Origin of the sequence: Streptomyces sp. R44 (assembly GCF_041053105.1) — a bacterium.
Taxonomy (GTDB): domain Bacteria; phylum Actinomycetota; class Actinomycetes; order Streptomycetales; family Streptomycetaceae; genus Streptomyces.
Window position 1 is genome coordinate 6,137,550 of sequence record NZ_CP163444.1, and the last position, 92,451, is coordinate 6,230,000.

General features: G+C 72.2%; 78 protein-coding genes (2 of these 78 running past the window's edge). 46 read left to right on the top strand and 32 right to left on the bottom strand.

The features are described 5' to 3' along the window. From AB5J54_RS28670 to AB5J54_RS28690, 5 genes are all read right to left on the bottom strand, one after another. On the bottom strand, positions 1-43 hold the beginning of the coding sequence (locus AB5J54_RS28670) for an LOG family protein (RefSeq protein WP_369146785.1). It extends 1,094 nt beyond the left edge of the window; 43 of the gene's 1,137 nt are visible here — the first part of the coding sequence; its start codon is at positions 41-43; its stop codon lies beyond the left edge, outside the window. Between the two features lie 79 nt (positions 44-122). Further along, positions 123-1,271, bottom strand: coding sequence for a hypothetical protein (locus AB5J54_RS28675; RefSeq protein WP_369146787.1), 1,149 nt, complete (start codon positions 1,269-1,271; stop codon positions 123-125). Next, positions 1,253-1,981 (bottom strand): ABC transporter ATP-binding protein, encoded by a 729-nt coding sequence (locus tag AB5J54_RS28680; protein WP_369146788.1) that lies wholly within the window; start codon positions 1,979-1,981, stop codon positions 1,253-1,255. Before AB5J54_RS28680 ends, AB5J54_RS28675 begins: the two co-directional genes overlap by 19 nt. A gap of 262 nt (positions 1,982-2,243) precedes the next feature. Continuing rightward, positions 2,244-3,623 (bottom strand): aspartate aminotransferase family protein, encoded by a 1,380-nt coding sequence (locus tag AB5J54_RS28685; protein WP_369146789.1) that lies wholly within the window; start codon positions 3,621-3,623, stop codon positions 2,244-2,246. Next, a complete protein-coding gene (locus AB5J54_RS28690) occupies positions 3,608-4,114 on the bottom strand; it encodes an Lrp/AsnC family transcriptional regulator (protein ID WP_265864573.1) in 507 nt (168 codons plus the stop codon). The genes AB5J54_RS28685 and AB5J54_RS28690 overlap by 16 nt, the downstream gene beginning before the upstream one ends. Positions 4,115-4,304: 190 nt before the next feature. Here AB5J54_RS28690 and AB5J54_RS28695 point away from each other — a divergent pair, with 190 nt between their 5' ends. From AB5J54_RS28695 to AB5J54_RS28710, 4 genes are all read left to right on the top strand, one after another. Then, positions 4,305-5,741 carry a gamma-aminobutyraldehyde dehydrogenase gene (locus AB5J54_RS28695; RefSeq protein ID WP_369146791.1) on the top strand — a complete coding sequence of 479 codons (1,437 nt, stop codon included), beginning with the start codon at positions 4,305-4,307 and terminating at the stop codon, positions 5,739-5,741. A gap of 143 nt (positions 5,742-5,884) precedes the next feature. Beyond that, positions 5,885-7,048 (top strand): PotD/PotF family extracellular solute-binding protein, encoded by a 1,164-nt coding sequence (locus AB5J54_RS28700; protein ID WP_369146792.1) that lies wholly within the window; start codon positions 5,885-5,887, stop codon positions 7,046-7,048. An 11-nt stretch (positions 7,049-7,059) separates the two neighbouring features. Then, complete coding sequence (locus tag AB5J54_RS28705; RefSeq protein ID WP_369146793.1) at positions 7,060-7,590, top strand: HXXEE domain-containing protein; 531 nt, start codon at positions 7,060-7,062, stop codon at positions 7,588-7,590. A 63-nt stretch (positions 7,591-7,653) separates the two neighbouring features. Beyond that, complete coding sequence (locus tag AB5J54_RS28710) at positions 7,654-8,190, top strand: hypothetical protein (protein ID WP_369146794.1); 537 nt, start codon at positions 7,654-7,656, stop codon at positions 8,188-8,190. Here AB5J54_RS28710 and AB5J54_RS28715 read toward each other — a convergent pair. From AB5J54_RS28715 to AB5J54_RS28740, 6 genes are all read right to left on the bottom strand, one after another. Further along, entirely contained in the window at positions 8,172-9,335 is a 1,164-nt protein-coding gene (locus AB5J54_RS28715; protein WP_369146796.1) for a serine hydrolase domain-containing protein, read from the bottom strand. The two genes, AB5J54_RS28710 and AB5J54_RS28715, sit on opposite strands and share 19 nt — an antisense overlap. Before the next feature lie 96 nt (positions 9,336-9,431). Next, positions 9,432-10,139, bottom strand: coding sequence for a response regulator (locus AB5J54_RS28720; RefSeq protein WP_369146797.1), 708 nt, complete (start codon positions 10,137-10,139; stop codon positions 9,432-9,434). Then, entirely contained in the window at positions 10,136-11,254 is a 1,119-nt protein-coding gene (locus AB5J54_RS28725; protein ID WP_369146798.1) for a sensor histidine kinase, read from the bottom strand. The genes AB5J54_RS28720 and AB5J54_RS28725 overlap by 4 nt, the downstream gene beginning before the upstream one ends. Before the next feature lie 14 nt (positions 11,255-11,268). Then, entirely contained in the window at positions 11,269-12,048 is a 780-nt protein-coding gene (locus tag AB5J54_RS28730; protein ID WP_369146799.1) for an SAM-dependent methyltransferase, read from the bottom strand. Continuing rightward, positions 12,045-12,734, bottom strand: coding sequence for a glycerophosphodiester phosphodiesterase (locus AB5J54_RS28735; RefSeq protein WP_369146800.1), 690 nt, complete (start codon positions 12,732-12,734; stop codon positions 12,045-12,047). Before AB5J54_RS28735 ends, AB5J54_RS28730 begins: the two co-directional genes overlap by 4 nt. A gap of 19 nt (positions 12,735-12,753) precedes the next feature. Beyond that, on the bottom strand, positions 12,754-13,785 hold the full coding sequence (locus tag AB5J54_RS28740) for an adenosine deaminase (protein WP_369146801.1): 1,032 nt from the start codon (positions 13,783-13,785) through the stop codon (positions 12,754-12,756). A 75-nt stretch (positions 13,786-13,860) separates the two neighbouring features. Here AB5J54_RS28740 and AB5J54_RS28745 point away from each other — a divergent pair, with 75 nt between their 5' ends. Beyond that, entirely contained in the window at positions 13,861-14,532 is a 672-nt protein-coding gene (locus AB5J54_RS28745) for a DUF4190 domain-containing protein (RefSeq protein WP_369146802.1), read from the top strand. Positions 14,533-14,590: 58 nt separating this feature from the next. Here the strand turns inward: AB5J54_RS28745 and AB5J54_RS28750 are convergent, their stop codons facing one another. Beyond that, positions 14,591-15,139, bottom strand: a complete 549-nt coding sequence (locus AB5J54_RS28750) for an NADAR family protein (RefSeq protein WP_369146803.1) — start codon at positions 15,137-15,139, stop codon at positions 14,591-14,593. 175 nt (positions 15,140-15,314) lie between these two features. Here AB5J54_RS28750 and AB5J54_RS28755 point away from each other — a divergent pair, with 175 nt between their 5' ends. From AB5J54_RS28755 to AB5J54_RS28790, 8 genes are all read left to right on the top strand, one after another. Then, positions 15,315-16,829, top strand: coding sequence for a gamma-aminobutyraldehyde dehydrogenase (locus tag AB5J54_RS28755; protein ID WP_369146804.1), 1,515 nt, complete (start codon positions 15,315-15,317; stop codon positions 16,827-16,829). 49 nt (positions 16,830-16,878) lie between these two features. Then, positions 16,879-18,126, top strand: a complete 1,248-nt coding sequence (locus AB5J54_RS28760; protein ID WP_369146805.1) for a PotD/PotF family extracellular solute-binding protein — start codon at positions 16,879-16,881, stop codon at positions 18,124-18,126. Between the two features lie 43 nt (positions 18,127-18,169). Beyond that, the gene (locus tag AB5J54_RS28765; protein WP_369146806.1) at positions 18,170-19,336 is read left to right on the top strand and encodes an ABC transporter ATP-binding protein; all 1,167 of its coding nucleotides are present in this window, start codon (positions 18,170-18,172) and stop codon (positions 19,334-19,336) included. After that, positions 19,333-20,262 (top strand): ABC transporter permease, encoded by a 930-nt coding sequence (locus AB5J54_RS28770; protein WP_369146807.1) that lies wholly within the window; start codon positions 19,333-19,335, stop codon positions 20,260-20,262. Before AB5J54_RS28765 ends, AB5J54_RS28770 begins: the two co-directional genes overlap by 4 nt. Further along, on the top strand, positions 20,262-21,056 hold the full coding sequence (locus AB5J54_RS28775; protein ID WP_369146808.1) for an ABC transporter permease: 795 nt from the start codon (positions 20,262-20,264) through the stop codon (positions 21,054-21,056). Before AB5J54_RS28770 ends, AB5J54_RS28775 begins: the two co-directional genes overlap by 1 nt. 37 nt (positions 21,057-21,093) lie before the next feature. Then, positions 21,094-22,512 (top strand): NAD(P)/FAD-dependent oxidoreductase, encoded by a 1,419-nt coding sequence (locus AB5J54_RS28780; protein ID WP_369146809.1) that lies wholly within the window; start codon positions 21,094-21,096, stop codon positions 22,510-22,512. Positions 22,513-22,626: 114 nt separating this feature from the next. Beyond that, entirely contained in the window at positions 22,627-23,106 is a 480-nt protein-coding gene (locus tag AB5J54_RS28785) for a hypothetical protein (RefSeq protein WP_369146810.1), read from the top strand. A 97-nt stretch (positions 23,107-23,203) separates the two neighbouring features. Then, positions 23,204-25,009 carry a chitinase gene (locus AB5J54_RS28790; RefSeq protein ID WP_369146811.1) on the top strand — a complete coding sequence of 602 codons (1,806 nt, stop codon included), beginning with the start codon at positions 23,204-23,206 and terminating at the stop codon, positions 25,007-25,009. Here AB5J54_RS28790 and AB5J54_RS28795 read toward each other — a convergent pair. Together AB5J54_RS28795 and gabT are read right to left on the bottom strand one after the other, a co-directional pair. After that, entirely contained in the window at positions 24,945-25,709 is a 765-nt protein-coding gene (locus AB5J54_RS28795) for a phosphatase PAP2 family protein (RefSeq protein ID WP_369146812.1), read from the bottom strand. The two genes, AB5J54_RS28790 and AB5J54_RS28795, sit on opposite strands and share 65 nt — an antisense overlap. Positions 25,710-25,832: 123 nt before the next feature. Beyond that, complete coding sequence (gabT, locus tag AB5J54_RS28800; RefSeq protein ID WP_369146813.1) at positions 25,833-27,167, bottom strand: 4-aminobutyrate--2-oxoglutarate transaminase; 1,335 nt, start codon at positions 27,165-27,167, stop codon at positions 25,833-25,835. 759 nt (positions 27,168-27,926) lie between these two features. Between gabT and AB5J54_RS28805 the strand changes: the two genes are divergently transcribed. Together AB5J54_RS28805 and AB5J54_RS28810 are read left to right on the top strand one after the other, a co-directional pair. Beyond that, positions 27,927-30,221 carry an ATP/GTP-binding protein gene (locus AB5J54_RS28805; protein ID WP_369146814.1) on the top strand — a complete coding sequence of 765 codons (2,295 nt, stop codon included), beginning with the start codon at positions 27,927-27,929 and terminating at the stop codon, positions 30,219-30,221. Positions 30,222-30,457: 236 nt separating this feature from the next. Then, complete coding sequence (locus AB5J54_RS28810; RefSeq protein ID WP_369146815.1) at positions 30,458-32,020, top strand: PucR family transcriptional regulator; 1,563 nt, start codon at positions 30,458-30,460, stop codon at positions 32,018-32,020. A gap of 37 nt (positions 32,021-32,057) precedes the next feature. Here AB5J54_RS28810 and AB5J54_RS28815 read toward each other — a convergent pair whose 3' ends face one another. Further along, the gene (locus AB5J54_RS28815) at positions 32,058-32,261 is read right to left on the bottom strand and encodes a hypothetical protein (RefSeq protein WP_369146816.1); all 204 of its coding nucleotides are present in this window, start codon (positions 32,259-32,261) and stop codon (positions 32,058-32,060) included. A 155-nt stretch (positions 32,262-32,416) separates the two neighbouring features. On the opposite strand from AB5J54_RS28815, the gene AB5J54_RS28820 reads away from it, so the two are divergent. Then, positions 32,417-33,391: an EamA family transporter gene (locus AB5J54_RS28820; protein ID WP_369146817.1), complete on the top strand. Its 975-nt coding sequence runs from the start codon at positions 32,417-32,419 to the stop codon at positions 33,389-33,391. A 159-nt stretch (positions 33,392-33,550) separates the two neighbouring features. After that, positions 33,551-34,996 (top strand): aldehyde dehydrogenase family protein, encoded by a 1,446-nt coding sequence (locus AB5J54_RS28825; protein WP_369146818.1) that lies wholly within the window; start codon positions 33,551-33,553, stop codon positions 34,994-34,996. A gap of 63 nt (positions 34,997-35,059) precedes the next feature. Here the strand turns inward: AB5J54_RS28825 and AB5J54_RS28830 are convergent, their stop codons facing one another. Continuing rightward, on the bottom strand, positions 35,060-35,362 hold the full coding sequence (locus AB5J54_RS28830; RefSeq protein WP_369146819.1) for a putative quinol monooxygenase: 303 nt from the start codon (positions 35,360-35,362) through the stop codon (positions 35,060-35,062). Between the two features lie 133 nt (positions 35,363-35,495). Here AB5J54_RS28830 and AB5J54_RS28835 point away from each other — a divergent pair, with 133 nt between their 5' ends. The 8 genes from AB5J54_RS28835 (at position 35,496) to AB5J54_RS28870 (ending at position 46,270) form a co-directional block, all read left to right on the top strand. After that, positions 35,496-37,421, top strand: a complete 1,926-nt coding sequence (locus AB5J54_RS28835) for an acyl-CoA dehydrogenase family protein (RefSeq protein WP_369146820.1) — start codon at positions 35,496-35,498, stop codon at positions 37,419-37,421. A 367-nt stretch (positions 37,422-37,788) separates the two neighbouring features. Then, positions 37,789-39,024, top strand: coding sequence for a 3-phosphoshikimate 1-carboxyvinyltransferase (gene aroA, locus AB5J54_RS28840; protein ID WP_369146821.1), 1,236 nt, complete (start codon positions 37,789-37,791; stop codon positions 39,022-39,024). A 34-nt stretch (positions 39,025-39,058) separates the two neighbouring features. Continuing rightward, the gene (gene dxr / locus AB5J54_RS28845; RefSeq protein ID WP_369146822.1) at positions 39,059-40,318 is read left to right on the top strand and encodes a 1-deoxy-D-xylulose-5-phosphate reductoisomerase; all 1,260 of its coding nucleotides are present in this window, start codon (positions 39,059-39,061) and stop codon (positions 40,316-40,318) included. Further along, entirely contained in the window at positions 40,315-41,622 is a 1,308-nt protein-coding gene (locus tag AB5J54_RS28850; RefSeq protein WP_369146823.1) for an RIP metalloprotease, read from the top strand. The genes dxr and AB5J54_RS28850 overlap by 4 nt, the downstream gene beginning before the upstream one ends. 103 nt (positions 41,623-41,725) lie before the next feature. Then, positions 41,726-42,883 carry a flavodoxin-dependent (E)-4-hydroxy-3-methylbut-2-enyl-diphosphate synthase gene (gene ispG, locus AB5J54_RS28855; protein WP_190106868.1) on the top strand — a complete coding sequence of 386 codons (1,158 nt, stop codon included), beginning with the start codon at positions 41,726-41,728 and terminating at the stop codon, positions 42,881-42,883. A gap of 178 nt (positions 42,884-43,061) precedes the next feature. After that, positions 43,062-43,907 carry a GNAT family N-acetyltransferase gene (locus AB5J54_RS28860; RefSeq protein ID WP_369146824.1) on the top strand — a complete coding sequence of 282 codons (846 nt, stop codon included), beginning with the start codon at positions 43,062-43,064 and terminating at the stop codon, positions 43,905-43,907. A 42-nt stretch (positions 43,908-43,949) separates the two neighbouring features. Beyond that, positions 43,950-44,495 carry a GNAT family N-acetyltransferase gene (locus AB5J54_RS28865; RefSeq protein WP_369146825.1) on the top strand — a complete coding sequence of 182 codons (546 nt, stop codon included), beginning with the start codon at positions 43,950-43,952 and terminating at the stop codon, positions 44,493-44,495. Between the two features lie 71 nt (positions 44,496-44,566). Further along, on the top strand, positions 44,567-46,270 hold the full coding sequence (locus tag AB5J54_RS28870; protein ID WP_369146826.1) for a proline--tRNA ligase: 1,704 nt from the start codon (positions 44,567-44,569) through the stop codon (positions 46,268-46,270). 444 nt (positions 46,271-46,714) lie between these two features. On the opposite strand, the gene AB5J54_RS28875 is transcribed toward AB5J54_RS28870, so the two are convergent. The 4 genes from AB5J54_RS28875 to AB5J54_RS28890 are packed head-to-tail and all read right to left on the bottom strand — an operon-like array spanning position 46,715 to position 49,623. Beyond that, on the bottom strand, positions 46,715-47,617 hold the full coding sequence (locus tag AB5J54_RS28875; protein WP_369146827.1) for a slipin family protein: 903 nt from the start codon (positions 47,615-47,617) through the stop codon (positions 46,715-46,717). 46 nt (positions 47,618-47,663) lie between these two features. After that, positions 47,664-48,563, bottom strand: coding sequence for an aminoglycoside phosphotransferase family protein (locus AB5J54_RS28880; protein ID WP_369146828.1), 900 nt, complete (start codon positions 48,561-48,563; stop codon positions 47,664-47,666). 44 nt (positions 48,564-48,607) lie between these two features. Beyond that, positions 48,608-49,024 (bottom strand): ferritin-like domain-containing protein, encoded by a 417-nt coding sequence (locus AB5J54_RS28885; protein WP_369146829.1) that lies wholly within the window; start codon positions 49,022-49,024, stop codon positions 48,608-48,610. After that, entirely contained in the window at positions 49,021-49,623 is a 603-nt protein-coding gene (locus tag AB5J54_RS28890) for a hypothetical protein (protein WP_369149487.1), read from the bottom strand. Before AB5J54_RS28890 ends, AB5J54_RS28885 begins: the two co-directional genes overlap by 4 nt. A gap of 140 nt (positions 49,624-49,763) precedes the next feature. On the opposite strand from AB5J54_RS28890, the gene rimP reads away from it, so the two are divergent. The 9 genes from rimP to AB5J54_RS28935 all read left to right on the top strand — a co-directional run bounded on the left by rimP (position 49,764) and on the right by AB5J54_RS28935 (position 61,404). Continuing rightward, on the top strand, positions 49,764-50,261 hold the full coding sequence (gene rimP, locus AB5J54_RS28895; protein WP_369146830.1) for a ribosome maturation factor RimP: 498 nt from the start codon (positions 49,764-49,766) through the stop codon (positions 50,259-50,261). Between the two features lie 2 nt (positions 50,262-50,263). Beyond that, positions 50,264-51,259: a transcription termination factor NusA gene (gene nusA, locus AB5J54_RS28900; RefSeq protein WP_086832025.1), complete on the top strand. Its 996-nt coding sequence runs from the start codon at positions 50,264-50,266 to the stop codon at positions 51,257-51,259. Between the two features lie 74 nt (positions 51,260-51,333). Continuing rightward, positions 51,334-51,615 (top strand): YlxR family protein, encoded by a 282-nt coding sequence (locus AB5J54_RS28905; RefSeq protein ID WP_078908518.1) that lies wholly within the window; start codon positions 51,334-51,336, stop codon positions 51,613-51,615. A 150-nt stretch (positions 51,616-51,765) separates the two neighbouring features. After that, complete coding sequence (infB, locus tag AB5J54_RS28910; protein ID WP_369146831.1) at positions 51,766-54,855, top strand: translation initiation factor IF-2; 3,090 nt, start codon at positions 51,766-51,768, stop codon at positions 54,853-54,855. 142 nt (positions 54,856-54,997) lie between these two features. After that, positions 54,998-55,291, top strand: coding sequence for a DUF503 domain-containing protein (locus AB5J54_RS28915; protein ID WP_365722621.1), 294 nt, complete (start codon positions 54,998-55,000; stop codon positions 55,289-55,291). Between the two features lie 30 nt (positions 55,292-55,321). After that, complete coding sequence (rbfA, locus tag AB5J54_RS28920) at positions 55,322-55,762, top strand: 30S ribosome-binding factor RbfA (RefSeq protein WP_123455677.1); 441 nt, start codon at positions 55,322-55,324, stop codon at positions 55,760-55,762. Next, the gene (gene truB / locus AB5J54_RS28925) at positions 55,759-56,658 is read left to right on the top strand and encodes a tRNA pseudouridine(55) synthase TruB (RefSeq protein ID WP_369146832.1); all 900 of its coding nucleotides are present in this window, start codon (positions 55,759-55,761) and stop codon (positions 56,656-56,658) included. Before rbfA ends, truB begins: the two co-directional genes overlap by 4 nt. 207 nt (positions 56,659-56,865) lie before the next feature. Then, entirely contained in the window at positions 56,866-60,411 is a 3,546-nt protein-coding gene (locus AB5J54_RS28930) for a trypsin-like peptidase domain-containing protein (protein ID WP_369146833.1), read from the top strand. Between the two features lie 39 nt (positions 60,412-60,450). Then, on the top strand, positions 60,451-61,404 hold the full coding sequence (locus AB5J54_RS28935; RefSeq protein ID WP_369146834.1) for a bifunctional riboflavin kinase/FAD synthetase: 954 nt from the start codon (positions 60,451-60,453) through the stop codon (positions 61,402-61,404). A gap of 243 nt (positions 61,405-61,647) precedes the next feature. Here AB5J54_RS28935 and AB5J54_RS28940 read toward each other — a convergent pair whose 3' ends face one another. The 8 genes from AB5J54_RS28940 to eccE all read right to left on the bottom strand — a co-directional run bounded on the left by AB5J54_RS28940 (position 61,648) and on the right by eccE (position 73,199). Continuing rightward, complete coding sequence (locus AB5J54_RS28940; RefSeq protein WP_369146835.1) at positions 61,648-62,619, bottom strand: ABC transporter ATP-binding protein; 972 nt, start codon at positions 62,617-62,619, stop codon at positions 61,648-61,650. Further along, positions 62,616-63,581, bottom strand: coding sequence for an ABC transporter ATP-binding protein (locus tag AB5J54_RS28945; protein ID WP_369146836.1), 966 nt, complete (start codon positions 63,579-63,581; stop codon positions 62,616-62,618). The genes AB5J54_RS28940 and AB5J54_RS28945 overlap by 4 nt, the downstream gene beginning before the upstream one ends. Beyond that, the gene (locus AB5J54_RS28950) at positions 63,578-64,462 is read right to left on the bottom strand and encodes an ABC transporter permease (protein ID WP_369146837.1); all 885 of its coding nucleotides are present in this window, start codon (positions 64,460-64,462) and stop codon (positions 63,578-63,580) included. Before AB5J54_RS28950 ends, AB5J54_RS28945 begins: the two co-directional genes overlap by 4 nt. Next, on the bottom strand, positions 64,459-65,520 hold the full coding sequence (locus AB5J54_RS28955; protein WP_369146838.1) for an ABC transporter permease: 1,062 nt from the start codon (positions 65,518-65,520) through the stop codon (positions 64,459-64,461). Before AB5J54_RS28955 ends, AB5J54_RS28950 begins: the two co-directional genes overlap by 4 nt. A 3-nt stretch (positions 65,521-65,523) precedes the next feature. Beyond that, on the bottom strand, positions 65,524-67,356 hold the full coding sequence (locus AB5J54_RS28960; protein WP_369149488.1) for an ABC transporter substrate-binding protein: 1,833 nt from the start codon (positions 67,354-67,356) through the stop codon (positions 65,524-65,526). A gap of 192 nt (positions 67,357-67,548) precedes the next feature. Further along, on the bottom strand, positions 67,549-70,890 hold the full coding sequence (locus AB5J54_RS28965; RefSeq protein ID WP_369146839.1) for an SCO5717 family growth-regulating ATPase: 3,342 nt from the start codon (positions 70,888-70,890) through the stop codon (positions 67,549-67,551). A 228-nt stretch (positions 70,891-71,118) separates the two neighbouring features. Further along, positions 71,119-71,895 (bottom strand): hypothetical protein, encoded by a 777-nt coding sequence (locus tag AB5J54_RS28970; RefSeq protein WP_369146840.1) that lies wholly within the window; start codon positions 71,893-71,895, stop codon positions 71,119-71,121. Next, entirely contained in the window at positions 71,895-73,199 is a 1,305-nt protein-coding gene (eccE, locus tag AB5J54_RS28975) for a type VII secretion protein EccE (protein WP_369146841.1), read from the bottom strand. Before eccE ends, AB5J54_RS28970 begins: the two co-directional genes overlap by 1 nt. Positions 73,200-73,389: 190 nt before the next feature. On the opposite strand from eccE, the gene eccB reads away from it, so the two are divergent. The 4 genes from eccB to AB5J54_RS28995 all read left to right on the top strand — a co-directional run bounded on the left by eccB (position 73,390) and on the right by AB5J54_RS28995 (position 77,100). Continuing rightward, positions 73,390-74,940: a type VII secretion protein EccB gene (eccB, locus tag AB5J54_RS28980; protein ID WP_369146842.1), complete on the top strand. Its 1,551-nt coding sequence runs from the start codon at positions 73,390-73,392 to the stop codon at positions 74,938-74,940. Between the two features lie 12 nt (positions 74,941-74,952). Beyond that, positions 74,953-76,215: a type VII secretion-associated serine protease mycosin gene (gene mycP / locus AB5J54_RS28985; protein ID WP_369146843.1), complete on the top strand. Its 1,263-nt coding sequence runs from the start codon at positions 74,953-74,955 to the stop codon at positions 76,213-76,215. A 190-nt stretch (positions 76,216-76,405) separates the two neighbouring features. After that, positions 76,406-76,756, top strand: coding sequence for a WXG100 family type VII secretion target (locus AB5J54_RS28990; RefSeq protein ID WP_351193332.1), 351 nt, complete (start codon positions 76,406-76,408; stop codon positions 76,754-76,756). Positions 76,757-76,809: 53 nt separating this feature from the next. After that, entirely contained in the window at positions 76,810-77,100 is a 291-nt protein-coding gene (locus AB5J54_RS28995) for a WXG100 family type VII secretion target (RefSeq protein ID WP_017235850.1), read from the top strand. A 59-nt stretch (positions 77,101-77,159) separates the two neighbouring features. Here the strand turns inward: AB5J54_RS28995 and AB5J54_RS29000 are convergent, their stop codons facing one another. Together AB5J54_RS29000 and eccCa are read right to left on the bottom strand one after the other, a co-directional pair. Continuing rightward, entirely contained in the window at positions 77,160-77,450 is a 291-nt protein-coding gene (locus AB5J54_RS29000) for a DUF397 domain-containing protein (RefSeq protein WP_369146844.1), read from the bottom strand. Positions 77,451-77,532: 82 nt separating this feature from the next. Beyond that, the gene (gene eccCa / locus AB5J54_RS29005) at positions 77,533-81,486 is read right to left on the bottom strand and encodes a type VII secretion protein EccCa (RefSeq protein WP_369146845.1); all 3,954 of its coding nucleotides are present in this window, start codon (positions 81,484-81,486) and stop codon (positions 77,533-77,535) included. Between the two features lie 227 nt (positions 81,487-81,713). Here eccCa and eccD point away from each other — a divergent pair, with 227 nt between their 5' ends. The 6 genes from eccD to AB5J54_RS29035 all read left to right on the top strand — a co-directional run bounded on the left by eccD (position 81,714) and on the right by AB5J54_RS29035 (position 88,806). Next, positions 81,714-83,186, top strand: coding sequence for a type VII secretion integral membrane protein EccD (gene eccD / locus AB5J54_RS29010; protein ID WP_369146846.1), 1,473 nt, complete (start codon positions 81,714-81,716; stop codon positions 83,184-83,186). 200 nt (positions 83,187-83,386) lie between these two features. Next, on the top strand, positions 83,387-83,677 hold the full coding sequence (gene rpsO / locus AB5J54_RS29015) for a 30S ribosomal protein S15 (protein ID WP_189806146.1): 291 nt from the start codon (positions 83,387-83,389) through the stop codon (positions 83,675-83,677). A 297-nt stretch (positions 83,678-83,974) separates the two neighbouring features. Further along, positions 83,975-86,194, top strand: a complete 2,220-nt coding sequence (locus tag AB5J54_RS29020; RefSeq protein WP_369146847.1) for a polyribonucleotide nucleotidyltransferase — start codon at positions 83,975-83,977, stop codon at positions 86,192-86,194. Continuing rightward, positions 86,191-87,570, top strand: coding sequence for a M16 family metallopeptidase (locus AB5J54_RS29025; RefSeq protein WP_369146848.1), 1,380 nt, complete (start codon positions 86,191-86,193; stop codon positions 87,568-87,570). Before AB5J54_RS29020 ends, AB5J54_RS29025 begins: the two co-directional genes overlap by 4 nt. 25 nt (positions 87,571-87,595) lie before the next feature. Further along, positions 87,596-88,348, top strand: a complete 753-nt coding sequence (dapB, locus tag AB5J54_RS29030; RefSeq protein WP_369146849.1) for a 4-hydroxy-tetrahydrodipicolinate reductase — start codon at positions 87,596-87,598, stop codon at positions 88,346-88,348. Positions 88,349-88,353: 5 nt separating this feature from the next. Next, complete coding sequence (locus tag AB5J54_RS29035) at positions 88,354-88,806, top strand: hypothetical protein (RefSeq protein WP_369146850.1); 453 nt, start codon at positions 88,354-88,356, stop codon at positions 88,804-88,806. Here the strand turns inward: AB5J54_RS29035 and AB5J54_RS29040 are convergent. Further along, positions 88,796-89,356, bottom strand: coding sequence for a hypothetical protein (locus AB5J54_RS29040; protein ID WP_369146851.1), 561 nt, complete (start codon positions 89,354-89,356; stop codon positions 88,796-88,798). The two genes, AB5J54_RS29035 and AB5J54_RS29040, sit on opposite strands and share 11 nt — an antisense overlap. A gap of 54 nt (positions 89,357-89,410) precedes the next feature. Next, on the bottom strand, positions 89,411-89,677 hold the full coding sequence (locus tag AB5J54_RS29045; RefSeq protein ID WP_369146852.1) for a hypothetical protein: 267 nt from the start codon (positions 89,675-89,677) through the stop codon (positions 89,411-89,413). A 336-nt stretch (positions 89,678-90,013) separates the two neighbouring features. Here AB5J54_RS29045 and dapA point away from each other — a divergent pair, with 336 nt between their 5' ends. Continuing rightward, on the top strand, positions 90,014-90,913 hold the full coding sequence (gene dapA / locus AB5J54_RS29050) for a 4-hydroxy-tetrahydrodipicolinate synthase (protein ID WP_369146854.1): 900 nt from the start codon (positions 90,014-90,016) through the stop codon (positions 90,911-90,913). Between the two features lie 100 nt (positions 90,914-91,013). Beyond that, positions 91,014-92,451 carry the 5' portion of a ribonuclease J gene (locus AB5J54_RS29055; RefSeq protein WP_369146855.1) on the top strand. It continues 248 nt past the right edge of the window, so only the first 1,438 of its 1,686 coding nucleotides appear in the window; its start codon is at positions 91,014-91,016; its stop codon lies off the right edge, out of view.

The following is a 92,451-nucleotide window of genomic DNA, read 5'->3' on the forward strand; positions in this document are numbered from 1 at the left end:
CGCGCGGTCCGGGCGGGCGGTGTGCCGGGGGAAGCATCGCCATGGGCCCACGATAGGGGCCGCCGTGACGGGCGGCCCCTCGGGGAGGACCGGCGAGCCACCCCCCTCGTCGTACGGATCGCTCAGCCGTTGAGCGGCAGCGCCGCCATTTCCGCCACCGCCCAGGTCAGCGGTGCGAAGACGGCGAAGAGCGCGCCCGCGCGCAGCAGGGCCGCCGTGCGCAGGACCGTGGGCGGGGCGCCGATGCGGAGGAGGGCCTCGGTGGTGTGGGCGCGGCCCTGCCGGGATTCCAGCGCGGCGGTCAGGAGGCTGGCGGTGGTGCAGGCCAGGATCAGGGCCGCGCCGAGGGCGGTGAGCGGCCCGAAGGCGTCGGAGCCGTCCGACTCGTACAGCTGCGCCGCCGCGAGGAGACCGGAGAGCACCGCGCTGACCACGCCGAGGGGGCGGCCGATACGGCGGGACTCGTCCATCAGGACGCGGCCCGCGAGCAGCCGCGTGGCGCCCGGCCGGACGGCCTGGAGGAGCCGGCCGCAGCCGAACGCGAGGCCCGGGCCCGCCATGGCGAGGCCGACGGCGGTGAGGACCCAGCCGGCGAGGACGCCGGCCGGGTTGCCGTCGAAGCCGCCCGGCAGCGGGAGGCCGCTCTTGGAGTCGCCCTGGGCCGCGTACGTCTCGATGGCGAGGCCGATCGCGACGAGGGCGATCCCCCAGGGCAGCCCGGACGGCATCGTCTTCTCGGCGCCCTCGGGCGCGGCGGGCGCGGTGCGGGGGCGCAGTGCGAGGCCGGCCGCCGTGGCGGCGACGACCGGCAGGACGGCGAGCAGGGTGAGGGCGGCGGCGAGCGGGACCGGCTGGTCGGCGGCGAGGAGCTCGGCGGCGGCGCCGTCGAAGGGCAGGCCGGTGATGTCGCCGCGCAGGTGCAGATAGAACAGGAGCGCGACCGTGGAGCCCAGCGTGCAGGCGACGGCCGTCGAGGCGGCGGCGATGGCGGTGAGCCGGGCGGGGCCGAGGCCGACGGCGGAGAGTCCGGGGCGGGGCCGGGTGCTGGGGTCGGTGCGGGCCACGGCGACGGCGAACTGGACGGTGGCGGCGAGCGGCAGGGCGCACCAGAGCAGCCGCAGCGCCGAGGCCGAGGACCGGTCCGGGTGGCCGACGGCGTATCCGAGGGTGCAGAGCAGCAGGAAGCCCACCCCCGCGGCCGCCGCGGCGACGAGGAGCCGGCGCGTCAGGACGAGGGGGTGGGTCCCGCGGGCTAGACGGAGAGCGAGCACGCGGCGACGCCCTCCGCCCCTGACGCCGGGGGTACGGCGCCGACCCGGCGTCCGTCGAGCAGGGTGACGGTGCGGTCGGCGAGCGCGGCGACCTCGGCGTCGTGGGTGGCGAGGAGCACGGTGATGCCGTGCGAGCGGGCCGCGGCCGTCAGCGTGCGCAGGACCTGCGCGCCGTCGGCGCGGTGCAGGGTGGCGGTGGGTTCGTCGGCGAAGAGGACCGAAGGGGTGGTGACCAGGGCGCGGGCGATCGCGATGCGCTGGCGCTGGGAGTGGGTGAGGGCGTGCGGCCGCTTGCGGGCGCAGTCGCCGATGTCGAGCCGCTCCAGCCATTCCGTGGCGGCGGTCTTCGCGGCCCGGTGGGAGGTCCCGCGGAGCAGCAGGGGCAGGGCGGTGTTCTCCCAGCCGGTGAGCTCGGGGACGAGGCCCGGTTCGGGGTCGATCCAGCCGAAGCGGTCGCGGCGGAGCCGTTCGCGCTGGGCGGGGCCCAGGGTGTGCACGGGGCCGCTGTTGAACCAGACCTCGCCCCGCTGGGCGACGAGCTGGCCGGAGAGGCAGCGCAGGAGGGTGGACTTGCCGCTGCCGCGCGGGCCGACGACGGCGAGGATCTCGCCTTCGCGGACGCCGAGGGAGACGCCGCTGAGGGCGTCCGCACCGCCCAGTTCGCAGTGCAGGGAACGCGCCCAGAGCACGTCGTTGTCCGGTGGGGCCATCGCGTACACCTCGATGTCGGATCCGATACTCGCCTTCCCCCGTCCGGGGGAACGAAGGGACGGGCCTGTCGGTCACTCGGCACCGTAAGGATTCAGATCCGGTTGTACGGACAGCACACGGCCCGGGCAGCCGCCATCCACTCGGATGGCGGCATACCCGGGCCGTGGGGTCACGCCGTGAGGGCGGCGTGATGCTGGGGGGACCGCCGTGGTTCGGTCCTTACAGCGTGGTGCTCACAGCGTCGTGCCGAGAGCTTCGTGCCTACAGCTTGGTCCACGCCTCGCTGAGCACGTTCCGCAGGATGCCCTCGATCTCGTCGAAGGTGCCCTGGTCGGCGATCAGCGGCGGGGCCAGCTGGATGACCGGGTCGCCGCGGTCGTCGGCACGGCAGTACAGGCCGGCGTCGTACAGCGCCTTGGAGAGGAAGCCGTACAGGACGCGCTCCACCTCCTCGTCGTTGAAGGACTCCTTGGTGGCCTTGTCCTTGACGAGCTCGATGCCGTAGAAGAAGCCGTTGCCGCGGACGTCGCCGACGATCGGCAGGTCGTGCAGCTTCGACAGCGTCGAGTAGAAGGCGCCCTCGTTGTCCAGCACGTGCTGGTTGAGGCCTTCCTTGTCGAAGATGTCGAGGTTGGCGATCGCGACCGCCGACGACACCGGGTGGCCACCGAAGGTGTAGCCGTGCAGGAAGGTGTTGTCGCCCTTGTAGAACGGCTCGGCGATGCGGTCCGAGACGATGCAGGCACCGATCGGGGAGTAGCCCGAGGTCATGCCCTTGGCGCAGGTGATCATGTCCGGCACGTAGCCGAACTTGTCACAGGCGAACATCGTGCCGAGGCGGCCGAAGGCGCAGATCGTCTCGTCGGAGACGAGCAGCACGTCGTACTGGTCGCAGATCTCGCGGACGCGCTGGAAGTAGCCGGGCGGCGGCGGGAAGCAGCCACCGGCGTTCTGCACCGGCTCCAGGAAGACGGCCGCGACGGTCTCGGGGCCCTCGAAGAGGATCTGCTGCTCGATCTGGTCGGCGGCCCAGCGGCCGAAGGCCTCGGGGTCGTCGCCGTGGATCGGGGCGCGGTAGATGTTGGTGTTCGGCACCTTGTGCGCGCCGGGGACCAGCGGCTCGAAGGGGGCCTTCAGGGCCGGCAGACCGGTGATGGACAGCGCGCCCTGCGGGGTGCCGTGGTAGGCGACCGCACGCGAGATGACCTTGTACTTGGTGTGCTTGCCCTGCAGCTTGAAGTACTGCTTGGCGAGCTTCCACGCGGTCTCGACGGCCTCGCCGCCACCGGTGGTGAAGAAGACCTTGTTGAGGTCGCCCGGGGCGTAGTCCGCGAGGCGCTCGGCGAGCTCGACGGCCTTGGGGTGCGCGTACGACCACACGGGGAAGAACGCGAGTTCCTTGGCCTGGTTGTACGCGACCTCGGCCAGCTCCTGGCGGCCGTGTCCGGCGTTGACCACGAAGAGACCCGCGAGACCGTCGAGGTAGCGCTTGCCCTTGTCGTCGAAGATGTAGGTGCCCTCACCACGCACGATGGTGGGGACGGGGTTGTTCTCGTAGGACGACATGCGGGTGAAGTGCATCCACAGGTGGTCGTACGCGGTCTTGGACAGGTCCTGGGTCACGGTTATCGAGTTCCCCACATATAGGTCTGCTTCTTGAGCTTGAGGTAGACGAAGCTCTCCGTGGAGCGCACGCCGGGGAGTGTGCGGATGCGCTTGTTGATCACATCCAGCAGGTGATCGTCGTCCTCACAGACGATCTCCACCATGAGGTCGAAGGAGCCCGCGGTCATCACCACGTACTCGCATTCGGCCATGGCCGTCAGGGCGTCCGCGACCGGATCCAGGTCACCCTCGACGTTGATGCCGACCATCGCCTGCCGCCGGAAACCCACGGTGAGCGGGTCGGTGACGGCGACGATCTGCATGACGCCCTGGTCGAGCAGCTTCTGGACGCGCTGCCTCACGGCTGCTTCGGAGAGGCCGACGGCCTTTCCGATCGCCGCGTAGGGACGGCGTCCGTCCTGCTGGAGCTGCTCGATGATCGCCAGGGAGACGGCATCGATCGTCGGGGACGAACCGGTTCCGGTTCTGGAGTCTGTGCTTCGACTGGCCACGACTTCACTGTGCACCGAGATTGTCCGTCGTGCAAGCCCGGAGCGATGAAATTCGTTGTGAAGAGCTCCGGATCTTGCTGAATCCGAAGTTGAGGGGGGTCGGGGCTGTTGAAAGCGTCTGTCGAGCGACTAGGCTGAGGTGTCTCGTCCATCGGGACACCGCACAAGGACGTGCGAAGACAGAACGTGACAGGAGGGGTGGCAAGTGACCACCGAGCTGCGCCGGCTGCGTAACTACATCAACGGGGAGTTCCGCGACGCGGCCGACGGCCGCACCATCGAGGTGACCAACCCGGCCACCGGCGAGGTGTACGCCACCTCCCCGCTCTCCGGGCAGGCCGACGTCGACGCCGCCATGGAGGCCGCTGCGGCCGCCTTCCCCGCCTGGCGTGACAGCACGCCGTCCGAGCGCCAGAAGGTGCTCCTCAAGATCGCCGACGCCTTCGAGGAGCGGGCCGAGGAGCTCGTCGCCGCCGAGGTCGAGAACACCGGCAAGCCGGTCGCTCTCACCGCGAGCGAGGAGATCCCGCCGATGGTGGACCAGATCCGCTTCTTCGCGGGTGCCGCCCGGATGCTCGAGGGCAAGTCCGCCGGCGAGTACATGGAGGGCATGACCTCCATCATCCGCCGCGAGCCGGTCGGCGTCTGCGCGCAGGTCGCGCCGTGGAACTACCCGATGATGATGGCCGTGTGGAAGTTCGCGCCGGCCCTCGCCGCGGGCAACACCGTCGTCCTCAAGCCCTCGGACACGACCCCCGCGTCGACGATCCTGATGGCCGAGATCATCGGTCAGATCGTCCCCAAGGGCGTCTTCAACGTCGTCTGCGGCGACCGCGAGACCGGCAAGGCCATGGTCGAGCACCCGACCCCGGCGATGGCCTCCATCACCGGCTCGGTCCGCGCCGGCATGCAGGTCGCCGAGTCGGCGGCCAAGGACGTCAAGCGCGTCCACCTGGAGCTGGGCGGCAAGGCCCCGGTCGTCGTCTTCGAGGACACCGACATCGAGGCCGCCGTCGGCGACATCTCGGTCGCCGGCTTCTTCAACGCCGGCCAGGACTGTACGGCCGCGACCCGTGTCCTCGTGCACGAGTCCATCCACGACGAGTTCGTCGCCGCCCTCGCCAAGGCCGCCGCCGAGACGAAGACCGGCCAGCCGGACGACGAGGACGTGCTGTACGGCCCGCTCAACAACGCCAACCAGCTGAAGCAGGTCACCGGCTTCATCGACCGCCTCCCGGCCCACGCCAAGGTCGAGGCCGGCGGTCACCGCGTCGGCGACAAGGGCTACTTCTACGCCCCGACCGTCGTCTCCGGCCTCAAGCAGGACGACGAGATCGTCCAGAACGAGGTCTTCGGCCCGGTCATCACCGTCCAGTCCTTCACGGACGAGGCCCAGGCCCTGGAGTTCGCGAACGGCGTCGAGTACGCCCTCGCCTCCTCCGTCTGGACCAAGGACCACGCGCGCGCGATGCGCATGTCCAAGGCCCTCGACTTCGGCTGCGTGTGGATCAACACCCACATCCCGCTCGTCGCCGAGATGCCCCACGGCGGCTACAAGAAGTCCGGCTACGGCAAGGACCTCTCCGCCTACGGCTTCGAGGACTACACGCGCATCAAGCACGTCATGACCTCCCTGGGCTGATCCCCCCAGGACCCCGGCGCGGCCCCGGCACCCATGATCGACAGGGTGTCGGGGCCGCGCTCCGTCGCTCGACGGACCGTCCATTGCCGCAGGTCGTGGCGGGCCGGGATGCTGCTCGGGTGAGAGCGACAGCCAGGAAACACATGTCCCGCCGGTCCCTCCTCCGCGGCATCGGCGGTGCCGGGGCCGCGACCCTGCTCGCCGGCTGCGGGGTCCCCGCCGCCTACGTCGAGGAGGGCGACCGGGCCGGGCGCGACCTCTCGGCGCGCGACCGGACGCTCGAGTTCGCCAACTGGCCGCTGTACATCGACACCGATGACGACGACACCTCGAAGCGGCCCACCCTGGACGCCTTCCGGAAGCGGACCGGGATCTCCGTCCGCTACACCGAGGAGATCAACGACAACGACGAGTTCTTCGGCAAGATCAGCCCGTCCCTGATGAACCACCAGGAGACCGGGCGCGATCTGATCGTCGTCAGCGACTGGATGGCCGCCCGCTTCGTGCGCCTCGGCTGGGTCCAGGAGATGGACCGCGCCGCCCAGCCGAACGTCGCGAAGCACCTCGACCCCCAGCTGTCCGGGCCCGCCTTCGACCCCGGCCGGCGGCACAGCGTGCCCTGGCAGTCCGGGATCACCGGCATCGCGTACAACCGCAGGAAGCTCGGCCGGGAACTGCGCTCCACCAAGGAGCTGTGGGCCGACGACCTGCGCGGCAAGGTCACCCTGCTCTCCGGCCTCGACGAGTCCATGGCGCTGCTGTTGATGGGCAACGGCGTCGACGTGTCCCGGTGGACCGGCGACGACTTCCACGCCCTGTGCGAGCAGATCGAGGGGCTCGTCCGGTCCAAGCACATCCGCCGCTTCACCGGCAACGACTACATCAAGGACCTGTCCACCGGCGACGTCCTCGCCTGCCAGGCGTACTCCGGCGACGTCATCCAGCTCCAGGCCGACAACCCGGACATCGAGTTCGTCGTCCCCGAGGAGGGCGCCGAACTGTGGGCCGAGTCCCTCCTGGTCCCCAACCTCGCGCAGCACAAGTCCAACGCCGAGAAGCTCGTCGACTACTACTACGAGCCCGAGGTCGCCGCCGAACTCGCCGCCTGGGTCAACTACGTCTGCCCGGTCCCGGCCGCCCAGGCCGTCCTCGCCGACTCCGGCGACGAGGAGCTCGTGGCCCTCGCCGAGGACCCGCTGATCTTCCCGGACACCGCCATGCGAGGCCGGCTGGCCATCGCCCGGGACATCACGGCCGAGGAGCGCCCGGAGTTCGCGAAGAGGTGGAACTCGATCGTCGGGCTGTGAGTTGCACGATCATGACGGACACACGACTCAACCCCCTTGTCACCTATGGCCTGTTCCTCGCCTGGGCCGTGCACGACGCCGAGGAGCTCGTGCGCGGGCCGCGGTGGCTTCGGGAGAACCTGCCGGGGCTGCGCGAGCGGTGGCCCGGAGTGCCGGAGCGGGTGTGGAAGGCCGTCGAGTCCGTCGACGAGCGGGAGTTCGCCGCCGCCGTCGGGGTGATGGCGGTGATCGTCGGCGGGGCCGCCGTGGCGGGTGCGCGTTCCGGTGGCCGGTCCGCCTTCTACCAGGGCGCGGTGACCGGTTTCGGGCTGCACGGGCTCGTCCATCTCGCCCAGGCCGCCGCCGTGCGGGGTGCGACGCCCGGTGCGCCGACCTCGCCGCTGATCGTCATCCCCTTCTCCCTGTGGGCCCGGGGCCGGCTGCGGCGGGCCGGGGTGCTGCGGCCGACGACTCCCGGGGGAGTGGTGGCGGGGCTCGCGGTGGCGGCGGGGGCGACGGTGGTCTCGCACGCCGTGGGACGGAGGGTGGCCGCCCGCTTCTGAACGTGCTCAAAAACAACCACCCCATCTTTCTGAACGCGTTCAAGAGGGGTGTACGTTGTTCCCATGAGCGACACGAACGGGCCGAGAGCCCTTCTCAAGCGCATCCGCGTCTGGCTGATCCTCTTCGTCGTCTGCCTGGTCCTGAGCGGGGCCACCGCCTTCCCGCTCGTCACCGAACTCCGGCTCCTCGACTCCGCGTTGACCGGATGGGCCGCACCGGCGGCCGAGGCGCTGCCCCGGCTCGCCGAGTGGATCCACCGGGTGCGGGGCGGAGTCGAGGGGGCCGACGCCGAAGCCCCCTACCTGCTCTACGGCACCGACTGGCTGGCCTTCGCCCACCTCGTCATCGCGGTCGCCTTCTACGGCCCCTACCGCGACCCCGTCCGCAACATCTGGGTCGTCGAGTTCGGAATGATCGCCTGCGTCGGCATAGTCCCACTGGCCCTGATCTGCGGACCGGTCCGGGGCATCCCCTTCTGGTGGTCGGTCATCGACATGTCCTTCGGCGTCATCGGGATCCTGCCGCTGCTCCACGTACGCCGGATGATCAAGCGGCTCGAAGCGGACCAGCCCGAGACCGCTCACTCCGGAAGGCCGTAGGCCGCCACCATCAGGCGCAGCGCCGTCTTGTTCATGTCCTGCCCCTTGGCGTCGGTCGCGTTGACGCTGTAGACGAGGGTCCGCTCCCCGTGGCGGGTCGACGCGATGGCCGCGTTGTAGCCCCAGCGGCCACCGGTCTTCCCCCAGACCTCACGGCCGCCGAGCTTCTTCATCGACAGACCGACGGAGTACGCCGCCGGGTCACCGGACTTGAGGTCGGGGACCTGCGGGAGCGTGAACATCTCCTCCAGGAGCGGACCGCGCACCACACCGCCCTTGAACAGGACCCGCGTGAAGCGCTCCAGGTCGGCCGTGGTCGAGATGAGGTCCCCGGCCGCCCAGCCGTCCGTCGTCCCCCACACCGACACGTCCCGCAGCCCGGTCGAGCCGTCGTCGAGCTTCATGGTCTGGTAGCCGTGGTTGTGCGGGCCGCGGATCTCCGGGTCCGTGCCCGGGAAGTACGTGTCCCGCAGCCCGAGCGGCCGCAGGATCCGCCGCTCCACCTGGTGCTCGTACGAGTCGCCCGTGACCCGCTCCACGATCAGTCCGGCGATCGTGTAGCCGATGTTCAGGTAGTGCTGCTTCGTGCCCGGCTTGAACTCCCGCGGCTGCGCCGTCGCCGAGCGGACCAGCTCCTCGGGGGTGTGGACGGCGAAGCGGTTCGCATACCACTCCTCGACGGTCTCCCCGGGCATGTCGGCGGCCGGGATGCCGTGGGTGTGGTTGAGGAGCTGGCGCACGGTGACCGTGGCGTAGCGGCCGGGGATCAGGTCCGGCAGGTACGAGCGGGCCGTCCGGTCCAGGTCGATCCGGCCCTCGGCGGCCAGCTGCAGGACGGTCGCCGCCGTGAACACCTTCGTCACCGAACCGGCCCGGAAGCGGGCGGCCGGGTCCGCCGGGGCGTTCGACTCCAGGTCGTGGACGCCCGCGCTGCCCTGCCAGGAACCCTCGGTGCCGCCGACCCGGACCAGCGCGGCCGTCGCGTCGGCCCGGGGGAGTCCCGCGATCACCGCGCTCAGGTCGGGGCTCGACGTCTGTACGACAGACTGCGAGGTGGCCGCGAAGGCCGGGGTGAGCGCCGGGCCGCCGGCGACGCCCAGGACCAGGGCGGCGGCGAGCAGGGTGCGGGCGGTGGTCTTCCTCATGGTCAACTCCGGTGGTGTGAGCCGTTGTTCTCGATGGCTCCATCCTGCTGACCTGTGGCGATCCGCGGATCGCCCGCACCGGCGGTCTTCGGCGGGTCAGTTCCTCCCCGGCGCGGGGGAGAGACCGGGCCCGGCGCCTCCCCCGGGCGGGGGAGAACCCGCCGCGACCAGGCCCGTCTCGTACGCGCAGATCACCGCCTGGATCCGGTCCCGCAGCCCCAGTTTGGCGAGCACGTTCCCCACGTGCGTCTTCACCGTGTGGTCGCTGACCACCAGCTCCGCCGCGATCTCCGCGTTCGACAGGCCCCGGGCGAGGAGGAGAAGCGTCTCGCGCTCCCGGCCGGTCAGGACGTCGAGACGGGAGTCGGTCGACCTGCGCGGGCCGCCCGCCGTGTACTGCTCCACGAGGCGCCGCGCCACGGACGGCGCGAGCAGCGAGTCGCCCGCCGCCACCACCCGTACTGCGTGCACCAGGTCGTCCCGCCGCACGTCCTTGAGGAGGAAGCCGCTCGCGCCCGCGTGCAGCGCCTCGTACACGTACGCGTCGGTGTCGAAGGTCGTCAGCATCACCGTCCGGCAGCCGGACTCCGCACTGATCGTCCGGCAGGCCTCGATGCCGTCCGTCCGGGGCATCCGGATGTCGAGCAGCGCCACGTCCGGCGCGAGCCGGCGGACCGCCTCGACGGCCTCCGCGCCGTCCCCGGCCTCCGCCACCACCTCGATGTCCGGCTGCGCGTCCAGGATCATCGCGAAGCCGCTGCGGACCAGTTCCTGGTCGTCCGCGACCACCACCCGGATCGTCATTTCCTCTCCTCACCCACGGGCAGCAGGACCCGCACCTCGAACCCCCGGCCGTCCGGCCCGCAGCCCGTCTCCGCCGTACCGCCGTGCGCGGCGGCGCGCTCCCGGATGCCCACCAGACCGTGCCCGCCCGGACCGCCCTGCGGGCCGCGCCCGTCGTCGGTCACCGTGACCCGCAAGACGCCGTCGGCGTGCGCGAGCCGCACGTCGACCGTACGGGCCCGGGCGTGCTTCACCACGTTCGTCAGCGCCTCCTGCACGATCCGGTAGACGCTCGCGCCGGTCGCGGCGGGCAGCGCCCGTACCCCGCCCTCCGTCGCGTACCCGACGGCCAGACCGCCGGACCGCACCCGCTCCAGGAGCGCGGGGAGGTCCGCGAGGTCCGGCTGCGGCTCCCGCGGGGCCGCCGTCTCACCGCCCTCGCGCAGCAGTCCCAGCATCTGCCGCAGCTGGACCATCGCCTCCCGGCCCGTCTCCGAGATCGCCTCGAACGCCGCCTCCGCGCGCTCCGGCGCCGCCCGCACCGCGACCGGGCCCGCCTCCGCCTGCACCACCATCAGGCTCACCGCGTGCGACAGGATGTCGTGCATCTCCCGGGCGATCCTGGCCCGTTCCCGCGCGGCCGCCTGCTCGGCCTCCACCCGCTGCGCCCGCTGCCGGGCGTCGGTGAGCCGGCCGAAGACATAGGCCGCGCCGAACACGAAGAGGGAGAAGGTCAGTTCGCGCGCCGACTGGGTGTTGAGCCACACCGAGGCCGGCACCGCGACCACCAGGAGCCCCGCGGTCACCATCCGCTGCCACGGCGCCGCGAGCACCGCGATCGTGTAGACGCTCACCAGACCCGTGTACGGCAGCGGCTGCCCCGGCCCCTCGACGGCCAGCTTGTACAGCGCGCTCGTCGCCAGGATCGCGAGCAGCACGGCCATCGGCGCGCGTCGCCGCCACACCAGCGGCACCACGGTGAGCGTCGTCAGGCCGTACGCCGGCCAGGTCGCCGGTTCGAGCTCGGGCCCGCGCGGCACCACGAACGGCATCGTCATGGCCGCCTGCACGACGAGAGCCAGACCGATGTCCACCGCCCACGGATGGGCGGCCCCCCAGGTGCGCAGCTCCCGCATCCCCCGTATGCCCATTACGGCTTGCGGCCCACCGCGCCGAACTGCGCCACCACGGCCCCCGCGTCGGAGCGCCACCGGGAGCAGGAGACGATGCCCGGCTCCAGGAGGTCGAGGCCGTCGAAGAAGGAGGTGAACTCCTCCCGGGTGCGGGCGGTGATCGGCGGTGTCGCGTTCTCGTTCCAGAAGTCCATCGCGGCCTTGTTGCCCTCGCCGCCGAGCTCCGGCTCCAGCGTCGGATGGGTCAGCACCAGATGGCTGCCGGAGGGCACCGCGGCCATCAGGGTCCGCACGATCGACCCGGCCTCGTCGGTGTCCAGGACGAAGTTGAGGATGCCGAGCATCAGAACCGCGACCGGGCGGGACAGGTCGAGCGTGCCGATGGCCGCCGCCACGATCCGCTCCGGGTCGTGGGCGTCCGCGTCGACGTACTCGGTGACGCCCTCCGGGGCGCTCGTCAGGAGCGCGCGGGCGTGCGTGAGGACGATCGGGTCGTTGTCGACGTAGACGATCCGGGAGTCGGGGGCGACCCGCTGCGCCACCTCATGGGTGTTGTCGGCGGTCGGCAGGCCCGTGCCGACGTCCAGGAACTGGCGGATGCCCGCCTCGGCGGCCAGATGCGTCACGGCCCGGCCGAGGAACGCCCGGTCCGCGCGCGCCACCTCGCCGATGCTCGGATAGAAGCCGGTGACCTGGTCGCCGACCGCGCGGTCCACCGGATAGTTGTCCTTGCCGCCCAGCCAGTAGTTCCACACCCGGGCGTTGTGGGCGATGTCGGTCCTGATCCGGTCGTTCATTCGCGAGCCTTTCGCAGCACGGCGGCGAGTGCGTCGACCCGGTTCGTGGTGACCGCGTCGACCCCGTTCTTGATCAGCTTACGCATGGTGTGTTTCGTGTCCGCCGTCCAGGCCGAGACGAGCAGCCCGTCCCGGTGGACCCGCTCGGTCAGCTCCCGACTCACCAGGCCGAAACGGTAGTTGAGGAACCTCGGCCGTACGGCGTCGAGCAGTACCGGCCGGGGCGGGGCGAGCGAGGTCCACGTCAGGGCGATCTCGGCGGCCGGGTCGGCGGCCCGCACCTGGAGCATGGCCACCGCGCCCGCGCAGTACGAGACGCGCTCCCCGGCGCCGCACTCGCGGACCGTACGGACGATCGCGCGGACCGAGTCCTCGTTCCCGCCCGGCAGGTCCAGCATCAGCCGGTGGTCACCGGCGGCGATCAGCGCCTCCCGCAGGGTCGGCACCCCGTCGAAGGTGAGCTCGCGCAGCAGCTCGTGCGAGAGGCCGGAGAGCGGCCGGTCATGGCCCCACAGCCGCTTCAGGGTGTCGTCGTGGAGGAGGACGGGCACCCCGTCCGCCGTCAGCCGGACGTCGATCTCGACCGTGTCCGCCCCCCGCTCGATCGCCGAGGCGATCGAGGGGAGCGTGTTCTCGCGGACGCGGTACGGGTCGCCGCGATGGGCTACGACAGTCACAGGGCGCATGGCCCCATTCTCGCCGTCGTCAGCGCGCCAGCCAGTCGTTCGTGTACGTGTCGATCTCGGCGGCGATCCTGGCCTTGCCGGCCGCGTCCAGGAAGGAGGCCTCCACGGCGTTCTTGGCGAGGTCGGCGACACCGCGCTCGTCGAGGCGGAGGAGACGGGCGGCGACGGCGTACTCGTTGTTGAGGTCCGTGCCGAACATCGGCGGGTCGTCGCTGTTGATCGTGACGAGGACGCCGGCGTCGACGAACTGCCGGATCGGGTGCTCCTCCAGGGTGGTGACGGCCCGGGTCGCGATGTTCGAGGTCGGGCAGACCTCCAGGGCGATCCGGTGCTCGGCGAGGTACGCCAGGAGCTCGGGGTCCTGGGCGGAACTGGTGCCGTGGCCGATGCGCTCGGCGCCGAGCTCGCGGATCGCGTCCCAGACGGTCTCCGGGCCGGTCGTCTCGCCCGCGTGCGGGACGGAGTGCAGGCCGGCCGCGCGGGCCTGGTCGAAGAACGGCTTGAACTGCGGACGCGGCACGCCGATCTCCGGGCCGCCGAGGCCGAAGGAGACCAGGCCGTCGGGGCGCAGCCCGTCGGTGGTGGCGAGCCGCGCGGTCTCCTCGGCGGAGACCAGGCCGGCCTCGCCGGGGATGTCGAAGCACCAGCGCAGGATCGTGCCGAACTCGGCCTCGGCGGCCTTGCGGGCGTCCTCGATCGCCGCCATGAAGGCGCGCTCGTCGATGCCGCGGCGGGTGGAGGAGTACGGGGTGATGGTGAGCTCGGCGTAGCGGATGTTCTGCCGGGCCATGTCCCGGGCGATCTCGAAGGTCAGCAGCCGGACGTCCTCGGGCGTGCGGACCAGGTCGACGACCGACAGGTAGACGTCGATGAAGTGCGCGAAGTCCGTGAACGTGAAGTAGTCGGTGAGTGCCTCCGGGTCCGTGGGGACCTTGGAGTCGGGGTGCCGGGCCGCGAGCTCGGCCACGATCCGCGGCGAGGCGGAGCCGACGTGGTGGACGTGCAGTTCTGCCTTCGGGAGCCCCGCGATGAAGGGGTGGAGATCGGTCATCCGATCATCGTAGGCCGGGCGGTTCCCTCGCAGGGGTGAGGCCGTAACATGGCGTGACCACGATGGGGGAGGCCCATGTCTGACAACCGAGACCAGTCGCGGGGCGGGTACGACCCGGCGGACCCGTGGGCTCCGCCGAACCGCGACGGGGTGGAACTGAGCAAGCCGGCGACGCCGTCGCCCTCGCCGGTGCACGACCAGCCGACCATGACGTCCTTCCCGGCCGCGCCGGGTGCTTCCGGCGGGGACGTCCCGCCGCCGCCGGTCGCCCCCGGCGGCCCGGCGGCCACGCCCGGCTACGGCTACCCGGCGGCCACGCCGGCGGCGGGCGGCTACGGCTACCCGACCCCGACGCCGCCTCCGGCCACCTCGGGGTACGGCTACCCCGGATACGTGCAGCCCGGCCAGACCGGCTGGCAGCAGGCCCCGTCCAACGGCATGGGGACGACCGCGATGGTGCTCGGCATCGTCGCGGTGGCCGGATTCTGTCTGTACGGCCTGGGAGTGATCCTCGGCATCCTGGCGCTGATCTTCGGCATCATCGGCCTGAAGAAGGTCGGCCGCGGCGAGGCGACGAACCGGGGCATGGCGATCGCGGGCATCGTGCTGGGCGCGATCGGCACGCTGGTCAGCGCCGTCTTCCTGGGCTTCATCATCTGGGCGATCGCCCAGGACCCCTCGGCCTTCGAGGAGGGGTACGACGAGGACCCGTTCGCCTCGAGCCTGGTGGTCGAGAGCGGCCGCTGACGCCCGTACACCACGCGCAGGGCCCCGCACCTCCCCGAGGCGCGGGGCCCTGCGCGTGTCAGCCGGCGCGCAGCCGCTCCCGGGCCTCCATCAGGGCGAAGCCCAGGAGGTTGAGGCCGCGCCAGCGGGACGGGTCGTGGGCGCGGGGGTCGTCGGCGGCGAGGCCGATGCCCCAGACGCGGTCCAGTGGGCTGGCCTCCACCAGGACGCGCTCACCCGTGCCCAGGAGGTACGCGCGCAGGGCCTCGTCCGAGGAGAACTTGTGGACGCTGCCCTCGACGACGATCCCGAAGCGCTCGCGCTCCCAGACCGTGTCGTCGAAGCCGCGGACCAGCCGGCCCGCCTTCTTGGCCTCCGCCGGGGTACGGGCGGTGAGCGCGGCCCGCTCGGCGTCCGCGTCCTGGAAGAGGCGGGCCTTGGCGGCCATCATCCAGTGCTCGGCGGTCGCGTAGGCCACGCCGTCGACCGTGAACGGCGCCGGCCACCACTGGCTCAGACAGCTCGCCGAGAGGCGGCCGTCGGGGTGCGGTCGGTGCCCCCAGAAATGCAGCCACTTCACCCGGTCACCCCTCGTGACCTGCTGCGTCAGCTCTTCGATCTTGCTCATACATGCGAGTGTGGCATCCGCCACGGACACTCCGTACGGAGATTTTCCGACCGCCTCGACACATGGTCGACCGAATCCGTCGCGTAACCAAAAGGCAACAACGGAATCACTTGTTGGGCCCCGGCCCCCATGTCAGGATCGGCACTCAATTCGAGCTGGGACAACGGAGAGCGTCATGAGCAACCGCTTCCAGGTGACGGACCGCTTCGCGGACGGCGCGCAGTACATCGGCGGAAGGCTCCGCGCCGGAACCTCAGGTCAGGAACACAGCGTGATCGACCCGGCGACGGGCGAGAGCGTCTACACCTACGCCCTCGCCTCCACCGCGGACGTGGACGAGGCCGTCGCCGCCGCCAAGGCCGCCTTCCCCGGCTGGGCCGGAGCCACCCCGGGCGAGCGCTCCGACGCGCTGCACCGCCTCGCGGGCGTCCTCGCCGACTGGGCGGAGGACATCGCCCGGGTGGAGTCCCTCCAGTGCGGCAAGCCGCTCAAGCTCACCACCGAGTTCGACGTGCCCGGCACCATCGACAACACGGCCTTCTTCGCGGGGGCCGCCCGCCACCTCCAGGGCCAGTCGGCCGCCGAGTACACCGGCGACCACACCTCGTACATCCGGCGCGAACCGATCGGCGTCGTCGGCTCCATCGCCCCCTGGAACTACCCGCTCCAGATGGCCGCCTGGAAGATCCTCCCGGCGATCGCCGCCGGCAACACGATCGTCCTGAAGCCCGCCGAGCTCACCCCGCTGACCTCGCTGATGTTCGCGATGGCGGCGAAGGAGGCCGGCATCCCCGACGGTGTCATCAACATCGTCAGCGGCTCCGGGCGGGTCGTCGGCGAGCACCTCGTCGGCCACCCCGACGTCGTCATGACCTCCTTCACCGGCTCCACCCCGGTCGGCAAGCGGGTCGCCGAGGTCGCCACCGCCACCGTGAAGCGGCTCCACCTCGAACTCGGCGGCAAGGCCCCGTTCCTCGTCTTCGACGACGCCGACCTGGAGGCCGCAGCCCAGGGCGCGGTCGCCGCCTCCCTCATCAACAGCGGCCAGGACTGCACCGCCGCCACGCGCGCGTACGTCCAGCGCCCGCTCTTCGACGCCTTCGTCGCCCGGGTCGCCGAGCTCATGGAGACCGTCCGCGTCGGCGACCCCTTCGCGCCCGGCACCGACCTCGGACCGCTCGTCAGCCACCGCCACCGCGACAGCGTCGCCGGCTTCGTCGAGCGCGCCCGCGGCTACGCCACGGTCGTCACCGGAGGCGAAGCCCCTGGTGGAGAGCTCAAGAACGGCGCATACTACCGTCCCACCCTGATCATCGGCGCCGCGCAGGACAGCGAGGTCGTGCAGTCGGAGATCTTCGGTCCGGTCCTGGTGGCCCTGCCCTTCGACGGCGACGACGAGGGCATCCGGCTCGCCAACGACACCCCCTACGGCCTCGCGGCCTCCGCGTGGAGCCGGGACGTCTACCGGGCCAACCGTGCCACGCGGGAGATCAAGGCGGGATGTGTGTGGGTCAACGACCACATCCCGATCATCAGCGAGATGCCCCACGGCGGCACCAAGGCCTCCGGTTACGGAAAGGACATGTCGGCGTACTCCTTCGAGGAGTACACGCAGGTCAAGCACGTGATGTTCGACAACACCGCGGTCGCGGCGAAGGACTGGCACCGCACGATCTTCGGGGACCGATAGCAACTCGCCGCCCGACCAGCGGCCCACTCATCCCGAAAGGGCACAGCGCATGGAGCAGTACGAGCCCGACAGCCTGTCCGCCGCGCAGCTGGCGGCGATACGGCGGAGCATGACGAGCGGCCGGGGCGCCCTCAGCCGTCGTTCGATGCTGCGCGCGGGCGGGGTCGGCGCGCTCACGGTCGGCGGGCTCGCCGGCCTGAGCGCCTGTGGCATCCCGCCGGCCAAGCGGGAGGGCAACGGCCCCGCATCCATCGACGCGTCGGCCAAGGAGAAGAGCGTCGCCTTCTCCAACTGGACCGAGTACATGGACGTCAGCGAGGACGAGAAGTCCCGCCCCACCCTGGAGGCGTTCGCCAAACGCACCGGGATCAAGGTCAAGTACACCGAGGACATCAACGACAACGTCGAGTTCTTCGGCAAGATCAAGCCGCAGCTCGCGGCCGGCCAGGACACCGGCCGCGACCTGATCTGCGTCACCGACTGGCTCGCCGCCCGCATCATCCGGCTCGGCTGGGCGCAGAAGCTCGACCCGGCCAACCTGCCCAACGCGTACGCGAACCTCTCCTCGCAGTTCCGCCGCCCCGACTGGGACCCGGGCCGGTCCTACTCGTACCCGTGGACGGGCATCTCGACCGTCATCGCGTACAACTCCAAGGCGACCGGCGGCAAGAAGGTCGACTCCGTCACCCAGCTCCTCGACGACCCCGCGCTCAAGGGCCGGGTCGGCTTCCTCACCGAGATGCGCGACTCCGTCGGCATGACCCTGCTCGACATGGGCAAGGACCCGGGGAACTTCACCGACGCCGACTACGACGCGGCGATCGGCCGCCTCCAGAAGGGGGTCGACAAGAAGCAGATCCGCCGCTTCACCGGCAACGACTACACCTCCGACCTGGACAAGGGCGACATCGCGGCCTGCCTCGCCTGGGCCGGCGACATCATCCAGCTCCAGGCGGACAACCCGGACATCAAGTACTCCATCCCGTCCGCCGGATACATCACCTCCAGCGACAACCTGCTCGTCCCCGCGCAGGCCCGGCACAAGACGAACGCCGAGAAGCTCATCGACTACTACTACGAGCTGCCCGTCGCCGCCCAGCTCGCCGCGTACATCAACTACGTCTGCCCCGTCGACGGGGTGAAGGACGAGCTCGCCAAGATCGACCCCGAGCTCGCGAACAACACGCTGATCCTCCCGGACAAGGCCATGGCCAAGAAGTCGCACGCCTTCCGCTCGCTCACCAGCGCGGAGGAGACGGCGTACGAGGAGAAGTTCGCCAAGCTCATCGGCGCCTGAGTCCGGCCTCGTCCACCTCTCTCACTCCCTGGGACCGCAACCCATGACTGACAACACCACCGGCGGCGACGTCCGTCTCACCGGGATCAGCAAGTCGTACGGCTCCTTCCACGCCGTCCACCCACTCGACCTCACCGTCCCGCAGGGCTCCTTCTTCGCCCTGCTCGGCGCCTCCGGCTGCGGCAAGACCACCACGCTGCGCATGATCGCCGGCCTGGAGGACCCGACCACCGGCACCGTCTTCCTCGGCGACCGGGACGTCACCGACCTCCCGCCGTACAAGCGGCCGGTCAACACCGTCTTCCAGTCCTACGCGCTCTTCCCGCACATGGACATCTTCGAGAACATCGCCTTCGGCCTGCGCCGCCGCGGCATCAAGTCGGTGAAGAAGCAGGTCGACGAGATGATCGACCTGGTCCAGCTCGGCGAGCACGCCCACAAGAAGCCGCACCAGCTCTCCGGCGGCCAGCAGCAGCGCGTCGCCGTCGCCCGCGCGCTCATCAACCACCCGCAGGTGCTGCTCCTCGACGAGCCGCTCGGCGCCCTCGACCTCAAGCTGCGCCGCCAGATGCAGCTGGAGCTCAAGCGGATCCAGACCGAGGTCGGCATCACCTTCGTGCACGTCACCCACGACCAGGAGGAGGCCATGACGATGGCCGACCAGGTCGCGGTGATGAACGGCGGCCGGGTCGAGCAGCTCGGCGCCCCCGCCGACCTGTACGAGAACCCGCAGACCACCTTCGTCGCCAACTTCCTCGGCACCTCGAACCTCATCGAGGCCGAGGTCCTGGAGACAGGCTCCGATGTGCTCGTCACGGCCGGCGGCGGCAAGCTCAGGGTCCCCGGCGACCGCTGTACCTCCGCCGTCCGCCAGGGCGGGAAGGTCCTCGTAGGTGTCCGCCCCGAGAAGATCTCGCTCGCGCACGCCGACGACGCGGGCTCGATCGCCGACGGCCGCAACCGGGTGACCGGCCGGATCGTCGACTCCTCCTTCATCGGCGTCTCCACCCAGTACGTGGTGAACTCGCCGGCGGGCGCCGAACTCCAGGTGTACGAGCAGAACATCGAGCGCGACGCGCGGCTGCGCCCCGGCGCCGAGGTCGTCCTGCACTGGAATCCGGCCCACACCTTCGGGCTCGACGCGACGCAGTCCCTCTTTGCTGGGACGACGGGCGACGCGGGCGTGGAGACGGTGGAGGACGCCTCGTGACCGCGACCCTGACGAAGGAGGCTCCGGGGCCGGTCGAAGAACCGGTTCTGCGCAAGCCCTCCACGCGCAAGCGGCTCGTCCCGTACTGGCTGCTGCTGCCCGGCATCGTCTGGCTGCTCGTCTTCTTCGCGCTGCCGATGATCTACCAGGCCTCCACCTCGGTGCAGACCGGCTCCCTGGAGAAGGGCTTCGAGGTCACCTGGCACTTCCAGACCTACTGGGACGCCTTCCAGGAGTACTGGCCGCAGTTCGTCCGCTCCCTGCTGTACGCCGGGACCGCGACCCTGCTCTGCCTGCTGCTCGGCTACCCGCTCGCGTACCTGATCGCCTTCAAGGCCGGCCGCTGGCGGAACCTGCTCCTCGTCCTCGTCATCGCGCCGTTCTTCACCAGCTTCCTCATCCGCACGCTCGCGTGGAAGACGATCCTGGCCGACGACAGCGTGGTGGTGCAGGCGCTCAACGCCCTGCACTTCCTGGACGTCACCAGCTGGCTCGGCTGGACCGAGGGCGACCGCGTCCTCGCCACCCCGATGGCCGTGGTCTGCGGTCTCACGTACAACTTCCTGCCCTTCATGATCCTGCCCCTCTACACCTCCCTGGAGCGGATCGACGGCCGGCTGCACGAGGCCGCGCAGGACCTGTACGCCTCCCCGGCGACCACCTTCCGCAAGGTGACCTTCCCGCTGTCGATGCCCGGCGTCGTCTCCGGCACGCTGCTCACCTTCATCCCGGCGAGCGGCGACTACGTCAACGCCGAACTGCTGGGCTCGACCGACACCAAGATGGTCGGCAACGTCATCCAGTCGCAGTTCCTGCGCGTCCTCGACTACCCGACGGCGGCCGCGCTCTCCTTCATCCTCATGGCGATCGTGCTCGGCATGGTCACCGTGTACATCCGCCGTGCCGGAACGGAGGACCTGGTCTGATGCGCTGGATCCGCAAGAACCTGGTCGTCATCGCGGGCCTGCTGACGCTCGCGTACATGATCCTGCCGAACCTCGTGGTGATGGCGTTCTCCTTCAACAGGCCGAAGGGACGCTTCAACTACTCCTGGCAGGAGTTCTCCCTCGACGCCTGGAAGGACCCCTGCGGCGTCGCCGACATGTGCGAGTCGCTCTCGCTCTCGCTCCAGCTCGCCGCCTGGGCGACGCTCGGCGCCGTCCTCCTCGGCACGATGATCGCCTTCGCGCTGGTCCGCTACCGCTTCCGGGCGCGCGGCGCGATCAACTCGCTGATCTTCCTGCCGATGGCGATGCCCGAGGTCGTCATGGCCGCCTCGCTGCTCACGCTCTTCCTCAACATGGGCATCGAGCTGGGCTTCTGGACGGTCCTGATCGCCCACATCATGTTCTGTCTGTCGTTCGTCGTGACGGCGGTCAAGGCCCGGGTCATGTCCATGGACCCGCGCCTGGAGGAGGCCGCGCGCGACCTCTACGCGGGACCGACGCAGACCTTCCTGCGCGTGACCCTGCCGATCGCCGCGCCCGGCATCGCCGCCGGCGCACTGCTCGCCTTCGCGCTCTCGTTCGACGACTTCATCATCACCAACTTCAACGCGGGCTCCACCGTCACCTTCCCCATGTTCGTCTGGGGCTCGGCGCAGCGCGGAACCCCCGTTCAGATCAACGTCATCGGCACCGCGATGTTCGTCCTCGCGGTACTGATGGTCGCGGCCGGGCAGATCATCACGAACCGGCGCAAGAAAACAGCAACGGCCTGAGCGGAAGACGCCTCAGGCACCGAAGGAGTTGGAAACCATGGCCCCAGTCGCCATGCGTCTCGCTGCACAATCTCTCTCCGACGCCCAGCCCGTCCCCTTCTGGCTGGAAGACCCCGGCAAGCCCGGAGCCCTGCCCGCCCTCACCGGCACCGAGACGTGCGATCTTCTCGTGGTCGGCGGCGGATACAGCGGACTGTGGACCGCGCTCCTCGCCAAGGAGCGCGACCCCTCCCGGGATGTCGTACTGATCGAAGGCCGCGAGGTGGGCTGGGCCGCCTCGGGCCGCAACGGAGGCTTCTGCGCGGCCTCCCTCACCCACGGCTTCGGCAACGGCCTCGCCCGCTGGCCGGGCGAGCTGCCGAAGCTGGAGCGGATGGGCGAGCGCAACCTCGACGCCATCGAGGAGACCGTCGCCCGCCATGGGATCGACTGCGACTTCGAGCGCACCGGCGAGATCGACGTCGCCACCGAGCCGTACCAGGTGGAGGAGCTCCACGCGTGGTACGAGGAGGCCGGCCGGCTCGGTCTGGCCGAGGGCCTGGAGTTCCTGGACCGGGACGCCGTGCGGGCCGAGGTCGACTCGCCGACCTTCCTCGGCGGCATGTGGGACAAGCGCGGCGTCGCCATGCTCCACCCCGCCAAGCTGGCCTGGGGCCTGAAGCGGGCCTGTCTCGACCTGGGCGTCCGGATCTACGAGAACACCCCGGGCCTCCAACTGGTCTCGGTGGGCGCCGGGATGGGCGTCCGCACCCCGTACGGCAAGGTCGTCGCCCGCCGGGTCGCGCTCGGCACCAACGTCTTCCCGTCGCTGGTCAGGCGCGTCCGGGCGTACACCGTCCCGGTCTACGACTACGCCCTGATGACCGAGCCGCTCAGCGCCGAGCAGCTCGCCTCGGTCGGCTGGAAGAACCGTCAGGGCCTCGGCGACTCCGCCAACCAGTTCCACTACTTCCGGATCACCGCCGACCACCGCATCCTGTGGGGCGGCTACGACGCGGTGTACCCGTACGGCGGCAAGGTCAGCGCCGAGATGGACCACCGCCCGGAGACGTACCTGAAGCTCGCCGAGCACTTCTTCCGCTGCTTCCCGCAGCTGGAGGGGCTCCGCTTCAGCCACGCCTGGGGCGGCGCGATCGACACCTGCTCGCGCTTCTCGGCCTTCTTCGGCACGGCCCACCAGGGGAAGGTGGCGTACGCGGCCGGGTTCACCGGCCTCGGCGTCGGCGCCACCCGCTTCGGCGGGGACGTGATGCTCGACCTCCTCGCGGGGGAGCGCACCGAGCGCACCGACCTGGAGATGGTCCGCTCCAAGCCGCTGCCGTTCCCGCCCGAGCCGGTGGCCTGGGCCGGTATCGGCATCACCAAGTGGTCGCTGGCCCGTGCCGACGAGAACGGCGGCCGGCGCAACCTGTGGCTCAAGGCCATGGACCGGCTCGGCCTCGGCTTCGACAGCTGAGTTCCGATGTGACGCAGGTCACAACCGGCTGGTAGTCGAAGCCGCGTAAGAGAAGCCCCCGTACCCGCTCTCTCCGGATGGACATCGAGTCCACACGGAGAGGAGAACGTCGCGATGACTGGTACGGGGGCTTCTGGCGCCAAGGCCGCGGTGGAGTGGCTTGCCTCGGTCGCGCCGGATCCCGAGTCCTGCCGGTGGGAGTGGGAGCGCAACCCCCACGGGGTCGCGCTGCTGCCCGCCGGCAGGCGCTGGGACGTGCTGATCCTGCCGGGGGAGCTCGGCTATCCCACGCTCGACGTGCTGACCCGGCTCGTGGACCGGCCCGGCCCGGTCCTGGCCGACTTCGGCGAGGCCCGGATGGGCTTCTTCGTCCCCCCGGGAACCGCCGCCCGCTGGCTCGGCACCGGGGTGCGCGGCGCGGGCTCCGGCACCTGGATCGTCGTCCCGTACCCGGGTCGGGTGACCGGTGCGGCGCGCTGGCTGGTGGCGCCGGACGGTCTGGGCACCCTCACCGACGCCTCGCTCCTGGAGCTGGCGATGCACGAGGCGGCGGGCCAACTGGCCAGGGGGGAAAGGGGAGACGCCGGGACCTGACTCGGACCCGGTGCCGGGCAGAGGTCTTGACCACTCGATTGGTCTGGACCATGCTGTGGCGCGCTCCACCTCGATTCCCCCACCCCCGGAGGCAGTTGTGGACCGCACCAGACCCCTCACCCTGCTCCTGGCCGGCTCCCTCGCCGCCGGCGGGCTCCTCGCACTCACCCCCGCGGCCCAGGCCGCCGACACCGAACTCGCCCGCAACGGCGGCTTCGAAGCCGGACTCGACGGCTGGAGCTGCACCGCGGGCAGCGGCGCCGTCGTCCCGTCACCCGTGCACGGCGGGACGAAGGCGCTCCAGGCCACCCCGGCCGGCAGCGACAACGCCAAGTGCTCCCAGACCGTGACGGTGAAGCCCAACTCCACCTACACGCTGAGCGGCTGGGTGCGCGGCAGCTACGTCTACCTCGGCGCCTCCGGCACCGGCACCACCGACGTCTCCACCTGGACCGGCTCCGCCCCCGACTGGCAGAAGCTCAGCACCACGTTCACCACGGGCGCCTCCACCACCTCGGTCACGATCTACACCCACGGCTGGTACGGGACCCCCGCCTACCAGGCCGACGACCTCTCCCTGTACGGCCCCGGCGGCGACCCGGTCCAGCTCCCGGCCGCCCCCACCGGCCTCACCGCGGGCTCCCCGACCTCCACCACGGTTCCGCTCACCTGGACCGCGGTCTCCGGCGCCACCTCGTACCACGTCTACCAGGGGTCCACCAGGATCCAGACGGTCACCGCCCCCTCGGCCACCGTCTCCGGGCTCACGGCCTCCACCCCGTACACCTTCCAGGTCACCGCCGTGAACAGCGCCGGCGAGTCCCCGAAGTCGGCCGCCGTGACCGCGACCACCACCTCCGGAGGCGGCGGCAACCCCGGCGGCTCCCTCCCCGCCCACGCCCTCGTCGGCTACCTCCACGCCAGCTTCGCCAACGGCTCCGGCTACACCCGCATGGCCGACGTCCCCGACTCCTGGGACGTCATCAACCTCGCCTTCGGCGAACCCACCTCGGTGACCTCGGGCGACATCCGCTTCACCCTCTGCCCGGCGACCGAATGCCCGAACGTCGAGTCCCTCGCGGACTTCAAGGCGGCCATCAAGGCCAAGCAGGCCGCCGGCAAGAAGGTCCTCATCTCCATCGGCGGCCAGAACGGCCAGGTGCAGCTCGCCACCACCGCGGCCCGCGACACCTTCGTCTCCTCCGTCTCGAAGATCATCGACGAGTACGGCCTCGACGGCCTCGACATCGACTTCGAGGGCCACTCGCTCTCGCTCCAGACCGGCGACACCGACTTCCGGAACCCGACCAGCCCGGTCGTCGTCAACCTGATCCAGGCGGTGAAGACCCTCAAGGCCAAGTACGGCGCCAGGTTCGTCCTGACGATGGCCCCGGAGACCTTCTTCGTCCAGCTCGGCTACCAGTACTACGGCTCCGGCCCCTGGGGCGGCCAGGACCCGCGCGCCGGCGCCTACCTGCCGGTCATCCACGCCCTGCGCGACGACCTGACCCTGCTGCACGTCCAGGACTACAACTCCGGCTCCATCATGGGCCTCGACAACCAGTACCACTCGATGGGCGGCGCCGACTTCCACATCGCCATGACCGACATGCTCCTCACCGGCTTCCCGGTCGCCGGCAACACGGACCGCTTCTTCCCGGCCCTCCGCCCCGAACAGGTCGCCATCGGCCTCCCCGCCTCCACCCAGGCGGGCAACGGCCACACGACGCCGGCCGAGGTGAACAAGGCCCTCGACTGCCTCACGAGGAAGACGAACTGCGGCACCTACCAGACCCACGGCACCTGGCCGGCCCTGCGCGGCCTGATGACCTGGTCGATCAACTGGGACCGGTACAACCAGGGGGAGTTCTCGAAGAACTTCGACGCGTACACCTGGAACTGACGCCCAGTACCAGTACGGAGAGACAGAGGCTGGCGCACACGTCCAGCGGCCAGTGGAAGCCCCGCAGGACAAGACCGGTCCCCGTCACCGCCGTCAGCACGGCGGCGACGGGGATCAGGCGGTTCGAGACGAGGAAGGCGGCGCCGAAGTAGGCGACCGCGGCCGTGGCCGTGTGGCCCGAGGGGTAGTAGCCGTGGGCCCAGGGCTCCAGCGGGCCCGGGCGGGCCGTCCACTCCTTCAGCGGAATCACCAGGAGGGGTACGGCGGCCATGGCGAGGCCCGCGTACAGGGCGGCCGCGCGGCGGCCCCGCCACACCGCGTACGCCATCGCGCAGGCGAGGACCGGGAGAGCGACCGTCATGTTGCCGAGGTCGGAGGCGAGTTCGCTCAGGCGCCGGGGGACCGAGTCCACCAGGGCACCGGACACCCGCTCGTCGAGCCTGGCCAAGGGGCCGTGGACGAGCACCTGCCAGGTCACGACGACGAGGGCGACGAGCGCCGAGAAGAGAGCCGGCCGCCCTGGAACAGGGGGGGTGGTTCCAGGGCGGCCGAGGGGATCGGGCTGCCGCGCGCCCCGGGGGGTGTGGGGCGGGCGGCCATCCGATCGGTGAGGAGTTCCGGGGCACGAGGCCCCGGTGGTGTGCGCGATGGCACGGTGTGGACGGGGCTGGGGATGCTCCGCCCGGGGTGTTTCTCTCATCTGCAGAAACCGTACGTCACGAAGTGGGGGGCCGACAGCGGGAAACGCGTCCCGCCATCGGCCCCCCACAGAGTCTTCACACCGTGTGCCGGTTCGGCCTCCGGTGGCCCTTCGGACGGACGATCAGATCGTGGCCAGCGCGGCCTCGATGACGTCCAGGCCCTCGTTGAGGAGGCCCTCGCCGATGACCAGCGGCGGCAGGAAGCGGAGCACGTTGCCGTAGGTGCCGCAGGTCAGGACGAGCACGCCCTCGTTGTGGCAGTACTTGGCGAGCGCGGCGGCGGCCTCCGCGTGCGGCTCCTTGGTGACCGGGTCCTTCACCAGTTCGATGGCGATCATGGCGCCGCGGCCGCGGATGTCACCGATGACCGGGAACTTCTCCTGCATGGCGGTGAGGCGGCCCTTCATGACCTCCTCGATGCGCTTGGCCTTGCCGTTGAGGTCGAGCTCCTTCATCGTCTCGATGGAGCCGAGCGCACCGGCGCAGGCCACCGGGTTGCCACCGTAGGTGCCGCCCAGACCGCCGCCGTGGACGGAGTCCATGATCTCGGCGCGGCCGGTGACGGCGGCGAGCGGCAGACCGCCCGCGATGCCCTTGGCGGTGGTGATGAGGTCCGGGACGATGCCCTCGTCCTCGCAGGCGAACCACTGGCCGGTACGGCAGAAGCCGGCCTGGATCTCGTCCGCGACGAAGACGATGCCGTTGTCGTTGGCGAACTTCACGATCGCCGGGAGGAAGCCCTTGGCCGGCTCGATGAAGCCGCCCTCGCCGAGGACCGGCTCGATGACGATCGCGGCGACGTTCTCGGCGCCGATCTGCTTGGTGATGTTGTCGATCGCCTGGGCGGCGGCCTCGGGACCGCAGTTCTCGGCGCCGGTGGGCCAGCGGTAGCCGTAGGCGACCGGGACGCGGTAGACCTCGGGGGCGAACGGACCGAAGCCCTGCTTGTACGGCATGTTCTTCGCCGTCATGCCCATGGTGAGGTTCGTACGGCCGTGGTAGCCGTGGTCGAAGACGACGACGGCCTGGCGCTTGGTGTACGAGCGGGCGATCTTCACCGCGTTCTCGACGGCCTCGGCGCCCGAGTTGAACAGCGCGGACTTCTTGGCGTGGTCGCCCGGGGTCAGCTCGGCCAGCGCCTCGCAGACCTCCACGTAACCCTCGTACGGCGTCACCATGAAACAGGTGTGGGTGAAGTCCTGCAGCTGCGCGGTGGCGCGGCGCACGACGGCCTCGGCGGACGCGCCGACCGAGGTCACGGCGATGCCGGAGCCGAAGTCGATCAGGCGGTTGCCGTCGACGTCCTCGATGATGCCGCCACCGGCCCGCGCGGTGAAGACGGGCAGCGTGGAGCCGACGCCACCGGCGACCGTGTCGAGACGGCGGGCCTGAAGCTCCTGCGACTTCGGACCGGGGATGGCGGTGACGACGCGCCGCTCCTGCGGGACAGCGTTCATGCGGGGCTCCTGGGGGTGTTCTGGACGCACTTGCGGGTTTCCTCCGCAGGCTAGGCGCGGGGGAGGGGGTCAGGCATGCGCCGATCGGGAGTGGTGGCGGGTGTGTCGTTGTCCGGGATGGACATGACGGCTCCGCTTCCGCGGCACGGAACCGTCCGGACGCGTGGGGGCGGTCCTCGGCCGTACGGGTGGTCGAATCCCCTCCAGGGGGCTCCGGGCCCACTAGATTGACGGTGGCACAGACGCGGCGACCTGGCTGGTCAGGGGGCAGGGGTTCATGGAGACCGACGGCACGTACGAGTCACGCGACACCAGGGGAGGCGCGGTCCCGCGCCCGACGGCGCCGCCGACCGACGGCCGAACCCCGGGCACCCCGCCCCGGGCGCGCCCGGGGGCGCACCCGGACGCGGCCGCGCCGGTCCGCCGACCGAGGGCCGGCCCGGCGCGGGCGCGCCGCCGGTGCCGCTTGTGCCGCCGGCGTCGGGCGACGGCCGGGCCGCCGGGACGCCCTCGCAGGCGCGCCCCGGGGCTCGGTCCGGTGAGGCCGGGCACGGGCCGGTCCCGCCGGGCGACGGCCGGCGCGCGGTTGCGCCGGTGCCCGCGCCGCCGCGCGTGCCGCCGCGGCCGGTGGCGGCGCCCGGGGAGGCGAAGGGCTTTGCGGCCCCTGGGGCGACGGAGGCCTTCGCGGCGCCCGGGGCTCCTGGGACGCCGAAGGGGTCCGGTGCTCCCGGGGCCCCCGACGCCCCGGGAGCACCCGGGGTGGGGGCTCCCGGGGCGTCGGGTGCTCCCGGTGTTCCGGTCGCGCCGCCCGTCGTCGCCTGGCTCGACGCCCCGCGGCCCGAGGCCGCGCCCGGGATCTGGCGGTTCCGGCACGTGCCACCGCCGCCGCCCCGGGAGGCGCGGAAGCTCGCGCCCGTCACCGTGGCCGGGCTGCTGATCCCGCTCTTCGTGGGGCTGCTGCTCTGGTCCGCCTGGCGGCGCGGCGCCGTCCCGTACGAATGGATCCCGCTCGCCACCTTCACCCCCTCCGAGTGGTGGTACGCCGGAGGAACCTCCCCCCGCGACTGGCACGGCGCCGAGGCCCACGTCGTCTACGACGGGGTCTTCTTCGCCGTCCTCCTCTACGCCATGGCCCGCCTCGGCGCCTGGGCCGAACTCGCCCGCCACCTCCTCGCCGACCGCCGCCCGCCCGTACGCGCCGCCCTCACGGCGGGCGCCGCGCTGATCGCCCTGACGTTCGTCTGGCCGGACGCCTTCCCCGGCGTCGGCTGGGACGCGCTGCCGGTCGTCGCGCCGCTGCTCTCCCTCGTGGTGCTCCTCGGCGGCGGCTACGACGTCCTCGCCTCGCCCGTCCTCGTCTACACCCTGTACGGCCTGATCACCGCCGCCGTGCTCTGGCCCTTCGCCCGCCTCGGCGACTGGCCCGGCCTGGTCCGCGGGTGGCTCAGGGCCCGCGCCGCCACGACGGACGGCACCCCGCCGCCCCTCGACCCCGCCGGGCCCCCACCGCTCTCGCAGTGGCCCGAGCTGCGGGCGGTCGGACAGCAGCGGGCGGCGGACCTGCTCGCCGCCGAGCTGTTCGCCGGCCGCATGAACGACGTGGACTGCGCCCGGGTCCGCCACGGCGTCGAGCGGAGGCTCACGTCCTTCGTCGACACCGTGCTCCGGCAGGGCGCCGCGGCCGGGGTCCACCCCTCGGGCGACCGCGACCTGCCGGGCCGCACCGCCACCCACGACCTCCTCCTCGGGCAGGTGCGCATCGGCCGCTGCGTGGCCGAAGCACGGAACCCGGCCGCCTACCGGGGCGTCGGCCTCGCCCTCGAACCGGCCGCCCTCGCCACCTCGCTCCTGGTCGTGGGCCCCTCAGGCGCCGGGAAGACCACCCGCCTGACCGGCCCGGTCGTCGAGTCCCTCACCCTGCAGGCCCTCACCGGAGCCTGCGCGGTCGTCGCCGTGGGCACGGCGGACGCGCCGCTCGGCCCGGACGGCGCCTACGACGTCGTCGTCACGCCCGGCGACCCGGCCTCGCCGTACGACCTGGACCTGTACGCCGGCCTCACCGACCCCGACGAGGCCGCGGCACTGCTCGCGGAGGGCCTCGCGGGCGACGTCGAGAGCCTCGACGTCCGGCGGGCCGCCACCGTCCTCGCCCAGCTCGTCGGCCCCTACCGGGCGGCGCACGGCCGCTTCCCGTCCGTGCCGGTGCTCCGCGAACTCCTCGAAGCGGGCCCGGAGACGCTGACGGCGCTCCTCGGCCGGCTCCCGGCCGAGGACGCGGCCATGCGCCGCGAGCTGGAGGCCCGGATCCGGCAGGCCGGGACCGCCGCCGACGCCGGGCCGCTGCTCGCGGACCGCCTGTCGCTCCTCGACCGGCCGGCCTTCGCCGAGTTCTTCGGCGCCGACGGCAGCGACGTACGGCCCTTCTCGCTGAAGTCCGTCGTCCACCACCCGCTGCGGGTCCGGATCAAGCTGCCCGAGCGGGGCCACGAGGAGGCCTCGCGGCTCCTCGCCCGGCTGGTCCTCGCCCAGTTCCTGGCGGCGGCCCGGACGGGCGCCAAGCGCCCGCACTTCGTGGCCCTCGTCCTCGACGACGCCCATGGGGCGCTCACCACGGGCACCGTCCGCTCCCTCCAGCGGCTGCGCCCGCACAACGCCGGTGTCGTGCTCGGGCTCCGTACCCTCGGCGAGGTGCCCGAGGCCCTGCACGGCCCGCTGCTCGGCGCCGTCGGCTGCCGGGTGGCGCTCTCCGGCATCACCACCTGGGACGGCCGGGGCTTCGCCGAGACCTGGGGCAAGGAGTGGGTGGAGACCACCGAGGTGGCGCAGCACACGGTCTTCGCCCACCAGCCGATGACCCGGTTCATCCACTTCCTGCGCAAGAAGGTCACCGGCGTGGCCGTCACCACCGACGCGGTCACGACCCGGAAGGTCGAGCGCGAGCGCTGGTCCGCCTCGGAGCTCGCCCACTCGGTGCCCCCGGGCCACGCCGTGGTGTCCCTGACGACGCCCCAGGGCGCGCACACGCCTCCGGTCCTGGTGGACCTGCGCGCCTGAGGGGCGCGCGCCGCGCCCCGGCGCCGCGCCCGGCCCCGTGCCGCGCGCCCGCGTGGGCTCCCGCCGACCTGCGGCGGCCGCCCGTTCGGTCCAGCCGTCTCACCCCTCGCGCGGCTGAGCGGGGTCCCGGCGGCCCTGGCACAATCGGGGGCGCCGCTCACCTGAGCGGTGCCTCCCCGCCTCCGTGCACGGCTCCCCCCGCGCGCGGTCCTCGCTCAAAGGTCCGACGGTCCCCAATGCCGCCCACCCTCGCCTCGCTCGTGCAGCACTCCGCCCTCAAGCTCATCGTCCGCGCCGGTGAGGACCGCCTCGACACCCCCGTCCGCTGGGCGCACGTCAGCGAGCTCGCCGACCCCGTCCCGTACATGGAGGGCGGCGAACTCCTCCTCACCACCGCGCTCACGCTCGACGCCGAGGACCTGGAGGCGATGCGCCGCTATGTGCGGCGGCTGCTCGGCGCCGGGGTGGTCGGCCTCGGGTTCGCCGTGGGCGTCAACTACGAGGAGATCCCGCCCGCCCTGCTCGACGCGGCGCGCGAGGAGCACCTGCCCCTCCTGGAGGTGCCGCGCCGGACCCCGTTCCTGGCCATCAGCAAGGCCGTCTCGGCGGCCATCTCCGCCGACCAGTACCGCGCCGTCACGGCCGGTTTCGAGGCGCAGCGCGAGCTGACCCGCGCCGCGCTGGCCGAGGGCCCCGAGGCCGTCGTCGCCCGGCTCGCCGCGCACGTCGACGGCTGGGCGGCGCTGTACGACGCCTCCGGCGCCGTCGTCGCCGTCTCGCCCGAATGGGCGGCGCGCCGGGCCGCCCGGCTCACCCCCGACGTCGAGCGGCTGCGCGAGCGGCCCGCGCCCGCCAGCGCCGTCGTCGGCGGTACGGACGACCGCGTCGAGCTCCAGTCGCTCGGCACCGGACGCCGGGTGCGGGGCGCCCTCGCCGTCGGTACGGGCGCGCCCCTCGGCACGGCCGAGCGGTACGCGGTGCACTCGGCGATCGCCCTGCTCACCCTTACGACGGAACGTTCCCGCTCGCTCCAGGCGGCGGAGCAGCGGCTCGGCGCGGCGGTGCTGCGGCTGATGCTCGCGGGCCAGCCGGAACCCGCCCGCGCGGTGGCCGGCGACCTCTACGGAGGGCTGCTCGACGCCCCGTACCGGCTGCTCGTCGCCGAGCCCGCCGGAGGCGAGCCGGCCGCCGAGCCGCCGCTGCCGGTGCTCGCCGAGGCCCTGGAGGCCGCCGCCGCCCGCGCGGGCGAGGCGGTGCTGACCGTCGCCGAGAGCGGACAGCGGCTCGTCGTCCTGGCCGGGGACGGGGGCGCGGTGGTCGCCGCCTGCGAGGCGTACGCGGAGCGGGAGTCGGACGAGGCCGGTGTCGTCGTCGGCCTCTCCGCCCCGGCGGGCCCGGCCGGCGCGGCCGCCGCGTACAAGCAGGCCGAGCAGGCCCTCTCGGTCGCCCGGCGGCGCGGCAGGGCGCTCGTCGAGCACGAGGACCTGGCGGCGGGCTCGGTCCTTCCGCTCCTCGCCGACGAGGCCGTCCGGGCCTTCGCCGACGGGATGCTCCGCGCGCTGCGGGAGCACGACGCGACCGGCCGCGGCGACCTGGTGGCCTCGCTGCGCGCCTGGCTCTCCCGGCACGGCCAGTGGGACGCGGCGGCGGCGGACCTGGGCGTCCACCGGCACACGCTGCGGTACCGGATGCGCCGGGTGGAGGAGATCCTCGGCCGTTCCCTGGACGATCCGGACGTCCGGATGGAGCTGTGGCTGGCCCTGAAGGCGACGGGCGAGGACGGCGGCGGGGCCTCCTAGGGCCTGTCTTCCGGAGGGTTCGTCCTCCGGAAGAGCCCTACTCCGAGCCGAGGGAGCTCGCGTCGTCGCCTCCGCCCCGCTTCCGGCTCCGGCGCTGTCCGTCGCGGACCAGCTCGCCGCCCAGCAGGGTCACGGTGGCCACCGCGCGCACCCAGCGGGGCCCGCCGCGCGACGCCCACACCACGCAGCCGCAGCCGGCGACGGCCAGGACCAGGACGCCGATCAGTACGTAAAGGATCATGCTTTCCCCCCCCGGGGGTCGTACGGTCCCGGCCATCCTCCCACCCCTCCGGAAGACCCCGTCCGCCCCCGCGCGCCGTCCGAATTCCGCTACGCCTGCCCGGATCCGGGCAATTTTCTTGGTCATCGGGCCCGGAACTCCCTACTCTCCTGCTCATGACAAGCCCCGCCGTCGATCCGGCCCCCGAGACGCACCCGGCCGCCCCCGAACCCCGTACCGAAGCCCGTGCCGCCGCCCCCGCCCGCCGGATCACCGGCGCCGTCTGGGCCGCGCTCGGCATCGTGTACGTCGTCTGGGGCTCCACGTACCTCGGGATCCGGATCGTCGTCGAGACCCTCCCGCCGTTCCTCTCCGGCGGCGCCCGCTTCATCACCGCCGGCCTGCTCCTCGCCGCGATCGTCGCCTGGCGCCAGGGCCCCGCCGCACTCAAGGTCACCCGCCGGGAACTCGGCTCCGCCGTCCTCGTCGGACTGCTCCTCATCCTCGGCGGCAACGGCCTCGTCGTCCTCGCCGAGACCTCCATACCCTCCGGCCTCGCCGCCCTCCTCGTCGCCGCCGTCCCCGTCTGGGTCGTCCTGCTCCGCGCGCTCTTCGGCGACCGCCCCGGCCTCGGCGCCTTCGGCGGCGTCCTGCTCGGCTTCGCGGGCCTCGGCGTCCTCACCGTCCCCGGCCTGAGCGGCGAGGTGAAGATCGGCGGCGTCCTGCTCGTCCTCGTCGCGGCCCTGCTGTGGTCCGTCGGCTCCGTCTCCTCCGCACGGCTGCCGATGCCCGCCAACCCGTTCACGGCGAGCGCCTACGAGATGCTGGCCGGCGGCCTCGCCGCGCTCACCCTCGGCCTCGTCCGCGGCGAACACCACGGCCTCGACCTGGGCGCCGTCTCCGGCCGCTCCTGGGCCGCCCTCGCGTACCTGATCGTCTTCGGCTCGCTCGTCGCCTTCACCGCGTACGCCTGGCTGCTCCAGTCCGCCCCGGTCTCCCTCGCCGCCACCTACGCGTACGTGAACCCGGTCGTCGCCGTCCTCCTCGGCGCCCTCGTCCTGAACGAGGCCCTGACCTGGCCGATCCTCCTCGGCGGCGCGATCGTCGTCGGCGCCGTCTGCCTCATCGTCTCGACCGAGCGACGCCGCTGACCCTCCGGCGTGGGTGCCGGCCACCGTCCGCTTCGGCCGAAGCGGACAGAGCCGCCACCCCCACTACTCCATACCGGACAAGCCCGCGCCCGCCGTCCCGGCCCTACGGTGTCACCAGAGCAACCGCTCGCACCCCGAAACGGAAAGGGCCGGGACGCAATGACGACCACCCACGCCTTCTGGCTCGCCGGCCGTGAGGCCACCGGCGACGCCACCTTCGACGTCACGAACTCGTACGACGGACGTCTGGTCGGCAAGGTCAGCGTGCCCACCGAGGCCCAGGTCGAGGAGGCCGTCGCCGCCGCGCACGCCGTCGTCGACGAGTTCGCCGCGACCCCGGCGCACGTCCGCGCCGCCGCCCTCGACCACGTGTCGAAGCGGCTCGCCGAGCGCACCGAGGAGATCGCCCTCCTGATCTCCGCCGAGAACGGCAAGCCCATCAAGTGGGCCCGCGGCGAGGTCGGCCGTGCCGTCTCCGTCTTCCGTTTCGCCGCCGAGGAGGCCCGCCGCTGGAACGCCGGCGAGGCCCAGCGCCTGGACACCGAGGCCGGCGGCGCGGGCCGCCTCGCCCTCACCCGCCGCATCCCCACGGGCGTCGTCCTCGGCATCGCGCCGTTCAACTTCCCGCTGAACCTCAGCGCCCACAAGGTCGCCCCGGCCATCGCCGTCGGCGCCCCGATCATCCTCAAGCCGGCCCCGTCGACGCCGATCTCCTCCCTGATCCTGGGCGAGATCCTGGCCGAGACCGACCTGCCGGCCGGCTCCTGGTCGATCCTGACCGTGCCGAACGACCGCATGCCCGCCCTCGTCCAGGACGAGCGCCTCCCGGTCATCTCCTTCACGGGCTCCGACAAGGTCGGCTACGCCATCCAGCAGTCGGTGCCGCACAAGCACTGCACCCTGGAGCTCGGCGGCAACGCCGCGGCCGTCGTCCTGCCCGACTGGTCCTCCGAGGCCGACCTGGACTGGGCCGCGACCCGCATCGCGACCTTCTCCAACTACCAGGGCGGCCAGTCCTGCATCTCCGTGCAGCGCGTGATCGCCGACGCCTCGGTCTACGACCGCCTGGTGCCGAAGATCGTCGCCGCCGTCGAGGCGCAGGTCACCGGCGACCCGGCGGACGACGCCACCGACGTCGGCCCGCTCGTCGACGAGGCCGCCGCCCAGCGCGTCGAGTCCTGGGTCGACGAGGCCGTCGCGGCCGGCGCGAAGCTCCTCACCGGCGGCAAGCGCGAGGGCGCCACCTACGCCCCGACCGTCCTCACCGACCTCCCGGCCGATGTCACCCTGGCCCGCGCCGAGGTCTTCGGCCCGGTCCTGACCATCGCCAAGGTCGACGGCGAGGCCGAGGCCTTCGCCGCGGTCAACGACTCGGACTTCGGCCTCCAGGCCGGTGTCTTCACCCACGACCTGCAGACCGCCTTCCGCGCCCACCGCGCCCTGGAGGTCGGCGGCGTGATCGTCGGCGACGTCCCCTCGTACCGCGCCGACCAGATGCCGTACGGCGGCGCCAAGCGCTCCGGCGTCGGCCGCGAGGGCGTCAAGTACGCGATGGACGACTACACCTACGAGCGCGTGCTCGTCCTGACGGGCCTCGCCCTCTAAGGCGTACGCCTCACGAGACCAGGCGGTCCGAGCCCACTGTGCGGGGGCTCGGGCCGTCTTTCGTCATGCCACGGGGGAGTCGTCGAGGCGGACGACCTCCGCCGGCCCCGCGCGGAAGGCCTTGTTCGCGGCGTCGGCCGCGACCATGTGCGGGGCGACGTCGTGCGCGGCGAGGGCCTCCGCCGAGGCCCAGCGCTCGATCAGGGCGAAGCGGTCGGGGTCGTCGGCCACCCGGTGGAGGTCGTACTGCAGGCAGCCCTCCTCCGCCCGCACCAGGGGGGCGAGCGCCTCGAAGGCGGCGAGCTGCTCCGCGCCACGGCCGGGCAGGGTGGCGACGAGGACGATGAGCTTGATCGGCTGAGACATGCCGCGGACCCTACGCGCGGCCCCGCCGGACGGTCGGGGCGTCTCATCTGGAGGACAAACCCGGAGGGATCCCCTCCTCTTTCCGGACCCGCCGGAATCGGGTACGACGGACAGGAAGCCCAAGGAGGTGTCCATGTCCGCACCCACCCAGCGGCCCAAGGTCACCGAGCGCGAGGCCCGGCAGGTCGCCGAGGCCGCGCGCGAGCGGGACTGGCGGAAACCCAGCTTCGCCAAGGAGCTGTTCCTCGGCCGCTTCCGCCTCGACCTCGTGCACCCGCACCCGCTGCCCGCCGCCGAGGACGTCCGCCGCGGGGAGGCCTTCCTCGCCGTCCTCCGCGCGTTCTGCGAGACCCGGATCGACGGCGCCCGCATCGAGCGCGAGGCCCGCATCCCCGACGAGACGATCACCGGACTCAAGGAGCTCGGCGCCCTCGGGATGAAGATCGACCCGAAGTACGGCGGGCTCGGCCTCACCCAGCTGTACTACAACCGCGCCCTCGCCCTCGTCGGCTCCGCCAGCCCCGCCGTCGGCGCCCTCCTCTCCGCGCATCAGTCGATCGGCGTACCGCAGCCGCTGAAACTCTTCGGGACCCAGGAGCAGAAGGACGCCTTCCTGCCCCGGCTCGCCCGCACCGACCTCTCCGCCTTCCTCCTCACCGAGCCGGACGTCGGCTCCGATCCGGCGCGCCTCGCCACCGCCGCCGTACCGGACGGGGACGACGCGTACGTCCTCGACGGCGTGAAGCTGTGGACCACCAACGGCGTCGTCGCCGACCTGCTCGTCGTCATGGCCCGCGTCCCCGCCTCCGAAGGGCATCCCGGCGGCATCACCGCCTTCGTCGTCGAGGCCGACGCGCCCGGCATCACCGTCGAGCACCGCAACGCCTTCATGGGCCTGCGGGGCCTGGAGAACGGCGTCACCCGCTTCCACCGCGTCCGGGTCCCGGCGGCGAACCGCATCGGCCCCGAGGGCGCCGGCCTCAAGATCGCCCTCACCACCCTCAACACCGGCCGGCTCTCCCTCCCCGCCGCCTGCGCGGGCGCCGCGAAGTGGTGCCTGAAGATCGCCCGCGAATGGTCGGGGGAGCGCGAGCAGTGGGGGAGGCCCGTCGGCCGCCACGAGGCCGTCTCGACCAAGATCTCCTTCATCGCGGCCACCGCGTTCGCGCTGGAGGCGGTCGTCGACCTCGCCTCCCAGATGGCCGACGAGGACCGCAACGACATCCGCATCGAGGCCGCCCTCGCCAAGCTGTACGGCTCCGAGAAGGCCTGGCTGATCGCCGACGAACTCGTCCAGATCCGCGGCGGCCGCGGCTACGAGACCGCCGACTCGCTCGCCGCCCGCGGCGAACGGGCCGTCCCCGCCGAACAGCTCCTGCGCGATCTCCGGATCAACCGCATCTTCGAGGGCTCCACCGAGATCATGCACCTGCTGATCGCCCGCGAGGCCGTGGACGCCCACCTCTCGGTGGCGGGGGACCTCATCGACCCCGAGAAGTCGCTGGGGGACAAGGCGAAGGCGGGCGCCCGTGCCGGCTCCTTCTACGCCCGCTGGCTGCCGGGACTGGTCGCCGGCGCGGGGCAGCTCCCGGGCGCGTACGGAGAGTTCGGCGCCTTGGCGGGCCACCTCCGGTACGTGGAGCGCACGTCCCGCAAGCTCGCCCGGTCCACCTTCTACGCGATGTCCCGCTGGCAGGGCCGCATGGAGCTCAAGCAGGCGTTCCTGGGGCGCATCGTCGACATCGGCGCCGAACTCTTCGCGATGAGCGCCGCGTGCGTCCGTGCCGAACTCCTCCGCACCACGGGCGAGCACGGCCCCGAGGCCCACCAGCTGGCGGACGCCTTCTGCCGCCAGGCCCGCCTACGCGTCGACGAACTCTTCACCCGCCTCTGGTCCAACACGGACGACCTGGACCGCCGGGTGGTCGACGGCGTCCTGGCCGGGCGCTACACCTGGCTGGAGGCGGGCATCGTGGACCCGAGCGGGGAGGGCCCCTGGATCGCGGACGCGACCCCGGGCCCGTCGCCCCACCCCAACACCCACCGCCGAATCCCGTAGCCGCCGTTCCCCTTGCGGGCGCGCTTCCGCCCGTTGTGGGCCCGCTTCCGCCGGGGCGGTGCCCACCCCGTTGTGGGCAGGCGTTCCGCAAGGGGCGGAACGGGTGGGCACAACGGAACGGCGCCCTTGCCGGCGCCAGAGGCTCCCGAGCCTGACCCGCACCGGATGCGCGCCGCGCCGGTGGTGCTGGTCCAGGCGCGGAACGCGGAGGCGCCGCGAGAGGGCGCCGTCCCGTGTGCCCACCCGTCCCGCCCTGCGGGACGATTTGCCCACACGGGGGTGCCCCGGGGCACCGTTCAGCCCGCCGCGTCGTCCACGTGGCGGACCGGACCCCCGCCGCCCCGCACGTCGCGGCAGGATGACCCCCGTGACCGTCATCCACATCCCCGGCTCCAAGTCCGTCACCGCCCGCGCCCTCTTCCTCGCCGCCGCCGCGGAAGGCACCACCACCCTCCTGCGCCCGCTCGTCTCCGACGACACCGAGGGTTTCGCCGAGGGCCTCACCGCCCTCGGCTATGCCGTGCGCCGCGAGCCGGACGCCTGGCACATCGAGGGCCGGCCCGCCGGGCCCGGTGCGGAGACCGCCGAGGTGTACTGCCGGGACGGCGCCACCACCGCCCGTTTCCTGCCGACCCTCGTCGCCGCAGGCCACGGCACGTACCACTTCGACGCCTCCGCGCAGATGCGCCGCCGTCCCCTCGGCCCGCTCAGCACCGCCCTGCGCGACCTCGGGGTCGACCTCCGGCACGGGGAGAAGGACGGCCACCACCCGCTCTCCGTGCACGCCGCCGGCGTGAAGGGCGGCGCGCTCACCCTGGACGCCGGGCAGTCCTCCCAGTACCTGACCGCGCTGCTGATGCTCGGCCCGCTCACCGCCGAGGGCCTCGACATCACCGTCACGGACCTGGTCTCGGAGCCGTACGTCGAGATCACGCTCGCGATGATGCGGTCCTTCGGGGCCGAGGTCACCCGGGAGGGCCGTACGTACCGCGTCGCCCCCACCGGCTACCGCGCCCCCACCTACGGCATCGAGCCGGACGCCTCCACCGCCAGCTACTTCTTCGCCGCCGCCGCCCTCGAACCGGGCCGTTCCGTCACCGTCCCCGGCCTCGGGACGGGCGCCCTCCAGGGCGACCTGGCCTTCGTCGACGTGCTGCGCCGGATGGGCGCCGACGTCGAGATCACGGACACCGGGACGACCGTCCGCTCCACCGGCACCCTCCGCGGTCTCACCGTCAACATGCGGGACATCTCGGACACCATGCCGACCCTCGCCGCGATCGCGCCGTTCGCCGACGGCCCGGTCCGCATCGAGGACGTCGCCAACACCCGTGTCAAGGAGTGCGACCGTCTCGACGCCTGCGCCGAGAACCTCCGCCGCCTCGGCATCACCGTCGAGACCGGCCCCGACTGGATCGAGATCCACCCCGGCACCCCCACCGGGCCTGCCGAGATCGCCACCCACGGCGACCACCGGATCGTGATGTCCTTCGCGGTGACGGCGCTGCGCACCCCCGGGATCACCTTCGACGACCCGGGCTGCGTGAAGAAGACCTTCCCGGACTTCCACGAGGTTTTCCACAGGTACACCCGGACCGCGTGAAGACCGCACAGCCTTTGCGGCAAGAATGGGGGGCATGAGCGACCGCCCCTCTCCTCTCGCCGATCCGCGCAGCGTCTTCTCCCCCGTGGATGGAGGCGCAGGCCGCCGGGACATCGTCGTCCTCGGCTCGACCGGGTCCATCGGCACCCAGGCCATCGACCTGGTGCTGCGCAATCCCGACCGATTCCGGGTCACCGCCCTGGCCGCCTCCGGCGGCCGGATCGGGCTGCTCGCCGAGCAGGCGCACCGGCTGAAGGTCGCCGCGGTCGCCGTGGCCCGCGAGGAGGCGCTGCCCGAGCTGCGCGAGGCGCTGAAGGCGCTGTACGGCTCCGAGCCGCTGCCCGAGCTCCTGGCGGGGCCGGACGCCGCGACCCAGCTGGCCGCCTCCCCGTGCCACACCGTCCTCAACGGCATCACCGGATCCATCGGCCTCGCGCCCACCCTCGCCGCCCTCGAAGCCGGCCGCACGCTCGCCCTCGCCAACAAGGAGTCGCTGATCGTCGGCGGCCCCCTGGTGAAGGCGCTCGCCAAGCCGGGCCAGATCATCCCGGTCGACTCCGAGCACGCGGCCCTCTTCCAGGCGCTCGCCGCCGGCACCCGTGCCGACGTCCGCAAGCTGGTCGTCACGGCCTCCGGCGGCCCCTTCCGCGGCCGTACGCGTGAGCAGCTGGCCCATGTCACCCGCGAGGACGCGCTCGCCCACCCGACCTGGGCGATGGGCCCGGTGATCACGGTGAACAGCGCGACCCTGGTGAACAAGGGCCTGGAGGTCATCGAGGCCCACCTGCTCTACGACATCCCGTTCGACCGCATCGAGGTCGTCGTCCACCCCCAGTCGTACGTGCACTCGATGGTCGAGTTCACGGACGGCTCCACCCTCGCGCAGGCCACCCCGCCGGACATGCGCGGCCCGATCGCCATCGGCATCGGCTGGCCCGAGCGGGTCCCGGACGCGGCCCCCGCCTTCGACTGGACCAAGGCCTCCACCTGGGAGTTCTTCCCGCTCGACACCGAGGCCTTCCCGTCCGTCGGCCTGGCCCGGCACGTCGGCGAGCTGGGCGGCACCGCCCCGGCCGTCTTCAACGCCGCGAACGAGGAGTGCGTGGAGGCGTTTCTCGCCGGACGGCTGCCGTTCAACGGAATCATGGATACCGTCACTGCGGTCGTCACCGAGCACGGAAAGCCCAGCAGGGGAACCTCGCTGACGGTCTCGGACGTCCTCGAAGCGGAGACCTGGGCGCGCGCCCGGGCCCGAGAGCTCGCAGCGAAGGCAACAGCGGAGGCCCGCGCATGACCGAAATGCTCCTGTACGCCCTGGGCATCGTGCTGTTCGCCCTCGGTCTCCTCGTCTCCATCGCGTGGCACGAGCTCGGACACCTCTCCACGGCCAAGCTCTTCGGCATCCGCGTGCCGCAGTACATGGTCGGCTTCGGCCCCACCATCTGGTCGAGGAAGCGCGGCGACACCGAGTACGGACTCAAGGCCATCCCCGCCGGCGGCTACATCCGCATGATCGGCATGTTCCCGCCGGGCCAGGACGGCAGGATCGAGGCCCGCTCCACCTCGCCCTGGCGCTCGATGATCGAGGACGCCCGCGAGGCCTCGTACGAGGAGCTCCAGCCGGGCGACGAGACGCGGCTGTTCTACACGCGCAAGCCGTGGAAGCGCGTGATCGTGATGTTCGCCGGACCGTTCATGAACCTGGTCCTGGCGGCGATGCTGTTCTTCGGCTCGATGATGACGATCGGCACCGCGGGGCAGACGACCCAGGTCGCCGGGGTCCAGAAGTGCGTCATCAAGCAGAGCGAGAAGCGCGAGAAGTGTGCGCCGGGCGACCCCGTCTCCCCGGCGTTCAAGGCCGGCCTGAAGGAGGGCGACAAGATCGTCGCCTTCAACGGCACGCCGGTGAACGACTGGGACACCCTCTCCGACCACATCCGCGACACCATCGGCCCCGCGACGATCACCATCGAGCGGGCCGGACAGCGCATCGACCTGCGCCCCACCCTCGTCTCCAACGAGGTGCCGAGGAAGGACGCGGACGGCAAGGTCGTCCAGCCGGTGGACTACATGCAGGCCGGATATCTCGGCTTCGCCTCCAAGACCGAGGTCGCGCCCCTCACCTTCGGCGAGACCACCGCGCGCATGACCGACCTCGTGGAGAACGGCGTCCACTCGGTCATCGCCCTCCCGGGCAAGATCCCCGGCCTGTGGGACGCCACCTTCGGCGACGGCAAGCGCGCCGAGGACTCCCCGGTCGGCGTCGTCGGCGCCGCCCGCATCACCGGCGAACTGATGACCGTCGAGGCCCCGCCGACGACGATCCTCGTGTGGTTCATGAACCTGCTGGTCATGTTCAACGTCTCGCTGTTCCTGTTCAACATGCTCCCGCTGCTGCCGCTCGACGGCGGACACATCGCGGGCGCCCTCTGGGAGTCCGTGCGCCGCCACGTCGCCCGGATCTTCAAGCGCCCCGACCCCGGCCCGTTCGACGTGGCCAAGCTGATGCCCGCCGCCTATGTGGTGGCCGGTGTCTTCGTCTGCTTCACGCTGCTCGTCCTCGCCGCCGACATCGTCAATCCGGTGAAACTGACGTAGCCCGCAGGGGGGCCGGACCCGGTGGTGTCCGGCCCCCCGCCCCCGGGGCGGTAACCTCGGAGACCTGAGCCCGCCGACGCACAACCTTGAGGTTGCACTTCAGATGACCGCGATTTCTCTCGGTATCCCGACCGTTCCGACCCGGCTCGCCGAGCGGCGCAAGAGCCGCCAGATCCAGGTCGGCAGCGTGGCCGTCGGCGGTGACGCGCCCGTCTCCGTCCAGTCGATGACGACGACCCGCACCTCCGACATCGGCGCCACGCTCCAGCAGATCGCCGAGCTGACCGCCTCCGGCTGCCAGATCGTGCGCGTGGCCTGCCCGACCCAGGACGACGCCGACGCGCTCGCCACGATCGCCCGGAAGTCCTCCATCCCGGTCATCGCCGACATCCACTTCCAGCCGAAGTACGTCTTCGCCGCGATCGACGCCGGCTGCGCGGCCGTCCGCGTCAACCCGGGCAACATCAAGCAGTTCGACGACAAGGTCAAGGAGATCGCCAAGGCGGCCTCCGACGCCCGCACCCCGATCCGGATCGGCGTCAACGCCGGCTCGCTCGACGCCCGCCTCCTGAAGAAGTACGGCAGGGCCACCCCCGAGGCGCTCGTCGAGTCCGCCCTCTGGGAGGCCTCCCTCTTCGAGGAGCACGGCTTCCGCGACATCAAGATCTCGGTCAAGCACAACGACCCGGTCGTCATGGTCGAGGCCTACCGCCAGCTCGCCGCCCAGTGCGACTACCCGCTGCACCTCGGCGTCACCGAGGCGGGCCCGGCCTTCCAGGGCACCATCAAGTCGGCCGTCGCCTTCGGCGCCCTGCTCTCCCAGGGCATCGGCGACACCATCCGCGTCTCCCTCTCCGCGCCGCCGGCCGAGGAGATCAAGGTCGGCATGCAGATCCTGGAGTCGCTGAACCTGCGCCAGCGCCGCCTGGAGATCGTCTCCTGCCCGTCCTGCGGCCGCGCCCAGGTCGACGTCTACAAGCTCGCCGAGGAGGTCACCGCCGGCCTCGACGGCATGACCGTCCCGCTGCGCGTCGCCGTCATGGGCTGCGTCGTCAACGGCCCCGGCGAGGCCCGCGAGGCCGACCTCGGCGTCGCCTCCGGCAACGGCAAGGGCCAGATCTTCGTCAAGGGCGAGGTCATCAAGACCGTCCCCGAGTCGAAGATCGTCGAGACCCTCATCGAAGAGGCGCTCAAGATCGCCGAGCAGATGGAGAAGGACGGCGTCGCCAGCGGCGAGCCGACGGTCGCCATCGGCGCCTGACGCCTCCCGGATCCGCCGGTCGCCATCGGCGCCCGACGCCTCCCGGATCCGACCGGAACCTCGCGCGAAGCCCCTCCACCCCACCCGGTGGAGGGGCTTCGTGCACAGGACGGGCCCCGCCGAGGGGCACGGGGGTACAGTGCGGAGACCAGCAGATCCGTACCGTGAGGCCCCCCACGTGCTGACAGAGACCACCACTCGGGTCCTCGAACCCGCCGACCTCGGCGCCGCGCTCGCCGTCCTGGAGAGCGCCCCCGTCGAGAACGCCTTCGTGACCGCCCGTGTCCAGGTCGCCGGGCTCGACCCCTGGCGCCTCGGCGGTGAGATGTGGGGCTGGTACACCGAGGGCAGACTCCGCTCGCTCTGCTACTCCGGCGCCAACCTCGTCCCCATCTGCGCCACCCCCGAGGCCGTCCGCGCCTTCGCCGACCGGGCCCGCAGGATCGGCCGCCGCTGCTCCTCGATCGTCGGCCCCGCCGAGGCCACCGGCGAGCTGTGGCGGCTCCTGGAGCCCAGCTGGGGACCCGCCAGGGACGTCCGCGCCCGCCAGCCCCTGATGGTCGCCGAGGAGTCCTCCACCACCGTCGTGCCCGATCCGCTGGTGCGCCGCGTCCGCAAGGACGAGATGGAGGTGATCATGCCCGCCTGCGTGGCCATGTTCACCGAGGAGGTCGGCGTCTCCCCGCTCGCCAACGACGGCGGACTGCTCTACCAGGCCCGCGTCGCCGAGCTCGTCGGCTCCGGCCGCTCCTTCGCCCGCATCGAGGACGGCAAGGTCGTCTTCAAGGCCGAGATCGGCGCCGCCACCCGCCAGGCCTGCCAGATCCAGGGCGTCTGGGTCGCCCCCGAGCACCGCGGCAAGGGCCTCTCCGAGACGGGCATGGCCGCCGTCCTCCAGTACGCCCTCGCCGACGTCGCCCCGGTCGTCAGCCTGTACGTCAACGACTTCAACACCCCGGCGAGGGCCGCGTACCGCCGCGTCGGCTTCCGCGAGACCGGCGCGTTCATGAGCGTGCTGTTCTGAACCCGCTGTGCGCGGCGCGCGGGCGCTTGTAGGGTGCGCCGCATGGATGACGCACAGGTCGTGATCGGTCCGGTCAATCTCGCCGCCCGGGTGGACGAGGCCCTCGCCGTGCAGGCGGTCGCCTTCGGCCTGGACGCGGGCGAGGTCGCCGTACGCCGCCACATCGTGCTGCGCCACCTCCTCAGCCCCGGCGCCCGCGCCTACGGGGCCACCACCCCCGACGGACGGCTCGTCGGCTTCGTGTACGGGATGCCCAACGACCGCACCCACTGGTGGTCCACCGTCGTCGAGACGTATCTGCGGGCCACCGGCACCGCCGACTGGCTCGACGACTCCTTCGTCATCACCGAACTGCACGTCCACCCCGACTTCCAGGGCCTGGGCGCCGGCCGCGGGCTGATCACCACCATCACCGACACCGCCGACGAGAAGCGCTCCATCCTCTCCGCGATCGACACCGACTCCCCGGCCCGCGGCCTCTACCGCTCCCTCGGCTACGTCGACCTCGCCCGGCAGGTCCACTTCCCCAGCGCCCCCCGCCCGTACGCGGTCATGGGCGCCCCGCTGCCGCTCAGGCGCCGGAACTGATTTCTCCTGCCAGGGGCCGCCCGGCTAACCTCGGGCCCATCACTTTCAGTCCCGGCAGGAGTACGAGAACCATGGCCAACGCACCGGTCCAGCGCATGTCCCAGTTGATGGCGAAGACGCTGCGCGACGACCCGGCGGACGCCGAGGTCCTCAGCCACAAGCTCCTCGTCCGCGCCGGCTACGTCCGCCGCACCGCCGCCGGCATCTGGAGCTGGCTGCCCCTCGGCAAGAAGGTCCTCTCCAACATCGAGCGGATCGTCCGTGAGGAGATGGACGCCATCGGCGCGCAGGAGGTCACCCTGCCCGCGCTGCTGCCCCGTGAGCCGTACGAGGCGACCGGCCGCTGGGACGAGTACGGTGCCGAGCTCTTCCGCCTCCAGGACCGCAAGGGCGGCGACTACCTCCTCGGGCCGACCCACGAGGAGATCTTCACCCTGCTGGTGAAGGACCAGTGCTCGTCCTACAAGGACCTGCCGGTGATCCTCTACCAGATCCAGAACAAGTTCCGCGACGAGGCCCGCCCCCGCGCCGGCATCCTGCGCGGCCGCGAGTTCCTCATGAAGGACTCGTACTCCTTCGACACGGAGGACGAGGGCCTCGCCCAGTCCTACGCCCTGCACCGCCAGGCCTACCGGCGCGTCTTCGAGCGCCTCGGCCTCGACTACCGCATCGTCGCCGCCACCGCCGGCGCCATGGGCGGCTCGAAGTCCGAGGAGTTCCTCGCCCCGGCCGAGGCCGGCGAGGACACCTTCGCCGACTGCCCGAACTGCGACTTCGCCGCGAACACCGAAGCCGTCTACCAGACGGTGAAGCCGGTCGACGGCGCCGCGGTCCCCGCCGCCGAGGAGATCCCCACCCCCGACACCCCGACGATCGAGACCCTCGCGGCCTCCCTCGGCGTGCCGGCCTCCGCGACCCTCAAGAACCTCCTGGTGAAGGTCGACGGCGAGATCGTCGCCATCGGCGTCCCCGGCGACCGCGAGGTCGACATGGACAAGGTCGAGGAGCACTTCGGCCCGACCGCGACGGTCGAGCTGGTGACGGAGGAGGACTTCGCGCAGCGCAGCGACCTCGTCCGCGGCTACGTCGGCCCCCAGGGCCTGGAGAAGGTCACCTACATCGCCGACCCGCGCGTGGCGCCCGGCACCGCGTGGATCACGGGTGCCAACAAGGAGGGCATGCACGCGAAGAACGTCGTCGCGGGCCGTGACTTCGAGGTCTCCGAGTACGTCGACGTCGTCGTCGTCCAGGAGGGCGACCCGTGCCCCAAGTGCGGCACCGGCCTCAAGCTGGACCGCGCCATCGAGATCGGCCACATCTTCCAGCTCGGCCGCAAGTACGCCGACGCCCTCAAGCTCGACGTCCTCGGCCAGAACGGCAAGCCGGTCCGCGTGACCATGGGTTCGTACGGCATCGGCGTCTCCCGCGCGGTCGCGGCGCTCGCCGAGCAGACGGCGGACGAGAAGGGTCTGTGCTGGCCGGCGGAGGTCGCCCCGGCCGACGTCCACGTCGTCGCCGCCGGCAAGGCCCTCCAGACGGAACTGGCCCTGGAGGTCTCGGAGAAGCTCTCCGCGGCCGGCCTCCGCGTCCTGGTCGACGACCGCGCGGGCGTCTCCCCGGGCGTCAAGTTCACCGACGCGGAGCTCATGGGCGTCCCGAAGATCCTCGTCGCGGGGCGTCGCTCGGGTGAGGGCGTGGTGGAGCTGAAGGACCGCCGGACGGGCGAGCGCGAGGAACTGACGGTCGCGGAGGCCCTCACCCGCCTGACGGCCTGACCCACCGGCGCGGCCGCCCCCCGCCGGTGTGGGGCCCGCGCCCTTGCGGGGCGGTGCCCCTCGCCCACCCCCGTGTGGGCAATCGTCCCGCTGGGGCGGGACGGGTGGGCACACGGGACGGCGCCCTTCAGCGGCGCCTCCGCGTTCCGCGCCTGGACCCGCACCGACCGCGCGGCGCACGACGTGGTGCGGGTTCAGGCGCGGGAGCCTCTGGCGCCGGCAAGGCGCGGGTCCGTTGTGCCCACCCGTTCCGCCCCGGCGGAACGCATGCCCACAACGAGGGAGGGCACCGCCCCGGCGGAACGCGTGCCCACGACGGGGGTGGGCACCGCCCCGGCGGAACGCGTGCCCACGACGGGGGTGGGCACCGCCCCGGCGGAACGCGTGCCCACGACGGGGGTGGGCACCGCCCCGGCGGGACGCGTGCCCACAACGGGCGCGGCGTCACGCGTGCTTTTCGTGGGGGGCCGGTTCGACCGACGTGCCCGTCAGGTCCTCCACCGCCTCCTCCGCCGCCGCCCGCCCCTTCAGATACGCCTCGCTCAGCGGCGCCGCCGCCGACGACCCCTCCACCTCCGCCGGGCCCCCCGGCGTCGCGCGTTCCAGGAACCTCAGCAGTTCCACCGGAATCGGCAGGACGAGCGTCGAGTTCTTCTCCGCCGAGACCGCCATCACCGTCTGCAGCAGTCGGAGCTGCAGCGCGGCCGGCTGGTCCGACATCACCCCCGCCGCCTCCGCCAGCTTCTTCGAGGCCTGGAGCTCCGCGTCCGCGTTGATGACCCGCGCCCGCCGCTCCCGGTCCGCCTCCGCCTGCCGGGCCATGGAGCGCTTCATGGTCTCCGGCAGGGACACGTCCTTGATCTCGACCCGGTCGATCGCGACGCCCCAGCCCATCGCAGGACTGTCGAGCATCAGCTCAAGGCCCTGGTTGAGCTTCTCGCGGTTGGACAGCAGATCGTCGAGGTCGCTCTTGCCGATGATCGACCGCAGCGAGGTCTGCGCCATCTGGGAGACCGCGAACTTGTAGTCCTCCACGCGCACCAGCGCGTCGGCCGCGTCGACGACCTTGAAGTAGACGACCGCGTCGACCCGTACCGTCACGTTGTCCCGGGTGATGCCCTCCTGCGCGGGCACGGGCATCGTGACGATCTGCATGTTCACCTTGTGCAGGCGGTCGACGACCGGAACGATCATCGTGAAGCCGGGCGAGCGGATGTCGTCACGCAGCCGGCCGAAGCGGAACACGACACCCCGCTCGTACTGCTTGACCACCCGCGCCGCCGCCGCCGCGTACACCGCGGCCGCCGCGGCCGCGCCGGCCGCCGCCATGAGCAGCTCTTCGATCATCACGGCCCCCTGGATTGAGCCGAAAAGGTACAAAAAGGGTATTCCCCTACAGCCAGCTCGCGAACTCCAGAAGCAGCTCGGCGTCCTGCCGCCGCCCGGCCGTCAGCGCCCGGGTCCCCGATTCGACCGCGCGGAACAGGGTCCAGCCGCGCAGCCGCTCCCGGTCCAGGTCCAGGGAGTCCGCCAGCTTGTTGACCCGCCGCCGGGCCGCCGAGGCGCCGGAGGACGCGGCCACCAGGTCCTCGACCCGGTCCCGTACGAGCCGGGCCAGGTCGTAGGCCCGCTCGCCCACCAGCGGCTCGGGTCCGACCGCCAGCCAGGGCGTCCGGTCGCCGGCGAGGACCTTGCCCTGCCGGAAGTTCCCGTGCAGCAGCAGTGACTCGGAGGGGTCGGCCACCAGCTCCTCGCGGACCGAGAGCGCCGCCGCCGTCAGTTCCCCGGTCGCCGGGTCCGCGCGGTACGGCTCCATCGCCCGGGCCTGCCGGTCCGTCCGCTCCGCCGCCGTCTCGAAACCGTGCCCGGCCGGTGGCTCGACCCACAGCCTCCGTACGGTGCCGGCGGCCTCCAGGAGCGCCTTCGCCTCCGGCAGGGAGCGCAGCGAGACCTCGGGGTGCAGCCGTTCGAGGACGAGCGCGTCCTCCCCGGCCTCGTCGAGGAGCTGGACCGCACCCCAGCCGTTCCAGTGCGCCAGCGCGTCCCGTTCGAGGTCCGGCCGGGTGAACGGCGGCGCGATCTTGAGCGCGGCGGGGGAGCCGTCGGAGCGCCGGACGAGCACGACGAGGCTGCTCCGTCCGCCGGGGGCCATCACCCGTTCGGTGTCCAGGGACGCGTGGGCGAGCGCCTGCTCGGCGAGCACGGGCAGCTTTCCGAGCCACTCGGCCGCCGCGGCGGCCCCGTACGTCTCACCGAGCGTCCTGGCCAGTCGCTGCGGCGGTTCGAAACCCATGCGTACGTTGTTCCTTCGGTCGGGGCGGGACTCGGTCGGGGCGGCTACACCCGCTCGGCGAGCCCAGGAAAGGTTACGTCGCTGCCGCGCCAGCGGACGGCCCGTACCGCCGCCTCCCGGAGCGCGGCGGCCGCCGCGCCCCGCGCGCGGCCCTCGGTGGCCCGGACGAGGTCGGAGTAGACCCCGGCCACCCGGTCCTCCAGGACCGCCGCGAGCCGCACCGCGCCGGCCGGGTCCGCGACCGGGAACGGCAGCTCGTACGCCGCCTCCGCCGCCACCGGCGTCCCGCCGAGGTCCCGCACGGTTCGGCGCAGGGCGTCCCGCCGGGCCCGGTGCGCCTCGTACGCGGCGGTCGCCTCGGCCCGCCGTTCGGTGCCGACGCGGGCGCCGACGACGCCGTACCCGTACACGGCGGCGTGCTCGGCGGCCAGCGCGGCCTGGGTCGCGACGAGGGCGCTCATGCCCGGGCTCCTTCGGTCAGCAGATAGGCGTGGGCGGCGCCGGAGGCGGCCACGGAGGCGAGCAGCCGGGCGTACTCGGGCGGGGCGGTGAGCAGTGCGGCGGTGTGCCCGTCGGAGGCCCTGCGCTCGGCCGCGGCGAGTTCCCTGAGGGCGGCCCGGGGGTCGGCCGCCACCCGTACGGGCGCGGGAGAGGCCGTGGGCTTCACGGAGGCGGAGGCGGAGGGGGAGGCCGAGGCCGCTGCCGTCGTCGGCTTCACCGTCGTGCCGCCCTCCCCGAGCGCCTTCGCGTGCGCCGCCACCGCGCCCCGCAGCGCGGTCAGCCGGGGTGCCAGGGCCGGGTGGGCGGCGAGCGTCGCGTCGTAACGTTCCAGCAGGCCGCGCGCGGCGGTCACCGACCGCAGCCGCAGGGCCGCCTCGGTGCGCGCCACCCGTTCGGCCTCCAGCTCGGCGGCGCTCGGCCGCCGGGGCCCGCCGCCCGACGAGGAGGTGCAGGCCACGAGGGCCGCCGCTCCCGTCGCCGCGCCCGCCACGAGGAGTGCGCGCCTGCCCGTCGTCGTCACGCCTGCTCTCCCCGTCTGCCGTCCGTCGTCGAAGATCATCGAGATCACCGCAGGCGAGCGTACCCGCGGGCCCCGGGGCCATGGACGGCAACACCCTCCCGGACCGGATACCCTTTGTGCTGACACGCGACGACACGCGACGAACCCACAACAGCACACGCGGCCGAGGAGTCACCCGGATGAGCACCACCCAGAGCGACAGGCTGCGCGGACTCGTGGAGCCGCTCGTCGCCGCGAAGGACCTGGATCTGGAAGAGATCGAGGTGTCCCGGGCCGGCCGCCGCGGACTGCTGCGGATCGTCGTCGACTCGGACGAGGGCGTGGAGCTGGACGCCTGCGCCGAGCTGAGCCGCGCGATCTCCGAGAAGCTCGACGAGACCGACGCGATGGGCGAGGGCGAGTACGTCCTCGAAGTCAGCTCCCCGGGCGCCGACCGCCCCCTCACCGAGCACCGCCACTACGTGCGCGCCACCGGCCGCCTGGCCAAGCTCCAGCTGGTCGAGGGCGGCGACCTGGTCGCGCGCATCCTGGCCGTGGACGAGGACGGCCTCGACATGGAGGTGCCGGGCGTGAAGGGGCGCAAGCCCACCGCCCGCCGGGTCGAGTTCGCCGAGATCGTCAAGGCGCGTGTCGAGATCGAGTTCAACCGCAAGGACAAGAAGGAAGAGGAGGCGTAGCCGTGGACATCGACGTGAAGCTCCTGAAGGGCTTGGCACAGGAGAAGGAAATCTCCTTCGAGATGCTGGTCGAGGCGATCGAGTCGGCCCTCCTCATCGCGTACCACCGCACCCCCGACGCCCGTCGCCACGCGCGCGTGGAGCTGAACCGGGCCACCGGTCACGTGACGGTGTGGGCGAAGGAGGACCCCTCCGACCTGGAGGAGGGCCAGGAGCCCAAGGACTTCGACGACACCCCGTCGGACTTCGGCCGGATCGCGGCGAGCACCGCCCGCCAGGTCATCCAGCAGCGGCTGCGGGACGCCGAGAACGACGTGACCTTCGGCGAGTACGCGCGCCGTGAGGGCGATGTCGTCGCCGGTGTGGTGCAGCAGGGCAAGGACCCGAAGAACGTCCTCGTCAAGCTGGACGACAAGCTGGAGGCCATCCTTCCGGTGCAGGAGCAGGTGCCGGGCGAGGAGTACACGCACGGTCTGCGGCTGCGCACGTACGTCGTCCGGGTGGCGAAGGGTGTCCGCGGTCCGTCCGTCACCCTCTCGCGCACCCACCCGAACCTGGTGAAGAAGCTCTTCGCCCTGGAGGTGCCGGAGATCGCCGACGGTTCCGTCGAGATCGCGGCGATCGCCCGTGAGGCCGGTCACCGCACCAAGATCGCCGTGCGTTCCACCCGTTCGGGCCTGAACCCCAAGGGCGCCTGCATCGGCCCGATGGGCAGCCGCGTCCGCAACGTGATGGCGGAGCTGCTCGGCGAGAAGATCGACATCGTCGACTGGTCGGACGACCCGGCCGAGATGGTGGCGAACGCCCTCTCGCCGGCGCGGGTCTCCAAGGTCGAGGTCGTGGACCTGGCCGCCCGCTCCGCGCGGGTGACGGTGCCGGACTACCAGCTGTCGCTGGCGATCGGCAAGGAGGGCCAGAACGCCCGCCTCGCCGCGCGGCTCACCGGCTGGCGGATCGACATCCGTCCGGACACGGAACCGGCCGGTCCGCAGGACTGAGACCGTTTTTGGCCAACAGCTGTTCGATTTTTGCCCCAAACGGGTGAGGTCGGTACGGGGAGGTAGACTTAATCGTGTCTGGCCGGACGCATGCCTGCGCGTGCCCTGAGCGAACCTGTGTGGGATGCCGGGAGCGAGCGGCCAAGAGCGATCTGCTGCGGATCGTGGTGAATAAGGACGAGTGCGTCCCTGATCATCGCGGTACGCTGCCCGGCCGGGGTGCGTACCTGCACCCCGCCGTGGTCTGTCTCGACCTGGCGGTCCGCCGCCGGGCCTTTCCGAGGGCCTTCAAGGTCCAGGGACCGCTCGACACGGAGGCACTCCGCCACCACGTCGAGCAGGCGGCACCGCAGTGAACAAGAAGTACGGCACGGAACACCGTGCGGTCAGGTACCTCGCGAGTTGGAAGTAGGTCGAGATTGCGATGAGCACTCGATGAGTACGCGATGAGTACGCCCATGAAGTAGCGACGGTCCGGCGGTAACCGGACCTCACAAAGGAGCGAAGTGGCTAAGGTCCGGGTATACGAACTCGCCAAGGAGTTCGGCGTGGAGAGCAAGGTCGTCATGGCCAAGCTCCAAGAACTCGGTGAATTCGTCCGTTCGGCGTCCTCGACGATCGAGGCGCCGGTCGTGCGCAAGTTGACTGACGCTTTGCAGGGTCCCGGTGGCAACGCCGGCAAGACCGCTGCCAAGCCCGGCGCGCCCCGCAAGGCGGCGCCCTCCCCCGCGGCGCCGTCTCCGGCCGCCGCGGCTCGTCCCGCTGCCCCCAAGCCCGGCGCCCCGGCCCCCAAGCCGGCCCCCGCCGCGCCCGCGGCGCCGGCGCCGGTCACTCCGGCCGCGCCTGCGAGCAGCACCCCCTCTCCGGCTCCGGCCGCCTCGGGCCCCCGTCCGGGCCCGAAGCCCGCGCCCAAGCCGGTCACGCCGGCTCCGGCCGCCCCGGAGTTCACCGCGCCCCCGTCGGCTCCCGCCGCCGGTCCGCGTCCCGGTGGCGCCACCCCGGGTCCCCGTCCCACCGGCGAGCGTCCCGCCCGCCCGGGTCAGGGTGCCCCCCGCCCGCAGGGCCAGGGCGCGCCGCGCCCCGGCGGCCAGCAGGCCCCCCGTCCGGGCGGTGCCCGTCCGGCCGGTCCCCGTCCGGGCAACAACCCCTTCACCTCGGGTGGCTCCACCGGAATGGCGCGCCCGCAGGCGCCCCGTCCGGGTGGCGGCGCTCCCCGTCCCGGCGGCCCCGGTGCCGTTCCGGGCGCCCCGCGTCCGCAGGGTGGCCCCGGTGGCGCCCCGCGTCCGCAGGGTCAGGGCGGTGCCCGTCCCACCCCCGGTGGCATGCCTCGTCCGCAGGCTCCCCGTCCGGGCGGCGCGCCCGGCGGTAACCGTCCGAACCCGGGCATGATGCCGCAGCGTCCCGCTGCCGGCCCGCGTCCCGGCCCCGGCGGTCGTGGCCCCGGTGGCCCCGGCGGTCGTCCGGGTGGTCCCGGTGGCGGCGGCGGTCGTCCCGGCTTCGCCGGTCGTCCGGCCGGTCCCGGCGGTGGCGGCGGCGGCTTCGCCGGTCGTCCCGGTGGTCCCGGTGGCGGCGGCGGTCGTCCGGGTGGTCCCGGCGGCGGTGGCGGCGGCTTCGGCGGTCGTCCCGGCGGCTTCGGTGGCCGTCCCGGCGGTCCGGGTGGCCGTGGTGGCACGCAGGGCGCCTTCGGTCGTCCCGGCGGTCCCGCGCGTCGTGGTCGCAAGTCGAAGCGTCAGAGGCGCCAGGAGTACGAGGCCATGCAGGCCCCGTCCGTGGGCGGCGTGATGCTGCCTCGCGGCAACGGCGACACCATTCGCCTGTCGCGCGGTGCCTCCCTCACCGACTTCGCCGAGAAGATCGGCGCCAACCCGGCGTCGCTCGTCGCGGTGATGATGAACCTCGGTGAGATGGTCACGGCCACGCAGTCGGTCTCCGACGACACGCTGGTCATGCTGGCCGAAGAGATGAACTACGTCGTTCAGATCGTCAGCCCGGAGGAGGAGGACCGCGAGCTGCTCGAGTCCTTCGACATCGAGTTCGGCGAGGACGAGGGCGGCGAAGAGGCCCTGGTCTCCCGTCCGCCGGTCGTGACCGTCATGGGTCACGTCGACCACGGTAAGACCCGACTCCTCGACGCGATCCGCAAGACCAACGTGGTCGCGGGCGAGGCCGGTGGCATCACCCAGCACATCGGTGCCTACCAGGTCGGTACCGAGGTCAACGGCGAAGAGCGTCGCATCACCTTCATCGACACCCCGGGTCACGAGGCGTTCACCGCCATGCGTGCCCGTGGTGCGAAGTCGACCGACATCGCGATCCTCGTGGTCGCGGCCAACGACGGCGTCATGCCGCAGACGATCGAGGCGCTCAACCACGCCAAGGCCGCCGGCGTCCCGATCGTCGTCGCGGTCAACAAGATCGACGTCGAGGGTGCCGACCCGACCAAGGTCCGCGGTCAGCTGACCGAGTTCGGTCTGGTGGCCGAGGAGTACGGCGGCGACACGATGTTCGTCGACATCTCCGCCAAGCAGGGTCTGCACATCGACTCCCTGCTGGAGGCCGTCGTCCTCACCGCCGACGCCTCGCTCGACCTTCGGGCCAACCCGAACCAGGACGCGCAGGGTATTGCGATCGAGTCCCACCTCGACCGCGGTCGCGGTGCCGTCTCGACCGTCCTGGTCCAGCGCGGAACGCTGCGCATCGGCGACACGATGGTCGTCGGCGACGCGTACGGCCGCGTCCGGGCGATGCTCGACGACAAGGGCAACAACGTCGAGGAGGCGACCCCGTCGACTCCCGTCCTCGTCCTGGGTCTCACCAACGTCCCGGGTGCCGGCGACAACTTCCTGGTCGTCGACGAGGACCGTACGGCCCGTCAGATCGCCGAGAAGCGCGCTGCGCGTGAGCGCAACGCCGCCTTCGCCAAGCGCGTCCGCCGGGTGTCCCTCGAGGACCTCGACAAGGTGCTCAAGGCCGGTCTCGTCCAGGAACTCAACCTCATCATCAAGGGCGACGCGTCCGGTGCGGTCGAGGCCCTCGAGTCCTCGCTGCTCCAGCTCGACGTCGGCGAAGAGGTCGACATCCGCGTCCTGCACCGTGGTGTGGGTGCGGTCACCGAGTCGGACATCGACCTGGCCATGGGCTCCGACGCCATCGTCATCGGCTACAACGTCCGTGCGGCCGGCCGTGCCGCGCAGATGGCGGAGCGCGAGGGCGTCGACGTCCGGTACTACTCGGTCATCTACCAGGCGATCGAGGAGATCGAGGCGGCGCTCAAGGGCCTCCTCAAGCCGGAGTACGAAGAGGTCGAGCTCGGTACGGCGGAGATCCGCGAGGTCTTCCGCTCGTCCAAGCTGGGCAACATCGCCGGTGTCCTCATCCGCTCCGGCGAGGTCAAGCGCAACACCAAGGCGCGCCTCATCCGCGACGGCAAGGTCATCGCCGAGGACCTCACCATCCACGGTCTGCGCCGCTTCAAGGACGACGTCACCGAGATTCGTGAAGGCTTCGAGGGTGGTATCAACCTCGGAAACTACAACGACATCAAGATCGACGACGTCATCGCGACGTACGAGATGCGCGAGAAGCCGCGCGCGTAACGCGTAGGGCTGCGTCCGGGGCCGGTCGGCGGAAGTATTTCCGTCGATCGGCCCCGGCCGTTGCGTGTACGGTTCTGGTGTCCCTGCCAAGCGACGGCGTGGCAGGCCACCGAACCCGAACCGGCGGGACATCCGGCACTACATGTACGTGGGGACTCTGTCCTTCGACCTGCTCCTCGGCGACGTCCACTCGTTGAAGGAGAAACGCTCCGTCGTCCGGCCCATCGTCGCCGAGCTCCAGCGCAAGTTCTCCGTGAGCGCGGCCGAGGTGGGCGACCAGGACCTCCATCGCAGGGCCCGTCTCGGTGTCGCGCTGGTGTCCGGGGACCCGGGGTTCCTCTCGGACGTGCTCGACCGCTGTGAGCGGCTCGTCGCCGCACGTCCGGAGGTGGAGCTGCTTTCGGTGCGCCGCAGGCTCCACACTGATGAAGACTGATTTGAGCAAGGCAAAGAAGGAGAAGGACCAGTGGCCGACAACGCGCGGGCGAAGAAGCTGGCAGACCTCATCCGGGAGGTGGTCGCCGAGAAGCTGCAGCGCGGCATCAAGGACCCCCGCCTGGGTACGCACGTGACCATCACGGACACCCGCGTCACCGGTGACCTGCGGGAGGCCACGGTCTTCTACACGGTCTACGGCGACGACGAGGACCGCGCGAGCGCGGCGGCCGGCCTGGAGAGCGCCAAGGGCATCCTCCGTTCGGCCGTGGGCCGGGCGGCGGGGACCAAGTTCACCCCGACCCTGACCTTCGTGGCCGACGCCCTCCCGGAGAACGCCCGCACCATCGAGGACCTCCTCGACAAGGCGCGCGCCTCCGACGCCCAGGTGCGTCAGGCCTCCTCGGGCGCCACCTTCGCGGGTGACGCCGACCCCTACAAGAAGCCGGGCGAGGACGAAGCCGCCGAATGAGCAACACGACCAAGACGCCCGACGGCCTTGTCATCGTCGACAAGCCGTCGGGCTTCACTTCGCACGACGTCGTGGCCAAGATGCGCGGGATCGCCAGGACCCGCCGCGTCGGCCACGCCGGCACGCTCGACCCCATGGCCACGGGCGTCCTCGTCCTCGGCGTGGAGCGGGCCACCAAGCTCCTCGGTCACCTCGCGCTGACCGAGAAGGAGTACCTGGGCACCATCCGCCTGGGCCAGACGACGATCACCGACGACGCCGAGGGCGAGATCACGGCGTCGGTCGACGCTTCGAAGGTCACCCGCGAGCAGATCGACGCCGGCGTCGCCGAGCTGACCGGCGCCATCATGCAGGTGCCGTCGAAGGTCTCCGCGATCAAGATCGACGGCAAGCGGTCGTACGCGCGCGTGCGCGGCGGCGAGGAGTTCGAGATCCCGGCCCGCCCGGTCACCGTCTCCTCCTTCCGGGTGTACGACGTCCGCGAGGCGACCGCCGAGGACGGCACCCCCGTCGTCGACCTGGTCGTCTCGGTGGTCTGCTCCTCCGGCACGTACATCCGGGCGCTCGCCCGGGACCTCGGCGCCGGACTCGGCGTGGGCGGCCACCTGACCGCGCTGCGCCGCACCCGGGTCGGCCCGTACAAGCTGGACTCCGCCAGGACCCTGGACCAGCTCCAGGAGGACCTCACGGTCATGCCGGTCGCCGAGGCGGCTGCGGCGGCGTTCCCGCGCTGGGACGTCGACGAGAAGCGGGCCAGACTGCTGCTCAACGGCGTCCGCCTGGAGATGCCGGAGTACCCGAAGGGTCCCGTCGCGGTCTTCGGACCGGAGGGGAAGCTGCTCGCGCTGGTCGAGGACCAGCGGGGCAAGGCGAAGAGCCTGGCCGTCTTCGGCTGAGCGAAGGTCTCCGTCGTGGGGCGGGCACGCATGCGCGTGCCCGCCCCACGCTTTCCCCCCCTCGGTTTCCCCCGCACCAACTCTGTCCCGCAGAGCCGCTGAAATTCACCCCATCGGGGAGGCGCTCGGAGTGAACGGGGGAGTGTCGGGGGGCGCGTTTTCCCGCGAACGCCTCCGCGTGATCACCGGCCGCCTACCGTCGACACCATGGGAAGCGGGGACCTGGCGACGCTGGTGCGCATCTGCGATCCGGCGGGCCGGCCACGCGGCACCGGTTTCCTCGCCGACCATCACGGCACGGTCGTCACCAGCCACGAAGCCGTCGACGGGCTCAGCCGCGTCGTCCTGCACGCCCCCGGCGACCGGATCTGGCTCGCCGAGGCCGAGGCCGTCACCCCGCTGCCCGAGAGCGGCCTCGCGCTCGTACGGACCGAAGGACTCGGCGGCCGCCCGCTGCCGCTCGCGACCCGGCCCGAGATCGAACCCGGCACCTACGTGCGGATCGCCGCCCAGGGCTGGCGCGAGGCCCGTGTCCTCGGCCCCGCCGCCGTCACGTACACCGCCGCCGACCGCTTCCACGCCCTCGCCGACGCCCTCGAACTCGCCATCGGCACCGAAGGCGCCGACGCGCTGCGCCGCGGCGGACCGGCCGCCGGAGGACCCGTCCTCGACACCGTCACCGGCACCGTCCTCGCCGTCCTCGGCACCGCCCTGCACGGCGACCGCCAGGCCGCCGGATACGCCGTCCCGCTCCGGCCCGCCGGCCCGCTCACCGCCCTCCTGCGGCGCAACGCGGCCACCGTCCCCGCGTACGGACCCGACCTCAACCTCGCCGCGATCCTGGAGCTCACCGCCACCTCCACCGGTCCCGTACGCGACCCGGACCCCTGGCCCGAACCCGTCGAACGGCCCGACTGCGTCCGCGAGTTCGCCCGCTTCACAGCCGGCGACACCCCCGTCCTCGCCCTCGTCGGCGCCCCCGGCACCGGCCGCACCACCGCCCTCGCCGCGCTCTGCGCCCGCCGTGCCCGGGGCGTCGCACCCGCGCCGACCGTCCGGCTGCGCGGCGCCGACCTGCGCGCCGAGGACCGGTCGCTCGCCGACGCCGTCGGCCGCGCCCTGCACCAGGCCGGCCGGATCGTCGCCGCCTCCGGCGCGCTCGGCGACACCACCACCGCGACCCCGGAGCGGGCCGCCGCACTCGCCCGGGACGCGGGCCGCCCGCTGCTCGTCGTCCTCGACGGCCCCGAGGAGATGCCGCCGCTCCTCGCCCACCGGCTCGCCGACTGGACGACGGCCACCGAGGAATGGCTCCGCACCCACCAGGCCCACCTCGTCACCGCCTGCCGCCCCGAGCACTGGGAACAGGCCGGCACGCTCTACACCCCGGGAGCCCTGCACCGCACGGCGACGGGCACCGACGACGGCCTGCCCGCCGCGCTCGCCCTCGGGCCGTACTCCGAGGCGGAGGCCCGAGCCGTACGCGAGGGGTACGGGATCGGGGAGACGGACCTCGCCCCGGCGGACGCCCGGCACCCGCTCGCCCTGCGGCTGCTCGCCGAGGTCCGGGCGGCGCTGCCCGGGGAGGTGCCCGGGCGGCCCGGCCGCGAGGAGATCTTCACCGCCCACCTGGACCTGATGTGCCTGCGGGCCGCCGTCCGGATCGCCGCCGGCTCCCGGCCGCTCCTGAGGGGGACGGCCGTCCGCCGGCTCGCCGCCCGCGTCACCGGCCGGCTGCACGAGGCGGCCCGCCGGTGCCTCGGCCCCGGGCACGGCGTCCTCGACCGGGCCTCCTTCGAGGAACTCTTCCCCTGGCGCGAGGGCTGGGCCTCGGCGGTCCTCACCGAGGGCCTCCTCGTCCCGGCGGGCTCCGGCTACCGCTTCGCCCACGAGGAGCTCGCCGACTGGGTCCAGGCCGCCCACCTGGACCTGGACACGGCGCTGGACGCCCTGGTGCACGGGCGCGACGGGGACCCGGCGGCGGGTGCGGCCGACACCCCCGCCGGGCTGCCGCCCGTTCCCCGGCATCGGATCGGGCCCGTGCTGCAGGCCTTGCTGCTGCTGCACCGGGAGCGGGGACCCGCCGGGCTCGCGCCGCGACTCGCCGGGCTCGCCGAGGCACTCGGGCGGTTCGCCGGCGACGGGCAGGACGGCGAAGGGCAGGCAGCGGACGGGCGGGCCGGGGACGGGCCGGCCAGGGACGGGTGGGCCGGGGACGGGCCCGGCGACCGGCACGTCGGGGACGGGCTCGGCGGCGACCGGCACGCCGGGGACGGGGCCTGGTGGGCCGCGCGCCTGTTCCGGGAGAGCGTGCGACGCCTGCCGGACCCGCGCCCGTACCTGCCCGTCCTGCGCCTGCTCGCCGACCTGATCGGGTCCCGCCCCGACCCGCACCGGGTGTTCGCCCCCTTCGGCCCCCCGTTCTGGCTGGCCCTGCCCCTCGCCAAGGACGAACGCATCGACCTCCTGCGCCGCCTGGTCCCGGCCGACCCGCCACCGGCCGGTCGGGCGCACGAAAGCGGCCGGAGCCTGGACGCCGTCGCCGGCATGCTCGTCGCCGACCCCCGGGGCGTCCAGCCGCTCCTCTGCCGCTGGTTCGGCGACCCCCGGCCCGCCGTCGCCACCGCCGCCCAGGCCCTCCTGCACGGCCACCGGGCGCTCGCCGTCGACGACCTGTGCGAGGCGCTCGTCGCCACCGCCCACCCGCTCGCCGACGGCCTCCTCGCCGCCCTCGCCCGGGACGAGCCCTCCGCGCTCTGCCGTGCCGTCGACCGCTGGGCCCACGACGACGGGCGCCCGGAGCGGCGGGTCGCGGCCGCCGCGTACGGACAGCTCCTCGCCGGACACGTCACCACCTCCGCCGACCGCGAGCTCCTCCGCTACGCCGCCCTCGCCCTGCTCGCCCGCCCCGGCGACCAGACCCTCCACGGCGCCGCCCTCGGCCTCCTCGTCCGCGACCCGCACAGCCGCGCCCGGCACCTCCCGCGCGCCCTCGCCGAGCCCCGGGTGCCCGCGCCGGCGCTCGCCGAGGCCCTCGCGACCCACCCCGAGGAGGCCCTCATCGGCTTCCGGGCCCGGCTGATCGGCACCGGGGAGGTGCCGGCCGCCGCCCTGCGGGCCCTCGCCGAGGTCGACACGCCCGCCCTCGCCCGCCGGATCGCCGCCCTCGTCCGCGACTACGCCGCCCGTCACCCCGAGGGCGCGCCCCTCGTCGCCGCCTTCGTCGACCGCCGCCTCGAAGACGGCCCGGCCGCACGAGCGGTCCTCTTCCCGCTGGTCACCGGCCTGATCCGGGGCCGCCCCGCCCCACTGCGGCGCGCCCTCGCCCCCGTCCTCGCCGCCCCCGGCACCGGGGCCTCCCGGCATCTGCGGGCCGAGCTGCTCGACGTACTCCTGGAGCACGAGCGGTACGAGGCCGAGACCGGGGAGCTGACCGTCCTGGAGGCCCTGCTGCGGGCCGCCGCGGAGGGCGCGGAGCGGCGCAGCGCCCCGCGCACCCGGGAGCTCGTCCTCCGGGCCGGCGCCCTGTGCGCCCGTACCCCCGAAGGCGCGTGGCGGCTCGACCGGGCCCTCGCCGGGGCCGTCCGTGAGCTGCCCGCCTTCGCCGCGCTCCTGGCCGCCTGGACGGTCGCCGACCCCGGTGACTGGGCCCCGCTGTTCGGATCGGAGACCCTCCAGGCGCTGCGGAGTCCCGGCACTGCCATGCCGATGCGTACCGACGGCCGTGGACATGGCAGTCTTAGACCTGCGTAAAGGCGAACAGGGCGAACAGGCGGACGAGGAGCGGTCACAGTGCAGCGCTGGCGTGGCTTGGAGGACATCCCCCAGGACTGGGGACGCAGCGTCGTCACCATCGGCTCCTACGACGGGGTGCACCGTGGACACCAGCTGATCATCGGGCGTGCCGTCGAGCGCGCCCGGGAGCTGGGGATCCCCTCCGTCGTCGTCACCTTCGACCCGCACCCCTCCGAGGTCGTGCGGCCCGGCAGCCACCCGCCGCTGCTCGCCCCGCACCACCGGCGCGCGGAGCTGATCGCGGAGCTCGGGGTGGACGCGGTGCTCGTGCTGCCGTTCACCGCCGAGTTCTCGCAGCTGTCCCCGGCCGACTTCATCGTGAAGGTGCTGGTCGACAAGCTGCACGCGAAGGCCGTCATCGAGGGCCCCAACTTCCGCTTCGGCCACCGGGCCGCGGGCAACGTCGCGTTCCTCACCGAGCTCGGCGCCACCTACGACTACGAGGTCGAGGTCATCGACCTGTACGTCAGCGGGGCCGCCGGCGGCGGCGAGCCCTTCTCCTCCACCCTCACCCGCCGCCTCGTCGCCGAGGGCGACATGACCGGCGCCGCCGAGATCCTGGGCCGCCCGCACCGGGTCGAGGGCATCGTCGTCCGCGGCGCGCAGCGCGGCCGCGAGCTCGGCTTCCCGACGGCCAACGTCGAGACCCTGCCGCACACGGCGATCCCGGCGGACGGCGTCTACGCGGGCTGGCTGACGGCCGCGGGGGAGCGGATGCCGGCGGCGATCTCGGTCGGCACGAACCCGCAGTTCGACGGGACGGAGCGGACGGTCGAGGCGTACGCGATCGACCGCGAGGGCCTCGACCTGTACGGGCTGCACGTGGCCGTGGACTTCCTGGCGTACGTGCGCGGCATGCTCAAGTTCGACACCCTGGACGACCTGCTGCAGGCGATGGCGGGCGACGTGAAGCGCTGCCGCGAACTGACGGAGCAGTACGACCAGGCCTGACGGCGCGTTGTGGGCATGCGTTCCGCCGGGGCGGAACGGGTGGGCACAACGGACGGCGCCCTTGCCGGCGCCAGAGGCTTCCGCGCCTGAACCCGCACCGGATGCGCGGCGCCTTCGGGGCGCGGGTCGGCGCGGAACGCGGAGGCGCCGCTGAAGCGCGCCGTCCCGTGTGCCCACCCGTCCCGCCCTGCGGGACGATTGCCCACACGGCGGGTGGGCACCGCCCACAACGGGGGGCGCCGCTCAGACCCGCGTCACCCAGTGGCACGCCACCGCCCCCTCCCCGCCCCCCGCCAGGACCGGCAGGTCCCTGCTTCGGCAGGCGTCCGCGACCGGGGCCGCCTCGCCCGAGGCGAGGAGCTGGCAGCGGGCGTGGAAGCGGCAGCCGGACGGGATGCGGGACGGGTCCGGCGGTTCGCCGGTCAGCACGACCGGCGCGCCCTCCGACTCCGGAAGGACCGACAACAGCGCCCGGGTGTACGGGTGCTGAGGGTTCGTCAGGACGGATTCCACCGTGCCGGTCTCCACGACCCGGCCCAGGTACATCACGGCCACCCGGTCCGCGATGTTCCACGCGAGCCCCAGGTCGTGGGTCACCACCAGGGCGGACAGGCCGAGTTCGTCGCGCAGGCGCAGCAGGAGCGCCAGGATCTCGCCCCGTACGGACGCGTCGAGGGAGGCCACCGGCTCGTCGGCGACGATCAGTTCGGGTTCCAGGACGAGCGCGCCCGCGATGACCACGCGCTGCCGCTGGCCGCCGGACAGCTCGTGCGGGTAGCGCAGGAAGAAGCGTTCCGGGGGGCGGAGTCCGGCCCGAGACAGGGCCTCGGCGACCGCCGTCCGCTCGTCCCGTTCCGATCGGTGGACCCCGTGGATCCGCAGCCCCTCCGCCACCGCGTCGTACACGGTGTGCCGGGGGTTCAGCGAACCGCTCGGGTCCTGGAGCACCAGCTGCGCCCGCTTCCGGTAGGACCGCAGCGCCCCCGAGGAGTACGCGAGGGGTTGCCCGTCGAAGGCGACCGTGCCCGACGTGGGCCGGACCAGGCCGAGCAGCGAGCGGGCCAGCGTCGTCTTGCCGCAGCCCGACTCGCCGACCAGGGCCACGATCTCCCCGGCGCCGATGTCCAGGTCCACGCCGTCCACCGCGCGCGCGGGCGGCGCGCCCCGACGGCCGGGGAAGGTCACGTGCAGTCCGCGCGCCGACAGCAGGCTCATGACGTGCTCCCCACGTGTACGCAGGCGGCCCGGCGTCCCGCGCCCGCCTCCCGCAGTTCCTGATCGAGCTCCGCGCAGGCGTCCACCGCCACCGGGCAGCGCGGATGGAAGGTGCAGCCGCCGGGCAGGTCCGCCGGGTCCGGCGGGTCGCCGGGCAGGCCGCGCGGCGCCCGCCGGGACGCGAGGTCCCCGATCCGGGGGAACGCCGAGGACAGCGCCCGCCCGTAGGGGTGCGCGGCCGCCTCGTACACCGCCCGCGCCGGCCCCTCCTCGACGACGCGGCCCGCGTACATCACGGCGAGCCGGTCGCAGGTGTCGGCGAGGACCGCCAGGTCGTGGCTGATCATCAGGAGGCTGATGGACTGCTCGGCGACGAGCCGCTCGATCAGCCGCAGGATCTGCGCCTGGATCATCACGTCGAGCGCGGTCGTCGGCTCGTCCGCGACGATCAGGCGGGGATCGCAGGCGAGCGCCATCGCGATCATGACGCGCTGCCGCTGTCCGCCGGACAGCTCGTGCGGATAGGCGGAGGCCCGGGCCGCCGGCAGGCCGACGTGTTCGAGCAGCTCGCCGACCCGGGTGCGGGCCGCCGCCGGGGTCGCCCGGCCGTGCACGAGCAGCGGTTCGGCGATCTGGTCCCCGATCCGGTGCACGGCGTTGAGCGAGTGCATCGCGCCCTGGAAGACGATCGACGCGCCCGCCCAGCGCACGGCCCGGAGGCGTCCCCAGGACATGGCGAGGACGTCGTCGCCGTCGAGCAGGATCTCGCCCTCGATCCGCGCCGAGGCGGGAAGCAGCCGGAGCAGTGCGAGCGCGAGCGTGGACTTGCCGCAGCCCGACTCGCCGGCCACGCCCAGCTTGGTCCCCGACTCCAGGGTCAGGTCGACGCCGCGCACGGCGGGCACGGTGGCCGCGCCCGATCCGTACGTGACTCTGAGGTCCCGTACCTCCAGGAGGCTCATCGCCCCACCCCCAGCTTCGGGTTCAGCACGGACTCCACGGCCCGGCCGCAGAGCGTGAACGCGAGCGCGACCAGGGCGATCGCGATCCCGGGCGGGGCCAGGTACCACCAGTGCCCGGAGGAGACGGCGCCCGCCTCCCGGGCGTCCTGGAGCATCCCGCCCCAGGAGACCACGGTCGGGTCGCCCAGGCCGAGGAAGGCGAGGGTCGCCTCGGTGAGGATGGCGGTCGAGATGCCGAGGGTGGTCTGCGCGAGGACCAGCGGCATCACGTTCGGCAGCACGTGCCGGGTCATGACGTGCCGGTGGCCGCCGCCGAGCGCGGTCGCCCGCTCGATGTACGGGCGGGACTCCACCGCGATCGTCTGCGCCCGCACCAGGCGGGCGGTGGTCGGCCAGGAGGTCACGCCGATCGCCAGGACCACCGTCCACATCGACCGGGACATGACCGTGGCGAGGACGATCGCGAGGACCAGCGTCGGCATCACCAGGAACCAGTCGGTGATCCGCATGACGACGGTCGAGAACCAGCCGCCGTAGTGTCCGGCGATGATGCCCACCAGGGTGCCGATGGCGACCGAGAGGGCCGCCGCGAGCAGGCCGACGAGCAGCGAGATCCGGGCGCCCCAGATCAGCAGGCCGAGCAGCGAGCGCCCGAACTGGTCGGTGCCCAGCGGGAACTCGGCGCTCGGCGGCTCCAGAGCCGTGCCCGGCGCCTCGGTCACCGACTGCACGTCGGCGCCGACGGTCCACGGGGCCGTGAGCGCGAGCAGGGCGATCAGGGCGAGGCCGATGAGTCCGTAGAGACCGGCGCGACGGGTCCGGTACGAGGTCCAGAAGCGCGCGGCCGAACTCCTGCGGCGCTCCCATGCGAGAGAGGTCATCGGCCCACCCGGGGGTCGAGCAGCGGATAGAGCAGGTCGGCGATCAGGTTCATCAGGATCATCGCCCCGGCGAACACCACGAACAGGCCCTGCACGAGCGGCAGATCGGGCACGCTCAGCGCCTGGTAGAAGAGCCCGCCGAGCCCCGGCCAGGAGAACACCGTCTCCACCAGGATCGAACCGGCCGCGACGTGGCCCAGGTTGATGAAGATCATGGTGATGGTCGGCAGGAGCGCGTTCGGCACGGCGTGCCGGCGCCGCACGGCGTCGTCCCGCAGCCCCTTGGCCCGCGCCGTCGTCAGATAGTCGCCGCCCATCTCGTCGAGGAGCGAGGACCGCATCACGAGCAGGGTCTGCGCGTAGCCGACGGCGACGAGCGTGACCACGGGCAGGACCAGGTGGTGGGCGACGTCGAGGACGTACGCGAAACCGGTCTCGCCGGTGCCGGACTCCATGCCGCCGGTCGGGAAGAGCCCCGGGATCGGCCCCATGCCCACGGAGAAGACGATGATGAGGAGCAGCCCGAGCCAGAAGGAGGGCACCGACCACAGGGTCAGCGCGATCCCGGTGTTCAGCTTGTCCCCGAGGCCGCCGTGCCGCCAGGCCGAGCGGGTGCCCAGCCACAGCCCGAGCGCCGAGTAGATCACCACGGCGACCCCGGTGAGCAGCAGCGTCGCCGGGAGCTTCTCCGCGATGAGGTCCCCGACGGGGGCACGGAACTGGAACGAGGTGCCGAGGTCGCCGCTGAGCGCCTTGGCGCAGTAGTCGGTGAACTGCTGCCACAGCGGCAGGTCGAGCCCGAACTGGCGGCGCAGTGTCGCGAGTTGCTCGGCGGAGGTGGGCACGCCGTGGGTCATCGCCTTCACCGGGTCACCGGGGATGATCCGGAAGAGGAAGAAGCTGGTGACCAGGACGGCGAAGAGGGAGACGAGCGCGCCGCCCAGCTTCCCCGCCGCGTGGCGGAGATAGCCGAGGGAGGAACCGGTGCGGGGTGCGCCGTCCGTGGCGCGGGCCTTCTCGGCCCGCGCCACGTCGGCGGGGGTGCTTGCCGTCGTCACGTACTACTCGCGGTCGTCGGCGGTGGAGCGGCGGCGCATGCCGAGGAAGACGCCGAGGCCGACCACGACGACCACGGCCGCGGCGATGCCGATGATCACTCCGGTGGACGAGCCGCTGTCGGAGTCCTCGGCCGCGGCCGTGGGCACGGCCGACCACCAGCTCCAGTAGCCGTCCTGGCCCCACAGGTTCCCGGCGGCCTCGGGCATGGTCGTGATGGACTTGATCTGGTCCGTGCGGTACGCCTCCAGGGCGTTCGGGTAGGCCATGATGTTCATGTACCCCGTGTCGTACAGCAGGGACTGCATCCGCTTCACCAGATCCGCCCGCTTGGCGGTGTCGTACTCGACCGCCTGCTGCGCGTACAGCCCGTCGAACTCCTTGTCGCAGATGAAGTTGTCGGTGGCGCCGGAGTCCTTCGGAGTCGCCGGGAGCGTGCCGCAGGTGTGGATGGAGAGCACGTAGTCCGGGTCGGGGTTGACCGACCAGCCGTCGAACGCGAGGTCGTAGTCGCCCTTGACCCAGGGGTCGGAGACGCTGTCCAGACACTCGACCTTCAGGCCGATGCCGAGCTTGCCCCACCACTCCTGGAGGTACTTGCCGACCGCCTTGTCGTTCGGGTCGGTGGCGTGACAGAGGATCCGGAGCTCCAGGGGCTTGCCGTCCTTGCCGAGCCGCTTGCCGGCGGCGTCCTTCCGGTATCCGGCGGCGTCGAGGACCTTCTCCGCCTGGGCGGGGTCGTACGCGCGCTTCTGCGCGGTCTCCGGCTTCCAGAAGTACGAGCCGAAGCGCGGCGGGATGTACCCCTCGCCCTCGACGGCGTGGCCCTGGAAGACCTTGTCGACGAGGGTGGTGCGGTCGACGGCGAGGAAGAGCGCCTTGCGCACCTCGGGGTCGAGCAGCGCCTTGTTGCCGTTGCCGAAGGTCTTGCCGTCCTGGGCCTTCGCGCCCGGGTTGGTGGCGAGGGCGTAGAAGCGGCGGCCGGGGGCGTCGTTGACCTTGATGTTCTTCTGGGTCTTCAGGGCGGCCGCCTGGGCGGGCGTCAGGTTCGGTACGAAGGACACCTCGCCCTTCTGCAGGGCGGCGACGGCGGCGTCCCCGTCCTTGTAGTACTTGAAGACCAGCTCGTCGAACTTGGGGGCGCCGCGCCAGAACTTCTTGTTCGGCTTGAGCTTGATGTACTGGTCGACCTTGAAGTCCGTGATGACGAAGGGGCCGTTCCCGACGATCGGGAAGGTCTTGTCGTTGTTGAACTTCGAGAAGTCGGTGACCTTCTCCCAGACGTGCTTCGGCACGATCGGCACGTCGAGGGCCGTCATCGTCGCCTGCGGCTTCTTCAGCCGGATGACCAGGGTCTGCGGGTCGGGGGCGGTGACCTGGGCGAAGTTCGCCGTGAAGCTGCCGTTGGCGGTGGCGGCGTTCGGGTCGGTCATCATCTTGTTGAAGGTCCAGGCCGCGTCCTCGGCGGTGGCCTGCTGCCCGTCGGACCAGGTCGAGTCCTTGCGGATCGTGTACGTCCACGTCAGCTTGTCGGCCGAGGACGTCCACGCGGTGGCCAGACCCGGGACCGTGCGCGCGTCCTTCGGGTCGTAGTTCGTGAGGTACTCGTAGGCCAGCCGGTGGATGCTCGTCGAGGTGAGCTTCTGGGCGAGGAACGGGCTCAGCGAGTCGATGCTCTGCGAGACGGCGACCGTGAGGGTGGTGCCGCCGGACTTCTCGTCCTCCGCCTGCGCGGTGCCGGGGACGACGGCGAGGGAGCCGGTGGCGAGACCGGCGGCGAGCAGCAGCCGGAGGGCTCTTCGGGCAGGGGCGGGGCGGGGTGGAACCTTCGTGACCATGACCATGGGACGTGACCTCGCGTCGGAGTTTCTGTCGTGGATCTTGGGCTGACGAGCGGTGAAGCGAAGGTGTATCAGCGGTGGTCTGCCGTCGTCAACGATCGCTCAAACCCCGTGTGGGCTGCGGGAACGCCAAGAGGCTCCGTATCGGTGAGCCGATACGGAGCCTCATTGGTCTAATCCTGTGACGCCCTACTGCTGAGGGGCTGGCGGCGCCTGCGGAGGGCCCTGCGGGTCCGTCTGCGGGGGCAGCGGCTGCCCCGGCTGGGACTCGCTTCCGTCCTGCGGCTGCTGCCAGGCCTGCGGCACGCCGGGCTGCCCGGGCTGACCCGGCTGCGGCGGGTACGGCTGGCCCGCCGGGGGACCGTACGGCTGCCCGGGGACCGGCTGGCCGGGTGCGAACTGACCCGGCATCGGGCCGGCCTGTCCGGGCATCTGACCCGGCATCGGCTGACCGGGCTGCGGGTAGCCCTGCGGCGGATAGGGCTGGCCCGCCTGCGGCTGCGGCGGGTACGGCTGCCCGGGCTGCGGCGCCTGGGGAGCGTACGGCTGCCCGGGGACCGGCTGGCCGGGTGCGAACTGACCCGGCATCGGGCCGGCCTGCCCGGGTACCTGCCCCGGCACCGGCTGCCCGGGCATCGGCTGACCCGGCGCGAACTGACCCGGCACCGGCTGCCCCGGCACGGGCTGGCCGGGCATGGCCTGGCCCGGCATCGGCGGGGCCATGTGCGGCGGCACCGCGCCCTGGCCGTCACCGGTCCACAGCCCCTGCGCCTGCTGCGCCCGTACGAAGTCCTCGGCCACCATCGCCGAGAGGTGGAAGTACGCCTCCCGGGTCTTCGGCCGCATCATGTCGAGGTCGACCTCGGCGCCGGCCGCCAGGTGCTCGTCGAAGGGCACGACCACGACACCGCGGCAGCGGGTCTGGAAGTGCTGCACGATGTCCTCGACCTTGATCATCTTGCCGGTCTCGCGGACCCCGGAGATGACCGTGATGGAGCGCTGCACCAGGTCCGCGTAGCCGTGGGCCGACAGCCAGTCGAGGGTCGTCGAGGCGCTGGAGGCGCCGTCCACGGAGGGCGTGGAGATGATGATCAGCTGATCGGCGAGGTCCAGGACCCCGCGCATGGCGCTGTACAGCAGACCCGTACCCGAGTCGGTCAGGATGATCGGGTACTGCTTGCCGAGGACGTCGATCGCGCGCCGGTAGTCCTCGTCGTTGAAGGTCGTCGAGACGGCCGGGTCCACGTCGTTGGCGAGGATCTCCAGACCGGACGGCGCCTGCGAGGTGAACCGGCGGATGTCCATGTACGAGTTCAGGTACGGGATCGCCTGCACCAGGTCGCGGATGGTCGCCCCGGTCTCGCGCCGCACCCGGCGGCCGAGCGTGCCGGCGTCCGGGTTGGCGTCGATCGCCAGGATCTTGTCCTGCCGCTCGGTGGCGAGGGTCGCGCCGAGCGCGGTGGTCGTCGTGGTCTTGCCGACACCGCCCTTGAGCGAGATGACCGCGATCCGGTAGCAGGAGAGGACCGGCGTCCGGATCAGGTCCAGCTTCCGCTGCCGCTCCGCCTCCTCCTTCTTGCCGCCGAGCTTGAAGCGGTTGGCGGCGCCGGGGTTCCGGCTGGACTTGGGCTTCTGCTTGTTGTTGCGCAGGAGCCGGTCGGAGGAGAGCTCGACGGCCGCGTTGTACCCGAGCGGCGCGCCCGGCACGGAACGCTCCCGCTGGTCGTGCGTCACCGGCGAGGGCCAGGCGGCACCGGTCCGCGGATCCACCGGCGGCTGACCGTCGTACGGCGGCTGCGGGGCCTGCGCGGCCTGCGGGGGTACGGCTCCGGGGTGCGGGTAGCCGTAACCGCCCGGCGCCTGCGCCTGCGGCGGGACACCGCCGGGTGCCCCGGGCTGCTGCGGGTAGCCGTAACCGGCCTGCTGCGGAGGCGTCCCGGGCTGCGGGAAGCCGTAACCGCCCTGCGGGGCCGGGGCCGGGGGCTGCGCGGCCTGCGGAGCCTGCGGGTAGCCGTAACCGGCGGGCGCCTGGGGCTCGGCCTGCGGCGGTACGGGTGCCCCGGGCGCCGGCCAGGCGGCGGTGGGCGGCAGCGGCGCGGCCTGCGGCACCGGCTGGGCACCCGGGAGGGGCTGCGCGGGCCACTGCTGCGCGGGCTCGGGGGCGGCGGGCTGGAAGGACGGGGGCAGCGGCGGCAGCCCGGCCTGCGGACCCGCGGTCGGGTGCGGAGCACCGTACGGCCCGGGGGCGGCCGGGGCGCCGGGGAAGGCACCCGGAGCGCCGGCGGCGGGGTCGTACGGACCGGGAGCCGGGCCCGGGCCGAAGCCCTGCGGCGCGTCGGCGACCGGCTGCGCGGCGGGGAGGGGAGCGGCGGCGGGAGCGGCGGAGGTCTCGGCCTCCGCGCCCGTCTCCGTCCCCGCTTCGGCCACGGGCGCGGCCGGCTCGTCCTCCGGGCCCGTCGCGCCGTCGGCGGCCTCGGCCCCCGCGGCGGCCGTGTCGTCGGAGGCCTCGGCGGTCTCCTCGCCGTCCGAAGCGCTCGACGCGATCGACGCGTCGGCGGTCGCCTCGTCGTCGTTGCCCGCGCCGGGCGCGGTCTCCGCCGCTGCCGGGGCGGCGGGCTCGCCGGGAACGGCGGGGGAGTCCTGCGCGGCGTCCGCCGGACCGGCGGGCTCGGCGATCCCACCGCTCACGACCGCCTCAGGAGCCTCGGAGGAGGCGGGCGTCGCGGAGGCGGTGGAGCCCTCCGCGCCCTCTGCGTTCTCCGTCTGCTCCGCCTGCTCCGCCGTGCGCTCGGCGATGTCGCGCTTGAGCTGGGCGGGGGAGAAGCGCATGGTGGCGCCGCTCTCGACGTCGCCGCCACCGAAGGAGGCCGCGGGCGCGGCCGTCTCGGCGGCGGGCGCCGGGACGGGCGGCACGGAAGCGGACGGCACGGAAACCGGCGGCACCGAGGCGTCGGCCACGGGCGCACCCGGCACGGGCGCACCGAAGGAGGGCGGCGACACCGGCTGCCCCGGCACCGGCGCACCGGGAGCGAAGGCGGGCGCGGGAACGCCGGCGACAGGCGTGGCAGGACCAGGCGGGACAGGACCAGGCGTGGCCGGACCCGGCGGGACAGGAGCAGGCGGGACGGGACCGGGCGCGGCGGCCACGGGCGCGACCGGCGCGCCGAACGGCGGAACCCCCGCCGGAGGCACCGCTCCGGCAGCCGGCACCGGCGGAACCGCCGCGGGCGCGACCGGCTCGACGGCCTGAGCGGGCGCGGGCACAGGAGCCGGCGGGGCCGGCGGCGCCACGTTCCAGCCGGGCTCGAAGCCGCTGCCGGCGGGGAGGCCCGGCACGGCGACCGGCGCTCCGCTCGGCGGCGGGGGAGTGGCACCGCCCGCCCCCGTACCGCCCGACGCGTTCTGCGTGTACCAGGCGGGCGGGGTGTAGTCGATGGTGAACTCACCCGTCATCTCGGCGGGATCCGCGTCGGACTGATCGTCGGCGGGCGGATTCCAACCCCCGTGGATCTCGTCGCGATCGCCGTTCACTTTGCCTCCTGGTGTGGTCGAGCACCCTTGTGCCGTTGTGGGCGGGGCCCTTCCACCCTAATCGCCGCGAGCCGCCCCCGGGCAGGGCCGACGGCCCCTCCGCGCCCGCCTCCGCGAACCGGTCCGGGCCCCAAGTGACCCGGTCGCGCCGCAGAGTGAGAACCCCCACCGTTCAAACCGATGCAAAAACGGACGTACTTGAACGACTTCCGGTCATGGACAGGTCGCTCAGTCCATCCGGCGGGCGCCGCCCAACAATCCGGTCTCGGCGTCCGTCGCCTGCGTCATCACGAACTGGCGGTCGCTCTGGGTGCACCAGAGCGTCACCCCGTCGGCGAGCGTGGACAGCGCCTCGTACTCGTGCCGCGGCAGGCTCATGATCCGGCCGATCTGGGCCGCCTCGTCGGGGGACACCCGCTGGATCCCGACCAGCGAGGACTTCTCCAGGAGCCGGGGCGCGACCGGGCTCAGATAGGGCAGCAGCGTCACCACCGACTGCCAGGGCGCCGACACGACCCGGCCGCGCGGCGGACGCATGCCGCAGTCGCGCACCACGACCACCGGACTGCCCGCCGACGCGCCCTGCGGCGGCACCCGGCCCACGTCGTGCAGCGTGATGCACGGCTGCCCACCGCCCGCGGCCTGCGCGAGGGCCGTCCACGCCTGCGCGCGGCCCGTCTCGACCGCCACCCGGGCGCCCGTCGCGGCCGCCCGCAGGGCCAGTACCTGCGCGGTCCACAGACCGCCGATGAGGGTGACGTCGTACGGGACGGGCCGGTTGATGCCGAGCACCGCCGGGCGGCTCTCCGCGTCCACACCGATCACCATGCCGTCGTCGCCGACCGGCAGGGCCAGCGCCTCCAGCTGTTCCAGGGGTACGGAGTGCCGGTCGCGGCGCGGCCCGACGAGCCCGAAACCGAACCGGGGCCGCGTGGCCCGTCCGCCCGTCCGCCGGGCGGCGGAAGCGCCCGTCGACGGGGGCGTACCGAAGGAAGCGGTGGACATCAGCGCGCACCTCCCAGCGGCAGCGTCGCCAGGATGCCGGGCACCTGTTCCCGGTCGAGGCGCACCAGACCCGTCTTCACGCCGCGCGCCGCACGCTCCAGTTCGTGCCGGGCGGCCACCAGTTCCTCGTCGCTGCGCCCCGTGATCCGCACGTGTCCGGTCACCGTCACCTCCTGCCGGTCTCCGCCGCTCAGCGTCAGGCTGAACGTCGTCGCGAGCGCGGGCAGCGAGGTCAGCAGGGCCACCAGCTGCGGCATCGACGCGCCCGCGCCACCGCTCCGGCCGCCCAACTGGGGCCAGCGCCCCACCCAGTACGTCGTGTGCCGCCGGTCGTCCACCCGCCAGGTCCGTGCGGTCTCCTGGGTCCTGCGCCCCTGCGCCTGCCCCCGGCCCGCCTGCGCTATCGCCATCGGGCTGGCGCAGCTCGACGTGGCGAGCGCGGAGGTCAGCTCCTGCTCCGTCAGCACGCTCGCCCGGAACCCGGCGCCCGCGAGCCGGCTCGCCAGCTGGTCCGCCGCCCGCACCACGCACTTCTGGGCGCCCGTCATGCCGCCGCCGCGCGCGGCGACCGCCTCCGGGCAGAGCTCGGGGTCGAGCTTGAGCGCGATCCAGGTGATCCGCACGGCGGGGGAACCCGTCTGCGCCTGGAGCGGCCCGTAGTTGCGGGCGGCCATCGACTGCGCGGGCAGGTGCGGCGCGGGCGCCGGCTGCGTGTGCTGCACGATCTGCGCCGACTCCAGGCGGATGCCGTCCACGCTCAGCACGTCCCGGACGAGCCCGACGGGCAGCGGCTTCGCCGCGCGGTCCGGACGCAGCGCCGTGCCGTCCGACTCGACCCGCAGGACGGCCGTCAGGAAGGTGCCGTCGCCGACCATCCCGACCGGACGGCGGTCACGGTCGCTGTACGCGTAGGTCCGCAGCGCCGGATCGCACTCCACGAGCGGCGCGAACCCCGGCTCGGTGCCCTCCGGCACCGTGAACGAGGAGGCGCGGCGCGAGCGGGCGCGCAGCGCGAGGAAGGTACCCAGCCACTCGGGCAGCGAACGCCGGTGCCGGCGCACCACGGCGAGCAGCAGCAGCACGACGGCGACCACGCCCGCGGGCACCAGCAGCATCGGCTCGACGACCCAGGCGAGCAGCAGCAGCGCGGCCGCCACCTCGATCAGTACGAGCTGTTGCAATTGGAACGAACCGAAGTGTCCGGGACGTGCCTGGAGCCTCGGTGCGACCGAGGGGACGGGTCCCGTGGACGGGGGTGTGGAGGCGGCGGCCGCATCGGGCCGCCTCCGCCTCGCGGAAGCCATGATGGAGAATCCCCCTCAATTCATCCCGATGACCCTGGCCCGCCAGGGCTTTGGCGGCCGGATCACCCTACCCGCCCCACGAACCCCACGGGACAGCAGGCATAGTAGGGGGCCGGTCCGAAGGCCGGGGCCCGGGTGTCACCACCCCGGAACCCCGCGCGAAGATCGCGCCTGACGAGAATGGGGACTCATGGCATCGCGGCGGGACGAGCTCAACGCGTACACCTTTGCGAAGAAGCGCACGGTGGCGGCATTCCTCCAACCCTCGCCCTCCGGCACGGAGGAGGGGGCACCGAAGCCGCTGCGCGCGGTCGTCCCCGGTCTGATCGCCGCCGCGCTCGTCGTCGCCGGCTTCGGCGCCTGGGGCATGTTCAGCCCCACCGCCCCCAAGGGCTGGGACACCCCCGGCACCCGGGTCATCGTCGGCAAGCAGTCGACGACCCGGTACGTGGTCCTGGAGACCGGCAAGGGCAAGGACAAGAAGACCCTGCTCCACCCGGTCCTCAACCTGGCCTCCGCCCGGCTGCTGCTCAACCCCGACCAGTTCCAGGTCATCCAGGTCGACGACAAGAAGCTCGACGAGGGCAAGCCGCCGCGCGGCCCCATCCTCGGCATCCCGTACGCCCCCGACCGGCTGCCCGTCGCGGAGGACGCCGGCAAGAAGAAGCGCTGGGCCGTCTGCGAACAGCCCGGCGGCGGCAAGGGCGCCAGCGTCCAGAAGGCGACCTTCCTCTTCGCCGAGCGCGACGCCAAGCGCACCGAGGGCGCCAACCAGCTGAAGAACGGGCAGGTCCTGTACGTCAAGGGCCAGAAGGACAGCGCCCAGTTCCTCGTCGACCACACCGGCACCAAGTACCCGCTGAAGGCCGACCGGCCCGGGCTCCTCACCGCCCTCTTCGGCCTCGGCAAGGAGCCGCAGGCCGTCACCGACGACTGGCTCGCCACCCTGAAGACCGGCGACGAGATCGACTTCCCGCAGATCGACGGCAAGGTCGGCACCCCCACCGACATCCCCGACAGCACCCTCGACGGGACCGAGAACCGGATCGGCATGGTCCTCCTCGCCCAGACCGGCTCGGGCCCCCAGTACTACGTCGTGCTCCCCGGCCGGATCCAGCCCGTCACCCCCTTCACCGCCTGGCTGCTCATCAGCTCCCCGCAGACCCGGGACCTGGACATGGACGGCGAGGCCACCACGGTCGACGCCCCCAACTTCGTCCCCGACCCGACCCTCTTCCACGGCGGCGTCCGCTGGCCCACGCTGAAGTCCGTCCAGGTCAACGCCTCCACCGGCGAGGGCGCCCGCGACACCGTCTGCAGCGTCCTCACCGACGTCAGCGAGAAGGGCGACACCAAGCTCGCCACCTGGGCCGGCACCGAGTACCCCGCCGACGTCACGGCCGGCGGCACCAGCACGTACGTCACCCCCGGCACGGGCCTGCTCTACACCCAGATCCAGGGCAGGCAGAAGACGTCCGACGGCTCCGGCTCCCTCTTCCTCGTCACCGACACCGGCCTGCGGTACGCCGTCCAGGCCAACGGCGACAGCGACTCCGCCCACTCCGACATCGGCGCGGGCGAACAGAAGCAGACCGACGGCAGGCCGGAACCCAGCGACGCCCAGAAGCGTCTCGGCTACGAGAAGGTCCAGCCGGTCCTCGTCCCGATCGAATGGTCGGAGTTCCTCTCGAAGGGCCCCCGGCTGGACACCAACAGCGCGCGTCAGCCGCAGGGTTCCTAGGGGGTGGCACCGGTGACGACGACCCACCGCACGGTCGCCCTGCTCGCCGCGGGCAGCCTCACGGCCCTCCTCGCCGCCCCCGCCGCGGCCGCCGCACCCGCCGCGCCGCGCCGGGACGGCCCGGCCCTCGACGGCAGCGGCGAGTGCACCTTCCCGATGAAGAAGCAGATCGAGGGCATCCCCTGGCCCCTCCAGCGGGTCCTCCTCGACGAGCTCTGGCAGGACACCAAGGGCAAGGGCGTCCGGGTCGCCGTCATCGACACCGGCGTCGACGACGTCAACCCGCAGCTGCGCCCCGCCGTCGACGCCAAGTCGGGCAAGGACTACCTCAAGCCCGACAAGAACAACCCCTCCTACGGCGACGACAAGCGCGGCAAGACCGACGGCACCGTCGACGAGGTCGGCCACGGCACCAAGGTCGCGGGCATCATCGCCGCCCGCCCCCGCAACGGCACGGGCTTCGTCGGCCTCGCCCCCGAGGCCACGATCATCCCGATCCGACAGAACGACGAGAAGAACAGCGGCAAGTCCGACACGATGGCCCAGGCGATCGACTACGCCGTCCAGAAGGGCGCGCGGGTCATCAACATCTCGCAGGACACCACCCAGCCGCTGGGACCCGACTCGCCCATGGCCAAGGCCGTCGCCCGGGCCATCGCCAGTGATGTCGTCGTCGTCGCCTCCGCGGGCAACGACGGCACCGACGGCGTCCGCAAGAAGACCTACCCGGCCGCCTTCCCCGGCGTCCTCGCCGTCGCCTCCTCCGACCGCAACAACGAACGCGCCGTCTTCTCCCAGTCCGGCCCCATGGTGGGCGTCGCGGCGCCCGGCGTCGACATCGTCTCCACCATCCCCGGCGGCGGACAGTGCGTCGACAACGGCACCAGCTTCTCCGCCCCGTACGTCGCCGGCGTCGCGACCCTGCTCCGCGCCAAGTACCCGAAGTGGAGCGCGGCCCAGATCGTCACCCGCATCGAGCAGACCGCCGTCCGCGTGATCAACGGCCGTGACGACCACGTCGGTTGGGGAGTGGTCGATCCCGTGCGGGCGCTCGCCGACCAGCCCGGCACGCCCGCCTCCTCGCCCGTGCCCGACCCGGGGCCGCCCAAGCCGCCGGCTCCCGAGCCGGCCCGGCTGACGCTGTCGGAGACGCCCCAGGAGCGCTCCGAACGGCTCGCCACCTATGCGTTGGGGATCGGAGGTGTCCTGGTGGCCGTGGTCGCCGGGACCGCCACCGTGATCCGCGACAGCCGCCGCAGGAGGGAGGCCCGATGACGCGCGTATCGGTCAAGTATCGGGTGCTCCCTTTGCAGTTGGAACTGTCGCCGTCAATGGCTACAGTGACCGCTGGGGGCACGGCAGTGCGAACCCAGCACGGGGGCGGCATCAGAAGATTCCCGTCCGCATCACGACCGGAAGGCCCGACGGCCCGTCCGTCGACGCCACCGAAGGAAGAAGGGGCAAGATGTCGAAAGACCTGAACGTAACCAGTGCCGAACAAGTCAAGCTCGCCGGCCGGATCCAGGACTTCTCCGACGAGCTCCAGGCCCGCATCACCTCCCTCAACGGCGTGGTGGACCGCGTTCAGGCGGGCTGGCAGGGCGCTGCGAGCAAGGAGTACGACCGGGTCCAGAACGACCTGAACCAGCGTCTGCGCAGCATGCGCGCCGAGCTCACGAAGCTCGAGGAGATCATGCGCATGAGCGCCGACGGCTTCTCGCAGGAGGAGGAGGACCGTCTCCGGTCCTTCCGTCAGATGGACAACAGCTCCGGTGCCGGCGCCTCGGGTGGCCAGAGCGCCATCCTCGGCATCTGAGCCGTCCGACCCGACCAGTCCTCCGCGCCACTCTCAACCGAGGAGTCAACACCATGACCACTGCGGTCAATTACGACACCGTGACGCAGGCGGCGGCCGACACCCGCCTCACCTCCAGCACCCTCACGCAGAAGCTCGACGACCTCATGGCCGAGGTCAACCGCGTCGCCTCCAACTGGGAAGGCGAGGCGAAGATCGCCTACCGCGAGAGCCAGGACCGCCTGACCCGCGACATGGCCGGCATGAACCAGGACCTGGCCCGCATCGCCCAGCTCCTCGACGAGTCGGTCGCCGGCTACCAGGACACGGACAAGGGCAACGCGGCCCGCTTCCGCATGATGTAAGACCTTGCACGTACGCGTGAGGGGGTGGCCCGTTCCCACGGGCCACCCCCTCACGCATGTCAGGCCTGGCGCAGATCGAACTCGCCGTCACGGGCCCCCAGGACGAACGCGTCCCACTCGGCCTTCGTGTAGCGCAGCACCGTGTCCTTGTCGAGGGACGAGCGCATCGCCACCGCGCCCTCGGGCAGCCGGGCGATCTCCACACGCTCCTCGTCCGGGCTCGTCCCCGGGGCGCCCTCCCACTCGACGCCGGAGATGTCGAGCGCGTACAGCTCCTCCTTCTGGCGCTCCTTCTCGGCGGCCAGAGCGCTGTCGACGTCGCTGCGCGTGCTGTTGTCTGCGTCGGTCATCGGCGCTTTCCCTTCGCGGTGGTACGGCGGTCCCTCCCACACTAGTGGGAGGGACCGCTCCGCTCAGGGCTGTTCGAGCAGCTCAGTGCTGCTCGGGCAGCCAGCCCAGCTGCACCAGCGGCGTCCCGCGCTTCCGCGACACGAACGTGCCCCGGCCCGGAGGCATCGGCCGCGCCCGGACGCTGCCGAGGATGTCGCCCTCCTGCGGATCGCCGGAGAGGATCACGCCCTGCGCGCCCAGCTCCCGCATCCGCTGCATGAACGGCTCGTACATCGCGCGGGAGGCACCCGCCTGGCTGCGCGCCACGATGAACCGGATGCCGACGTCCCGCGCGAACGGCAGGTTCTCCACCAGAACCGCGAGCGGGTTCCCCGAGTTGGTGGCCACCAGCTCGAAGTCGTCGACCAGGACGAACAGTTGCGGACCCGACCACCAGCTGCGGTCGCGCAGCTGCTGCGGCGTGATGTCGGGCTTCGGCGCCCGCTTCGTCATCACGGTGTTCACCGCGTCCATGTGCATCTGCATGGCCGAGGCCATCGGCGCGTACTCCAGGAGGTGCGAGGGCGCCACGGCCTCCAGCATCGTCCGCCGGTAGTCGCCCACCACGATCCGCGCCTGCTCCGGCGAGTACCGCTCGCACAGCTGCTTGGCGATCAGCCGCAGCAGCGCCGTCTTGCCGGACTCGCTCTCGCCGAAGATCAGGAAGAACGGATCCGACTCGAAGTCGACGAACACCGGCTCCAGGTTCGTCTCGTCGATGCCGATCGCGATGCCGTGCTGCGGGTACTCGAAGCCCTTCGGCAGCTGCTCCGCCGGCAGCTTGCGCGGCAGCAGCCGCACCGCCGGCGCCGGGGCCCCCGTCCAGCTCGCCTTCACTGCCTGGACGAACGCCGCCGTGCCGTCCGCCAGATCGGCCGAGGAGCTCGACCCGTCGATCCGCGGCAGCGCCCCCATGAAGTGCAGCTTCTCCGGCACCTGGCCGCGGCCCGGCACACCGGTCGGCACGTTCGCCGCGACCTTCCGGTCGAACTCGGAGTCCATGACGTCGCCGAGCCGCAGTTCGAGCCGGCCCAGCATCTGGTCCTTGAGCGCCGCCCGCACCTCCATGTACCGGGCGGCGGTGATCACCACGTGGATGCCGTAGCCCAGACCGCGCGCCGCGATGTCGGAGACGATCGGCTCCAGCATGTCGTAGTCGTTGCGGAAGCTGCCCCAGCCGTCCACGATCAGGAAGACGTCGCCCCAGGCCTCGCCCGGCAGTTCGCCCGCCGCCCGCTTGCGCCGGTAGGTCGCGATCGAGTCGATGGAGTGCGCGCGGAAGAACTCCTCCCGCCGGTTCAGCACGCCCATGACCTCCGCGACCGTCCGGCGCACCCGCTCGGGGTCGAGCCGGGACGCCACCCCGCCGACGTGCGGCAGATCGGCCAGGGACACCATGCCGCCACCGCCGAAGTCCAGGCAGTAGAACTGCACTTCGGCCGGAGTGTGGGTGAGGGCGAACGAGGAGACGAGCGTCCGCATGATCGTCGACTTGCCGGACTGCGGACCGCCGACCACCATCATGTGACCGGCCGCGCCCGAGAAGTCCCGGTACAGCACCTCGCGCCGCTGCTCGAACGGCTTGTCGATGAGACCGAGCGGCACGGTGAGTGCGCCCTGACGGGTGTACTCCGTCGCCGTGAGCCCCCGGTCCGCGGTCTGCGCGAGCCCCGGAAGCAGCTGGTCGAGCGAGGGCGCCTGGTCGAGCGGCGGCAGCCACACCTGGTGCGCCGGCACCCCCTGGCCCTCCAGACGCCGCACGATCACGTCGAGGACGGTGTCCGCGAGCGCGTCGTCCTCCTCGCTGCGCTGCGCCGTCAGATAGGCCGGGTCCGGCGCCGCGTACACCACCGGCACCGGCGCCGCCGTGAACAGCGCGGGCCGCCGCTCCACCGGCATCTGCCCGATCTCCAGACGCGGCCCGCCCGTCCGGTAGGTCCCCGAGACGTACGCGGCCTTGAAGCGCGTCATCTCGTCCGTACCGAACTTCAGATAGCCCGAACCCGGCACCGACGGCAGGTGGTACGCGTCCGGCACGCCGATCGCCGTGCGCGACTCCGCCGCCGAGAAGGTCCGCAGACCGATCCGGTACGAGAGGTACGTGTCCAGGCCGCGCAGCTTGCCCTCCTCCAGGCGCTGCGAGGCCAGCAGCAGGTGCACACCGAGCGAACGGCCGATGCGGCCGATCTGGATGAACATGTCGATGAAGTCGGGCTTGGCGGTGAGGAGTTCGGAGAACTCGTCGATCACCAGGACCAGCGAGGCCAGCGGCTCCAGGGGAGCACCCGCCGCCCGCGCCTTCTCGTAGTCGTGGATGTTGGCGTAGTTGCCCGCCGAGCGCAGCAGCTCCTGTCGCCGCTGGAGCTCGCCGCGGATCGCGTCGCCCATGCGGTCGACGAGCGTCAGGTCGTCGGCGAGGTTGGTGATGACCGCCGCCACGTGCGGCATCTGCGACATGCCCGCGAAGGTCGCGCCGCCCTTGAAGTCCGCGAGGACGAAGTTCAGCGTCTCCGAGGAGTGCGTCACCGCGAGACCGAGCACCAGCGTGCGCAGCAGCTCCGACTTTCCGGAACCCGTCGCGCCGACGCACAGACCGTGCGGGCCCATGCCCTCCTGCGCCGCCTCCTTCAGGTCCAGCATGACCGGCGCGCCGTCCTCGCCGACACCGATCGGCACCCGGAGCCGCTCGGCCACCGACCGGGGCCGCCAGGTCCGCGCCACGTCCACCGAGGCCGCGTCCCCCAGGTTCAGCAGATCCGTGAAGTCCAGGTTGGCGAGCAGCGGTTCGTCGTCGTCCCCGCCGCCCATCCGCAGCGGCGAAAGCTGCCGGGCCAGCGCCTCGGCCGCCGGCAGCGAGATGCCGTCCGGCAGCCCCTCGTACGCGAAACCGCCGCCGGACTCCAGCCGCAGCCGGCCCGGCCGTACCACCACCGAGAGGCCACCGCGCGGCTCGTCGAGGTCACCGGAGACGACCTCCACGATCGTCACGCCCTGGAGGCCCTCCGCGGCCGCGAGCATCGAGTCCGGAGGCACCATCCCGCCGTCCAGGACGACCACCACGTGCGGCTGGTCGAGCACCGGCGGGCTCTCCCGGGAGAACCGGGTCCGCCCTTCCAGCTTCGAGCGGACCATGTTCTCCAGCTCACCGAGGTCGTCGCCGAACAGCCGCTTCGTACCGGCCCCGTCGACCTGCCCCGGCACCTGGGTGTGCGGCAGCCACTTCGTCCAGTCCCAGCGCTCCTGCGCCGGCCGCGCCGCCACCACGGCGAGCATCAGGTCGTCGGGGGAGTGCAGCGTCACCAGCTGCGCCACGAGCGCCCGCGCCGCCGCCTGCGCCGACTCCGGCTCGCCCGACACCGTCACGTGGTAGAACGCCCGCATCGAGACCGCCATCGGCAGCCCGTCCAAGGTCCCGTGCACCGCGAGGAACTGCTGCATCGCACCCGCGCACAGCGGCTCCAGCTCGTCCACCGGAGCCGTGTCCGGCGCCACGAGCGGCGTCGCCAGCTGCTGGGCCCCGAGGCCGATCCGCGCCTGCCCGAAGTCATGGTCGCCGACCCGCCGTTCCCACACCCGGGAACCCTCCGCCACCACCGACCACAGCTGCTCGGGGGCGGGGTGCAGATACAGCTGCGCGTCCCGCTGCCTGCGCGCCGTGCGCCGCACCGTACGCCGGGTCTGCGCGAGGTATTTGAGGTAGTCGCGGCGGACATCGGACATTTGCCCCTGCGTACCGCGACGGAATCTGACGAACTGGGCGACGGCCATCGCGACCGTCGACGCCAGCATCAGCGTGCCCATGATCCGCATGATCGGCGAGGGCGTCATGAAGAAGAAGACGACCGAAGAACCCATGCCGAGCATCGGCAGGAGCTGCATCAACGCCGACTCCTGCTGTCCCCGCGGAAGTTCCGGCGGAGACTCCAGGACCAGTTCCTCACCGGGCACTTCCGGAGGAAGTGACCTCGGCGGGCGTTTGACGACGATCTGGCTCACCGGCGCATCAATCCCTCGTTGGAGGCGGGCTCGTGGCGGGAGCATCCGCACGCCACCCCTGTCGGCAGCCGAGCGCACGGACTTCCCCCATGGGACGGCGATCCTACTTGCAGCCCCCACCGGCCGTCCCCGGTAGGGTGGCGCGCGCATCGTGCGCAACCGCGAATCAGATCGCGAGGGGCCGCGAATCCAGACGGGCGCAACCGCGAACCAGGGGGTCCACACACGTGAGTACGACCGCAACGACCGGCTTCTGCCGCGTCACCGTCGTGGCGCCGGACAGCCGCATCGACGTCGCGCTCCCCGAGGACATCGCCGTCGCCGACGTCTACCCGGAGATCCTGCGCCTCACCGGCCAGACCCAGGCGGCCGGCACCCCGACCGGCTACCACCTGGTCCGCCGCGACGGATCCGTCCTCGACGGCGCCCGCACCCTCGCCGCCCAGCAGGTCCTCGACGGCGAGGTGCTCTCCCTGCGCCCCTTCGCCCAGTCCCTGCCGCCGGCCGTCTACGACGACGTGTCCGACGCCGTCGCCTCCGCCGTCACCCGGGACCGGCACCTGTGGAGCGACGAGCTGCTGCGCGGCGCCGGACTCGTCGGCGGCGTGCTGCTCCTCGTCCTCATGGGCTTCGTCCTCTGGTTCGCCGACCCGGTCCGCCACGACATGCACAGCCTCCCCGGGATCATCGCGGGCGCCGCCGGTCTCCTCCTCACCGCCTTCGCCGGCGTCCGCGCCCGCGTCTACGCGGACCGGGCGACCGCCGTCGCCCTCGGCCTCGGCGCCCTGCCGCTGCTCCTCATCGCCGGCTCCGGCATCGTCGCCGCCGACCCGGGCCAGGGCCCCGGCCGCCTGCAGTTCCTGCTCGGCTGCGTCACCGTCCTCGTCGCCTCCGTGGCCCTCGTCGCGCTCACCCCCAGCGGCGACGCCCCCTTCGTGGCCGCCACCTTCCTCGCCGTCGTCGGCACCCTCGCCACCTTCCTGATGATCCTCACGGAGGCCACCGCCACCGAGGCGGCCGCCGCCTGCGCCCCCGTCGCCATCGGACTGGTCGCCTTCCTGCCCGGCCTCTCCGCCCGCTTCGCCCGCCTCCCGATCGGCTACGCCGCCCCGCGCAGCGCCGCCGACGACGAGTTCTCCGCCGAGCCGCAGCAGGGCGAGGAGGCGCAGCCCGTCGACGGCGAGCGCATCGCGCTCCAGGCCCGCCGCGGCCACGAGATGCTCCTCGGCCTGGTCGGCGGCTGCGCGGCCGTCGTCGTCGGCACCGCCGCGGTCCTCGGCTTCGCCGGAAACGTCTGGGGCCAGTTCCTCGCGCTCGCCGCCGGCCTCGCGATGCTGCTGCGCGCCCGCCTCTTCCGGTACACCTCGCAGGTCGCCTGCGTCCTCGTCGCCGGCATCGCCGCCATCGCGCTGCTCGTCCTCGGCCTCTCCCTCAACCCGCCGGCCGACCTGGTCAAGGACCTCCTCATGTACGGGGACCGGGGCGGCCTCGACATCCGTACGATCTGGCTCACCGCCGCCGTCGCCGCGGGCGCCGCGCTGATCACCGCGATCGGCCTGATCATCCCGAGGAAGGGCCTCTCGCCCTTCTGGGGCCGGCTCCTCGACCTGGCCGAGGGCTTCGTCCTGCTCTCCCTCGTCCCGCTCGCCCTCGCCGTCCTCGACGTCTTCACCCGGGTCCGGTCCCTCACCAGCAAGTAGAAAAGGGACCCGGGGGCGCTCCGGCGAGCTGGTACGCTGTGTGACGGCCGTTTGTGTACGCGCTCCCGGAAAGCCCCGAGATCACTCGGATGCCTCTGGAAGCTGCGCCCATCGGACCTTCGCCCGTGAAGTCACGGAAGCTTCCCCTGAGACCCAGACCAGGGGCACTCGCGGGCGCACGAACCAACGAGGAGAACCGCGTGGCTCTCGACGCCGCTGTCAAGAAGCAGATCTTTGCCGAGTTCGGCACCAAGGAGGGCGACACCGGCTCTCCCGAGGTCCAGGTCGCGATGCTGTCCCGCCGCATCTCGGACCTGACCGAGCACCTCAAGCAGCACAAGCACGACCACCACTCCCGTCGTGGTCTGCTGATCCTGGTCGGCCAGCGCCGCCGCCTGCTGCAGTACCTGGCCAAGAAGGACATCCAGCGCTTCCGTACGCTGGTCGACCGCCTCGGCATCCGCCGCGGTGCGGCCGGCGGCGCCAAGTAATCCGTTCCACGGTGAACGCTGCGGAGGGAGCGGTTCCCACTTTCAGGGGGCCGCTCCCTTTGCTGTACGTGCACAAAGTGCGCATCGGCACTTAGTCTGGTCGCACAACCCCATACGACGAGCGTGAAGCCGCCGGCCAGCCGCCGGTCCTCGGTAGTGGCCCCCGGAAACGAAGACCCGGGTGCTTCGATCGAAGACCGGCCCGCACCCTAGGCGAGCTTCTCCGCCCCCGTCGGACACCGTCCCCGGCCACACGGGTCGAAGGACGCAAAGACGAACACGTAGGAGAAACCCATAGTGGAGAACGAGACCCACTACGCCGAGGCCGTCATCGACAACGGCGCCTTCGGTACCCGCACCATCCGCTTCGAGACCGGCCGTCTGGCCAAGCAGGCCGCCGGCTCCGCCGTCGCCTACCTGGACGACGACACGATGGTCCTCTCGGCCACCACCGCCTCGAAGCGCCCCAAGGACCAGCTCGACTTCTTCCCCCTGACGGTGGACGTCGAGGAGCGGATGTACGCGGCCGGCAAGATCCCCGGCTCCTTCTTCCGCCGTGAGGGCCGCCCCTCCGAGGACGCCGTCCTCACCTGTCGCCTGATCGACCGCCCGCTGCGCCCCTCCTTCAAGAAGGGCCTGCGCAACGAGATCCAGATCGTCGAGACGATCATGGCGCTCAACCCCGACCACCTGTACGACGTGGTCGCGATCAACGCCGCCTCCTGCTCCACGCAGCTGGCCGGCCTGCCCTTCTCCGGCCCGATCGGCGGCACCCGTGTCGCGCTGATCAAGGGCCAGTGGGTCGCGTTCCCGACGCACACCGAGCTCGAGGATGCCGTCTTCGACATGGTCGTCGCCGGTCGCGTCCTGGAGGACGGCGACGTCGCGATCATGATGGTCGAGGCCGAGGCCACCGAGAAGACCATCGAGCTCGTCAAGGGCGGCGCCGAGGCGCCGACCGAGGAGGTCGTCGCCGCCGGTCTCGAGGCCGCGAAGCCCTTCATCAAGGTCCTCTGCAAGGCCCAGTCGGACCTCGCCGCCAAGGCCGCCAAGCCCACCGGCGAGTTCCCGGTCTTCCTCGACTACCAGGACGACGTCCTGGAGGCGCTCTCCGCCGCCGTCAAGGACGAGCTGGCCCAGGCGCTCACCATCGCCGGCAAGCAGGAGCGCGAGACCGAGCTCGACCGCATCAAGGAGCTCGCCGCCGAGAAGCTCCTCCCGGCCTTCGAGGGCCGCGAGAAGGAGATCTCCGGTGCGTACCGCGCGCTGACCAAGAAGCTGGTCCGCGAGCGCATCATCAAGGACAAGGTCCGCATCGACGGCCGCGGCATCACGGACATCCGTACGCTCGCCGCCGAGGTCGAGGCCATCCCGCGCGTGCACGGCTCGGCGCTGTTCGAGCGTGGCGAGACCCAGATCCTGGGCGTCACCACCCTCAACATGCTCCGCATGGAGCAGCAGCTGGACACCCTCTCCCCGGTGACCCGCAAGCGCTACATGCACAACTACAACTTCCCGCCGTACTCCGTCGGCGAGACCGGCCGCGTGGGCTCGCCCAAGCGCCGCGAGATCGGCCACGGCGCCCTCGCCGAGCGCGCCCTCGTGCCGGTCCTCCCGACCCGCGAGGAGTTCCCCTACGCGATCCGTCAGGTGTCCGAGGCCCTCGGCTCCAACGGTTCGACGTCCATGGGCTCGGTCTGCGCCTCCACCATGTCGCTGCTGAACGCCGGTGTGCCCCTCAAGGCCCCCGTCGCCGGCATCGCCATGGGCCTGATCTCCGAGGAGATCGAGGGCCAGACGCACTACGTCGCCCTCACCGACATCCTCGGTGCGGAGGACGCCTTCGGCGACATGGACTTCAAGGTCGCCGGTACGAAGGAGTTCGTCACCGCCCTCCAGCTCGACACCAAGCTGGACGGCATCCCGGCCTCCGTCCTGGCCGCGGCCCTCAAGCAGGCCCGCGACGCCCGCCTCCACATCCTCGACGTGATGATGGAAGCGATCGACACGCCGGACGAGATGTCCCCGAACGCCCCGCGGATCATCACCGTCAAGATCCCCGTGGACAAGATCGGTGAGGTCATCGGCCCCAAGGGCAAGATGATCAACCAGATCCAGGAGGACACCGGCGCCGACATCACGATCGAGGACGACGGCACCATCTACATCGGTGCCGCCCAGGGCTCGCAGGCCGAGGCCGCCCGCGCCACGATCAACGGCATCGCCAACCCGACCATGCCGGAGGTCGGCGAGCGCTACCTGGGTACGGTCGTCAAGACCACCACCTTCGGTGCCTTCGTCTCCCTGATGCCCGGCAAGGACGGCCTGCTGCACATCTCGCAGATCCGCAAGCTCGCCGGTGGCAAGCGCGTGGAGAACGTCGAGGACGTGCTCGCGATCGGCGCGAAGGTCCAGGTCGAGATCGCCGAGATCGACCAGCGCGGCAAGCTCTCCCTGGTCCCCGTCATGGCGGACGAGGACGCTGCCGAGGGTGACAAGGACGACGCTGCCAAGTGACGTCCCGTAGTTCCCGCGCGACGGCCCGCCCCTCTTCGGAGGGGCGGGCCGTCGCCCGTACCCAAACGCTTCTCCCGGGCAAGGACGGCATCGGCACGGTCCGCCGCACGACCCTCCCCGGCGGCCTGCGGATCGTCACCGAGACCCTCCCCTCCGTGCGCTCCGCCACCTTCGGCATCTGGGCGCACGTCGGCTCCCGCGACGAGACCCCCACGCTCAACGGCGCGACCCACTACCTGGAGCACCTCCTCTTCAAGGGCACCCGCAAGCGGTCCGCCCTCGACATCTCCGCCGCGATCGACGCGGTCGGCGGCGAGATGAACGCCTTCACGGCGAAGGAGTACACCTGCTACTACGCCCGGGTCCTCGACACCGACCTGCCGCTGGCGATCGACGTCGTCTGCGACATGCTCACGGACTCGCTGATCCTCGAAGAGGACGTGGACGCCGAGCGCGGCGTCATCCTCGAAGAGATCGCAATGACCGAGGACGACCCCGGTGACGTCGTGCACGAGCTGTTCGCGCAGACGATGTTCGGCGACACCCCGCTGGGCCGCCCGGTCCTCGGCACCGTCGACACGATCAACGCGCTCAGCCGCGGCCAGATCGCCCGCTTCTACAAGAAGCACTACGACCCGACCCACCTGGTCGTCGCCGCCGCGGGCAACGTCGACCACGCCACGGTGGTACGCCAGGTCCGCCGCGCCTTCGAGAAGGCCGGCGCCCTGACCCGTACCGACGCCCGGCCGGTCGCCCCCCGCGAGGGCGCGCGCACCCTCCGTACGGCGGGCCGCGTCGAGCTCCTCAACCGGAAGACCGAGCAGGCCCACGTGGTCCTCGGCATGCCGGGCCTGGCCCGCACCGACGAGCGCCGCTGGGCCCTCGGCGTGCTGAACACCGCCCTCGGCGGCGGCATGTCCTCCCGCCTCTTCCAGGAGGTCCGCGAGAAGCGCGGCCTGGCCTACAGCGTGTACTCGTACACCTCGGGCTTCGCCGACTGCGGCCTCTTCGGCGTGTACGCGGGCTGCCGGCCCAGCCAGGTCCACGACGTCCTGAAGATCTGCCGGGACGAGCTCGACAAGGTCGCCTCCGACGGCCTCACGGACGAGGAGATCACCCGCGCCGTCGGGCAGCTCTCCGGCTCGACCGTGCTCGGCCTGGAGGACACCGGCGCGCTGATGAACCGCATCGGCAAGAGCGAGCTGTGCTGGGGCACCCAGATGTCGGTCGACGACATGCTGACCCGGATCGCGGCGGTCACCCCGGACGACGTCCGCGAGGTCGCCCGCGATGTACTGGAGCAGCGGCCCTCGCTGTCGGTGATCGGCCCGCTGAAGGACAAGCAGGCGGACCGCCTCCACCACGCGGTCTCCTGAACCCCAAGTCCCTTAAGGAAGAGCAATGAGCAAGCTGCGCGTGGCGGTCCTCGGAGCCAAGGGCCGCATCGGCTCCGAGGCGGTCAGGGCCGTCGAGGCCGCCGAGGACATGGAACTGGTCGCGGCCCTCGGCCGCGGCGACAGCCTGGAGACGCTCACCGAGGCGGGCGCCCAGGTCGTCGTCGAGCTGACCACCCCCGACTCGGTCATGGAGAACCTCGACTACTGCGTGGGTCACGGCATCCACGCGGTGGTCGGCACCACCGGCTGGACCGAGGAGCGCCTCGCGCAGCTGAAGGGCTGGCTGGCCGCCTCCCCGGAGACCGGCGTCCTCATCGCGCCGAACTTCTCCATCGGCGCGGTCCTCACCATGAAGTTCGCGCAGATCGCGGCCCCGTACTTCGAGTCGGTCGAGATCGTCGAACTGCACCACCCGAACAAGGTGGACGCCCCCTCCGGCACCGCCACCCGCACCGCCCAGCTGATCGCCGAGGCCCGGTCGAAGGCAGGCTGCGCCCCGCAGCCCGACGCCACGACCACCGCCCTCGACGGCGCGCGCGGGGCGAACGTCGACGGCGTCCCCGTCCACGCCGTACGCCTCCGGGGCCTGCTCGCCCACCAGGAGGTGCTGCTCGGCGGCGAGGGCGAGACCCTCACCGTCCGGCACGACTCCCTGCACCACTCCAGCTTCATGCCGGGCATCCTCCTGGGCGCCCGCCGCGTGACCTCCGCCCCGGGCCTCACCTTCGGCCTGGAGCACTTCCTGGACCTGGGCTGACGGCCATGGGCGGAAAGATCACGTACGTCTTCCTGGCCACCGTGCTCGTGCTCGTCTTCGGCGTGGTGGCGATGGAGGGCGTCCTGCTCCTCCTCACGGGCGAGCCGGCCGCCATGGGCATGGGCGCCGTGGCGTTCCTGCTGCCCGCCGTCGGCGGCTGGTTCCTCTGGAAGAACACCAGCTTCGCGCGCCGGGCCAACCGCCTGGCCGCGGAGCTGGAGGCCGAGGGCGGCCTGCCCGTCGACGAGCTGAAGCGCACGGAGGGCGGCCGGATCCTCCGGGACTCGGCCGACGAGGTCTTCGCCCGGCGCAAGGCCGAGACGGAGGACTCACCCGAGGACTGGCGCTGCTGGTTCCGGCTCGCGGTGGCCTACCACGACGCCCGGGACACCCCCCGGGCCCGCAAGGCGATGCAGCGGGCCATCGCGCTCCACGAGGGGCGTCCGGTCAGCGCGTAGCGGCCGGGGCCGTGCCGTACTCGGCGTTCCAGGCCTCGACCGTGTCGGCCGCCCGGTCGAAGGCCTCGACACGGGAGAGGAAGTCGGCGTTGTGGTCGGTGAGCAGCAGCAACTGCTCACCACCCTGCCGGTCGAGCACCAGGGCCTGACCCTGGACGGTACGGGGGAGTCCGAGCCAGCGGACCGGCTGCTGGGTGGTGCGTACGGAGGTCACCTTCGCCCAGGGCACGGTGACGGTCGAGAAGAAGGCCACGCGGCGCAGGCCGACGCGGCTCACCCAGGTGCCCATCCGCAGCATCCGCAGCGAGGCCACGATGACCAGCGCGGCGATGCCGAGCGTGACGCCCGCGCCGCCGAAGGCTCCGGCCACCGCGATGATCACGGCGGCGAGCAGGACGAACGAGGCGAGCAGCAGCGCGAGCGCCGCCGCCCCCACCCGCCACGAGCCCGGCCGGTACGGGCGGCGCCACTCGTCGTGGTCGTCGAACGGCAGGGCTACTTGGTCGGTCGTGTCAAAAGCACGGTCGGCCGTCAGAAAGGGCAGGGGCACGACAGGTCCTCACTCACAAGCACGCTCGAAGGGGCAGTGCCCGGTGAGGCTACCTCAGCGGTTGTCGGAGGCCTCGGACTGCTGCTGACGAGTGGCCGAGTCACCCGACTGGAGCGAGGGCATCCCGAAGATCAGGGATCCGACGAGTCCGGCCACGACGGTCAGCCCGAGCAGGCCGCGGCCCACGATCTGCGGGGCGCTGAGGCGCTCCCTGGGCGGTGGAGTGACGTTACTGCGGAAGTGGTCGGCCTCCGCGACGAACGCGAACGGTACGGCCTCTCGCCTGGGGGTACCCCCGGACGGAGTCTGGGGGAGGAACATCAGAGCCACTCTCCTCATTTGTCGTCATGCGTCACAGGTACAGACGACGGAAGAGACGTTTTGGTGCCCTTTTTCATCAAAGCGGCCGAATCTCATCCTCCGGGAGGACGCCACCGAGGAAGGCGATCACCGTGTTGGACGACTATGCAGTCCCATACGGCACACATGTCCGAACACACGATGCGAAGTGTCCGTATTGCGACGTTTCACGAAGTTCATCTAGGCTGATCAAACGGACCCGGCGCTGCCTGAACCCCCGAGCAGGCAGCGCCGGGCTCCCTTTCTCCTGTCCCCCTCGGGGACACCAGGCGCTGAGCAGCGAGTAGCGTGTTACCCATGGCTCCGATCTCCACTCCGCAGACCCCCTTCGGGCGGGTCCTCACCGCCATGGTCACGCCCTTCACGGCGGACGGCGCACTCGACCTCGACGGTGCCCAGCGACTCGCCACCCACCTGGTGGACGCGGGCAACGACGGCCTCGTCATCAACGGCACCACCGGCGAGTCCCCGACCACCAGCGACGCGGAGAAATCGGAGCTCGTCCGAGCGGTACTGGAGGCGGTCGGCGACCGCGCCCACGTCGTCGCCGGCATCGGCACCAACGACACCCACCACTCCATCGAACTCGCCCGCACCGCCGAGCGCGACGGCGCACACGGCCTCCTCGCCGTGACGCCGTACTACAACAAGCCCCCACAGGAGGGCCTGTACCGGCACTTCTCGGCCATCGCCGACGCCACCGAGCTCCCGGTGATGCTCTACGACATCCCCGGCCGCAGCGGCGTCCCGATCGACACCGAGACGATCGTCCGCCTCGCCGAGCACCCGCGCATCGTCGCCAACAAGGACGCCAAGGGCGACCTCGGCCGCGCCAGCTGGGCCATCGCCCGCTCCGGCCTCGCCTGGTACTCCGGCGACGACATGCTCAACCTGCCGCTGCTCTCCGTCGGCGCCTGCGGCTTCGTCTCCGTCGTCGGCCACCTCGTCACCCCGGAGCTCCGCGCCCTCCTCGACGCCCACCTCGGCGGCGAGGTCCAGAAGGCCACGGAGATCCACCAGAAGCTGCTCCCGGTCTACACCGGCATGTTCCGCACCCAGGGCGTCATGACCACCAAGGCCGCCCTCGCCCTCCAGGGCCTCCCGGCCGGCCCGCTGCGCCCGCCGCTCGTCGAGCTCTCCCCGGAGGAGACGGCCCAGCTCAAGGTCGACCTGGCCGCCGGCGGGGTAGAACTCTGACAACAGACTTCACAACTGAACACTGACAACAGCAAGTGCACGATTGTCATGCGCGCCACGTGCCCGACCGGTACGTGGCGCGCATGGTGAGGAGAGTCTTTTGAGTCATCCGCATCCCGAACTCGGCGCCCCGCCGAAGCTGCCCAAGGGCGGCCTGCGCGTCATCCCGCTCGGCGGCCTCGGTGAGATCGGCCGCAACATGACGGTCTTCGAGTTCGACGGCCGTCTGCTGATCGTCGACTGCGGCGTCCTCTTCCCCGAGGAGGAGCAGCCCGGCGTCGACCTGATCCTGCCGGACTTCACCATCATCCGGGACCGCCTCGACGACATCGAGGGCATCGTGCTCACGCACGGGCACGAGGACCACATCGGCGCCGTCCCGTACCTGCTCCGGCTGAAGCCGGACATCCCGCTCATCGGCTCCAAGCTGACCCTCGCCCTGATCGAGGCCAAGCTCCAGGAGCACCGCATCCGCCCCTACACCCTTGAGGTGAAGGAGGGCGACCGCGAGCAGCTGGGCCCCTTCGACTGCGAGTTCGTCGCGGTCAACCACTCCATCCCGGACGCCCTGGCCGTCGCCATCCGCACCCCCGCGGGCATGGCCGTCGCCACCGGTGACTTCAAGATGGACCAGCTCCCGATGGACGGCCGCCTGACCGACCTCCACGCGTTCGCGCGGCTCAGCGAGGAGGGCATCGACCTCCTGCTGTCCGACTCGACGAACGCCGAGGTCCCGGGCTTCGTCCCGCCGGAGCGGGACATCTCGAACGTCCTGCGGAACGTCTTCGCGAACGCCCCGAAGCGGATCATCGTGGCCAGCTTCGCCAGCCACGTGCACCGCATCCAGCAGATCATCGACGCCGCCCACGAGTACGGGCGCCGGGTCGCCTTCGTCGGCCGCTCGATGGTCCGCAACATGGGCATCGCCCGCGACCTGGGCTACCTCCGGGTCCCGGCCGGCCTCGTCGTGGACGTGAAGACCCTCGACGACCTGCCGGACGACGAGGTCGTGCTGGTCTGCACGGGTTCCCAGGGCGAGCCCATGGCGGCCCTGTCCCGCATGGCCAACCGCGACCACCAGATCCGCATCGTCCCCGGCGACACGGTGATCCTCGCGTCCTCGCTCATCCCGGGCAACGAGAACGCGGTCTACCGCGTGATCAACGGCCTGACCCGCTGGGGCGCGAACGTGGTCCACAAGGGCAACGCCAAGGTCCACGTCTCGGGCCACGCCTCGGCCGGCGAGCTGCTGTACTTCTACAACATCTGCAAGCCGAAGAACCTCATGCCGGTGCACGGCGAATGGCGCCACCTTCGCGCCAACGCCGAGCTCGGCGCGATGACGGGCATCCCCAAGGACCACATCGTCATCGCCGAGGACGGCGTCGTCGTCGACCTGGTCGACGGCCGCGCCCGCATCACCGGCAAGGTCCAGGCGGGCTACGTGTACGTGGACGGCCTCTCGGTCGGCGACGTCACGGAGACCTCCCTCAAGGACCGCCGGATCCTCGGCGAGGAGGGCATCATCTCGGTCTTCC

Excerpts from the sequence above, each read along its gene's own strand:
- AB5J54_RS28775 (WP_369146808.1), top strand. The coding sequence starts at position 20,262 with ATGCGCTGGATCCGCAAGAACCTGGTCGTCATCGCGGGCCTGCTGACG.
- AB5J54_RS28810 (WP_369146815.1), top strand. The coding sequence starts at position 30,458 with ATGCCGCCCACCCTCGCCTCGCTCGTGCAGCACTCCGCCCTCAAGCTC.
- AB5J54_RS28850 (WP_369146823.1), top strand. The coding sequence starts at position 40,315 with ATGACCGAAATGCTCCTGTACGCCCTGGGCATCGTGCTGTTCGCCCTC.
- AB5J54_RS28880 (WP_369146828.1), bottom strand. The coding sequence starts at position 48,563 with ATGGGTTTCGAACCGCCGCAGCGACTGGCCAGGACGCTCGGTGAGACG.
- AB5J54_RS29000 (WP_369146844.1), bottom strand. The coding sequence starts at position 77,450 with ATGACCGACGCAGACAACAGCACGCGCAGCGACGTCGACAGCGCTCTG.
- ispG (WP_190106868.1), top strand. The coding sequence starts at position 41,726 with ATGACCGCGATTTCTCTCGGTATCCCGACCGTTCCGACCCGGCTCGCC.
- AB5J54_RS28795 (WP_369146812.1), bottom strand. The coding sequence starts at position 25,709 with ATGAGAGAAACACCCCGGGCGGAGCATCCCCAGCCCCGTCCACACCGT.
- AB5J54_RS28885 (WP_369146829.1), bottom strand. The coding sequence starts at position 49,024 with ATGAGCGCCCTCGTCGCGACCCAGGCCGCGCTGGCCGCCGAGCACGCC.
- AB5J54_RS28960 (WP_369149488.1), bottom strand. The coding sequence starts at position 67,356 with ATGGTCACGAAGGTTCCACCCCGCCCCGCCCCTGCCCGAAGAGCCCTC.
- AB5J54_RS28780 (WP_369146809.1), top strand. The coding sequence starts at position 21,094 with ATGGCCCCAGTCGCCATGCGTCTCGCTGCACAATCTCTCTCCGACGCC.
- AB5J54_RS28915 (WP_365722621.1), top strand. The coding sequence starts at position 54,998 with ATGTACGTGGGGACTCTGTCCTTCGACCTGCTCCTCGGCGACGTCCAC.
- AB5J54_RS28750 (WP_369146803.1), bottom strand. The coding sequence starts at position 15,139 with ATGAGCAAGATCGAAGAGCTGACGCAGCAGGTCACGAGGGGTGACCGG.
- AB5J54_RS28710 (WP_369146794.1), top strand. The coding sequence starts at position 7,654 with ATGAGCGACACGAACGGGCCGAGAGCCCTTCTCAAGCGCATCCGCGTC.
- AB5J54_RS28765 (WP_369146806.1), top strand. The coding sequence starts at position 18,170 with ATGACTGACAACACCACCGGCGGCGACGTCCGTCTCACCGGGATCAGC.
- dapB (WP_369146849.1), top strand. The coding sequence starts at position 87,596 with ATGAGCAAGCTGCGCGTGGCGGTCCTCGGAGCCAAGGGCCGCATCGGC.
- AB5J54_RS28870 (WP_369146826.1), top strand. The coding sequence starts at position 44,567 with ATGGCCAACGCACCGGTCCAGCGCATGTCCCAGTTGATGGCGAAGACG.
- AB5J54_RS28785 (WP_369146810.1), top strand. The coding sequence starts at position 22,627 with ATGACTGGTACGGGGGCTTCTGGCGCCAAGGCCGCGGTGGAGTGGCTT.
- AB5J54_RS28945 (WP_369146836.1), bottom strand. The coding sequence starts at position 63,581 with ATGAGCCTCCTGGAGGTACGGGACCTCAGAGTCACGTACGGATCGGGC.
- AB5J54_RS28680 (WP_369146788.1), bottom strand. The coding sequence starts at position 1,981 with ATGGCCCCACCGGACAACGACGTGCTCTGGGCGCGTTCCCTGCACTGC.
- AB5J54_RS28705 (WP_369146793.1), top strand. The coding sequence starts at position 7,060 with ATGACGGACACACGACTCAACCCCCTTGTCACCTATGGCCTGTTCCTC.
- eccE (WP_369146841.1), bottom strand. The coding sequence starts at position 73,199 with ATGGCTTCCGCGAGGCGGAGGCGGCCCGATGCGGCCGCCGCCTCCACA.
- AB5J54_RS28865 (WP_369146825.1), top strand. The coding sequence starts at position 43,950 with ATGGATGACGCACAGGTCGTGATCGGTCCGGTCAATCTCGCCGCCCGG.
- AB5J54_RS28700 (WP_369146792.1), top strand. The coding sequence starts at position 5,885 with ATGTCCCGCCGGTCCCTCCTCCGCGGCATCGGCGGTGCCGGGGCCGCG.
- AB5J54_RS28930 (WP_369146833.1), top strand. The coding sequence starts at position 56,866 with ATGGGAAGCGGGGACCTGGCGACGCTGGTGCGCATCTGCGATCCGGCG.
- gabT (WP_369146813.1), bottom strand. The coding sequence starts at position 27,167 with ATGAACGCTGTCCCGCAGGAGCGGCGCGTCGTCACCGCCATCCCCGGT.
- AB5J54_RS28735 (WP_369146800.1), bottom strand. The coding sequence starts at position 12,734 with ATGCGCCCTGTGACTGTCGTAGCCCATCGCGGCGACCCGTACCGCGTC.
- AB5J54_RS28815 (WP_369146816.1), bottom strand. The coding sequence starts at position 32,261 with ATGATCCTTTACGTACTGATCGGCGTCCTGGTCCTGGCCGTCGCCGGC.
- AB5J54_RS28745 (WP_369146802.1), top strand. The coding sequence starts at position 13,861 with ATGTCTGACAACCGAGACCAGTCGCGGGGCGGGTACGACCCGGCGGAC.
- AB5J54_RS28990 (WP_351193332.1), top strand. The coding sequence starts at position 76,406 with ATGTCGAAAGACCTGAACGTAACCAGTGCCGAACAAGTCAAGCTCGCC.
- AB5J54_RS29035 (WP_369146850.1), top strand. The coding sequence starts at position 88,354 with ATGGGCGGAAAGATCACGTACGTCTTCCTGGCCACCGTGCTCGTGCTC.
- AB5J54_RS28740 (WP_369146801.1), bottom strand. The coding sequence starts at position 13,785 with ATGACCGATCTCCACCCCTTCATCGCGGGGCTCCCGAAGGCAGAACTG.
- AB5J54_RS28755 (WP_369146804.1), top strand. The coding sequence starts at position 15,315 with ATGAGCAACCGCTTCCAGGTGACGGACCGCTTCGCGGACGGCGCGCAG.
- AB5J54_RS28995 (WP_017235850.1), top strand. The coding sequence starts at position 76,810 with ATGACCACTGCGGTCAATTACGACACCGTGACGCAGGCGGCGGCCGAC.
- AB5J54_RS28830 (WP_369146819.1), bottom strand. The coding sequence starts at position 35,362 with ATGTCTCAGCCGATCAAGCTCATCGTCCTCGTCGCCACCCTGCCCGGC.
- rimP (WP_369146830.1), top strand. The coding sequence starts at position 49,764 with ATGAGCACCACCCAGAGCGACAGGCTGCGCGGACTCGTGGAGCCGCTC.
- truB (WP_369146832.1), top strand. The coding sequence starts at position 55,759 with ATGAGCAACACGACCAAGACGCCCGACGGCCTTGTCATCGTCGACAAG.
- AB5J54_RS28875 (WP_369146827.1), bottom strand. The coding sequence starts at position 47,617 with ATGATCGAAGAGCTGCTCATGGCGGCGGCCGGCGCGGCCGCGGCGGCC.
- AB5J54_RS28970 (WP_369146840.1), bottom strand. The coding sequence starts at position 71,895 with ATGTCCACCGCTTCCTTCGGTACGCCCCCGTCGACGGGCGCTTCCGCC.
- AB5J54_RS28940 (WP_369146835.1), bottom strand. The coding sequence starts at position 62,619 with ATGAGCCTGCTGTCGGCGCGCGGACTGCACGTGACCTTCCCCGGCCGT.
- AB5J54_RS28725 (WP_369146798.1), bottom strand. The coding sequence starts at position 11,254 with ATGCGGGAGCTGCGCACCTGGGGGGCCGCCCATCCGTGGGCGGTGGAC.
- AB5J54_RS28720 (WP_369146797.1), bottom strand. The coding sequence starts at position 10,139 with ATGACGATCCGGGTGGTGGTCGCGGACGACCAGGAACTGGTCCGCAGC.
- AB5J54_RS28835 (WP_369146820.1), top strand. The coding sequence starts at position 35,496 with ATGTCCGCACCCACCCAGCGGCCCAAGGTCACCGAGCGCGAGGCCCGG.
- AB5J54_RS28825 (WP_369146818.1), top strand. The coding sequence starts at position 33,551 with ATGACGACCACCCACGCCTTCTGGCTCGCCGGCCGTGAGGCCACCGGC.
- AB5J54_RS28760 (WP_369146805.1), top strand. The coding sequence starts at position 16,879 with ATGGAGCAGTACGAGCCCGACAGCCTGTCCGCCGCGCAGCTGGCGGCG.
- dxr (WP_369146822.1), top strand. The coding sequence starts at position 39,059 with ATGAGCGACCGCCCCTCTCCTCTCGCCGATCCGCGCAGCGTCTTCTCC.
- AB5J54_RS28950 (WP_369146837.1), bottom strand. The coding sequence starts at position 64,462 with ATGACCTCTCTCGCATGGGAGCGCCGCAGGAGTTCGGCCGCGCGCTTC.
- AB5J54_RS28820 (WP_369146817.1), top strand. The coding sequence starts at position 32,417 with ATGACAAGCCCCGCCGTCGATCCGGCCCCCGAGACGCACCCGGCCGCC.
- AB5J54_RS28890 (WP_369149487.1), bottom strand. The coding sequence starts at position 49,623 with ATGATCTTCGACGACGGACGGCAGACGGGGAGAGCAGGCGTGACGACG.
- eccB (WP_369146842.1), top strand. The coding sequence starts at position 73,390 with ATGGCATCGCGGCGGGACGAGCTCAACGCGTACACCTTTGCGAAGAAG.
- AB5J54_RS28715 (WP_369146796.1), bottom strand. The coding sequence starts at position 9,335 with ATGAGGAAGACCACCGCCCGCACCCTGCTCGCCGCCGCCCTGGTCCTG.
- AB5J54_RS29045 (WP_369146852.1), bottom strand. The coding sequence starts at position 89,677 with ATGTTCCTCCCCCAGACTCCGTCCGGGGGTACCCCCAGGCGAGAGGCC.
- dapA (WP_369146854.1), top strand. The coding sequence starts at position 90,014 with ATGGCTCCGATCTCCACTCCGCAGACCCCCTTCGGGCGGGTCCTCACC.
- AB5J54_RS28730 (WP_369146799.1), bottom strand. The coding sequence starts at position 12,048 with ATGAACGACCGGATCAGGACCGACATCGCCCACAACGCCCGGGTGTGG.